The 115,343-nt window shown below is 43.3% G+C and carries 113 protein-coding genes (2 of these 113 running past the window's edge); 23 read left to right on the top strand and 90 right to left on the bottom strand.

Annotated elements, in window-relative coordinates; translation table 11 throughout:
- From MHB56_RS00845 to MHB56_RS00875, 7 genes are all read right to left on the bottom strand, one after another.
- Positions 1 to 218: the 5' end (the start) of a hemolysin family protein gene (locus tag MHB56_RS00845; RefSeq protein WP_036687555.1), read on the bottom strand. The gene continues 1,099 nt to the left of window position 1, outside the view; 218 of the gene's 1,317 nt are visible here — the first part of the coding sequence; the start codon lies at positions 216 to 218; its stop codon lies beyond the left edge, outside the window.
- Between the two features lie 314 nt (positions 219 to 532).
- Entirely contained in the window at positions 533 to 997 is a 465-nt protein-coding gene (gene gerQ / locus MHB56_RS00850; protein WP_036687556.1) for a spore coat protein GerQ, read from the bottom strand.
- Positions 998 to 1,141: 144 nt separating this feature from the next.
- Complete coding sequence (locus tag MHB56_RS00855) at positions 1,142 to 1,573, bottom strand: cell wall hydrolase (RefSeq protein WP_076126705.1); 432 nt, start codon at positions 1,571 to 1,573, stop codon at positions 1,142 to 1,144.
- 636 nt (positions 1,574 to 2,209) lie between these two features.
- Complete coding sequence (locus MHB56_RS00860; protein ID WP_036687780.1) at positions 2,210 to 2,602, bottom strand: DUF2500 domain-containing protein; 393 nt, start codon at positions 2,600 to 2,602, stop codon at positions 2,210 to 2,212.
- 193 nt (positions 2,603 to 2,795) lie between these two features.
- Positions 2,796 to 2,972, bottom strand: coding sequence for a hypothetical protein (locus tag MHB56_RS00865; protein ID WP_169744776.1), 177 nt, complete (start codon positions 2,970 to 2,972; stop codon positions 2,796 to 2,798).
- A gap of 223 nt (positions 2,973 to 3,195) precedes the next feature.
- Positions 3,196 to 4,485, bottom strand: coding sequence for a VPS10 domain-containing protein (locus tag MHB56_RS00870; protein WP_081387753.1), 1,290 nt, complete (start codon positions 4,483 to 4,485; stop codon positions 3,196 to 3,198).
- A 30-nt stretch (positions 4,486 to 4,515) separates the two neighbouring features.
- The gene (locus MHB56_RS00875) at positions 4,516 to 5,898 is read right to left on the bottom strand and encodes an amino acid permease (RefSeq protein ID WP_076302576.1); all 1,383 of its coding nucleotides are present in this window, start codon (positions 5,896 to 5,898) and stop codon (positions 4,516 to 4,518) included.
- A 172-nt stretch (positions 5,899 to 6,070) separates the two neighbouring features.
- Here MHB56_RS00875 and MHB56_RS00880 point away from each other — a divergent pair, with 172 nt between their 5' ends.
- Positions 6,071 to 6,994, top strand: a complete 924-nt coding sequence (locus MHB56_RS00880) for an L-lactate dehydrogenase (protein WP_036687562.1) — start codon at positions 6,071 to 6,073, stop codon at positions 6,992 to 6,994.
- Positions 6,995 to 7,185: 191 nt separating this feature from the next.
- Here the strand turns inward: MHB56_RS00880 and MHB56_RS00885 are convergent, their stop codons facing one another.
- The 3 genes from MHB56_RS00885 to MHB56_RS00895 all read right to left on the bottom strand — a co-directional run bounded on the left by MHB56_RS00885 (position 7,186) and on the right by MHB56_RS00895 (position 10,105).
- Complete coding sequence (locus tag MHB56_RS00885; protein WP_248548697.1) at positions 7,186 to 8,157, bottom strand: glycoside hydrolase family 113; 972 nt, start codon at positions 8,155 to 8,157, stop codon at positions 7,186 to 7,188.
- 111 nt (positions 8,158 to 8,268) lie between these two features.
- On the bottom strand, positions 8,269 to 9,174 hold the full coding sequence (locus MHB56_RS00890) for a tyrosine-type recombinase/integrase (RefSeq protein ID WP_076106781.1): 906 nt from the start codon (positions 9,172 to 9,174) through the stop codon (positions 8,269 to 8,271).
- 28 nt (positions 9,175 to 9,202) lie between these two features.
- Positions 9,203 to 10,105: a LysR family transcriptional regulator gene (locus MHB56_RS00895; RefSeq protein ID WP_076133707.1), complete on the bottom strand. Its 903-nt coding sequence runs from the start codon at positions 10,103 to 10,105 to the stop codon at positions 9,203 to 9,205.
- Between the two features lie 128 nt (positions 10,106 to 10,233).
- Here MHB56_RS00895 and MHB56_RS00900 point away from each other — a divergent pair, with 128 nt between their 5' ends.
- The 3 genes from MHB56_RS00900 (at position 10,234) to MHB56_RS00910 (ending at position 14,213) form a co-directional block, all read left to right on the top strand.
- A complete protein-coding gene (locus MHB56_RS00900) occupies positions 10,234 to 11,556 on the top strand; it encodes an APC family permease (RefSeq protein WP_076310591.1) in 1,323 nt (440 codons plus the stop codon).
- A 198-nt stretch (positions 11,557 to 11,754) separates the two neighbouring features.
- The gene (locus tag MHB56_RS00905) at positions 11,755 to 12,711 is read left to right on the top strand and encodes an alpha/beta hydrolase (protein WP_341143153.1); all 957 of its coding nucleotides are present in this window, start codon (positions 11,755 to 11,757) and stop codon (positions 12,709 to 12,711) included.
- Between the two features lie 188 nt (positions 12,712 to 12,899).
- Positions 12,900 to 14,213, top strand: a complete 1,314-nt coding sequence (locus MHB56_RS00910) for an outer membrane protein assembly factor BamB family protein (RefSeq protein WP_341143154.1) — start codon at positions 12,900 to 12,902, stop codon at positions 14,211 to 14,213.
- A 6-nt stretch (positions 14,214 to 14,219) separates the two neighbouring features.
- On the opposite strand, the gene MHB56_RS00915 is transcribed toward MHB56_RS00910, so the two are convergent.
- The 5 genes from MHB56_RS00915 to MHB56_RS00935 are packed head-to-tail and all read right to left on the bottom strand — an operon-like array spanning position 14,220 to position 15,883.
- Positions 14,220 to 14,603: a hypothetical protein gene (locus MHB56_RS00915; protein WP_076304125.1), complete on the bottom strand. Its 384-nt coding sequence runs from the start codon at positions 14,601 to 14,603 to the stop codon at positions 14,220 to 14,222.
- Between the two features lie 3 nt (positions 14,604 to 14,606).
- On the bottom strand, positions 14,607 to 14,783 hold the full coding sequence (locus MHB56_RS00920) for a spore gernimation protein GerPD (RefSeq protein WP_111504304.1): 177 nt from the start codon (positions 14,781 to 14,783) through the stop codon (positions 14,607 to 14,609).
- Positions 14,761 to 15,375, bottom strand: a complete 615-nt coding sequence (gene gerPC, locus MHB56_RS00925) for a spore germination protein GerPC (protein WP_076126719.1) — start codon at positions 15,373 to 15,375, stop codon at positions 14,761 to 14,763. Before gerPC ends, MHB56_RS00920 begins: the two co-directional genes overlap by 23 nt.
- Positions 15,376 to 15,417: 42 nt before the next feature.
- Entirely contained in the window at positions 15,418 to 15,645 is a 228-nt protein-coding gene (locus MHB56_RS00930; RefSeq protein ID WP_076277016.1) for a spore germination protein GerPB, read from the bottom strand.
- 13 nt (positions 15,646 to 15,658) lie between these two features.
- Positions 15,659 to 15,883 (bottom strand): spore germination protein, encoded by a 225-nt coding sequence (locus tag MHB56_RS00935; protein ID WP_036687577.1) that lies wholly within the window; start codon positions 15,881 to 15,883, stop codon positions 15,659 to 15,661.
- A 114-nt stretch (positions 15,884 to 15,997) separates the two neighbouring features.
- Here MHB56_RS00935 and MHB56_RS00940 point away from each other — a divergent pair, with 114 nt between their 5' ends.
- Both MHB56_RS00940 and MHB56_RS00945 read left to right on the top strand, forming a co-directional pair.
- Entirely contained in the window at positions 15,998 to 16,456 is a 459-nt protein-coding gene (locus MHB56_RS00940) for an Hsp20/alpha crystallin family protein (RefSeq protein WP_076126722.1), read from the top strand.
- Between the two features lie 220 nt (positions 16,457 to 16,676).
- Positions 16,677 to 16,844, top strand: coding sequence for a hypothetical protein (locus tag MHB56_RS00945; protein ID WP_169744777.1), 168 nt, complete (start codon positions 16,677 to 16,679; stop codon positions 16,842 to 16,844).
- A gap of 121 nt (positions 16,845 to 16,965) precedes the next feature.
- Here MHB56_RS00945 and MHB56_RS00950 read toward each other — a convergent pair whose 3' ends face one another.
- Complete coding sequence (locus tag MHB56_RS00950; protein WP_248548853.1) at positions 16,966 to 17,838, bottom strand: GNAT family N-acetyltransferase; 873 nt, start codon at positions 17,836 to 17,838, stop codon at positions 16,966 to 16,968.
- A gap of 186 nt (positions 17,839 to 18,024) precedes the next feature.
- On the opposite strand from MHB56_RS00950, the gene MHB56_RS00955 reads away from it, so the two are divergent.
- Positions 18,025 to 18,417, top strand: coding sequence for a hypothetical protein (locus MHB56_RS00955; protein ID WP_248548701.1), 393 nt, complete (start codon positions 18,025 to 18,027; stop codon positions 18,415 to 18,417).
- Between the two features lie 112 nt (positions 18,418 to 18,529).
- Here the strand turns inward: MHB56_RS00955 and MHB56_RS00960 are convergent, their stop codons facing one another.
- Entirely contained in the window at positions 18,530 to 19,210 is a 681-nt protein-coding gene (locus MHB56_RS00960) for an SDR family NAD(P)-dependent oxidoreductase (RefSeq protein ID WP_076184391.1), read from the bottom strand.
- A gap of 153 nt (positions 19,211 to 19,363) precedes the next feature.
- On the opposite strand from MHB56_RS00960, the gene MHB56_RS00965 reads away from it, so the two are divergent.
- Positions 19,364 to 19,924: a TetR/AcrR family transcriptional regulator gene (locus MHB56_RS00965; RefSeq protein WP_248548702.1), complete on the top strand. Its 561-nt coding sequence runs from the start codon at positions 19,364 to 19,366 to the stop codon at positions 19,922 to 19,924.
- A gap of 128 nt (positions 19,925 to 20,052) precedes the next feature.
- On the opposite strand, the gene MHB56_RS00970 is transcribed toward MHB56_RS00965, so the two are convergent.
- From MHB56_RS00970 to MHB56_RS00980, 3 genes are all read right to left on the bottom strand, one after another.
- Positions 20,053 to 20,466 (bottom strand): VOC family protein, encoded by a 414-nt coding sequence (locus tag MHB56_RS00970; RefSeq protein WP_076126726.1) that lies wholly within the window; start codon positions 20,464 to 20,466, stop codon positions 20,053 to 20,055.
- 34 nt (positions 20,467 to 20,500) lie between these two features.
- On the bottom strand, positions 20,501 to 21,424 hold the full coding sequence (locus MHB56_RS00975) for a ketopantoate reductase family protein (protein ID WP_248548703.1): 924 nt from the start codon (positions 21,422 to 21,424) through the stop codon (positions 20,501 to 20,503).
- Positions 21,425 to 21,679: 255 nt separating this feature from the next.
- Complete coding sequence (locus MHB56_RS00980; protein WP_248548704.1) at positions 21,680 to 23,452, bottom strand: ABC transporter substrate-binding protein; 1,773 nt, start codon at positions 23,450 to 23,452, stop codon at positions 21,680 to 21,682.
- 143 nt (positions 23,453 to 23,595) lie between these two features.
- On the opposite strand from MHB56_RS00980, the gene MHB56_RS00985 reads away from it, so the two are divergent.
- Positions 23,596 to 24,840: an MDR family MFS transporter gene (locus MHB56_RS00985; protein ID WP_076126732.1), complete on the top strand. Its 1,245-nt coding sequence runs from the start codon at positions 23,596 to 23,598 to the stop codon at positions 24,838 to 24,840.
- A 163-nt stretch (positions 24,841 to 25,003) separates the two neighbouring features.
- On the opposite strand, the gene MHB56_RS00990 is transcribed toward MHB56_RS00985, so the two are convergent.
- The gene (locus MHB56_RS00990; protein ID WP_076184397.1) at positions 25,004 to 25,960 is read right to left on the bottom strand and encodes a helix-turn-helix transcriptional regulator; all 957 of its coding nucleotides are present in this window, start codon (positions 25,958 to 25,960) and stop codon (positions 25,004 to 25,006) included.
- Positions 25,961 to 26,071: 111 nt separating this feature from the next.
- Here MHB56_RS00990 and MHB56_RS00995 point away from each other — a divergent pair, with 111 nt between their 5' ends.
- Positions 26,072 to 27,007, top strand: a complete 936-nt coding sequence (locus MHB56_RS00995; protein WP_341143155.1) for a Gfo/Idh/MocA family protein — start codon at positions 26,072 to 26,074, stop codon at positions 27,005 to 27,007.
- A gap of 504 nt (positions 27,008 to 27,511) precedes the next feature.
- Here MHB56_RS00995 and MHB56_RS01000 read toward each other — a convergent pair.
- The 4 genes from MHB56_RS01000 to MHB56_RS01015 all read right to left on the bottom strand — a co-directional run bounded on the left by MHB56_RS01000 (position 27,512) and on the right by MHB56_RS01015 (position 31,249).
- Positions 27,512 to 27,817 (bottom strand): DUF3889 domain-containing protein, encoded by a 306-nt coding sequence (locus MHB56_RS01000; protein ID WP_076179956.1) that lies wholly within the window; start codon positions 27,815 to 27,817, stop codon positions 27,512 to 27,514.
- Positions 27,818 to 28,180: 363 nt separating this feature from the next.
- On the bottom strand, positions 28,181 to 28,807 hold the full coding sequence (locus MHB56_RS01005) for a type 1 glutamine amidotransferase family protein (RefSeq protein WP_340393751.1): 627 nt from the start codon (positions 28,805 to 28,807) through the stop codon (positions 28,181 to 28,183).
- A gap of 109 nt (positions 28,808 to 28,916) precedes the next feature.
- Entirely contained in the window at positions 28,917 to 29,879 is a 963-nt protein-coding gene (locus tag MHB56_RS01010; protein WP_076126739.1) for a helix-turn-helix transcriptional regulator, read from the bottom strand.
- A 557-nt stretch (positions 29,880 to 30,436) separates the two neighbouring features.
- A complete protein-coding gene (locus MHB56_RS01015) occupies positions 30,437 to 31,249 on the bottom strand; it encodes a hypothetical protein (protein ID WP_076302586.1) in 813 nt (270 codons plus the stop codon).
- A gap of 539 nt (positions 31,250 to 31,788) precedes the next feature.
- Here MHB56_RS01015 and MHB56_RS01020 point away from each other — a divergent pair.
- Positions 31,789 to 32,373 carry a TetR/AcrR family transcriptional regulator gene (locus MHB56_RS01020; RefSeq protein WP_076184401.1) on the top strand — a complete coding sequence of 195 codons (585 nt, stop codon included), beginning with the start codon at positions 31,789 to 31,791 and terminating at the stop codon, positions 32,371 to 32,373.
- A 7-nt stretch (positions 32,374 to 32,380) separates the two neighbouring features.
- Positions 32,381 to 33,127 (top strand): type I methionyl aminopeptidase, encoded by a 747-nt coding sequence (gene map, locus MHB56_RS01025; RefSeq protein ID WP_076302587.1) that lies wholly within the window; start codon positions 32,381 to 32,383, stop codon positions 33,125 to 33,127.
- Between the two features lie 172 nt (positions 33,128 to 33,299).
- Here map and MHB56_RS01030 read toward each other — a convergent pair whose 3' ends face one another.
- The 8 genes from MHB56_RS01030 to MHB56_RS01065 form a co-directional block, all read right to left on the bottom strand.
- Positions 33,300 to 34,040: a class I SAM-dependent DNA methyltransferase gene (locus tag MHB56_RS01030; protein ID WP_081383371.1), complete on the bottom strand. Its 741-nt coding sequence runs from the start codon at positions 34,038 to 34,040 to the stop codon at positions 33,300 to 33,302.
- 177 nt (positions 34,041 to 34,217) lie between these two features.
- Positions 34,218 to 35,141 (bottom strand): phosphotransferase enzyme family protein, encoded by a 924-nt coding sequence (locus tag MHB56_RS01035; RefSeq protein ID WP_445255037.1) that lies wholly within the window; start codon positions 35,139 to 35,141, stop codon positions 34,218 to 34,220.
- Between the two features lie 91 nt (positions 35,142 to 35,232).
- Positions 35,233 to 36,105, bottom strand: coding sequence for an AraC family transcriptional regulator (locus MHB56_RS01040; RefSeq protein WP_339243673.1), 873 nt, complete (start codon positions 36,103 to 36,105; stop codon positions 35,233 to 35,235).
- A 241-nt stretch (positions 36,106 to 36,346) separates the two neighbouring features.
- Complete coding sequence (locus MHB56_RS01045; protein ID WP_339243675.1) at positions 36,347 to 36,826, bottom strand: flavodoxin domain-containing protein; 480 nt, start codon at positions 36,824 to 36,826, stop codon at positions 36,347 to 36,349.
- Between the two features lie 33 nt (positions 36,827 to 36,859).
- A complete protein-coding gene (locus tag MHB56_RS01050) occupies positions 36,860 to 37,711 on the bottom strand; it encodes a hypothetical protein (protein WP_339168086.1) in 852 nt (283 codons plus the stop codon).
- 61 nt (positions 37,712 to 37,772) lie between these two features.
- Positions 37,773 to 38,396, bottom strand: coding sequence for a TetR/AcrR family transcriptional regulator (locus tag MHB56_RS01055; RefSeq protein WP_341143156.1), 624 nt, complete (start codon positions 38,394 to 38,396; stop codon positions 37,773 to 37,775).
- Positions 38,397 to 38,582: 186 nt separating this feature from the next.
- Positions 38,583 to 38,684, bottom strand: a complete 102-nt coding sequence (locus MHB56_RS01060) for a sporulation protein YjcZ (protein ID WP_197069683.1) — start codon at positions 38,682 to 38,684, stop codon at positions 38,583 to 38,585.
- A 363-nt stretch (positions 38,685 to 39,047) separates the two neighbouring features.
- Positions 39,048 to 39,557 (bottom strand): GNAT family N-acetyltransferase, encoded by a 510-nt coding sequence (locus MHB56_RS01065; protein WP_076184408.1) that lies wholly within the window; start codon positions 39,555 to 39,557, stop codon positions 39,048 to 39,050.
- Between the two features lie 165 nt (positions 39,558 to 39,722).
- Here MHB56_RS01065 and xerS point away from each other — a divergent pair, with 165 nt between their 5' ends.
- The gene (gene xerS, locus MHB56_RS01070; protein WP_341143157.1) at positions 39,723 to 40,805 is read left to right on the top strand and encodes a tyrosine recombinase XerS; all 1,083 of its coding nucleotides are present in this window, start codon (positions 39,723 to 39,725) and stop codon (positions 40,803 to 40,805) included.
- A gap of 703 nt (positions 40,806 to 41,508) precedes the next feature.
- Here xerS and MHB56_RS01075 read toward each other — a convergent pair.
- The 8 genes from MHB56_RS01075 to MHB56_RS01110 all read right to left on the bottom strand — a co-directional run bounded on the left by MHB56_RS01075 (position 41,509) and on the right by MHB56_RS01110 (position 47,842).
- On the bottom strand, positions 41,509 to 42,771 hold the full coding sequence (locus MHB56_RS01075) for a molybdopterin molybdotransferase MoeA (RefSeq protein ID WP_341143158.1): 1,263 nt from the start codon (positions 42,769 to 42,771) through the stop codon (positions 41,509 to 41,511).
- Positions 42,772 to 42,939: 168 nt separating this feature from the next.
- On the bottom strand, positions 42,940 to 43,446 hold the full coding sequence (locus tag MHB56_RS01080; protein ID WP_076130052.1) for a DUF4178 domain-containing protein: 507 nt from the start codon (positions 43,444 to 43,446) through the stop codon (positions 42,940 to 42,942).
- A 14-nt stretch (positions 43,447 to 43,460) separates the two neighbouring features.
- Positions 43,461 to 43,865 (bottom strand): DUF350 domain-containing protein, encoded by a 405-nt coding sequence (locus MHB56_RS01085; RefSeq protein ID WP_076184410.1) that lies wholly within the window; start codon positions 43,863 to 43,865, stop codon positions 43,461 to 43,463.
- A gap of 123 nt (positions 43,866 to 43,988) precedes the next feature.
- Positions 43,989 to 44,657 carry a PspA/IM30 family protein gene (locus MHB56_RS01090; RefSeq protein ID WP_036687619.1) on the bottom strand — a complete coding sequence of 223 codons (669 nt, stop codon included), beginning with the start codon at positions 44,655 to 44,657 and terminating at the stop codon, positions 43,989 to 43,991.
- Between the two features lie 70 nt (positions 44,658 to 44,727).
- Positions 44,728 to 45,066, bottom strand: a complete 339-nt coding sequence (lpdD, locus tag MHB56_RS01095) for a prenylated flavin chaperone LpdD (RefSeq protein ID WP_341143159.1) — start codon at positions 45,064 to 45,066, stop codon at positions 44,728 to 44,730.
- Between the two features lie 24 nt (positions 45,067 to 45,090).
- On the bottom strand, positions 45,091 to 46,023 hold the full coding sequence (locus MHB56_RS01100; protein WP_076098788.1) for a dihydroorotate dehydrogenase: 933 nt from the start codon (positions 46,021 to 46,023) through the stop codon (positions 45,091 to 45,093).
- Entirely contained in the window at positions 46,016 to 46,720 is a 705-nt protein-coding gene (locus MHB56_RS01105) for a dihydroorotate dehydrogenase electron transfer subunit (protein ID WP_341143160.1), read from the bottom strand. The genes MHB56_RS01100 and MHB56_RS01105 overlap by 8 nt, the downstream gene beginning before the upstream one ends.
- Before the next feature lie 87 nt (positions 46,721 to 46,807).
- A complete protein-coding gene (locus tag MHB56_RS01110) occupies positions 46,808 to 47,842 on the bottom strand; it encodes an NADH:flavin oxidoreductase/NADH oxidase (RefSeq protein ID WP_341143161.1) in 1,035 nt (344 codons plus the stop codon).
- Between the two features lie 187 nt (positions 47,843 to 48,029).
- Between MHB56_RS01110 and MHB56_RS01115 the strand changes: the two genes are divergently transcribed.
- On the top strand, positions 48,030 to 48,911 hold the full coding sequence (locus tag MHB56_RS01115) for a polysaccharide deacetylase family protein (RefSeq protein ID WP_076184412.1): 882 nt from the start codon (positions 48,030 to 48,032) through the stop codon (positions 48,909 to 48,911).
- Between the two features lie 100 nt (positions 48,912 to 49,011).
- On the opposite strand, the gene MHB56_RS01120 is transcribed toward MHB56_RS01115, so the two are convergent.
- The gene (locus MHB56_RS01120; protein WP_076130047.1) at positions 49,012 to 49,668 is read right to left on the bottom strand and encodes a 3D domain-containing protein; all 657 of its coding nucleotides are present in this window, start codon (positions 49,666 to 49,668) and stop codon (positions 49,012 to 49,014) included.
- 400 nt (positions 49,669 to 50,068) lie between these two features.
- Here MHB56_RS01120 and ppk1 point away from each other — a divergent pair, with 400 nt between their 5' ends.
- Entirely contained in the window at positions 50,069 to 52,183 is a 2,115-nt protein-coding gene (gene ppk1 / locus MHB56_RS01125; RefSeq protein ID WP_076130046.1) for a polyphosphate kinase 1, read from the top strand.
- On the opposite strand, the gene MHB56_RS01130 is transcribed toward ppk1, so the two are convergent.
- From MHB56_RS01130 to glgB, 6 genes are all read right to left on the bottom strand, one after another.
- Complete coding sequence (locus MHB56_RS01130) at positions 52,131 to 53,660, bottom strand: Ppx/GppA phosphatase family protein (RefSeq protein ID WP_076218218.1); 1,530 nt, start codon at positions 53,658 to 53,660, stop codon at positions 52,131 to 52,133. The two genes, ppk1 and MHB56_RS01130, sit on opposite strands and share 53 nt — an antisense overlap.
- Before the next feature lie 162 nt (positions 53,661 to 53,822).
- Positions 53,823 to 54,545: an amino acid ABC transporter ATP-binding protein gene (locus MHB56_RS01135; RefSeq protein ID WP_076130044.1), complete on the bottom strand. Its 723-nt coding sequence runs from the start codon at positions 54,543 to 54,545 to the stop codon at positions 53,823 to 53,825.
- Complete coding sequence (locus MHB56_RS29805) at positions 54,532 to 55,197, bottom strand: amino acid ABC transporter permease (protein WP_232061382.1); 666 nt, start codon at positions 55,195 to 55,197, stop codon at positions 54,532 to 54,534. Before MHB56_RS29805 ends, MHB56_RS01135 begins: the two co-directional genes overlap by 14 nt.
- 105 nt (positions 55,198 to 55,302) lie before the next feature.
- On the bottom strand, positions 55,303 to 56,121 hold the full coding sequence (locus tag MHB56_RS29810) for a transporter substrate-binding domain-containing protein (RefSeq protein WP_036687634.1): 819 nt from the start codon (positions 56,119 to 56,121) through the stop codon (positions 55,303 to 55,305).
- A gap of 326 nt (positions 56,122 to 56,447) precedes the next feature.
- A complete protein-coding gene (gene glgA, locus MHB56_RS01145) occupies positions 56,448 to 57,872 on the bottom strand; it encodes a glycogen synthase GlgA (RefSeq protein ID WP_036687636.1) in 1,425 nt (474 codons plus the stop codon).
- A gap of 47 nt (positions 57,873 to 57,919) precedes the next feature.
- Positions 57,920 to 59,857, bottom strand: coding sequence for a 1,4-alpha-glucan branching protein GlgB (glgB, locus tag MHB56_RS01150; RefSeq protein ID WP_280753134.1), 1,938 nt, complete (start codon positions 59,855 to 59,857; stop codon positions 57,920 to 57,922).
- A 216-nt stretch (positions 59,858 to 60,073) separates the two neighbouring features.
- Between glgB and MHB56_RS01155 the strand changes: the two genes are divergently transcribed.
- The gene (locus MHB56_RS01155; protein ID WP_280753133.1) at positions 60,074 to 61,297 is read left to right on the top strand and encodes a glucose-1-phosphate adenylyltransferase; all 1,224 of its coding nucleotides are present in this window, start codon (positions 60,074 to 60,076) and stop codon (positions 61,295 to 61,297) included.
- A 100-nt stretch (positions 61,298 to 61,397) separates the two neighbouring features.
- On the opposite strand, the gene MHB56_RS01160 is transcribed toward MHB56_RS01155, so the two are convergent.
- The 6 genes from MHB56_RS01160 to MHB56_RS01185 form a co-directional block, all read right to left on the bottom strand.
- Positions 61,398 to 62,456: a GNAT family N-acetyltransferase gene (locus MHB56_RS01160; RefSeq protein WP_280753132.1), complete on the bottom strand. Its 1,059-nt coding sequence runs from the start codon at positions 62,454 to 62,456 to the stop codon at positions 61,398 to 61,400.
- Positions 62,457 to 62,462: 6 nt separating this feature from the next.
- Positions 62,463 to 63,929 (bottom strand): HAMP domain-containing sensor histidine kinase, encoded by a 1,467-nt coding sequence (locus MHB56_RS01165; protein ID WP_175618929.1) that lies wholly within the window; start codon positions 63,927 to 63,929, stop codon positions 62,463 to 62,465.
- Positions 63,926 to 64,624, bottom strand: a complete 699-nt coding sequence (locus tag MHB56_RS01170) for a response regulator transcription factor (protein ID WP_036687642.1) — start codon at positions 64,622 to 64,624, stop codon at positions 63,926 to 63,928. The genes MHB56_RS01165 and MHB56_RS01170 overlap by 4 nt, the downstream gene beginning before the upstream one ends.
- Entirely contained in the window at positions 64,617 to 65,897 is a 1,281-nt protein-coding gene (locus MHB56_RS01175) for a hypothetical protein (RefSeq protein ID WP_248548717.1), read from the bottom strand. The genes MHB56_RS01170 and MHB56_RS01175 overlap by 8 nt, the downstream gene beginning before the upstream one ends.
- Before the next feature lie 34 nt (positions 65,898 to 65,931).
- On the bottom strand, positions 65,932 to 66,657 hold the full coding sequence (locus MHB56_RS01180) for a phosphonate ABC transporter ATP-binding protein (RefSeq protein ID WP_036687647.1): 726 nt from the start codon (positions 66,655 to 66,657) through the stop codon (positions 65,932 to 65,934).
- 90 nt (positions 66,658 to 66,747) lie between these two features.
- Complete coding sequence (locus MHB56_RS01185; RefSeq protein ID WP_341004285.1) at positions 66,748 to 67,884, bottom strand: MFS transporter; 1,137 nt, start codon at positions 67,882 to 67,884, stop codon at positions 66,748 to 66,750.
- Between the two features lie 177 nt (positions 67,885 to 68,061).
- Between MHB56_RS01185 and MHB56_RS01190 the strand changes: the two genes are divergently transcribed.
- From MHB56_RS01190 to MHB56_RS01200, 3 genes are all read left to right on the top strand, one after another.
- Positions 68,062 to 68,979 carry an ArsR/SmtB family transcription factor gene (locus MHB56_RS01190; protein WP_036687649.1) on the top strand — a complete coding sequence of 306 codons (918 nt, stop codon included), beginning with the start codon at positions 68,062 to 68,064 and terminating at the stop codon, positions 68,977 to 68,979.
- 36 nt (positions 68,980 to 69,015) lie between these two features.
- Positions 69,016 to 69,762 carry an HAD family hydrolase gene (locus MHB56_RS01195; protein WP_076098782.1) on the top strand — a complete coding sequence of 249 codons (747 nt, stop codon included), beginning with the start codon at positions 69,016 to 69,018 and terminating at the stop codon, positions 69,760 to 69,762.
- A gap of 108 nt (positions 69,763 to 69,870) precedes the next feature.
- Positions 69,871 to 70,578, top strand: a complete 708-nt coding sequence (locus tag MHB56_RS01200; protein ID WP_036687653.1) for a DsbA family protein — start codon at positions 69,871 to 69,873, stop codon at positions 70,576 to 70,578.
- A 142-nt stretch (positions 70,579 to 70,720) separates the two neighbouring features.
- On the opposite strand, the gene MHB56_RS01205 is transcribed toward MHB56_RS01200, so the two are convergent.
- From MHB56_RS01205 to MHB56_RS01265, 13 genes are all read right to left on the bottom strand, one after another.
- A complete protein-coding gene (locus MHB56_RS01205) occupies positions 70,721 to 71,677 on the bottom strand; it encodes an ABC transporter ATP-binding protein (RefSeq protein WP_076130038.1) in 957 nt (318 codons plus the stop codon).
- Positions 71,667 to 72,653 (bottom strand): ABC transporter ATP-binding protein, encoded by a 987-nt coding sequence (locus MHB56_RS01210; RefSeq protein WP_036687658.1) that lies wholly within the window; start codon positions 72,651 to 72,653, stop codon positions 71,667 to 71,669. Before MHB56_RS01210 ends, MHB56_RS01205 begins: the two co-directional genes overlap by 11 nt.
- A gap of 1 nt (position 72,654) precedes the next feature.
- Positions 72,655 to 73,557: an ABC transporter permease gene (locus tag MHB56_RS01215; RefSeq protein WP_081383373.1), complete on the bottom strand. Its 903-nt coding sequence runs from the start codon at positions 73,555 to 73,557 to the stop codon at positions 72,655 to 72,657.
- A gap of 36 nt (positions 73,558 to 73,593) precedes the next feature.
- Complete coding sequence (locus MHB56_RS01220) at positions 73,594 to 74,556, bottom strand: ABC transporter permease (protein WP_036687660.1); 963 nt, start codon at positions 74,554 to 74,556, stop codon at positions 73,594 to 73,596.
- Positions 74,557 to 74,631: 75 nt separating this feature from the next.
- Positions 74,632 to 76,773, bottom strand: coding sequence for a peptide ABC transporter substrate-binding protein (locus MHB56_RS01225; RefSeq protein ID WP_280753131.1), 2,142 nt, complete (start codon positions 76,771 to 76,773; stop codon positions 74,632 to 74,634).
- Positions 76,774 to 77,322: 549 nt separating this feature from the next.
- Complete coding sequence (locus MHB56_RS01230; protein WP_312148827.1) at positions 77,323 to 78,189, bottom strand: SDR family oxidoreductase; 867 nt, start codon at positions 78,187 to 78,189, stop codon at positions 77,323 to 77,325.
- Between the two features lie 2 nt (positions 78,190 to 78,191).
- Positions 78,192 to 78,695, bottom strand: a complete 504-nt coding sequence (locus MHB56_RS01235) for a hypothetical protein (RefSeq protein WP_248548720.1) — start codon at positions 78,693 to 78,695, stop codon at positions 78,192 to 78,194.
- 116 nt (positions 78,696 to 78,811) lie between these two features.
- Complete coding sequence (locus tag MHB56_RS01240) at positions 78,812 to 79,372, bottom strand: MarR family winged helix-turn-helix transcriptional regulator (protein WP_341143162.1); 561 nt, start codon at positions 79,370 to 79,372, stop codon at positions 78,812 to 78,814.
- Between the two features lie 200 nt (positions 79,373 to 79,572).
- On the bottom strand, positions 79,573 to 80,439 hold the full coding sequence (locus MHB56_RS01245) for a GNAT family N-acetyltransferase (protein ID WP_076218224.1): 867 nt from the start codon (positions 80,437 to 80,439) through the stop codon (positions 79,573 to 79,575).
- A gap of 722 nt (positions 80,440 to 81,161) precedes the next feature.
- Entirely contained in the window at positions 81,162 to 81,935 is a 774-nt protein-coding gene (locus MHB56_RS01250; RefSeq protein WP_341143163.1) for a helix-turn-helix transcriptional regulator, read from the bottom strand.
- A 524-nt stretch (positions 81,936 to 82,459) separates the two neighbouring features.
- A complete protein-coding gene (locus MHB56_RS01255; RefSeq protein ID WP_341143164.1) occupies positions 82,460 to 82,915 on the bottom strand; it encodes a DinB family protein in 456 nt (151 codons plus the stop codon).
- A 158-nt stretch (positions 82,916 to 83,073) separates the two neighbouring features.
- Positions 83,074 to 83,562: a YfbM family protein gene (locus MHB56_RS01260; RefSeq protein WP_076130031.1), complete on the bottom strand. Its 489-nt coding sequence runs from the start codon at positions 83,560 to 83,562 to the stop codon at positions 83,074 to 83,076.
- Between the two features lie 510 nt (positions 83,563 to 84,072).
- The gene (locus MHB56_RS01265; RefSeq protein WP_339187284.1) at positions 84,073 to 86,328 is read right to left on the bottom strand and encodes a type IA DNA topoisomerase; all 2,256 of its coding nucleotides are present in this window, start codon (positions 86,326 to 86,328) and stop codon (positions 84,073 to 84,075) included.
- A gap of 164 nt (positions 86,329 to 86,492) precedes the next feature.
- Between MHB56_RS01265 and MHB56_RS01270 the strand changes: the two genes are divergently transcribed.
- Positions 86,493 to 87,356 carry a pentapeptide repeat-containing protein gene (locus tag MHB56_RS01270; RefSeq protein ID WP_076130030.1) on the top strand — a complete coding sequence of 288 codons (864 nt, stop codon included), beginning with the start codon at positions 86,493 to 86,495 and terminating at the stop codon, positions 87,354 to 87,356.
- Positions 87,357 to 87,371: 15 nt separating this feature from the next.
- On the opposite strand, the gene MHB56_RS01275 is transcribed toward MHB56_RS01270, so the two are convergent.
- The 9 genes from MHB56_RS01275 to pdhA form a co-directional block, all read right to left on the bottom strand.
- Positions 87,372 to 89,084, bottom strand: a complete 1,713-nt coding sequence (locus MHB56_RS01275; RefSeq protein WP_280753125.1) for a proline--tRNA ligase — start codon at positions 89,082 to 89,084, stop codon at positions 87,372 to 87,374.
- Between the two features lie 400 nt (positions 89,085 to 89,484).
- On the bottom strand, positions 89,485 to 90,972 hold the full coding sequence (locus tag MHB56_RS01280) for a glutamate synthase subunit beta (RefSeq protein ID WP_076130028.1): 1,488 nt from the start codon (positions 90,970 to 90,972) through the stop codon (positions 89,485 to 89,487).
- 235 nt (positions 90,973 to 91,207) lie between these two features.
- Positions 91,208 to 91,699 carry a dihydrofolate reductase gene (locus MHB56_RS01285; protein WP_076130027.1) on the bottom strand — a complete coding sequence of 164 codons (492 nt, stop codon included), beginning with the start codon at positions 91,697 to 91,699 and terminating at the stop codon, positions 91,208 to 91,210.
- Positions 91,700 to 91,780: 81 nt separating this feature from the next.
- Positions 91,781 to 92,761 carry a thymidylate synthase gene (locus MHB56_RS01290; protein WP_076184426.1) on the bottom strand — a complete coding sequence of 327 codons (981 nt, stop codon included), beginning with the start codon at positions 92,759 to 92,761 and terminating at the stop codon, positions 91,781 to 91,783.
- A gap of 141 nt (positions 92,762 to 92,902) precedes the next feature.
- On the bottom strand, positions 92,903 to 93,877 hold the full coding sequence (locus MHB56_RS01295) for a S66 family peptidase (RefSeq protein ID WP_076302607.1): 975 nt from the start codon (positions 93,875 to 93,877) through the stop codon (positions 92,903 to 92,905).
- Positions 93,878 to 94,029: 152 nt separating this feature from the next.
- Entirely contained in the window at positions 94,030 to 95,442 is a 1,413-nt protein-coding gene (gene lpdA, locus MHB56_RS01300; protein ID WP_036687684.1) for a dihydrolipoyl dehydrogenase, read from the bottom strand.
- Between the two features lie 2 nt (positions 95,443 to 95,444).
- Positions 95,445 to 97,091 carry a 2-oxo acid dehydrogenase subunit E2 gene (locus MHB56_RS01305; RefSeq protein ID WP_341143165.1) on the bottom strand — a complete coding sequence of 549 codons (1,647 nt, stop codon included), beginning with the start codon at positions 97,089 to 97,091 and terminating at the stop codon, positions 95,445 to 95,447.
- Positions 97,092 to 97,197: 106 nt separating this feature from the next.
- A complete protein-coding gene (locus MHB56_RS01310) occupies positions 97,198 to 98,175 on the bottom strand; it encodes an alpha-ketoacid dehydrogenase subunit beta (RefSeq protein WP_038571553.1) in 978 nt (325 codons plus the stop codon).
- Between the two features lie 15 nt (positions 98,176 to 98,190).
- Positions 98,191 to 99,258 carry a pyruvate dehydrogenase (acetyl-transferring) E1 component subunit alpha gene (pdhA, locus tag MHB56_RS01315; protein ID WP_038571556.1) on the bottom strand — a complete coding sequence of 356 codons (1,068 nt, stop codon included), beginning with the start codon at positions 99,256 to 99,258 and terminating at the stop codon, positions 98,191 to 98,193.
- 265 nt (positions 99,259 to 99,523) lie between these two features.
- On the opposite strand from pdhA, the gene MHB56_RS01320 reads away from it, so the two are divergent.
- Entirely contained in the window at positions 99,524 to 100,255 is a 732-nt protein-coding gene (locus tag MHB56_RS01320; protein ID WP_076184429.1) for an alpha/beta hydrolase, read from the top strand.
- 137 nt (positions 100,256 to 100,392) lie between these two features.
- Here the strand turns inward: MHB56_RS01320 and MHB56_RS01325 are convergent, their stop codons facing one another.
- Positions 100,393 to 100,857, bottom strand: a complete 465-nt coding sequence (locus MHB56_RS01325; protein WP_076184504.1) for a low molecular weight protein-tyrosine-phosphatase — start codon at positions 100,855 to 100,857, stop codon at positions 100,393 to 100,395.
- Positions 100,858 to 101,022: 165 nt separating this feature from the next.
- On the opposite strand from MHB56_RS01325, the gene MHB56_RS01330 reads away from it, so the two are divergent.
- Positions 101,023 to 101,664 (top strand): thiamine diphosphokinase, encoded by a 642-nt coding sequence (locus MHB56_RS01330; RefSeq protein WP_341143166.1) that lies wholly within the window; start codon positions 101,023 to 101,025, stop codon positions 101,662 to 101,664.
- 294 nt (positions 101,665 to 101,958) lie between these two features.
- Positions 101,959 to 102,459, top strand: coding sequence for a C40 family peptidase (locus MHB56_RS01335; RefSeq protein WP_076128433.1), 501 nt, complete (start codon positions 101,959 to 101,961; stop codon positions 102,457 to 102,459).
- A gap of 45 nt (positions 102,460 to 102,504) precedes the next feature.
- Here the strand turns inward: MHB56_RS01335 and MHB56_RS01340 are convergent, their stop codons facing one another.
- From MHB56_RS01340 to metH, 13 genes are all read right to left on the bottom strand, one after another.
- Positions 102,505 to 103,224, bottom strand: coding sequence for a response regulator transcription factor (locus MHB56_RS01340; RefSeq protein WP_076128431.1), 720 nt, complete (start codon positions 103,222 to 103,224; stop codon positions 102,505 to 102,507).
- A 116-nt stretch (positions 103,225 to 103,340) separates the two neighbouring features.
- On the bottom strand, positions 103,341 to 104,381 hold the full coding sequence (locus MHB56_RS01345; RefSeq protein ID WP_341143167.1) for a ThiF family adenylyltransferase: 1,041 nt from the start codon (positions 104,379 to 104,381) through the stop codon (positions 103,341 to 103,343).
- A gap of 73 nt (positions 104,382 to 104,454) precedes the next feature.
- The gene (locus tag MHB56_RS01350) at positions 104,455 to 106,008 is read right to left on the bottom strand and encodes an ABC-F family ATP-binding cassette domain-containing protein (protein WP_036687697.1); all 1,554 of its coding nucleotides are present in this window, start codon (positions 106,006 to 106,008) and stop codon (positions 104,455 to 104,457) included.
- Positions 106,009 to 106,122: 114 nt separating this feature from the next.
- Complete coding sequence (locus tag MHB56_RS01355) at positions 106,123 to 107,616, bottom strand: serine/threonine protein kinase (protein WP_341143168.1); 1,494 nt, start codon at positions 107,614 to 107,616, stop codon at positions 106,123 to 106,125.
- A gap of 124 nt (positions 107,617 to 107,740) precedes the next feature.
- Positions 107,741 to 108,757 carry an SAM-dependent methyltransferase gene (locus tag MHB56_RS01360; protein WP_076184506.1) on the bottom strand — a complete coding sequence of 339 codons (1,017 nt, stop codon included), beginning with the start codon at positions 108,755 to 108,757 and terminating at the stop codon, positions 107,741 to 107,743.
- A gap of 47 nt (positions 108,758 to 108,804) precedes the next feature.
- Complete coding sequence (locus tag MHB56_RS01365) at positions 108,805 to 109,590, bottom strand: ABC transporter ATP-binding protein (RefSeq protein WP_282579836.1); 786 nt, start codon at positions 109,588 to 109,590, stop codon at positions 108,805 to 108,807.
- Entirely contained in the window at positions 109,587 to 109,910 is a 324-nt protein-coding gene (locus tag MHB56_RS01370; RefSeq protein ID WP_341143169.1) for a thioredoxin family protein, read from the bottom strand. Before MHB56_RS01370 ends, MHB56_RS01365 begins: the two co-directional genes overlap by 4 nt.
- Complete coding sequence (locus MHB56_RS01375) at positions 109,907 to 110,251, bottom strand: cyclic-phosphate processing receiver domain-containing protein (protein WP_076184432.1); 345 nt, start codon at positions 110,249 to 110,251, stop codon at positions 109,907 to 109,909. The genes MHB56_RS01370 and MHB56_RS01375 overlap by 4 nt, the downstream gene beginning before the upstream one ends.
- Complete coding sequence (locus MHB56_RS01380) at positions 110,248 to 111,111, bottom strand: deoxyribonuclease IV (protein WP_341144354.1); 864 nt, start codon at positions 111,109 to 111,111, stop codon at positions 110,248 to 110,250. Before MHB56_RS01380 ends, MHB56_RS01375 begins: the two co-directional genes overlap by 4 nt.
- Positions 111,101 to 111,916 (bottom strand): Fpg/Nei family DNA glycosylase, encoded by an 816-nt coding sequence (locus tag MHB56_RS01385; protein WP_076133771.1) that lies wholly within the window; start codon positions 111,914 to 111,916, stop codon positions 111,101 to 111,103. The genes MHB56_RS01380 and MHB56_RS01385 overlap by 11 nt, the downstream gene beginning before the upstream one ends.
- A 45-nt stretch (positions 111,917 to 111,961) precedes the next feature.
- A complete protein-coding gene (locus MHB56_RS01390) occupies positions 111,962 to 112,750 on the bottom strand; it encodes a TIGR01457 family HAD-type hydrolase (protein WP_341143170.1) in 789 nt (262 codons plus the stop codon).
- A gap of 293 nt (positions 112,751 to 113,043) precedes the next feature.
- Positions 113,044 to 113,982, bottom strand: coding sequence for a ribonuclease Z (gene rnz, locus MHB56_RS01395; protein ID WP_341143171.1), 939 nt, complete (start codon positions 113,980 to 113,982; stop codon positions 113,044 to 113,046).
- Between the two features lie 143 nt (positions 113,983 to 114,125).
- Positions 114,126 to 115,343, bottom strand: partial view of a methionine synthase gene (metH, locus tag MHB56_RS01400; RefSeq protein ID WP_370511261.1) — the 3' end only. 2,160 nt of this gene lie beyond the right edge of the window; only the last 1,218 of its 3,378 coding nucleotides appear in the window; its start codon lies off the right edge, out of view — the gene reads right to left on this strand; it ends in the stop codon at positions 114,126 to 114,128.

Here is a 115,343-nt window from a genome sequence, read left to right on the forward strand (position 1 = left end):
AATGTAATGCCGAGCTGACAGGCTGAGAGATAGCCATCCAGGTTGCTGACAATGCTTTTTGCATTAAAAGCTTTTTTACTACCTTCTTCAATCAGGGTATCAATTCTACCACTTCGTACTTTCACCATTGCATATTCGACTGAAACAAAAAATCCGTTTAACAATACCAACAAAATAATAAGACCAACATGTAATATACCGGGTAAAGGGTCGCTCAATTTATACTCCTATCCACCATTTTCCGTACATGGATGGATAGGCCCACCTCCTTCGTTTTTTCAGAGTATTGGCAAAATGCTTGCCGTTTGTTCCTTTCAGTATCAATTTCCCAATGGTTTCATCTCCAGTCTAGAATCACGTTTTTGAATATATACTTTATTATATTAATATATTGGGGCAAACCGCAAGCATGCGTGTCCTTTTGAAAAAAAATGGGCGATGATTATCAAGATTATTCCATAAATTCATCACAAATAAAAAGAACTCCTAACCGTTTGGCGTTGGAGTTCTTCTCATCGAAGATAGGTTAAATTTAGCGACAATTTCTCATCGTTGGAGGATTGCCAATTACACCTGGGTATTGGTAAGTAAGGGGCTCATCGAAGGTAGCATAATCAAAATAAATCATAAGTAAGACGGTGCGTTGGCCAGTCGCAGGGTCACTGATAATAATGTGGTCACGGCCTGCCGCTTCCAGCACACCCTTGTAAACTTTGGCATTCCAGTCTTTATTGTTCTCATAAGTAAAATAAAACGTACCTACTTTTCCTAAATTCAGGCGGAAAATATTCTCAATGTAGGATTGTTCGAACGTTTGTGGTGGATTCTGAACTACTACTCCCCCTGGAGTCATTGGACTACCACTGCTTACTTGGGGTGGCATGCTGCCCATGCCTTGCATTCCTGATGACATCGGCATTCCGGAAGACATTGGCATACCTGAAGAAGAGACACTACCGATGGTATAAGTTACGGGGCGGTAAGGTTGAACGATCATTTACTGAAACCTCCTAAATGTTTATCAGAGCATGAGCTCCTTTGGACACTAATGAAACTTACATTTGGACACAATTGAAATCACACTAACTTTCTGTGAGAATTACTCATTTTATTGAGTAATTCTCTTTGCACAGTTACCATGCTAATTGCCGATAAATACAGTCGGGCAATCTTCTCCGGTCGGAGTAAAGAAGCAATGGGCTTTAAAGCGGCCTGTGTTTTGTTGGTTATACCAGGTTGCAGGACAATCACCTGCGGGTCTGAAGAACCACAAAGCATTGGTAGCTGGCCAGGTTCTTTCACCAGCAATTACACGTTTGGCTAGACGGATATCTGCTTCTCTGGCTCGCTGGTAGAAGTATCCCTTCTGCGGCGCTTCGAAACCTCCAGGACTTTGATAGACCATATCATTCACATTCCGAATGTTATTAAAGTCCAAGCAATTGCCAAGAATCCGGTTGACGCCAACATTGCCGACCATGAGCATGCCGAGATCTCCATCTTCCTCAGCTTCCGCTCTCATCAACCGCGCCAGCACCTTCACATCTTCCGAGTTCGTTTTGATGACGGCCACGCTGTCTCCTCCTTGGGGTCACTTCTTGTAGCAACCTCGTTCTTAACTGCATGCTGTATAGTATGTGCATTCGCCTAAGAGGTGACAGTTCCCGCCTATTTTTTAGAGTAGGGATCTTTCCTTTTAACCACTCAGCAAATCCCCATTATCTACACTCTAAGCTGCGTATGTCCAATTACATTTGCGCTGCAGCGTCTGAGTCGGGGTCGGTGGCAGCGTCGAATCGGTGCTGATATCGATGTCAATGTCAGCACCCGCTCAAAAGGCGCTATCGGACACAGCTGACCTTATTCGCGATATTAATCCACTTTTGAGATTCTATCGGACCCTAAAGCCCCTATTGGCCCGCAAAGCACCGATTATAAGCCTCTTTCTAATGAATAGCTGCATTGGAGTCCGAAACTAGGCTCAAAAGACTGTGAATTTGCAAATAACGTCATCTGGGTCCGCAAGGTGAGAGGGTAATGAAGATCTGACACTTAATAGATGATCGCACCTACAGTGAGCTTTGAGAACTACGAGGTCAGTGAGCTTTGAGAGCTACGGTATCAATGAGCTTGAATGGTACATAACCAAAACGCAAAACAGCGATCCACCATGAGCATGAGGATCGCTGTTTTGATTTAATACAAATGACTACTCCGCAGTTGAGTATTGTGGCTGTCGTTGGAATCCATGATATCTGGTTCCTTGATAAGTAAGCATTCCTCTATCGCCTTCTGCACTCAAGCCATATTCATGGCCATCTACTTTAAATTCCATGCGACTACCACCCTCCAGCTCGTACGTTAAATAGTAAGTTGTACTTGTACGAGTTGAGCCATTCTCTTCCTGAAGCTGCTGCTGTCGTACTTCAGTCCGTTTGCTAACGATATGTGCAGGGATTGTTAGTATGGGGGAGCCATTGTTCCTGCCCCATTGAAGCAAGCCCCTGCCTGCTGATATAGCAAGAATACCAATCATAACAACGATAAAGATCGGCATCACCGTTCCGGCAAAATCAAACATCCATGAAAGATCCGGGCCCATTCCCATGACAGTTTCCCCCTTCTTCCTCTTGAATTCAGCCTAATTGCTGCGTTCTGGGTACTTCTGTACATGTATATGCCTCATCTAGTCCAGAAAGCATTAAATAAGTGAGACTAGATGCAAAAAAGACCACTTCGTTTTCTTAGAAATCAAGAATTCGAGTGGTCTCTATACAGAGTTTTCAGTTATTAAATTAAGCATGAACTAGGTCTAGCAATTTCTTAGTTTCGTCTGTCTGATCATCTAACATTCCATTTTCAGCCCAGCAAGCTCTGCATTGTTCTTCAGTTTCACAAAGATGAGCGTCATCACAGTTGTAGCAAAGTTGCAAAAGGTTTCTTGTCATATAATCTGTTTCGAATGTTTTCATTGTAATCTCTCCTATTCGATGTCTGAGTTTGTGAAAATTTGAACTTGTTTTCTATGTGTTAAATATATCACAGGATTCTTTAAATGTCATGTGATTTTTTTCACATTTATAAAGAAAATTTTAAATAAGTTTTTTCCTTATATTCAATCATTCACAAACAACAATAAACCCCCACTCTGCTAACAACAAAAGAACCTACCATCAGGCAGGTTCTTATTCCTTATTACATTACGCGCCAGCTGATACCACCATTCGTAGTCTGTAACAGTATCGAGCGCTTGTCCTCTTTTTTCTCAATCAAAAGCCACCCCACCTCAGTGGAAAAAAACTGTAGCTTTACAATCTCCGGATATTCCAAAAGCTTAGATCGCAGTACACTGCTCTCTTTAAGAGGTAACCAGGTCGCTCCTTGATCAATCGTATGGTAAAGGGTGTCGCCGAGTATGGTCCAACCGATCTGTGAATTCAAAAAAGTCGGAGCAATTAGACGATTAACACCAGCTTGTGCGTTCAATCCAAAGGAAGCGAATTTCCAATTAGCACCGCCGTTAGCTGTAAAATATCCATGGTAAGTGATCGTTTTTTCTTTATCCTTTTGACAGCCAACAGACATCCAACCAGTAGACTTACTAGCATCGAAGAACTCCGGTTTGCCAGTAATTACTCGGTCACAATCTTCTAAACGTTCGTTAACTAGAAAAGCTGGCCCGAGGCTCCAGCTCTTACCGCCATCTTTTGTCATAAAGATTTTGGGAAGAGCACCTGTCTGTAGTGTCACAAATCCATGTGTACTATTGCGAAAAATCATTCCAGTGGTGACCCCGGCAAACGGTATCGAATCATTTGGGAAATTCGGATTGTATTGCTCATTCTGCATCACTTCTTCCCAAGTGGCCCCACCGTCTGTCGTTGAAAAAAGTGCCTTGTTCTCTTTGTTGGAAGAAGCGTTCCATGAGGTCATCAGCCAACCCTTTCTGGGTGAGTTGAAATATACAGAGGATACTGTATTCACATCTCCTAAAGATGAGATTTTCCAGCTTTGGCCACCATCTGTGGTTCGCAGCACAATCGTTTCTGTCGAGCCAAAAGCACTTCTTATAATCCAACCATGAGATGGATCCGTGAAGAAAATCCCCTTCCCATACACAGGATTGGAGAGGAACTGCACATTTGGTGCTGGTGAAATATTAGCCCAAGTTGCTCCGTTATCCCGGGTCAAGTACAACCGGAGTTCGTTTTTGGTAACCCCCCAGGCCAGACCCTCACTTTCACTAAGCAGCTGAAAATCTGTAAGACGAGTCTGAATTTGATATTTCGGAGCGCTATCATTGTCAATATGATTGGCGTCTGGAGTAATCAGGGTTATCGTCTGACCTTCTTCAGGTGCCTCTGTCGGCTGGGGCTGCTGAGTAGGTTCCGGGGGAGGAGATGAACAAGCCGTGACCACCCACGCTATCAAAATCAGCATCAGTATTAATCTTATTCCCTTCAATCCAGCAATCTTAAATGCCAATAACCTCTCTCCTCTCGGATGGATTGAATCTTATTTATGATTCAAATTACTATTACGATAGCCATATAGTGCATAGATTAGAAGTCCAACAACTGTCCAAATTAGAAAACCAATCCAAGTCTCACTTCCTAGATTATACATCAAAATACCACAAGTTGCCGCACTTAACAGCGGAATGAAAGGTACCCAAGGAACTCTGAACCCTCTTTTTAAATCCGGATGAATATATCTAAGCGCGATTACCCCTAAAGACACTACAAAAAAGGCAAACAATGTTCCTATGCTTGTCAGATTTGCCAACCGGTCCAGTGGGATGAAACCCGTTAACACAGCTATTAAGATACCTACCATCCATGTGCTTCGTACAGGTACCTGTGTTTTAGCATTAATCTTAGATAAACTTATGGGCAGCAGGCCATCACGTGAGATGGCAAATAACAGCCGAGTTTGACCGAATAACATCACGAGCAGTACCGTAGTCATTCCCGCAATGGCTCCAACAGAGATCAGACCGGCAATCATATCCTGATTTACAAAGCGAAGCGCATAAGATACAGGATCACTAACATTGAGATCAGTATATGGAACAATACCCGTTAATACGAGTGAGACAAGAACGTACAAGACAGTACAGATAGCAAGGGATGAAATAATTCCAATCGGCAAATCGCGTTGGGGTCTTTTCACCTCTTCAGCAGCGGTTGCTAGCGCATCAAAACCTATGTAGGCAAAAAACACTGTGGCCGCGCCATTGATCACGCCATGGTACCCAAAAGGGAGAAACGGAGTCCAGTTCTCTGGCTTCACATAGAAAAATCCTGTTACGATAAATAGAAGCACCACTGCTATTTTGATAAAAACCATGATTGCGTTAAAGCGTGCCGTTTCCTTGGTTCCCCGAGTCAGTAAATAGGAAATCAACAAAATGATGATTACTGCAGGCAGATTTATTATTGTACCCGCTTGTGCATTATAAGCCCCCGATAGTGCGGTTGGGAGATGTATCCCAAAGCCCTCTAATAACCCCTGAAAATACCCTGACCAGCCACTGCTTACAGCCGCTGCGGCAACTCCGTATTCCAAGACAAGATCCCAGCCTAAGATCCAAGCTAATAGTTCTCCAAAGGCTACATAACTATAAGCATAAGCACTCCCGGAAACAGGAATGGTCGAAGCAAATTCCGAATAACATAATGCCGAGAGCACACAGGCAAACGCCGCTAGTAAAAAAGAAATTATAAGACCAGGACCTGCATGTTCTGCTGCGGCAACTCCTGTCATTACAAAAATACCTGTGCCGATAATGGCTCCTACCCCAAGCATTGTTAGATCCAGGGCACCCAACGTCTTGTTTAACTGCGTCCCCTCAGAACTTGTGGGTATGTGTAGAGCCTTTTTACGAAATAAATCCATACTTACATTCTCTCCTGTCTAGTCTTGCTAAGATAATGAAATAAAAATCACATTTTAGTATGGCCTTAATTAGGGTAATGCATTAAATAAGATCAGCTTGAAAACACTACCGTTAACGATTATGATGGACAAGATTGAAACCAAAAATTTGAAATATTAAGGAGATGGAGACATGGCCCCCCCAAAACCCAATCGGGTCGTAGTTATCGGTACTGGAGCAGTTGGTACAACTACAGCCTATACTTTATTGTTACGTAGACGTATGCCCGAACTCGTACTTATTGACGTTAATCATCAGAAAGCACTTGGCGAAGCACTGGATATGAATCACGGCATGCCTTTTGTCGGCGGTGTGAAGTTATGGGCTGGTACTTATGAAGACTGCCGTGAAGCAGATATCATTATAGTCACTGCCGGTGCATCACAAAAACCGGGAGAAACCCGGATAGATCTGCTTCGTAAAAATATTTCGATTTTTAAAGATATCATTGAAAAAATAACAAAGTATAACCAACATGCCATTCTACTTATTGCAACTAACCCTGTAGATATTCTGTCTTACGCGACTTTGAAAATAAGTGGGTTTGACCGCAGACGTGTAATTGGTTCTGGTACGGTACTTGATAGTGCTCGTTTTCGTTATTTGATCGGTCTTCACAAAGAAATCGATCCTCGCAGTATTCACGGACAGATCATCGGTGAACATGGAGATTCAGAGCTTCCGGTTTGGAGTCTTGCGAATGTAGCTGGGATTGATCTTGGTTTTGACGAAGCAGAACGCGAAGAAATCTTCCAAGATACCAAGAATGCAGCCTATGAAATTATTGATGCCAAAGGCTCAACCTCTTATGCAATAGCTCTTGCACTGGACCGAATTGTAGTCTCCATTCTTCATAATGAAGGCGCCGTGTTGAATGTTTCTACTTTATTAAATAACTATAACGGGGTTTCGGATGTCTATCTCGGTGCGCCTTGCGTAGTAGATCGCTCGGGTGTTCGACAGGTACTGGACCTCCCACTCAATGAAACCGAACAGGCTTTATTCCAGAAATCCGCTGAGAAGCTAAAAGCAGAAATAGCTAAGCTAGAATTGTAAGCGAATATGGCTGGAAACAGCCCTTTTTGACTACAAAAGACACAAGAAACCGTCCTTTTTATATGTGGAGCGTTGCCTCCACTATGAAAAGGACGGTTTTTAATATAACACGAATTAACTTAGCCTGCCAATGACAAAAAGATCCTTTAGCAGGCCAGGCTCACCTGAAATTCCGGATCTTTTTTATCAATTTATTTAGTGATAGGTTGCTTGTAATATTCTTTGAGAACTTGTTCGGCTTTTTTGCCATAAATATCAAAACCACGGTCAATGGAAGCCTCTTCCAAGGCATATAATTTCGTGCTCCAGTCCCACCAGAAGTAACCGGCAAACCAAGGTTCATTCCAGAATGCTTCCAGCGCTGACCGATAGAAGTTGGCTTGTTCATCTTCTGAATACGGTAAGTCTGTGTATGTAAAGTCCCATGGCATGGTGGCACATCCATGAGCACTTCGGCATCCAATCTCGATGAATACGAGAGGCTTGCCAAATCGCTCAGACAGTGACTTAAGCCGCGGTTTCTGCCGCTCCCAACCAGCCAGCATATTCTCATAAGAATCTCCCGGCACGGAAGCTACCGGATAATAAGCGCTGGTTCCGATAAAATCCACCTCATCCAGCCATTCGATTCCTTCTTCTTTGCCATGATTGGCATTATAAATGATCGGCCCTGTATAAAGATTGGTGACCTCTTGAATCAATTGTCTCCATTCCGCAGTTCTAGACTCTGTGCCTACCATTTCGCAGCCGATACAGAACATCTCACATTCAAGATCTTCCGCCAACTCTGCATAGTGTTTAATGAAATTTGTATAAGAACGGAACCATGCTGCCCAATAAATCTCTCCCTCTTCCGGAAATCCAATCCTAGCTCTCCAAATGCCATCCCTCGAATTCACAACCGGTTTAAGACAAACTTTAAGACCAAGCTGTTTTGCCAGTTGTACCGCATGTGCGAGATCACGATCTGTCACCGTGTAACCGTAATCATAATGAATTTCTGTTGAATGCACTGTGTCTTGCCATGTCCAAAAAGATAAGGCGATCCATTCACTTCCTGTCTCCGCCAGCTTTCTCATCGAATCTTCTGCATATTCTGTACGGTATTCACCTCGTTTTGATCCCCAGCCATAAGTCATCCCTTTTAGAAATACATCCTTCACGATTAGGACCTCCTATAAAAAACTCTTAATAACTGTTAGAATAAATCAATACCGTTATAATAACAAGTTATTTTTGTTATCAATTTTCTGAGGAGGTTTCTTTCTTTTCTATCACAGCTGGATTTGCAATTTAGACATAGCCTCTTCCTTCTCACGACTGGTAATATGTGTGTATACGGTTGTAGTCTGGATCGAGGAGTGACCAAGCAGTTCCTGTACAGTGCGCAGATCTGCCCCTTTTCTCAGCAGCATGGTTGCAAAGGAATGTCGGAGCTTATGACTTGAATACGGACGTCGCTGTGCTGCTGGCACATCCCTTTGGAAACGATCAAAGGTATCTGCTGCAATTTGCTGAATGCCGCGGATCGACAACCTGCGTCCTTTTTGTGAAATGAACATCGCTTCCTCTTTACTGCGCCAAGGATCTAACCTTTCTGCTAACGCAGAGTCCAGAAAAGGCACTACATCCTCGGGAACCGGCACATTACGCCATTTACGCCCCTTCCCAAACACACGGAGGGAATGTCTTTCTACATTATAATCACTCAAATTCAGTGTGTGGACTTCCCCCACCCGAAGCCCCATATAGGACATCAACAAAAAAACTGCTAAATTGCGCTTTTTGTATTTACCATCTATAGAAGATAAAAACCGACCCAGATCACTTTCATCTAAGTAGACCGGCTCACGATTGATCTCCGTTTTGGATTTCTTAATCCCGGCTGCCGGGTTGTTCTGAAGTAATTCCAGCTCGATCAATGCCTTGAAAAAACAGTTAATCGCAGCATGCTTCCGGTTACGGGTCGCATCACTCACTCCACGTTCGCGGACAGAGGTCAAAAAAGAAATGACATGCAGCTTCTTCACCGTCTCAAGCTTTTTACCATTCAGGCTGTCTAAAAATTGTTTCACATCTACTAAATAGGATTTTTGCGTATAGGGAGTGTACCCGGCATCCTTCATCCAGATGAGAAAGGCCTCCAGCCCTTCTTCGTAGTCTTCACACCACTCATTCATGCCTTAGAGCCTCCTTGTTAACGTTGATCTATATTAGACTTCTCCATTGCTCAGCATGTTTTTGTATCGCAAGTAAGAACTCCGTCAGTACGGGCGATTTCCATTTCTTATGATGATAGGCGATCTGCGTCGCCACACGCTGTGATTCATCATTCCAATTCAACCTGGCAAGTTTTCCTTCGGAGAGTTCATTTTTTACAGTAATTAATGGAAGAAAGGCAATGCCAAGATCAGCCATCACACATTGCTTTATCGCCTCGATGCTCCAAAACTCTAACGTGGGGTCAGGAAATACACCGTAACTGTTCAAATGCCGTTCAAATAAAGTCCGGTAGGAACAGCCCGTTTCAGTATGAAGTATGGTCACTCCTTTTAAATGAAGGGGTTCTACCTCAGCAAGGTTTAATAAGGGATGATCTGGCGCTGCGATCAGCGTCATCGGCTCATGTACTAATGTTTCTATATTTAAATCTTTATCTTCCGTCTCAGGTTGCAACAAGAACGCTAAATCCAGTTCACCCGAACGGACAAAATCTGATAGTTCCCAGCAAGCTCCAGGCTTCAGAAGAATTTGAACCTTCGGATATTTAGCGCGAAACTCCTTAATAATACCTGGTAAGCGAAAAGCAGCTAGAGATTCAGGAGCCCCAATCCGTAAAGAACCCGTAAGCTCACTATCCGAGCGTAACGCGTCCTCTGCTAAAGTGTGCATTCTGGATATTTCCTGAGCGAACGGGAGCAACCGACGCCCTGCGTCGGTTAGGATAATCTTTTTACTGATCCGATCAAATAATGGCTGGCCAATTTCAGACTCTAGTGCTTGGATTTGTGCAGTAATACTGGACTGTGCATAATCAAGCTTCTGTGCTGCTCTAGTAAAACTGCCCGTCTCCACTACCACTAAAAAGGTAAAAAGATGACGTGACTCCATGAATTTCCCCCTAAATGAAAATGAACCATCGGAATATCGAATGGATACTATTCAAAAATTCTGTTTTTCCAATGGATCTATTATCTGCTACTCTAGAACAAAAGACAAGGAAAGCAGGATAAAAAAACATGAAGGAATCCGGTTCAAACACTTTACAAAAAAACATTGGCATGCCTCAGGCTATTGCCCTTTACATCGGGGCTGTGTTGGGTTCTGGGGTCTTAATTGTTCCTGGTTTAGCTGCAGAAATGGCGGGTCCCGCTTCATTACTGGCGTGGGGATTTATGTCGTTGCTGATTTTGCCGATGGCCTTATCAATGGGTCTGCTCTCTGCTAAATTCCCTAACGCTGGAGGCGTGTCCCATTTTGTAACGCTTGCTTTTGGTCCAAAAGCTGGCTCACTGGTAGGATGGTTTTTTCTGATGTCCGTTCCGATTGGCGCACCTGTTGCTGCACTGACTGGAGCTGGTTATATGACCGCCGCTATGGGCTGGGACGAATCTGCAAGAATTACTATTGCCGCTATTATGTTGGTCATTGGCCTGATTACGAACTGGATTGGTATGCAGGTGGCTGGAAAGGTACAAATAGCGGTAGTTATAGCGATTGTTGCTGTGCTGGTCTTCTCCTTTGCTACTGCACTGCCCCGTATGGAAGTCGAACACTTCACTCCCTTTATCCCACATGGATGGATGAGCATTGGCCAGGCTGCTGCAATCTTATTCTGGTGTTTTATTGGCTGGGAGGCTGTCTCACACCTATCTGAGGAGTTCAAGGACCCACAGCGTGCCGCCGTTAAAGGAGTAACTATCGCCGCTATTATAGTAGGGATTCTATATTTTCTCTCCGCACTAGCAACTGTTGGTACACAAAGCTACCTCAAAGGTGGATCAAGCACTTCACTCGTCTGGATTATTAGTCAGCCTCTTGGGCGCTGGGGAGGATTTATTGCCGGACTTACCGGTCTGTTCATCTGTACAGCCACAATTATTGCCTATGCAGGAGCTGCCTCACGTGTGGCTTATGCTTTATCCCGCCAAGGCTCTGCACCGAAATGGATGGGTAAAATATCCAAACAGTATCATACTCCTATCGGTGGCATAGCTTTTCTTCTGCTCTGTTTTGTATCGGTGATGACGCTGTATGGCAGCGGGTCCCTCTCCATCACCACTCTGATCCAGTTTCCGAATGCTACTTTTATCCTGACTTATATCGGAGGTTGTGCTGCAGGAATACGTCTGCTCAAAGGAAGTCGCTTAGGTGTGACGATAAGTTGGATTTCCTTTTTAGCAACAGCTGCTGTGTTTCCTTTTACGGGCTGGGCAATAGGCTATCCGCTACTCATTACTTTGGTATTCGTTTGGATTATCCGTAATAAGCGTAAACAGAGGATGCGTGTCACTGAAGAGATTGGTCCTGAAATGCATGAGGAACAACAAAAGGTGTTGTAAGGCTCTAACTGCGTTTGAACCTCTCCCTAAGGAATAGTTGTACTGGTGTCCGAAACCGTGCTCAATAGGCGATAAATGTGCAAATAGCGTCAAATCTCTAACTACTTCTAAACTGGCATTCGTTTCAGCAGCTGCTTAGATGGTTATGGAATGAAGAGGGTATACTAGACTATGACCAGTCAAAGGAGACGATAAATCATGCCAAACAAAACTAAGATCATTCTTGAGCCAGCTGCTCAAAAATTTGCTGATGATAATGCGAAACCTCCCTTTCTACCTGACCTTGGGCCAGAAAAAGGCCGTGAAACGGTAGATAGCGTACAATCCAGTGAGATATATAAACCTGAAGTTGATATTGAAGATCTAATGGTGCCAGGTGGACCTAACGGTGATGTTTCCATAAGAATCGTTCGTCCCCCAAGCTCCTCATCAGCGTCGCTGCCTGTTATCCTGTACATTCATGGCGCAGGCTGGGTGTTTGGGAATGCTCATACCCATGATCGCCTGATCCGTGAACTAGCTGTCGGAGCGGAGGCCGCAATTGTTTTCCCAAATTACAGCCTCTCCCCAGAAGCTAAATATCCTACAGCTATTGAAGAAATCTATGCAGTACTCCAGTGGACAGCTGAAAAAGGAAGCGAGCACGGATTAGATACTAGCAAGCTTTCTATAGCCGGAGACAGTGTTGGTGGGAATATGGCCGCTGCTATTACTCTAATGGCTAAAGAACGGAGTGGGCCGAAGATAGCGAAACAACTATTATTCTATCCGGTAACGGATGCCTCGTTTGATACTGAATCCTATCATGAATTCGCCGAAAGCTATTTCTTGCAGCGGGACGGCATGAAATGGTTCTGGGATCAATATACTACTGACCCTGAGGAACGTAATCAAATCACGGCCTCCCCTCTTCGTGCTAGCCTAGAACAGCTGCGGGATTTACCAGATGCACTGGTCATTACTGGTGAAGCAGATGTGCTACGGGATGAGGGTGAAGCTTATGCCGCCAAATTGCGGGAAGCTGGCGTGAATGTTACGGCTGTCCGCTTCCAAGGCATCATTCATGATTTTGTCATGCTGAATCCTTTAGCCGAGACTCATGCTAAAAAAGGAGCTATCAAGTTAGCGACAACATGGCTTCGTGAAGGTTTCTAAACAAATCAACTGTTGACATATTCTTTTACTAGGCGAATTGGTTCACACAGAATTCTTGTGCGAAACTGATTCGCTTTTTATTGTTAACATAATATTTATTATGTTAACAAGTGTATTTTTACAATTGAGAAACAAATATCCATTCTCTGCGTCAATATATTATAAATGATGTATAAGGAGCTAAAATCGTGAAATATGTACCGTTTATCCTAAAGACCGTTATATCTTCCTCCTTGCTCGTATCTGGAGCTGGTATATATTTGTCTAGTGCTCAAGCAGCAGTAACAACCTCTGCCTCCTCTTCAACAACCGTCGACTCTATCACCACAATTAAACCCTTATGGCACGACAAGGCAGATGGTCAAGGAATTTATAGCCAACTGGCTCCTATTGCAAATGGATTATTCTATTATTCATCAGGCGGGACACTAAAGGCCGCCGATCTCACTACAGGCAAAGTTAAATGGTCCTACAAAAACGGAACAAATCCTGAGATTATAACGAATAACTCGGTTTTCTTTATCACTTATGAGGGTTATCTTGTAAAAGTTAATGCTCAAACGGGGAAATTGCTTTGGAAGGTTAAGGCTGCCAAAGATCCGATTGAGATCGGTGCTTTCGCGGAGTTAGTTAACGGAGTGTTGTACTTCCGGAACGAGCATGGTGGAATTGCAGCTTATCATCCGGTCACTGGTAAAAAGATCTGGGAGAATAAAGACATCCCTATGTATGTAGGAAGTATCGACGGTCTTTATAACGGGGTATTGGTAGTATCCAGTACCGTTGATAATAGACGCACACAGTTTTTCGGTCTCGATCCGGCTACAGGCAAGAAGTTATGGAGAATTCAGGGATTTTATAGCTTTGTTGCTTACCGGGATGGTGAATTATTACTCCGCGAACAAGCCAATGCTGCAAATGATGCCTCTAACGAGCCTCTTAAAGGCTATCAGTTGACCTTGATACATGTAGATGTTAAAACTGGAAAAGCGAAGACCAAAAAGAACTACAAACCGCTCGAAGATGTCAGTAGACTCGGTAATTATTTTACATCACTTCAAGGCTCGTATCTATATACAGTCGATGGAGGTTTAGACCAATGGGGTGGTCATCCACTATACCGCTTTACCTTAGGTCAAGAAACAGCGAGTGAACCCAAAAGTTATGAGGAGTACGGAAATTGGGTGGCTGGTCCAGTAAATAACATGGCTTTTTTCCAAAAGGATGCACAGATTACTGGCGTTCAAATGAACGATAATCGCATTATAAGCTTCAACGGTCCGGACAGTCCCGCGCTTAGCGTTCAATTTCTGGGTAAGGGGATTTACGCTGGCTATGAGAATGGCTACTTCTATATCATAAATGCAGAAACAGGCAAAGCGCTTGGCAAAGTAAAGACCGGAGCACAACAATACGGCACACTATTTAGTGCGAATGGTATTCTCTACATCCAGACGGAGGACGATATATTCGCGATTTCCCTGCCAAAAGAATTAAAATAGTTGTTGTTACTCCTCATCTTTTGCAGCCACTTCTCGTTTAAACTCACTGGTTCGACTCTCCAGATGAACTGACCCGCTGTTTCCAATCTGGAAGGTCGTGCCAGACCCAATCGATAGAATTTTAATATATTGTATATTAATTGTTGTTTCCACGGAATCCTTTAATATCACAAATTCATCCGCTTCATTCCCTTGCTTTGTCCATACAGGGATAGGAATGTCTATGAGTGTAGTATCTTTCGGGTGATTATTAATCTCCTTTATGTTAAAAAGATAATTCTCCTTGCTTCCCAGGAATTTAGATTGAACCCGGTTTACAGATCCACATATAAAAATAGAACTGTCGGACAGATTGTTGATATAAACATCTTGTATGCGTGAGGTGTGCATAGGTTAACTGCCTTTTTTGACTTGATCTGGCGCGCTCTGAGTATATTCTATTACGCTGTCAAACGCCGAGGAGCAATGAATGGATTGAGTATCCCCTACTAAAAATACTGATGAACCCGAGATCGAAACGACTTTCACTGCATTGACACTAATATCTCTATTGATCACCGTTATCTTCATTCGTCTCCCGCCTTCCGGTTATATTTATTTCCAAATGCCGCTCTACTGCCATAACGATATCTCGTTTGATTTGCTCTACAATAGAAGCGCATTCCTCGTCAGTGTATCCACGCCCTTCTTCTGTGGCAGGGAGTTGGTTTACATACTCGTTAATCCGTCCATCCATTTGATTCAGCAGATCCTGAGTCACCATTTGGATATATTGCTCATCAATGCTTAAATTCTTCTCTTTTTCTAAACGTGAAAATTGCGAGGGAACCTCTTCTTGCACATACTTCAAAATCTGTGGGCGAATCTGATCCGATAAGGCAGTTGTACCATCCTCCCGCTCCCCTATAGGTTTACCGTTGATCATCGCTTCATCCAGATTGTTTCCCTCATTCGGTGTAATGCCTATATTTAAAGTGCCTTCCAGCTTTTCGATTTTTAATTGTTCAAAATGATAATTGATAGGTCCTATACTTGCAGATTTATTGTTCTTTATGCTGTCTACATCGCCTTGCAAATCGCGAAGCTGCTTCTCTAACTGTTGAATCTTCTCCGCTTGCAATCTTAGTGTATTAAAAACCTGCTGAGCGTAATACGGATGCATACAACCCCCTCCTATGGTTTATTGTATGCGGGGACAAAGAGCCTAATTCAGATGTGCATATAGTTCCGCCGCTGGCGGTAAGGATACAAGGGGTGAAGCCATTTTTTCCGCTGGAGTCGTTGGAGCCGATGATGGAGCTCCAGAGGTCTCATAATTATGAGACAAAGTATTGATTCGTCCCGATGTACCAATCTGAAGTACCGAGGAATTAGAGATAGTGCCGATTTTTAGATTATAGATCGATATGCATTGATATACCGTAATGTTCATTTAAACCCCACCCTTAAGGAGGTGATACTTGATCCACCACATCTGAATCCATCGTATTTGTACTGCTGGCCGCATTATTCGTTATATTCGTACCTATGGAGTCACCTATGGAGAAGGAGTTGGCACCGGCATAAATTTTAGAGTTGCTGCTCAGGATAACGGATGCCGTATTTCCTACTAAGACTGTGGAGCTGGGGCCTACGCTATTGATTTTAATATTGCCGATGATTGAAACCACCAAACCACTCCTCCTTTCGGAATGATAAGCTATTCTATGTAGATATTCGCCCAGATGTCACTGAATAAGTCAAACGCCCATACAATGGATAAAAACCGTAGGAGGCGCAGAGCTATGAGTCCCAATAAGACGAACCCTTTAGATTGGATGAATGAAGATCCCTTTTTTAAGAAAAAGTTATCCTTGAAAGCTCTTGAAGAACAGTGGAAGTTGGATCCTAACCAAATTGACGGGTATGTCGAAAAAGTAATCCGTGAAGCAACTGCAGCGACCTCCTCTTCATTTATGAACGAAACCACAAGTTTAAGTTTTGAGCATATCGACACTCATAATCACCTGATTACCAAAATTCGTATTCCGAACGGAATTCACCCCGAAAGTATATGGGCACAAATCAATCGCACACAAATTAAATTAACAGGTTTAGGAAAAGATCATAGCGAGATTATTCAGTTGCCAGTTCCCGTCATTCCAGATCAGAGCAGAGGCACTTATAAACAAGGTTCCCTGCAATTCAGAATGCCTAAAATGTCAGCGGGAAGATTCAAAGATATCGACATCCGATATTTATAAAATATTCCTTTAAAATCCACCTGTTTTACTCGTCCAAGTGCCCCATTCCCCCTAAAAAAACGTCTTAAAATCAAAACTGCGTATAATTTAAGTTATACGCAGTTTTTTGAGGGTGTTTTTTGCCCCTTTTTCATCCGATTTTCTATTCTTTTCGCTCTTCGAACTTTAAGTTCTTCTTGGTCATAAGATGGAGTATCCAGAGTAAAGGTGGGGGCAAATCATGTCTAAAAACAAACGTGGCAAAGCACTTTGGCGCATTCCATCCCGGGCCAGAGGAACATGTCCGATCTGTGGCAGCACACGTATTAAGCTGTTGTACTTCGGGAAAGGCATTTCAGGTGAAAAGCTTAACGTATGTAAGAAATGTGATGGGAAGCAAAAGGCATGAAAGCATTTAGCAGATAATTCACAGAACGGGTTACCAAATAAAGTGCGACCTTAACCTCGAACCTAAGCTCGACAAAAAAGCTATCGCACTTTGCTTGGTAATCCTTCACTTACAAAAACTTTTATAGTTCAATCCGATAGCGTCTTTCCTCATTCGTTAGAATGAAACCGACAGATTCATATAGCTGTAATGCAGAATCATTTTCCGTAAGCACCATCAGACATGCCTCTTCCAGTCCGTGGGTTCTAAAATAGCTCAATGCTTGAAAAAGCATGTACTTAGCAATTCCGGATCTTCTCCATGGCTCAAGTACAAATACATTTTCGATGTAGCCACCCTTCTCTTCCTGCCAGACCATTAAGCTACCCGCAACCTTCTCCCCTTCTCGAACAACAAGTGATGTCCAGAGCGGATTTTGTTTAAATTCAGCTAACCGTTCTTTCCCTAGCGGAGTTTCCGGCCAAATCTCAGCTTCTAATTCCAAATAATGCTCGTCTTCTTCAGGCGTCTCCATATTCCAGGTTGCGAATTCAAGTTCCTTAGCCAGAGTGGGTTCAGACAAGCCATCACTTAGATTGTGTTTCATCTTAAATAAGCTATTATAATGAGAGAAGCCCTTCACTTTTTCGAAAAATTGAGTATTCAAGACTTCTGCCGAATCGTTCCCTACACATAGAGTAGTTTTGTAATCCTTTGATAACGTTTCTTTTAATTCGAGTGCTCTTAATAAGAGTGACTGATAAACTTTTTCTAATAAATCATAATCGCCTTCACGTTCTGGTATTGTTTTTAAGTTCAGGTAGATCGAATGTCTGCTATCCTTGGTACGGCCGGGTGGCACAATATTGATGATGCTCACTTGACCTTTGGCCACCATTTTACCGTCCTCGAAAGCGCAATATACATTTTCCCAATTTTCCTCAGTGCCAACCCACCAAAAAACAACATTCCCCTTTGAAGATACTGAGTTATAAAGTTCACCAAGTAATGGCATGTCACCTTGTTCAAAATGACGGATAATAGTCAATACAAAACCCCTTTTCAAATCATTAATATGGAATATATTTATAATAACATGCAAGTCCACGCTTGATTTGGTAATGAATTTTTATAACTAACTTCTCCTTGTTGTAACATTTTTTAAGTAACCCCTGTCTTACTTATATAGGGGGACTGAAGGATGAGAAAACGATTTTTTATAGGGATTACGATATTTCTGATTACTTGTGGAGTTGCTCTTGGTGTAGGGACGATATCAAATCTTCTGAGTCCGTTTAAAAGCTTCTCAGTCATCGTAGATAATCAATCTGATGTTGATATTAACTCTTTCGAAGTAGGATTAATTGGTGCGGATTCAAAGAAATTGTATACAAGTCCAATAAAAGCAGGACAAAAGAAAAAATTCAAACCAAAATTGAGTTTAAATGGTGAAGGTGCTATATATCTTCGATATACCAACTCTAACGGACAGTCTAAAGAACAAACCGTGTGCGGTTATACCGAATATTTATCAGGTCATTCCAAAGTCACGATTACTAATGAACGCACAACCGTTGTTCAGCAATGTAATTAAATCCATTCACATCTGACCTTCAATCCTGCTTCACTCTGATGAGAGATATGTCTTCTAATAGGATAAAAAGCCGCCATTAAGGCGACTTGCTAATCAAATAAGATTTAGTTTTTTAATTTGGAAGATGGGTCGGATCCAATCCTAGAGGGAATACTTCCTCAAAGTTATCTTGCTTTTCATATAAGCTATACCAAGTCTCTGCAATAACATCAGGATCACCAGCTGTTCCTGCTTGTATCATTGTCCCTATGGAAAGATGGCCGACAAATACTCCTTTATCTATTAACTCATTGTGTAAAGCAGTAGCATAATTTCGTATACCAGACATAACAATGCCGCCATTTCCTACAAAAGGCAAAGGGAACATAGCAGAAATACCAGTGGTAAAAAGAATGGCTCCTGATCCTCTATGGATCATATTGGGTAATACTTCATTAACCGAAAGAACGGCGGGCAGCAAGTAACTGTTTATTTGTTCCAACACACTTTGAGGTGTAGTTTCCAGCACATGAGTGAATTTATCCCACCCTGCATACGGACTGAACTCTAGTACATCGATTGAACCAAACTCTTTTATTATCGCTTGAAAGACTTGTTTTAGAGCTGCTAAATCTGTCACATCCGCTACAAAAGATTGTGCTTCAATATTAAGTTTCTTAAGTTCACTAATGATCATTGATAATTTCTCGGGATTGCGTGAAATGACAGCCACCCTAAATCCATTAACTCCGAATTTTTTAGCTAGAGACAATCCTAACCCAGGCCCTGCACCCACGATAACAATATTTCTCATTTTTGATAAACTCCTTTTCTATGATATATTAAAGTAACAGCTGTTGCTTTAATTGCTAATATACAGCTACTAATTTAATGTATCAATCAACAATCAACCTGCAAATGTTGCTATAGCAACAAAATTGCTAAATTGTTGGGTAGGAGTGAAGTAATGGCTACTAAAGTACACAATATTCGGCTGACACAGACTAAACAGTCTTTAATTGACTCCTTTTTACGGTTAGTTTCCCTGAAGGATTTTGAGAAAATAACAATCGTCGATATAACAAAGGGAGCTAAAGTTAATCGAGCCACGTTCTATGCGCACTTTAATGATAAATATGAATTATTGGATTATATTATGGGTGATTCGGCATCCGCTGCTATTGTAAAACATACTGAAGGTGAAATTAAATTCGATCAAGAAGGCATCACTCAACTCGTATTATCGGTATTCGATTTCTATCAGCAACCAAACATACAATGCCGCAGCAGTTATATAGGGATGGTTGTCCCTCAATTGAAAGAGAAGATTATAAATGAGCTGAAGGTTCACTTATCTAACGCTTTAGGAGATATCTACCCAGATCACGGGAAAAGCTTTTATGTACCGATCATCGCACAAATGATCCATGAAGGTGTCTATCAATGGGTAACAGGGAATAATACTATAAATCAACAAGAAGTCGCCGAGAGAATTTCATCATTAGTCTTACGTGGGCTGCAATCGTAATTTAAAATCAGAAGATTCCTCAGACCTTTCCGCTGCCTGAACACTAAGGGGCCGACTACGTCATTTTACAGACGAACTCGGCCCCTTGTGATACAGAATATTATCTGACCGTGCAACACATCAATCGATTACACATTCCCCGAAAGATTTAATTGCCATGACACACCAAATTGATCCGCTACCCAGCCAAATTTCGAACTGAATGGATATTCGCCTAGTGGCATGAGCACCTGTCCACCCTGGGATAATGCTGCATAGACGCGGTCAATTTCGGCTTCACTTTCACAATTCACATATAAGGATACCGCTGGAGTAAAGGTGAATCCATGCTTCACGTAGCTATCTATACACATAAAGACTTGTCCATGTAATGAAAAAGTAGCCTGCATGACACTCCCTTCAGGGCCTGCTTCATTTGTCCCATAACGTTTAATACTGATGATTTCGGAGTGATCAAATAAAGAAGTATAGAAATTCATAGCTTCTTCAGCCTTTCCTTCGAACATTAGAAATGTCATTATCTTTTGATTCAGTTCCTTCATAATCGTCCAGCTCCTTAAAGTAATTTTATACAGATCATCTCATATCATTAACGCTTTCGTATACTTTCAAACGGGCATATACGGTTTCGAGAATAGGATACACAACTTGACCAGATACAGCCATCGCCAAAAGTGCACCATGCAGATGCTCAGCTTCCACTGGCAGATGTTTTAGCATATCCCTATGCATAGAGGAAGTAAATTCGGGTAGCACCGAATCCATCTTTTGCATCGTGGCAGTCACCATATCTGCTCCAACAGGCATACCTGCACTTTGCGCTATACTCACGATCTCATTCAGAAGCTGTTCATAAATAGTACGCGCTGTAGATGAGGCTAAAATGGGTCCAACCGAGCTATCCATTAAAGTTGTAATCCCGCTTAAACTAGCTACGAATATATATTTCTGCCACACTTCGCGCTGAATATCAGAGCTTAGTATCACAGTGAAACCTGCTTTATCCAAATGACTGAGAAGTTTCTGCGTTCGTTCTGACTCCCCACCCGCCCATTCACCAAACACAATACTATGAAAAGAACTACTTTGTATGATAGCTCCATTAGAACCTAACGTTGTCTCGATATAACAAAGACCACCCAGTACCTTTTCTGCTCCAAAATGCTGCTGCAAAATACCAAAATGTTTATACCCATTAAGGAGCGGGAGAATCATAGTCTGTTCACCGACGAAAGGGGTAAGATCCATCATCACCTGAGGCAAATGATAGGCCTTCACTGCAATAATAATACAGTCAAAAGGCTCTGCCTTCTCCCCATATGTAATCGTCCGAACGGGAGTCTTAAAGTCACCATGCACACTTTTTATTGCCAGACCCTCATCTTCTAACTGCTTTTGTTTAGTAGAACGGACTAGAAAAGTTACATCTTCCCCTTTTTGAACCAGACGCCCTCCAAAATAACCACCAATAGCTCCTGCACCCACGAATAGAAAACGCATGTAAGTCTCCCCTTTTTTCACCTAATTTTTAACAAATAAAAAGACCGCTTAGCTTATCCGCTAAACAGGTCCGAATGGCAAAAAAAGAGTCAAGTATCGACCGTTCTTTTGTCTCGGTCCATACGGATCTGAGCAAAATCCAACGAGTTCACCTCCATGGCTACAAATAAATTACTATTCTTAAATCTGATCCATCTAGAGCGCCATTCGATTCTATCGATACAGCCTCCCTGGAAAGTATAACAAAAGAAAACCTTAAAGCCTAGTTTTAATCCATAACTTAGAGATGTCCAGAAACCCGAAGGAACCGGTGTGCAGACCAAACAGGCTTTGATTTAGCTGAGCTTTTTTATTCATATGACAGCCATGTAGCACCCAGTAATTGTCTCGAAGAATCTCCTCTGCTTGATTCAGTAGTTTCACCCGTTCATCCTTTGGAGATTCTGTGAAAGGACCTAATACCTTCGAAAACAATGAAATCTGGTCCTTTCTAAGCAAAGAGAATAAATAATTAGATTTATTATTAAAGTAGTTAATCATTCCCCATTGCCAATCATCTTCTAAAACCTCTTCAGCAAGCTGGATCTCGGCTGTTGTCTGTATATGATCTGCCTTAAATTCATTGAAAAAATATAACTCAATTTGCAAACCTACGGAGGCAGCGCGTGTTTGGAGCCATAACGCTTCTTCTCGTTCTTCTTTTTTATCCTTAGTTGCTAAAGTAATGACTTCTCCCTGATACCCATTTTCCGCTAAAAGCGCTCGGGCATGTTCCAAAGTTGGATCTAGAAGCTCTCTCTTACTGCTCTCCCATGGCAAAAAGCTATCTGCTGGAGTGATACGATTGCCACCCAATTCTTTTATTAAAGCCGTTCGACTGTAAAGGATACGGATGACTTGGCGAAACCATAGCTGCTGATGAATTCCCTCTCTATGAAAATTAAACAGAATATATCTGCAGCCTAAGGCCGGGTAATCTATACTGTGATTGCTGATGATATCAGGTAAAAGTTCCCCATGTTCAGGATCTGGCAGCTGGTATTGGCGTTCATTAGAAGCCTCTTTTGGCAGATACCAAATCTCAACACGATCCAGAAGCGGCCGAATTCCGAAATAAAAATCAAAAGCTGCGAGCACCAAAACATCCTCATTCAGATCCAATAAACGGTAGGGACCTGTACCGCTTACTTCACTAGTGATGTCTATATCGTAAGGGAGAATGGACATGTGAATACAACTGAACAGATGCAGAAAAAAGAGATTTGGACGTGACAACACAAACCGGATTCGATGATCTCCTTCAACCTCTACACGTTCGATATCCTTATAAAGGCTAACCGCAGGGCTGTTCAAGTCGATAAGCCGTTGTAGCGTCTCTTTTACATCTCTCGAGGTCATGATTCTTCCGTGATGAAAGCGCACCCCCTTACGGAGGTAAAAAATGTAACTTGTATGGCCCTCATTAGCTTCCCACATATGGGCCAAACCAGGAAGAAAGGTATCGGTCGTTGCGTCATAAGTAACTAGTGTGCTATAGATCTGACCCAGCAAATAGGATTCAAAAGCGGTGTATACATAAGCAGGGTCCAGCACTTCCATATGCCGGTTACGGGTAATCCGCAGGACGTCCAGCCCTGAGGTTGACTCTGCTTCACTACGGAAACCCATCTGTTTATTTAACATCGTTAATAATCGTTCCTTTAAGGGTCCGGTCACCTGATCGCTGCTCATCAATTCGATAGCTTCTTTTATCTTCCCTTTACTGACTAACTCCTGAAAGCTGTCCTCGAATACCTCATCAATACTTTTTAAAAAAGTAAGTTGAGAGATATGCCCCCTGCCTCTCCCCGGCTGCCATTGAATATATTCCTGCTCTTCCAGTTTCCGCAGCACGAATTTAACATTACGTGGAGTGCAAATCAGGATCGAAGCCAATAAATCTATCGTCACAGGAACAGGTTCATTCACTTTGAACGAACTAGTAACGCCTGCTGCTAAACATAAAAAATGATTACTTATCTGGTCCAAATGGTTCACTCCTTTAAAGGTGAAATGGTCAATGTAATTCTTACACTTTTCCTTCCCCCTTTTATCATTATAATTATACATAAATCAACAAGGAATATGCAGCAACAATATTAGAGCAATAAGACTAGGAGATCGTAATCATTATGAATCAGCATCTAAGGCACATTCACCCACTAGCCTGGACAATTATCATCGGCACCATGTTCGGACGTCTGGTGACCTCGATGAGCATCCCGTTCTTATCCATCTATCTAACCCAAGTTCTCGGAGCTTCCCCGACACAAACAGGGATTACGGTCGCGGTTAGCTCGCTGGCAGGCGTATTGGCCAGTTTTTATGGCGGTTATATTTCTGATATTGTTGGTCGTAAAATCGTCATGTTAATCTCGGTATTTGGCTGGGCAGCCGTCTTCTTCGGATTCTCAGTGGCTCAACATCTATGGGTATTTTTCCTGGTGAACACCTTGAACGGCTTATGTCGATCTGTATTCGAGCCTACTTCACGGGCACTTTTGTCCGATATTACACCACCCGAGAGTAAGCTGCTTGTCTTTAATCTTAGATATGCAGCAATTAATCTTGGTGTAGTATTTGGTCCAATCATTGGGCTACAGCTTGGCTCTGCGGAATCAACTTTTCCTTTTCTAATCGCAGGAATCGTATATGTTGCATATGGAATTGTATTATTCATGCAATTTAAGGCACATCGTTCAAGCATGCCCGCCCGTACACAAGCTCAAGCACCACGTTTACTCGAAGCTTTGACAATCACCGGTAAAGATCGTGTGTTCCTACCTGTACTCCTGGGTACCATCTTTTGTGTATTAGGATACGGTCACTTCGGCTCAACAATGGCTCAATATTTAGCGATGAATACGCATTTCACCAATGGTGGGCAATTATTCTCCTATATGTTGTCACTGAATGCTATAACCGTGTTAGTAGTGCAGTATCCCATTGTACGAACGGCAAGTAAATTCCCGCCGATTGTCCCTTTAATCCTTGGGAATATCTGCGTTGCACTTAGTCTTCTCTTAGTGGGGCTTGCTGGTGGTGTGGCTCTATTAATGATCAGTGTAGTTTTATTCACTATAGGGGAAGTCTTACTCTTTACGATGATGGATATGTTGATCGATCGGATTGCCAAACCTGAAATGAAAGGAACGTACTTTGGTACGATTGGCTTTAATAATTTAGGGAGTGTTATGGCACCTATCTTCGGGGGTGTGTTGTTAGACCATTATGGCGCTCAGAATGGCCTTGCGATCTTCGTACCGTTGGCTTTAACAACAGCTTTTGGTCTTCCTTTTCTTCTCGTAGCGCACAAAAGACTTGTTGCCAGAGAGAAATTAACACTTGGTGTTGAAACTAGAGCAATAAAAGGATAACTTATCCAATTAAATACGTCATTTACTGGATCATACTCATATTAGTTAACATAATCATTATTATGTTAACTAACTATATGAATTAATTCATTTATCAGAAAATCGGGACCGTATCTTTGCAGAATATGCAATAGCTACGGTCTCTTTTACATAGAAAAAACGGTTAATCATATATTCCCTGCAGAAAACTCAACTGGCCTTTCACATATTGCCTTAGCTCTAAGGGCTCAATGATTTCGGAATGTCCTATTATGCTCCAGATATTAGCACATGCACTTTCATAACCAAACATATTCACCTTTAAAATGAATGCATCCCCTTCTTCCCTCATTTCCATGACCTCTAGCTGAGATAAAGAAGACATTGTTCTCTTATCGGCTCTAATCACAACAGGATAGACCTCTTCCTCTTTACAAGCTTGCTTAAAAACCTGTCCCTGCTGCTTCCAGTGCTCTTCTAATGAAAAATCCATAGGTATAGAGTACTCTTCTTCCACAAGCTGCGTAGAGGCAATTCGCTCACATTTAAATGTGCGGATGTGCTTAGCTTCTTCACAGTAGGCTATAAGATACCATTCCTCTTTTTTCACCACAAGACCATAGGGCTGTAATTTCCTGCATGATATTTCTCCGCTAACCTTTTGGTACGCAATCTGTAGTTTCTGAGATCGCCAAACGGCTGTCCGAATAGATTCAAGACAGGGAATTTCTATTCGTTCTGTCCACCAAGGTGTGTCATCAAAATAAAAGCGTTTTTGCGCTTTCTGAATGTCAGGTTGGTAGGATGCGGGCAATGTTTTTTGTAATTTCAACAGCGTCGTCTTCAGCTTAAGACCCGATTCAGAATGGCCCCCAGAATAGATGCCCATACCTGTTAAATATAGATTGATTACATCTTCACCATGTAACTGCTTCAGGTTAACTGTGTATCCCTCCATTAAGGAGATGCCACCATTGGGCCCCGACATAGACAACAAAGGAATTCCAGCTTCAGCTAGCACATCAATATCTCTATAGATTGAACGTACAGAGGTCTCCAAGGCTTGAGCTAGTTCATTAGCCTTCATTTTCCCTCTCGATTCCACTAATAATAAAATAGCAATCAAACGATGCAAGCGCATGAGAACCTCCGAGCTTTTCTTTTTTATCTAGTATACTTCAAAATTCTTGCCATGATGTTGTCAACAATAACAGGTTATGATTAGTTCATTACATAAAGGGAGCTGAAACATATGAAAATTGCCGTATTAGGAACAGGGTTCGGAGCTTATCATGCAGAATTATTGACGAAAAATGAGCGTGTAGACAAAGTTATTGTTTATGGTAGAAATGAAGCTAAGCTGCAAAATTTAAAACAAACGTTAGGCGTTGAGATTACCACAAATATAGAGGATATCATGCTTGATACCACGATTGATGTGATCGATATCTGTCTGCCCGTGACTTTACATAGACAGTATGCCGTTGAGGCGCTTAAGCATGGAAAACATGTATTCTGTGAGACCCCCGTATGCTTTAACACTGAAGATGCCCTTGCGATGAAGGAAGCAGTACAACGGTATGGTAGACGAATCCTCGTGAACCAATTTATTAAATTTGATCCTGCGTACAAATATTTATACGAAACCACTTCTAAAGAGAAATATGGAAAGCTTTTAGCCTTCACCTTAAAAAGAGAAACGTCTCCTCTCTGGGGGGATCTCGGACTTCATTCTATCTCCACAAATCTGATGATTCACGAACTTGATTTTGTAACGTGGCTGCTTGGATCGTTAGAAGAATACTCTGTGTGGGGAACCGATGGTGGACGAAGTGAACAAGCTTTAGTGCGTACCCATTTTCAGAAAACGAATGTCTCCGCAGAGATCGTTGTATCCTCACAAATGCCAACTGGTTATCCTTTTTCCGTAGGGTATGAGGCTTATTTTGAACAAGGAAAGCTAGTCTATCAAGAAAGTGACGACATGAATGGCATGGTTGAAGGATCATTAATTGAATATACCTCTGCAGGTAAACAGCAACTTTTGTTAGAACAAGCTAATCCTTTTGAAAAGAGTATTACGCATGCTCTCCAGTGCTTAGAGGAGGGTTCTACATCAATAATCGAGTTAGACTATGCCTTACAAGCTATGGAATTAGCAATAAAAATAGAAAAAAAGCTTGTTTAAACATAAGGGTTGGTGTAGATATCCTTTTTCATGGTTTTTGTTTGTATGGGCGTAGAATTTGTAGAATTACTGGTTAGTAGCTAGGGAGAGGAATAGGTTTTGAGTTTTCTATTGTGAATTTTTCATATGTTGAAATTGCAGAATAAAGTAGTAAATTTAGTCCTTTTTGGAACGCTATGGTTAGTTCTTGTTCATAAAAAGCTGTTATTTCACAGCATTTTGGAGGGATTTCATCCTTGGGATTAAGGTCTTTCAATTAGAGGATAAACTAGTCATACGATGGAAATTCTCAAAATTAGAATGGCTCCTTATAAAACCAGCGGCAGTCTCGGACTGGGAAATAAAGTCCTATCTTTACTCCACCTCTATTTACTTTTCCCATTTAAAGTACAAACCTACATCACGTTATTCTGCCCGTTAACTGAACAGGCTGCCTATGATCTCGGCAGCCTGTTGTCATTGTGCTATCGTGCCCCATTAGCGTAATCGCGAGATTTATTAAATCTAACGATTAGTTTCAGAAAACTGAATCGATTGGATTGTATCAGTTAGCGGGTCAAATTGGATCGATACAAAAACTCCAAACTCGTTACCTGCTTTGCTTCTAATCCATAGTTTGAATTTCTCTTCAGACTTTTTAGGTGTTAGTTCAGTACGACCAATGTGCTTATAATCAATTATGACTGCATTGTATCGTTTTTGTGTTTCCTCTACTGCAATTTTGCCCCATTTTGCGTATTCAGGCGCAGCCTCTACTGTAACAGTGGAAAAAATAAGTATCGCCAAAAATGATATCAGTATTTTTTTCATAATAACCGCCCATCTGGAGAAGTTTCCAGTAATATCTCCCACTTTATCCAAATGTATTCTTAGACAACTTAACGCCAGCGAGCAGTCTACAACTTTATTTTTTCAATTTATCAAGATCTAGATTTAGGAAAGTCAGATATAATAAAGGGTTCCACATATTATACATCACTAATATGTGGAGCCCTTTATGCTTAACTATCGTACTCCCTTAGAATTCCTGTGGAACGAATATTTTAAATCGCATTGTTACTCATACGGCATCTTGTCCTTACCCATATATAACACACTGTTATATATGGGGTAATAGATGTAAAGTCGTTGGGTGTTCCATTCTTGTATATTTACCTGACACTCCCATATCTTTTATTGTATTGAATTCATCAACTCATAGTAATATTTAGAATCACTAGTCTTATAAAGGCTATACCAGGCGTCTAATGTTTTTGGAGAAAACACATCCAAAGCTTTCAAGATGTGTGCAGAAAATTCCAACGGAGCTATTCCAGATGCGGTGATCAGTTTTCCATCAGTTACAGCAGACTCCATTTTGTAATACTTTTCTCCTGTATAAGTGGGACAGATCATTTTAAGGTATTCCAGATCATTGCTTGTATGCCCACGTGAATTCAGCAATCCTGTCTGGGCAAGTCCCATTGTAGCGCCACAAATCGCTGCAACCCATATACCTTCCCTTAAACACCTTTCAGCGATTTTTAAGAGGGGGTGGTGAATGGTTTCTGTCCATGTATCTCCACCGGGTAAAATCAATAGATCGGATCTTTCAATACTGCAATCATCCAATTTGATGTCAGGCAATATTTTTAATCCGCCCATTGTAGTTACTGAAGTCTTATCAATTCCCACGGTAACTATTTTTGATGGGGCCAGCCCCTTTTTATAATATCTTCCCGAGTTCAGTTCGGCAGTTAAGTAACCTATTTCCCAGTCTGCCATTGTGTCAAACACATAAAGATATACCGTATTATTCATTTGCAAGTTCTCCCTATTTTACAATTCATCAAGTGATACCAACCATCGGTAATCAATGATTATCATCATTATAAAATGACTTCACTGACATCCGCTGTCAGTGAAGTTTTTAAAGTTGATAATATTCCATTAACTCCGACACAACACCAACAAGTTTTTCCTTCAAACTCTGTGGTTCGATTACTTGAATGGATTTCCCGTAGGATAAGAGAAAATTAGGAACATAGGTATGAATTGATTTTTCCTCAAGTAAAAAGATTGCTTGATTTGATGTACGCTCTTTCAGATGATGCCCCAAAAACCAATGCAGGCATAAGTCATCCAACGCCTCTGACCTACCTTCGATAATTAAAGCAATTAACCCGTCCTTGCCGACTAAATCAGGTAATAGATTTCGCAAAAAAAATTCCCGAGCCAAAAAAGCTTCGGAACGTTTAAATATGTTTTGAGTCCGCTTGATTTGTAAAATCCGTTCTACCCGAAAGCTGCGGATCTCATTTCTCAGGTGGCAAAATGCAACAATATACCATTTATTGTTCCAGTACACCATTCCATAGGGATCTATCACCCTAGTCTTGGGTTGATCATCACGGCGTGTGTGATAATCAATTTCTACAGAGAATTCGTTTGCTACAGCTTGCTCCAATTCCGCCAATACTGGCTGAATAGAAGGGTCTCCCCTACGGTTTATAACTTCAAATCCGGCTAAATGACGGCTGAGAACACTTTCCTGTTCCTGATTCGAATACATTTTCAATTTGGATGTCGCATTACCTAAAGCCTCACTCAAAGGGTATCCGGCTTCTTCTGCAAAAACAGCAGCATGAAGAAGTGCTTTTTTTTCTTCAATATCAAATAGCAGAGGTGCTCTGATAAAATTATTCAGTAAGCTATACCCGCCATTATGACCAGTGTCGGATATTATAGGCACTCCACTGGCACTTAGCGCATCAATATACCGATAGACTGTCCTTATATTTATTTCTAACTTTTCGGATATTTGTTTTGCGGTCATTTTAACACCCGAATTCAGCATCCATAGGATTGCCAGCATATTATCGTTTTTTGGCATCACATATACCTCATCTTTTATTAGGATCGCACTAAATTATTTGCTTTGCGAATCGCTGCATCCCTTTATTCATCAATCTTTCAGCCTTTCAATCCAAACGTAGCATTCAATGTGTGTCGACTCCCGTAACTTAACAACAATCTGCAATTTTTAACATTGCTGCTCTTAGCTCAACCCAACAATCTACTTTACCACAACTTGTGATACAGTTCACCGCGCTGTTTGTAACGGTAAGTTTTTGGACCATCCTTTGCAGAATGCTCTTTCTTTGATCCGCTAGGTTCCAATTACCCTAACCGCCGTTCAGGGGACTAAAGAATATACACAGCATATACATCACCTGGAAGAATGGATATTTCCAGTTTCAATAAACTTGAGTGATGCGTATAGCCTTTACCAAGTAGACAGTTAATAACGCCTTTACACAAAAACAAACTTACCATGCGTCTGCTCATGAGCAGTAACGCACGGTAAGTTCCATCAATAATAACTCTTTATTTGGTAATATGTTGTATTTTTATGAAAATATCTTCCTTCTTCATTTATTTATGCCGTCATCAGTATTTAAGCTCAATATCCTTCCACATGGTATTCCCATCCTTGTCGAAGCCTGTCATCTCGGTAGCGCTCATCAATTCGCCTGTTTTGACATCAAAGAAAGCGCTCATTCTCAAACTGTCATTCTCACGATTAGGAGAATTCGGCGAGATGCCCATAACTCTTAGCAGCAGACGTGTTTTGGAGGAGTTAGGATCAGTATTATACCCGCTGATAGTAAAATGATACCCCTTGATCCAGTCATCAGCTATAGCAGGATTTCCTGGTTTCATCCCCAGTCTCTCAACAGCTTGTTTAACTGCATCGGAAGAATCGATTTGAATATCAGATATCGCATACTGTCCTTTTACAAGTAAATTCTTATCGTGCCTTTTCACATCAGTCTTAATGGCCATTCCATTATCGATCTTGATATAAATAAAAACATTCCCTTTCTTGCTGCCAAATTCGAGATTCCAAGCATCTCTTGTTCCATCCGAACCATCGGTTCGTTCCTGGGAAACAGAAGTGTCATCCGTGCTTGTTATGTTAATAAGTAATGGCTCTTCTTCCGTCAGCTTCTTCGCCTCTGAGTACCCAAGGCGCAGTGCCTCCATCGCGGTTACGCTCTTCTTTTCATTGGTTACCTTATTCGTTATTGTAGCGGCTGGTTTCTCTGTCTCGTTAATCATCTCACTGGTTGTTGTGGCGGCCTGTTCCTCTGATTTGTTAGAAGAGCCGTCGAAAAGAACATTTTTCATACTGAAGAATAGAACGACCATAATCACAACCAATGTAATTGAGGCAATGCTAACATATTTCTTCTTACGCAAGGCTGCTTCTCCTTAGTTAATGAGTATAAGAAACTTTGGTTACGCCATAATTAACTGCTGAAGTAGTTTACGTACTGTCCACACAATGACGATTAAATTTTCCAATTTTTAACACACCAAAATCATACAATAATGTTTCCTTAAATGCAATTCTTGTCGCATATTTTAAAATAACGGCTACTATTTACATTAGCTCGAAACGAAATTGATCCTAGCTCACTGGTTTCAAGGGTTAAACTTGCCCCTATTTATGATACGATTCACCGAGTCTGATCTTAAACTAAGCTGCCCGTAAGTGAATAAGTTAACAGTCATTCCCTCGAATCCTTTGATAGACATCCGCATAGGAAAACTTAAGTTGTTCTCGCAACTTTTTATTTTCTTCTTCGAGCTTCTTCATCTTTCGTTTTAACGACGCAATGATGGTGTCCTTGTTGTTTTCATCGAACGCCAACAAACAATTGCATTTCTCCGCCTCATGCGTTACACTCTTTACATTGACAAATTTGCAGGTCTATAAAAAGGAGGTTAACGCGCCCATGTGCCCCCGTACCAAAGAACAAAATGAGCTCATACGCATGCAGCGCAGGGAACAAATCCTGGACTTCGCCGCGCGCACCTACTTCCGTACGGGCGGAAGCTTTGATATTCGCGACGTCGCCCGCGAGGCTGGTCTCGGTTATGGCACGGTATACCATTATTACCCCAACCGGCATTTACTAATAGAAGATGTGCTGAGCAGCGGCTTCGAGCGATGTGAGCAAACCCTGACTCAATGGGCGAACATCAGCCGGGACACCCCTGACGACAGGCAGTTGTTAACGTATTGCAAGACGTTACTCCGGTTGTGGCAGTCAGATGCCCGCGCATATCTCGTCTACAAAATGGCAGCGGAACATTTTACAGGCTTGCCAGAGAAAGATCGGCATCCTGCCAAAAGACGATTCACGGAAAGACTGTATGTTCCACTCCAATCGATCATCCAGCGCGAAGACGACAGCGTCGACCTTATGCTTGCCGTGTTGGTCAGCTGCTGCGGTCTGCACTACTATGCGAACACTTCCGAGTTGGACATCGATCGAATTGCCCAGCTCGCGATGCAAGCTATTACAAAGGAGTCCTAATACAAACATGGTTATCTTAAAAAGCAAGTATGAAATCGAAGCCATACGCAAGGCATGCCAGGTTGTGGCCGAATGCCATCGCACAATTGCCCCGCTCATCAAACCGGGCATCACAACGAACGAGATTGAGCGCATATTCGAGGATATTATTTTGAAGCACGGCGCCAAACCATACACGAAGGGTTACAATGGCTATCAATATGCGACCTGTGCCTCCGTCAACGACGTAATTGCACATGGCTTCCCTACAAATAAGCCACTTGAGGAAGGCGATATTGTGACGATCGACACGGTAGCGGAGCTCGACGGCTGGCTCGGCGATTCAGCCTGGAGCTATGCGGTCGGGAAGATCTCACCGACGGCTGAGAAGCTGATGCGCGTCACGAAGGAGTGCCTTGACCTCGGCATCGCGCAGGCACAGCCCGGCAATCGGCTCGGAGACGTGACGAGCGCAATCCAGCGGCATGCCGAATCGAACAACTTCGGTGTCGTGCGCGACCTTCTCGCTCATGGCATCGGTCGTGACCTTCACGAGGAGCCGACCTATATGCATGTCGGCAAGCCCGGCAAAGGCCCCCGCATCAAGGAAGGCATGGTATTCACGATCGAGCCCATGATCACTGAAGGCACCTACAACATGACAATTGATCAGGACGGCTGGACCGCCCGGACGCTGGACCGCAAGCTCGCCGCCCAATACGAGCATACGATCGCCATCACCTCTGAAGGACCACAAATCCTGACCGCGCAATAGAACAATTAGAAGCCGACCAACGAGAGGGTCGACTTCTTTTTTATTTATTGAGCAGAAAACGAATGGCCCGCGGACCGATTAAATTCTTAATGCGAAAAGGATGCTAAACTTAGAAACAACAAAATCCCCCTCAATCTGAGGGGGGGGTCTATCGCAATGCATTACGTTTCTCCTAACATTTCCTACAAACACTAATGATAGATGAAGATGACAGAGAAAACGGCATTTTATCCCAGTCAGCATATTGATGTTCGACGCAAAAGCCGTGACGAGTTAATAAAGAATGTAGCGTATTCGGATCCGTGAACCGACAAGCAATTCGGGAGGTCGTTCGCTTATACCCCCAATCACGCATCGTGACCCAATGCATGATATGCTGGCCAGCATCGTAACATTGGGTGCCTGATACCTTGACGTTATTTCCATCCTTATCAATAAATGATCCCCATTCTGTCTCCTCTTGATCGGATAAATCCGTTCCCTCCGGATTTCGGGTCTCAAATGCAAAGATTCCATGAGGTTGTAAATGTTTGTGAACGGTCGTGAGCAAATCGCTTTGATCTTGATCACTTAAAAATGCCTGAAAAGCATTACCAGTCAAATAAATCATCGAAAATCGCTTGTCCGATTCGAAGGTACGGGCATCACCTTCCATAAAAGTAACAGTCAGCCCTTTCGCCTTCAACCGCGCATACGCAATCATCGCTGAAGAGATATCTACACCGGTCATTGTTATACCGGCTTTCGAGAGGGGGATCGTTGTTAAGCCTGTACCACAAGCAAGTTCTAACACTTCCCCAGGACTCGATCTGGCAAGCTCAAGATAGAACTGATATTTGTCCATTTCACCGTCAAATTCAAGATCGTAATTTACCGGATCTTGAAATTCTTCAAGATTGCTATGTTCAATCAACACCATTCCCCCTTTCATTCCTTGTTAGAATATAATCGAAATAAATGCTAATCGACAGCCATCGCGCTTAACAGTATTATTTTACTATTTTTTTGATAACACGTTTGGTGATAAACGGTTATAATCAATTTTTATCAAACATACCAGTCCTCGTTAGTTCAACCTGAACGTTCCATTTCATATTTTATAAAATATACTTTCACCATTGAGGAAGGGGCGACAATACTCAGCGCATAATTTGGGCATTCTTTCACGCATCCAATCATGAACATGTACATTCTCTATCTGGAAGACGTAATACCCAATAATAGCGACCAACATTAAACCTTCTAACTGTAGTAGATCACTCGCTGTATTTTCACACTCTCTGTAATAACCCTTTAGGAAAGTATCTCTTCGATCGGAAGGCAGCATCATAGCTCCCATGGCTACATCAAGTAAAGCATAACCTTTTCCGAAAAAGCCAAAATCGATAAAACGCACCTTTCCTTCGGTTGTGATGATGATATTACCCATACACAAATCCCCATGAATAAGGTCCGGGCCAGCCTCCCCGCCATGGTCATCTAACCGGGAGTTGATCAATTGCAGCGTTTGTTCAATGACATTAGCATCAGGAGGCGTAAATAAATTCTTTTTCACACCCGAATGAATCACACGGATCATCCGTTCATTATAAGCTTTGCCTTGACTCGGGCGAATCTCCATACCTGAATGTTCGTACTGCCGAAAAAAAGTATGCAGTTCTGCTATTTGAGATCCCAGTTCTTTTACCAGTTCAAGATTGTTAACATCATTCATATTCATGTCTCTTCCATCCAACCAGGTGAGGACGGAGCAGTTTAGCAGTTCACCTTCGTATTCAATGATCGTAATAAGTTCACCCTCATTGTTTCTTACGGGAGCCTGTATTTCGTTGGTGCTCCAGCTTCCCAGCTTCTCAAGCATTTGCAATTCTCCAAGAATGCCGCTGTATGTATGTTGCAGACCTTTCATGTCCTCTATAAAAGGGTCATGAATGCGGAGTAAATATGATTTTCCCGTTCTGTCATTAACACGATAGGTTGTACTTCTACAACATTTTCGAAATATCCTGCCTATAGCTTGACGAAGCTGCCGGAATGATTTTTCGCGGCAGCTTCGTTGTGAAAGGATATTCAGCGCTCAGTTTCAATAGTCCAACCAAACTCTTTTATTTCTTAGTGATAGGCACCCATATTTCACTTTTAAAATTTGGCGATGTGATATCTTTGTGCTCATTCCATAGAATTTCAGGCCCTTTAATTAGCTCATATCCCGATGACGGAGCCCATTCCGAATATATTCGCCCCCAGATCTCTTGTAGCGCACTCGGAAAAGAGCCGACGACTGTGAACACAGCCCACATAGAGGCCGCCACTTCCAACTGATCCAAGCTATTCCATGCGTCTTTCGTAGTGGCAACGCCAATATAATGATCGAACTCTCCTTTTTCCTCCATACGTCCTTCAGAAAAATTTGTAGAGGCGCTTATAAACCCTGAGGGCTCAACATCAGAAAATCTCTTCATCTCATCAATCATTTCCGGCGTCAACCCTTCATACATAGACGCAATCTCCGGATTGACCCCTTGGAAAATGATTGGAACCCGTTTTTTTATGCCCACGATGCGGAAAGACTCTTTGTTTTCAATCCGGTAATTCATTTCATTTCCTCCTTTGATAGTCAGCTGAAACGACATCCGAGGGAACGCCTTAAGGGAATGTCCATGGACCCGAGCTTCTGAAGGACTAACCCCATGCAGGCTATGGAAAGCCCTAGAAAAGGAATCCGGCGAATTATAACCATACTTCAGAGCGGTATCGATAATTTTGATATTACTTTGTGAAAGCTCGAGTGCTGCCAAAGTTAGACGTCGACGCCGGATGTATTCCGACAGAGTAATGCCTGCTAGGAATGAGAACATGCGAGTAAAATGATATTCCGAACAGCAGGCTATTTTCACAACCTCCTGATAATCAATGGGATTTGTTAGGTTCTCCTCAATATAGTTTATTGCTTTGTTCAGTTGTACCAGCGTATCCATGACGTTGCCTCCCCTCGTTAATTATAAGGTTATCAGAGATGGTTTTTATCTTCCCGACTTTATCTGCACGATTCTGTAGGGTTTTTTCATGTTTCGATGAACAGAGACTCAATACGAGGAAGTTACTCTCTTCTCACAAGAAGGACTACTTTTTTTGAATGTCAAAATCATAGTTAACATAATAAAAATTATGTTAACTATGATCCGAAGTGCGTTCAGAAGCTCGATCGTCCACTCACTTTCACAACCTTTTCATAGCAAGAGCAAAACGCTCTATCGTCTCTTTGGATAACCCATTTACGTTCTTATTTTTTCCTTTTACCATCCGCAGTACAAACCGGTCTAACAAAGTTAGCTTCTCTTCATAGATCTCATCTACAAAAACTTCTTTCGTCACCGATTGGTCATATAACACTTCTGGAAACGCAGATTTCAATTCTTGTGAGGCCTGTTCACCTGTTGCTCCTGCACAAACAAACAATCCTACTCGTTTTTTCCCTAGTTCATTTTGATGTTTTGTTGTAAAATCAGTCATTTGTTTTTGGATTTTTCCATAATAAATAGATCCTCCCAAGATGACCGTATCATATCGTTCCAGTGTCGGCTCTTTAGCATGCATCAGGTTAACTACTTCGGTTTCTTCGCCCAGTTGAGATTTTAATAAATAAGCCGCTTTCTCCGCACACCCATATTTCGAGGTATACATAATTATTGTCTTCATTCTAATCACTCCCTGCCGCTCGCTGGTCACATATTATCTTAAGGGTTCACGTACATGCTTTAACAAAATAACCATACAAGCAGCAATAGCTACAGTCATCGTCGGAAAAATTACACATTCGGCTATAGACACAGCCACACCGCTATAGATCATTGCCACCAGCATTGCCGTAATTGCTAGCAGTAATGTAACTCCTTTAAAAACAACGACAGTTGCCAGTAGGTACCCAAAAGGTTGTCTACGAATGACCATAATCCCCGTTACAATTGCTAATGGGACTAAGATCGCAAGATCCAAAACTTGAATTACCAATGTACTATAGTGCTCTAGCCCTTGTGGCGGTGTTCCCCCCAGTAGTGAATTCAGTATTTTCCTTAGCCAGAGCAATAAAATCATAAAAGCAATAACCATTAGGGAAAAGCCGATTCCTTTAGAAGGTAAACTGTTTTTAAAGTAAGTATGTATGGATTCTTTATCAAAGGAAAATAAGGCTAGGATGAATGCGAAAAAACTTAAAGAAAACAACAGCACATAAACTAAAAACAATGAATTGTACATCGTCAGAAAGCTGTAGGATACGTAAGTATATAAAAAGTACCCCAAAGTGCCCGTAAGGAGCATCCTCCCCTTTATCGAGCCTTTAATTGTCATGATGAGCGAACTGAGCAGTAAAGGTATGGCAAGAAATAATGTAACTCCATCCTGTGCTTTAGCTTGTGCCGCCGCAGAGACAGAATCATGGCTGTACACTCCTGACCCCTGAAGCTTTACATCCTCGCCCCATATTGACGTGAAAGTATATTTTGTTCCATCACTTATCCCATCTGAAAACAATCCAACCGCTGTTGCAAACACTGCAATAACCGAAATCAACACCGACAGCACTACGACTTTCCTTATATGTTTTATAACAACCGCCCCCTCCCTTCATAAAAATATTTAGATTTCACCTGGAAGCAATAGCAACCATTGAATCCAAATGACATGAAATCAGAGCTTCGACCTGATCATCAGGCAGATCCTTTTCGACAAGCAACCGCATAATTAAACCGAATGCTGCACTCCATATCACCTGAGCTGTGAGTTCTACGAAAGCTTCTTGACGGTTTTTTTGTGCTTCAAATCTGTGCAAGCCCTGGCAGAGCATCCCAATCGCTTTACGTTCCTGTGCAGCTCCTCTAAATAGAACAGCCGTGTAACTAAGAACAGCCGGTGTATCGTTTAGCATGACATTCCGGTATTCTACACCCATATAAAGAGACATCCTGATGAACTTCTCCAATGATCGTTTTAAAAGTGTATCTGGAGGTAATTCCTGCTGTACCTCTTGTTGCACAGACTGAAGCTCAGAAAGCATATCCGTATATTTTTGTTGCAAATAGTTCTCGATAATCTCTTCTTTGCCTTTAAAATAATGATAAATAATTCCCGGTGAATATTCGATTTTCTCAGCGATTTTTCGGATAGACAGCTTCTCTATTCCCTCTTCGGCAATCAATAAAACTGCATTTTGCAGGATTAGATTTCTCATTTCTTCACGCTCACGTACTTTTCGTTGTTCTTTAGTCATAAATTTGTCTCCTCATGTGTTGAACACCGTTTAATCTTTGAACACTGTTTAATATATGTTTTGGATTAGTATTATGTCAATATCCTTAGTCACATGTATTCCCCTCCTCCAATCTACATATCTGGACATAAAAAATCCGCCAGTCTATATAGACTGACGGAACCTTTAATTTGTGAAGTTAAAGGACTACAGACAGAGGGTTTTAGTAATGATAACCAACAGGATAAACAGAACCAGAATAGCTCCTGTGGAAGTGAAACCACCGTATCCTCCTGCAAATTCGCCCATTGTTGACTCCTCCTTTGTAATTGAGTACATCATAAGATATGCAATATTGCCCTCACTGACTGGGTATTTTGAACACAAAAAATAAACCAACGACCTTTTTTATGGTGAATGGTTTAATAGGTTGACATAATAAATGTTATGTTAACTTCAATAGAGAGCATAAGATGCTCCCTACATCACAATTCGTATATGTTCTTAATAGCTAGCCAGTTTTATAAAAAATCACAATTTCCTGACCTTCCGTCTTGACGCTCTCTTTGTCATTCTCTACTGTCTAGCGCTCACTCGCTTAGCCCCTTTTTCAATCCATTTGCCGTTAGTAGCAAGCTCCTTAGCTAAAAGAAACCAGCAATATAACGGTTTTTATTTCTTAATCCTATTAATAGTTAATGTGTTGAAGTATTGGCTGGGGTTGCCTTGCTGTGGATTAAAGCGCTCTTGAAACTCTCCATGGGTATAGTCCCCGATCACTTTATGCCAGAAATCACGAGCAGGTATATTCGCACGGACTTGTGAAACCTTCCATTCCCCAGAGTACATATCAAAGAGCTTATGCGCAGCCCATGTACCTACACCACTTCGGCGGTATTTTTGCATCACAAAAAACTCAGTCATATAAAACTGGCCTTCAGGATTACGCAATAACCTGTCCACCAAAGCAAAACCAGCAATATGCCCGTCCACCTTAAACAAATATGCGAATTTATTATTTCCGCTACTCCAATAAGCTTCTAGTCCCGGATAGGCCGGAAATACCCCGTCTTGATTGACATCAAATTCTAAATAACGGGTGAAATCATATAGGTAGAACTGCATTAATCTGCTTATAGTATGCTTACGTTCTTTGGGAACCAGCTCAATTTCAAGTTTCATTATGTGCACCTCTGACATTTATGTTTACTTCACATCATAAAGCTTAGCGGCATCAGGAGCAAGGCTCGGACCTAGTTTCCCCTTCATTCGAAGTCCAATCTGGTACAAAACATGTTAAGATAGAAGGAAGAGATTTTATGCAATCTATGGAAAAAGGTGAATCACATGAGCGTTCAAAAGAACGATGACCGTAAAAAACTTGATCAAAAGCTACCCCTCATGCCCTGGTTCGTTCAGCAGTTTATTGATTATAAACGCCCTGATCTCTCCCCTTCCACACTGCTGGAGTATATCCGGGATTATGAATCTTTTTTCGGCTGGTTGCGGGCAGAGGGCTTATCTCAAGCAGGCTCAAATACCGAGATCACACTTCTAGAATTGGAAACCCTACATATGGACAGTATTGTCGGATATCGGTTGCATCTAACTACCCGCGCCGAGGGAACGAACACTCGAGTTACTGTATCCCGTAAGTTATCTGCATTACGCTCCTTATTTCATTATTTAAGTCAAATCGCCGAGGATGAGAACTTTTATCCATTGCTTAAACGCAACATTATGGCTAAGGTTGAAGTCAAACGAACACATAAGCCAAAGGATACTGCCGCTAAATTAAAGGGTAAGATTTTGGAAGATGAGGAATTACTGGAGTTTGTGGGGTACATTTATGAAGGTTATGGACGGGATGTGGAAGGTAACAAACAGGCTTATTATTCGTTTCAATTAAATCATGAGCGCGACGCCTGTATTGCCAGCTTGATTCTGAACTCTGGCCTGCGTGTGTCTGAGGTAGTCAATCTAAACTTAGACGATTTGGATGTGAACAACAAGCTGCTCTATGTCACCCGCAAAGGGAATAATGACGAAACGTTTAAGACACCTGTCTATTTTCGAGAGCAAGCTAAAGATGATCTAACTCTTTATCTTAGTCTGCGCCAATCTCGCTACAAAACACCCAAGAGAGAAAAAGCCTTGTTTATCTCTCTCCCTAACGGGCGTCAAGAAGGCAAACGTATGACCAAACGTGCAATTCAAGAAATGATTATTAAGTACGCTAAACGCTTTGGTAAACCGTATCTTACGGTTCATAAGCTGCGTCATTCTTTTGCAACAGATTATTATCTGCAAAATGATATTTATAAAACGAAGGAACAGCTCGGGCACGCATCCACCGAAACAACTGAGATCTACGCTCATCTAACGGATAAAACGATGTCTGAGGCGATCGAGCGGCGTGTCGATAATTAATCATCACCAAGGGGAGCTTATACTTCGGATGAGTAGCCGCTCTTCGCTAGTGCAGAGTTGTTATCGGACTCAGCGGACCTTAGACGCAGGATTATCTCACATTTGGATTGCCAACGGACCCCAAGGTCGCTATTGGCCTGAAATACGTAAATATGAGCTCCATTCTATGAAATAGCGACGCTGAGGTCCGAAACCCCGCTTAAAAGGTGATAAATTTGCAAATAAGATCATCTGAGTCCTTAAGCATCCGCGGGGGATTAAACTCTGCAGTGGTGCAGGCTAATAACTCCAACCAGCAGAGCAGCGACTCTTCCGATAGGAGAATTGCTATGATAGTGTCGCCTACCCGGACATTTCATTCTCGCTTTTTTTCAAATTTGAGTACATCCGGCGGGCACCCCTAACCCTTTTATAGTTGCACTAAAAACCCACTTACGGTACGCAAGTGGGTTTTCTTATTCTAATTTATGGGGTAAAATCCCCCTTTAAACCGGTTGTAAGCGACTATTGGGTTAGCACGAACGCTATTTTTTTGCTTATCTATTGTGAATTTTTCATATGTTGAAATGTTGGCAATAATAACGTTGGCTTAGCAATTATATGGCGATTTCTGTGCGTGCGTGGATATCAAATACCTTTTTAATTACTCCAATACCTGCGGTGATATTTTGTTAATCCTCGATGGCCAGAGTACCCTCCACATCTAGCCCCGAATCTCCCCTGGCAGCTTGATCACTGTTACCTTATCTCCGGCGGATAGCCCCTTTTCTTCTGGGGGTACAACTATCAAACAGTCGCTATCCTTGATCGTGACCGTTACGGAAGATTCATCAATGAGTGCCGGATAAGCAAACAGACTACCGTCTTTAATTTCTAACCGAGCTCGCACAAATCTAGTAAAATTATTCACTCTTTTATAATCTGTACCGAGTGTAGCGCTCCATTCCGGTAAAAAAGGCTTAGAAGAACTTTGCATCAGTGAAATCACAGGTCGTGCAAACAGTTGAAACCCAACGAAACAAGCCCCCGGATTCCCGGATAAAGCTAACAGCAGCTTACCCCCTCTAACCGCAGCAGTAGTTACGCTTCCTGGACGCATCGTCACTTTGTTGAACAACATATTACCACTTTGTTCGCGAACCAAGTCGCCCATGATATCATAATCCCCCACAGAAACGCCACCCGTTGTAATCACAAAATCATAAGTTTCCAGCGCCATCTGTACTTTACTTCTAGCCAGCTCCAGATCATCCACAATAGCGCCTAACATTACTGGAACACCCCCTGTTTCTTTGACTAGAGCTTCTAGCATAGGGGAGTTACTATTGCGGATTTTGCCAGGCTTCAGCGGCTCATGCACTTCCAGCAGCTCTGTTCCTGTGGCAAAGATGGCTACCTTGGGACGACGATAGACTTTCACGGTATGTATTCCAAACGCTGCAAGAACAGCTATATCCCCCGCAGAGATTAACCTTCCTGTAGGCAATACAAGATCACCTTGGCTTAATTCGAAACCTTGAGGTGTGATATTGCTGTTTGCTTCTAGTTTTTTTCGAATTCCAACGTAAGTCTTTCCTTCCTCTTCACGTCTCTCCGTGACCTCCAGCATCACCACAGCATCTGCACCAACCGGTACTTGTGCACCCGTCATAATTCTTGCGGCTGTTCCCGGAGTTATATCTAACGCAGGCACTGCGCCACACGGAATATTATCCACAATTTCTAACCATACCACTTGTCCATTAACACAGTTACGGGTATCCCCCGCGATAATCGCATATCCATCCATACTAGATCGATTAAACGCAGGAAATGGATGTGGAGCAATCACCTTTTCAGCCAAATAACGTCCACAACACTCATCCAGCGATACGTCTTCTGATTCTAGCGGATTGGCATATTTGATTATTTTGGCCTGAGCTTCTTTTACTTGCAGTGCTTCACGCTGAAATTTATTATCCTTCATAAAGACCTCCGCTCTGAATCGTCGATGTTTGCAGTAATAGGTATTATTTTAACATGAGACCTCTTGAAGTAAAATTATAAACACAAAAGGCCACCATCCATGTTTATGGGCAGCAGCCTTTTCTACAATATTTTTTCCGGTATAGTGATCCATTACTTCTCTACTAGGCTAGGATGCTCTAATTACCTTTACATCCCCAGGGATTATTTTCTCCCCTTCATAAAGCATAAACCGTCCATGTTGCCACTCTACACGCAGTAGACGTGAATCATCTGATTGATATTGCCACACATGCTGCTCTCCACCATTCATAAATGGCGTCTGACCTGCAACAGCGACAAAACCTTCATATTCTTCCTCCAGGAAAAATGTATAGCCATCGAGCTCAAGCGTTGCTGGAACCTCAGCAGGATTATCTAACCGCCCATCGATAGGTCTGTACAATCCATATTGCAGCTGTTCCCGCTCTTCTATATGAAGATAAGCTATCTGGCTTCCATCTCTAAGGGTCAGAACTACAGCATTACGGCCCCGATTATGTGTCCGGCCAGTAACTTCATAGGTGACAAGCGATACTTCACAAATGTCTCCGGGAGACAAATTAAGCATACTTTTTTGAACTTCCTGAGGCGCTGGCTTAGAGAAAAGGTTACCTATACGTTTCCACATACTCAACTTGATCGTTCCTCCTACATAAAGGCGGTAATAATTAAAGCACCCGTAATTTGCAGTGAACCTGATAGCAGGCCATATCCGATTTTACCAAGCTGTGTACCATGATCCAGATCCAGCTTCCCCCAATTTGCTAGTAGAAGTCGAACCGTTCTTTCTAAAATTAACAAAAGCAAAAATGATACCAACGAAATCAGCAACGCATCTGGCAAACTATTGGAAGCCGCTATCGATGAAGATAAAATGAAGGCCTGAGCTAAAAGCTTCATTACAAACCGTGTAGTCACCGCCATATTTCCAGCCTTTAACTCTTCTATATCGTTATAACGAGTAAAAAGTGAATCTATATACATCAGTACAAACAGCAACACAGCGCCGCTCACCGTCCACACGACCATGGACACCAGAATATGGAGATCCATTCTATAGCCCCCGCTTAATCATTTTGCATGCCTTTCATAAGCATAGATAAAGCGAAGAAGAAACGAATTTCTGTCTCCCCTTCGCCTGTGAACACCAGCCGTGAACCGGCTAAAGATCAAATGTTATTGCTTCTCGTATTGTTTCATCAGAGCCGCCAGTTCATCTTCAACCGCTTGATCTTTGTTCAGCTTCTCGAATTCATCATCCAGAGATTTATTGCCTGAACTCATCTCATTGCTGGCTTCAGCCTGAGCTTCTGCTTGCAGCATTTTATCTTCCATACGTTTGAGTCCTGCAGACGCTGAATCGGAACTAAATCCGCTCATTGCTTTGTTGATCTCGGTTTGAGCTTTGGCAGCGTTATAACGTGCAACCAATGTCTCACGTTTGTTCTTCATTTGGGTAAGCTGTTTGCGCATCTCTTCAAGCTTGCCACGAAGGTTATCCGCAGAGGCTTTGTTCTGATCAAAGCTGGCTTTGTATTCTACCAGTTTAGCTTCAGCAGCATTTTTCTCTTCCAGAGCGCGGCGAGCAAGGTCAACATTACCCGCTTGAGCTGCTGCATGAGCCTGTTGGGTGCGTTTGTTAACAAGCGCTTCTTGTTCTTCATACAGCTGTTTGAATTTCTTCTCAATGGCGATTTGCGCCGCTACAGCTTTTTCTGCATCTTCTAAATCTTCGGTCATATCACGAATGTATTGATCTGTCATTTTAATCGGGTCTTCTGCTTTGTCAATAATCGCGTTCACATTAGACATGGTTAAATCGCGCAATCTTTTAAATATAGACATGGTTTCATTCCTCCAAAAGATAATTTAATTCCTCACATGCTATCTTTTACGTAGAATTGCCACTACCGTTTCATATTTGTTGCGCTAAATATTGATTTACTTTTAAATTCACAATTTCCACGACATCCATAATACCTTCTTTCGTGAGATTGTCGTAATGAATCCCCATCACTACTGTGACCGTCTTGTTCAGCGCTTCAGCTACTCTGATCGCAATGGGCTCGCTTATCGTGTGCTCTTTATGATGAGGAACCGCTGAAGTCAGTACTTTAACCTGCTCCCCCTCCAGATAAGCAGTACTCGTGGCACCAATATGCCGAACCCCTCCACTAATTAAGAGCAAGAGATCACGTCCGACAGCCGTCGCCTTCAGCTCAATATCCTCAGGATCAATCTGGTTAGTAGTCAATAGTATTCCCCTCACTACTTCACTTTATATAATGCCCCGTATTTCCTCTAGTGATTGAATATTTTCTTCAACCATAAATTGCTCAAGCTCTGCAACTAGCTGACTACCTGCACGCAAGTTCATGAAATTATAAGTTCCCACTTGGATAACTGCAGCACCTGCCATAATAAACTCGATGATATCCGTTGCTGAAGTGATGCCACCCATTCCGATCACGGGAATCGTTACGTTTTGTGCGACTTGATGCACCATACGCAGAGCGACAGGCTTAATCGCAGGTCCAGACAATCCAGCATATAAGTTATTGAATACACTGCTTCTACGGCGGACATCAATCTTCATTCCTGAGATAGTGTTGATGAGCGAGACAGCGTCTGCACCCTCCTCCTGACACATTTGTGCCATTTCAACGATATTTTCGGCTCCCGGCGACAGCTTTACAGCGAGGGGCAGTTTAGTTGCGCGTCTAACAGCCTGTACTACTTTTTGAGCTTCTGAAGTTTGGATCCCAAACGCAATGCCGCCCTCTTTAACATTTGGACAAGAAATATTCAATTCAATCATGTCTACTGCTGTCTTACCTGCACTCGCACGAGCATCTGCATCCCGCTGAATCATCTCAGCTCCAAGAACATAATCTTCAAGTGTGCCTCCACCCAGGTTGACCAAACGAGCGGTGTCGAGTGTTTCCCAATAAGGGCATTCTTTATCTAAAAATGCAGCTACACCCGGATTCTCGAGTCCCACACTATTCAGCATACCAGAAGCTGTCTCGTATACACGAGTGCCGGGATTCCCCGCTTTCGGATTGAGGGTTAACCCCTTGCCAGAGATTCCGCCCAGCAGAGACACATCATACAGCTTGCCATATTCACGGCCAAAACCAAACGTTCCAGAGGCCATTATAATTGGATTTTTAAAATGAACGCCAGCAATTGTTGTGTTCAACTTAGTCATGGAAAAGCACCTCCTCAGAAAGAAACACAGGTCCGTCTGCACAGGCCTTCTTTTGGCCCTCACGGCAGGATACACTGCAGACCAGACAGGCTCCAATCCCACAAGCCATTCGGTTCTCTAGAGAAAGGTATACTTTCGTTCTACTGCCTGCTTCTTCAGCAGCAATGCCTTTACGTTGAGCAGCTTTAAGCATAGGGTGTGGGCCGCAGACAAAGACATGATCATATTGGCTGAAATCCACACTATCCAAAATTAAACCGCCAACATCGACTACAAGCTCACTTGCAAGTGGGCGAAACGCTTCTGTCCGGTAAGCTTCACGGCTAAAGCCCAAAAAAATATCACTCCCCGGAAGCTGCTTCGCGCAATAATAAAGCGGTGCAATTCCGATCCCACCGCCGATGAGTGCAACCTTCCCTTCGACCTGTGGAAATCCATTTCCAAAAGGGCCCTCAAGCTCTACCGAATCACCTGAACCCAGTCGTGATAATATCTCCGTACCTTCCCCAACGACGTGATACAGAAATTCAACACTATCCTCGTGTACTTCATGTATACTTAAGGGTCTGGATAGGATGGGGTAAGCTCCCCATGCCCGTAACATGTAGAATTGACCCATTGCTCCGCCACTATTCGTCTCTACCTTAAGGTGATACACACCATCTGTCAGCCGTTCGTTACTTAGAACCGTCCCCACGTTATCAAGCTCCTTCAAATTTTATCTTTATTAAGATTGCCTTAGAAGGAGCATAAAATCTGTGACAAACTTCACACCGAAAATGGTCTAGCCTCTTTTCCAAATCCCACGTTCATAAGGTTTAGGTACATCATGTACGCCACCAAGCGCTTCTTCAGCATGTAAAGCCCAATAAGGATCACTTAACATCCCACGGCCAATAGCTACAAGCTCCGCCCTTTTTTCTGCAATGATGGACTGTGCCTCAGAATAGGCTTCAAGCCGTCCTACCGCAATTACTGGCACTTGTAATCCACTGCGAATATATTCTGCCAGATCTGCTTGGTAGGCTGGGCCCGCATTAGGTCCACCATTAGAGCCAATGGGACCTTCACCACCTGAAGACACATGGAACATATCCACTCCAGCATCCTTATATCGGCGGCAAAACGCCAGGGCATAGTCAGCATCATATCCACCATCAACATATTCTTTCGCGGAAACCCTCATGATCAAGGGCATATCTACTGGCACTACTTCTCGAATTGCTGCAACTACTTGTACTCCAAAAAGTGCTGGATCTTGTCCATATTCATCCAATCTGATGTTGGTCAGAGGTGAATGAAACTGGTGAATTAAGTAGCCATGCGCACCATGAATCTCCACAGTATCAAATCCTGCCTCCACAGCTCTACGAGCGGCAGCACGAAAGGCTTCTATCATCTCAAGGATGCCTTCCTTAGAAAGCGCCTGTGGCTGCTTAGAACGAGCATCAAATGGAATTGCAGAAGGGGCAACCGGCGGTTCAGCATCGACTGCTTTACGTCCAGCATGACCTAGTTGAATGGCTATTTTTGCCCCATAGGCATGTACACTTTCTGTGAGCTTACGATAAGCCTCTATATGTGTATCACTCCAAATCCCTGTATCCCGGTTCGTTATTCTACCGTCCGGGTGGACTCCAGTCATCTCGACAATGATTAGACCAGCACCTCCAACAGCACGGCTAACATAATGAACAAAATGCCAATCATTAGGAATTCCATCCTCTTTATCCACCGAATACTGGCACATAGGCGGCATAACAATACGATTTTTCAGCGTTAAACCCTTCAATTCATAAGGTGCAAACAATTCTGACATCCTTGTCCCCATCCTTCCACCTGTCTATAATTGGCCCGGGAATATCCCGTTCTATTTAGTATACACGCATCAGGGTGTGCAAGAAATCTTTACCAGAGCCCTTGAAGAAACGGCATAAATTCATCCTTCAATGGAGATAACAATGAAGAATATGGTGATGATCAGGTAGTAAAGGAGGCATATGGGGATGTATGATCAACGGAGAGTCCAGAAACTGCTAGTAGTATTAGGATCAATCATTGTCCTGCTATTTCCAACCTCTTCAGCAGAGGTTGCTTCAGCCCCAGCTCAGAGTCAGAAATCCTCACAGGATCAAATTAAAAGCACGCAAACCACTGACGAAGACAAGGCGATATCTGCGGGAACTTCTACTACAAATAATTCAACGAGCAGCAACAATAAGAACACTAAGGGCTTGTCTCTGAGTCAGCTATTACACAAATATCCCGAGACCTTTAAGACCAGCGGTCCTCGGAATAAAGTCATCGCCTTAACTTTTGATGATGTGCCTGACCCAAGGTTTACACCCCAATTGCTAGATGTTCTTAAGAAATATCATGTCAAAGCAACCTTCTTCGTGGTGGGAAGCCGAGCTGAGAAACATCCCGCTCTAGTGAAGAGAATGATTAGAGAAGGACATGCTATTGGAAATCACTCTTATGATCATCCTCAGTTTGTAAAGCTAAAGATGCATGATTTCAGATCACAGATCATTGAGACCGAGAACATTATTCAAACCTTAGCCGGATATAAACCACGCTTGATTCGTCCACCCTATGGAGATATCTCTGAGCAACAGTTGAGATGGGCAAAAAATCATGGTTATAAGCTTGTAAATTGGAATGTGGATTCGTTGGACTGGAAGGGACTTTCCAAAACTCAAGTTAGAAATAACATCTTAGCTAATGCTGGAAAAGGAGCAATTATCCTTCAGCATGGTGGAGGTGGGCCGGGTAGTGATCTTCGCGGAACGATTCAGGCTTTACCTGAGGTAATCACGATTATGCGTAAACGTGGCTATTCTTTTGTTACCGTTCCTCAATTGCTGCAGGTCTCTAAAAATAAATAATCAAGAAACGGAGGCAGCCGCTAAGGACTCCCTCCGTTTCTTGTTTAACCTTTTTAACCCATTTCATATCTCTATAATAAATCTCTATATTTTTATCTAGCTATTTAACAATGTATAATTGTACATATTGATAACCAAAATCGGCTACAAAGCTTTGGCTGCCTGGGATAAAGATATCGATCCGGTTACCTTTAATGGCACTTCCCATATCGGTTGCAGTAGCCAGAAAAGCTTCTTTAGGCAATCCTGCGTGTGAATGTCCGGTAACCAATACTTTTGTTCCGAGAGGAATTACACTTGGATCAACTGCGATGGTTCCTAGCTTGAGTGGGTTCCCGAAATAATCAACGGCACCCCAGCCTCCATTCTCACTAGCCGCTGAGGAATAAGCAGAAGCCTTAACTTGTATCGATTTCTCGTAGTTAAAGGACTTGCCCCATGCTTCAACTGTTTTTGATTCTGGAGTAACATTCAGGCTTGGTGTAAGCACTGGAGTTTCTGTCGTAGCCACAGACTCTGCTTGCATTTTACTTGGGATCGTTATTTTAAGTCCATCGTAAATATTAAGAGCAGCAACGTTTGGATTAGCTTTCATTAAATCATTAACACCGACATTGTATTGCTGAGATAGAGTATAGAAAGTATTGCCTTCCTTTGCAATATGAACGCTGTCTGCAAAAGCAGGAGCGGTGTGCAGCAATGCACTAATTCCCATAACTGCAGCAAGGGTTTTAATGGTTCTGAACTTGTTCTTCATAAATGCCTCCTCTTTAGATGGGCGTAAGCGGTATGACTTCCGTATACGCTCGTGTACATTTCCTGTACTTATGTACATCTTGTGTGATGTCCTGATGTATTGTTGTCATTTGTAAAACTGACAGGACTTAATATATCACAATTTTGTAACCTATGCGTATGTAATTGTTACCATTCTGAAATAACATGTTTAATTATTGTCTTTTGTCCATTAAGAAGTTAACGTAATTTTGATTATGTTAACTAAATAGCGACAATCACATCCTATTATATAAGATAATTAAATAATATTCTTTGAGATTTTACATAGATTTAACATTTCGTGCCTCATCCAATAGTAAAATGATAGAATATGATAAATAGATTTGAGATATAGACATCGAAGCATATTTGGAGGTCCCATGAATACAGAAGAGATTAAAAACAATCAGAGCAGTCCAGCCACTGCTTACCTCAATAGGGATTTGAGCTGGATCGAATTTAACCGCCGCGTACTCAAGGAGGCGCAGGACCCTGATAACCCTTTAATGGAACGTGCCAGATTTCTGGCGATCGTCTCGAGCAATCTGGATGAATTCATAAGCGTTCGTGTGGCGGGAATTCAGGATCAGATCCGGGCGGGCTATACTAAAAAAGATTTCACAGGCTACACCCCTTCCGGGCTGTATAAACGCCTCATCAAACGCGTAACCAAAATCATTGCCGATCAATACCGGACGTTCCGTGATATTTCGCGGAGTTTGCATAAAGAAGGCATCGTATTTGTGGATTATGAGGATCTTACCCATGCCCAAGAGCAGTCCATAGAACAGTATTACCGGGATATCATCTATCCTGTACTAACGCCAATGGCTGTTGATCAGAGCCGGCCGTTTCCACTCGTGCACAGCCAGTTTATCTACCTAGCTGTTGTTCTTACTCGTAAGAATGGTCTTGAAGAGGAGCCTTATTTTGCTATCCTGCAAATTCCTTCGAATCTGCCAAGATGTATCCCTCTTCCCCACCGCTCTAATAGTAAGAAAAGACAATTTGTATTTATTGAAGATGTGATCCGCCATCACATTCAAACCTTATTCAGCGGTTACGAACCTGTTGCGGTTAGTGAGTTTCGTTTGACTCGTAACTCAGATCTTACGATCGATGAGGAAGGTGCAGAGGATCTGCTGGAAGAGATCGAAAAAGAGCTGCGCAAGCGTCGTCGCGGGGTGCCAGCCCGTTTGGAAGTACAAAAAGGTATCCATCCCTATGCTCTTGAGCAGCTGCAAGCGGAATTTGAGCTGGAGGACTTCGTATTTGAAATTGAAGGTCCGCTTGATCTAGGCTTTCTTCGTAATTTTGCCGGAAGCTTAAAAGGTTTTGGTTACATGAACTATCCACCTATTGAGCCGGTTTATCCTGCTGAATTTCAAGAAAATGAGGATTTCTTCGAGGTGCTGCGTGAACGGGATGTATTAGTCTACCACCCTTACGAGTCTTTTGATGCAATGACAGACTTTATCATTCAAGCTTCAGAGGATGAGCAAGTGATGGCGATTAAAATGACCTTATACCGTGTCAGTGGAAATTCTCCACTTATTACTGCACTAGCCAATGCTGCGGAGTCTGGTAAGCAAGTTACAGTGGTTGTAGAGTTAAAAGCTCGATTTGATGAGGAACGGAACATCGCTTGGGCACGCCAGCTTGAAAAATCAGGCTGTCATGTCGTTTATGGTCTGATCGGACTCAAAACGCATGCCAAAGTGACCTTGATTGTCCGCCAGGAAGGCCCTGAACTGCGCCGTTACGTGCATGTAGGCACAGGAAATTATAATGACAGTACAGCCAAGGCCTACACGGATCTCAGTCTATTCACCGCCCAAAGCGATATCGGACTGGACGCTTCTGAGCTGTTTAATCAAATGACTGGATATTCGGCTAATTTTGACTGGCATTCCTTCATTGTTGCACCGACGAATATGAGCTTATCCTTGCAAAAGCTAATGATGCGTGAAGCTGAACATGCACGGGCAGGCAGACCCGCTCGCATAATCGCCAAGATGAACTCGCTCTCTAATCAGCAAGTAATAGACGATTTATATAGCGCAGCCCAAGCCGGTGTCTCCATTGACTTAATCGTGCGAGGGGTTTGCTGCCTACGTCCGGGAATAGAGGGCTTAAGCGAAAACATTACCGTACGCAGTATTGTAGACCGTTTTCTGGAGCACTCCCGGATCTATTATTTCGAAAATGGCGGCAAACCTGAGGTGTATTTATCCAGTGCCGACTGGATGACTAGAAACCTAACCCGCCGGATTGAGCTGATGTGTCCTGTCAGAGACAGCGGCATCCGTAAACAGATCGTCAAGATTCTAGAGTTGTCTCTAAAAGATAATGTTAAAGCCAGCTTCTTGCAGGCTAATGGATATTACGAACAACCAGACGACAAAAAGGCCCCTTTCCGGAGCCAGTTTGCTGCAATGGATGTTACACGTTGGAAGGGAAGCCGAGTTTTACCTTCACCGCCCAAGCATTCTTAAATGCTTTTATCGCGTTCTCAATGTCCTCTAGGCCAATTAGCAGTGACGATGCGCCCTCTAAGTCCAGATGAAGCGTATTGCCGTGCAGATTGGCCTTCAGGCCGCTTACAATTCCAATCTCCGTGCTGTCCAGCGCAATGCTAAGCTGGACAAGCGATCCGAGCTTATGAATCCACTCTTCGTCGGATGGCAGCAAAATGTCCTTATGTTGTTGGGACAATTTCTGCTTCCGGCTTTTTGTGCTGTATGAGGCGATCATAGCGCAAAGAATAAGCTGACGGTGGGTAAGTCCACGAATTGGTGAATTCATCAACCAATACAAAGTATGTCTTTTGGATTGGTAATAGTTAATATTCGTTCCCGTACGATGCAGCATGATGGACACGTAAATTAACATCTCGTGCTCTGCTCTATTCGATTCATCTTTAAATGCGTCAAACAGGCTGAGTGCTAGCTTGTTGATATGATCTAAATACCGTTTAGAAGTATGAATATCAAAGCGAATGATCGTGTTTAAGCTATATTCCAATGCACTATCACGCACTGGCTGCTCCGGCTCCAGCAGATCATGCAGCAAGCCTTCTCTGAGCCCTTCCCCGCTGATTACCGCCTCACTCGCCCCAATATACTGATACACCGTATGGAAAATAATCAACCCGGATACAATGATATCCGCCCGACTCTTAGATAATCCATCTAAATCCTTACGTTTTTCGTAAGGCATTGAAGGTAGGGTGTTCATAAAGTACTCGATCGTCTCACTGGTCATCGTATAGCCATGGGAGTTAGGCAATGAGTATGCTCGTGTCTTCTGATCCAGCTTCCCTAAGGAACGAACCGTCCCTCCTAAACCGAATAAAGGAAGTCCAGCTTTGGCATTTAGCCAATCATGCTCAACCAGTCTGCCCAGGACAAAGGTCTGCAGCTTGTGAATCTGCTCATCGCTCCAATTCCCACCTTGACCGAACATTAGGTTGGTATTTACTGCCCCGAACGGGAAAGAAATGCTGTGTTGATAACGCCGCTCACAAAAAAGAGTGATTTCAGTACTCCCGCCACCAATATCAATGACATAACCATCCTCTACATTAAAGGCATTAATAACACCCAAGAAGCCATAATATGCCTCCTGGTGGCCACTGATCACCTCAATCGGAATGGAAGAGGATTGTGACAAAAAGCTTATTATTTCACTTGAGTTAGCCGCATTACGAATGGCTGCCGTTGCACCCGCACGAATGGTTTCCACTGCAAAAGCATTGCAGATTTCCTTAAACTGCCGCAAGACCGGAACAATCGTTTCCATGTCCTTTTGTTCCAGTCTATTCTCCTTCGTAATCTTCTCACTAAGGCGAGCGGAGTACTTACACTCCTTGATGATCTTATAGCCTCCTTCGCGCGTTGTATCATAAATTACAAGACGAATGGAGTTCGAACCAATATCAATAATGCCTATCCGGCGTAGATCATCTCTCATTATGTATGTACTCCTTTTCCTGTTGATTGACTGACCATCTATTATACATGGTTTACATAAATAAATGAACTCAGCCCCCAGCGATATATTCCCACATTACCCTCAGGACCCTATAACAAAACGGCCACTGGATACTTGTCCAGGGCCGTTTTGACGAATTCTTTATAATACTTTACTTAAAAAATCCTTAGTCCGAGCATGTGTAGGATTACCAAATACTTGTTCAGGAGTACCCTGTTCAACGATGAACCCGCCATCCATAAACAGAATGCGGTCACCCACTTCACGGGCAAAGCCCATCTCATGTGTAACAATAACCATTGTCATTCCGTCTTCGGCAAGCTTTTTCATAACCTCAAGTACCTCTCCTACCATTTCCGGATCAAGCGCTGAGGTAGGCTCATCAAAAAGCATCACATGGGGCTGCATGGCTAATGCACGAGCAATCGCGATCCGCTGCTTTTGTCCACCGGACAATTGAGCTGGATAAACATCCTTTTTATCTTCAAGCCCTACAGTCTTGAGGAGCTCCATTGCGAATTTATCGGCTACGGCCTGCTGCTGTTTTCTTACTTTAATCGGTGCGAGCGTAATGTTTTGCAGAACGGTTTTGTGCGGAAAAAGGTTAAACTGCTGAAAAACCATCCCCATCTTCTCACGCGTTGCATTGATATCATGCTTCTTTGAGGTGATCGATTCCCCTTCAAAAGTGATCTCTCCACCTGTAGGCTGCTCCAATAAATTCAAGCAGCGCAGAAAGGTACTTTTTCCCGAACCACTGGGCCCGATTACAACGACAACTTCACCCTTTTTAATCTCCAAATCGATTCCTTTGAGAATCTCCAGCTTTCCGTAATGCTTCTGCAGGTTCTTAACGGCGATCATCGGTATTCAGCCTCCTTTCGAGTCTACCTAGGATCTTGGAAAGCGTAAATGTTAGAACAAAATACATAAATGCAGCAATCACGAGTGGTGTCATGCCATCATACGAAATCGTTGTAACTGTACGAGCTTGAAACATCAAATCCGTTACTCCGATAAATGAAATAATCGATGATTCCTTGATAATGGTAATGAACTCATTACCGATTGCCGGAAGAACACTTTTAAGTGCCTGAGGAAGTACAATATGACGCATGGTCATCCCTTGTTTCATTCCAAGTGAACGTGCGGCCTCCGTTTGTCCACGATCGACACCCTGAATCCCGGCACGAAAAATTTCTGCCAGATAAGCAGAACTGTTAATGGAGAGTGTAATCGCCCCGGACTGAATCGGAGTAAACTCAATCCCAAATGTCGCCAGCCCGTAATGGATGAGAAACAATTGCACAAGCATTGGAGTGCCCCGCAAAAATTCAACCCAAGCTGTGGCTAAGAAACGTAACACTCTCCATTTTGACATGCGTAGTAGAGAGACGATAATCCCAAGGATGAAGCCAAATAATACACCAAGAACAGCAAGTAGCAAGGTATATTGTAGTCCAGTCAAGAAAAGATCACGATAATCATAAGCCATTCTAAATAAAGTAATATCCAATATCTTATCCTCCTATCTCCAAAAAAATAGAAAATAGCAAAGTTCCGCTATTTTCTGTAATACACATACAATTTACTTCAGCAGACCTAAAACAATATACATTCCTTACTTCGTGCTTTCAGCAAGCTCGCTGGCAGCCGCTACATATTCATCAATCTTACCTTCTGATTCTAGACGTTTAAGTGTAGCATTTACTTTATCCAGAAGCTCTGTATTGCCTTTTTTAATCCCAATTGCGTATCCATCATCTTCTACTTCAGGCTTAGCATCGGTAATTACAAGACCGGCTAAATTCTTAACAAAAGATTTGGCTACAGGTCCTTCAATAATTGCTGTATCGATACGGTTAGATTGCAATTGCAGAACGATCTCGGAGATTTTACCAAGAGAAGTGATTTTTGCGCCTTCAATCTCTTTGGCGATTTCTTCTTGAATAGAGCCTGTCTGTACACCAATTTTTGTACCCTTCACCGCATCCATAGTAGCGTATTTATCTTTATCTGCTTCGCGTACTACAATAGCTTGCTCTGCTTTGTAATAAATATCTGAAAGTTCAACCGCTTTTTTTCGTTCTTCAGTCGGGCTAAGACCGGAAATCACCATATCTACGCGTCCACTGGACAATTCGTTAAGCAGTGAATCAAAAGGCAGATCCTTAACTTCAAGCTCAGCGCCCATGTCGGCAGCAATTTCCTTAGCGATGTCGATATCAAAACCTACGATGGTATCTTTTCCGTCCACTACTTTATGGAATTCGTACGGAGGAAAATCTGCACTTGTTCCCATAATCAGCTTTTTAGTAACTGCACCGGAATTTGCATTACCACTAGCAGCGGTATCATTATCATTTTTATTTTGACCGCAGCCTGAAAGCAGACCTACCGCTAATACCATTCCTAAACTAAGTTTACCCCATTTGTTCATTTCTATATCTCCCCTATTCATATGAAAAAATCTAAGTTGACCCAATGACTGACTTATTATAAATCAGAACGCATGAATATGCAAAGGCATAATTGTGACAATAACTTCCTTTAAATGGATTTCTATGAGGGGAATTCTATAATACGCAGCTAAAAAATCACTTTTATTCACGTTGAAGCTAAATTTATACATTTTTACTATCCCCTATACTGGCTAAATCATTCGACTGTTTATTCCTAATTTCATAAAAAAAGGACTGCTCCCAGAGTATTTACCATACTCCCAGGTGCAATCCCTTATTAACCCATTACAGAATTCGTTAAACTTTATCTGGTTATATCATCGTAGATATCCATGTACTGCTGAGCGGATACATTCCAGCTATAATCTCCCGCGAAAGCATTTTTTGTGATCTTTTTCCAATGTTCAGGCTGCTTGTAAAAAGAAAGCGCCCGGCGTAGCGTAAACATCATATCGTGTGCATTATAATTGCTGAACGTAAAGCCATTGCCTTCACCGGTTTCTTCATTATAAGCGTGCACAGTATCATTTAGGCCACCTGTCTCACGGACAACGGGTATGCTACCATACCGTAAAGCGAGCAGCTGACTGATGCCACAGGGCTCAAACTTAGACGGCATAAGGAAGATATCGCTGGCAGCATATATTTTTCGTGAGAGTGCATCATTAAATAAGATCTGTGAAGACAGCTTGGTCGGATACCGCCATGCCGCTTCCTTGAACCAACGCTCGTAGGATTCATCACCTGTTCCAAGCAGCACAAATTGAATATCATCGTGATATAGCAACTCATCCAGCACTCGGGTAAGCAGATCTAAACCTTTGGAGTCCACGAGACGCGTGACCATGGCTACCATTGGGATATTAGCATCCACAGGTAATCCCAGCTCTTCCTGCAAGGCTACTTTGTTCTCCGTCTTCTTGGTCAAATTAGAACGATAACGGGTAACAAGGCTCGAATCTGTCGCTGGATTATAACTTTTAGTATCAATGCCATTCACAATCCCACTTAAAACATCTGACCGTGCGTTCAACAAACCATCCAAACCGTAACCATAATAAGGTGTGCGAATTTCTTCTGAATAAGTCGGACTGACGGTCGTGACCCGATCACTGAATACAATCCCGCCTTTTAAGAAATTCACATTACCATAGTACTCCACACTACCAAAATAGCTGCTATCCAGACCTAACAGCTCTCCAAGTACCTCATAAGGAAACACTCCCTGATACAACAGGTTATGTATTGTAAATACACTCCGCATTTCACTGTAAAATGGATTGTGGCGATAATGCCCCTGTAGCAGCATTGGAATTACGGCCGCGTGCCAATCATGGCAATGCAGTACATCAGGCTGGAAATCAATGGCTGGCAGACACTCCAGCACTGCACGATTATAGAACGCAAACCGTTCACCATCGTCCATATAACCATAAATTCCATCACGGCCAAAATAATACTCGTTGTCGATAAAATAAACGGGGATACCCTCATAGATAATGCGTTCAATTCCACAGTATTGTTTTCGCCAGCCAATTGGAACATACACTTCCGTTAAATGCTCCATTTGAGCGGTGAACTTGTCAGGAATCCCACGATATTTAGGCAAAATCACTCGTACATCTACCCCGGCAGCCTTCAGCGCTTTAGGTAATGCTCCAATGACATCGGCCAAACCACCCGTTTTGACAAAAGGATGGGCTTCAGCTGCGGCAAATAAAACCTTCATGATTATTTCCCCCTTAAACTGTACGGATTCTCTATTCGTACTTAGATCTATAACTCTTTTGCCTCTTTATTCTTACCCATTCGTGACGTTTTTTTAAACACCAGGAAGCTAAGGGGAGGAAGAGTCAGCTCTATGCTGTTCACCTGATTGTGCCATTCCAGCTTAACGCTCTTTTGAGGGACATTGTGCAATCCGGAGCCACCATACTCTTCATTTTCTGAGCTAAAGAGCTCCTCATAAGTCCCGGCCCGTGGCACGCCTATACGATAATTGTGCCGTTCTACCGGTTGAAAATTGATGACTATAAGCAGCGTATCTCCTGGTTTCTTCCCTCGGCGTATATACGAAATCACACTTTGATCATTGTCATCCGCATCAATCCACTGATAACCCTCTTGAGAATGATCCAGCTCCCACAACGCTTTTTCGGAGCGATACAGTTTATTAAGTGCAGCCGTGTAGGCAAGCATACGACGATGGCTCTCATAATCCAACAGCAGCCAGTCCAGCTGCTCCTGATCCTTCCACTCGATAAACTGACCGAATTCCCCACCCATAAACAGAAGCTTTTTACCGGGATGAGAGATCTGATATCCCAGCAGCTGCCTGAGACCTGCGAACTTTTGTTCATAAGTACCCGGCATTTTGTCTAACAAAGACTTCTTGCCGTGAACAACCTCATCATGCGATAGCGGCAATGCGTAATTTTCGGCATAAGCATAACATATTGGGAACGTAAGTAAATTATGATGATAAGGGCGCCCACCAAAATCATGTTCTATGTAGCCTAGCGTATCATTCATCCAACCCATATTCCATTTGTAATTGAAGCCAAGGCCCCCTTCATGCACTGGTGCAGTAACCCCTGGCCAAGCACTGGACTCCTCCGCCATCATCAATGCTTTTGGGAAATAATGAAAGATAGCCTTGTTCAGATTCTGGATAAATTTGATGGCCTCCAGATTCTCCAATCCACCATTAACATTCCGCCGATATTGATGATCCCGCTTTTCGAAATCTAATCGAAGCATACTCGTAACCGCATCTACACGCATTCCGTCGATATGATAATACTCGAACCAAAACAGCGCATTAGAAATAAGAAATGAAGAAATCTCCGGCTTACTGAAATCAAACGAAAGTGTCCCCCAGCCTGGTTTTTCAGCTAACATTGGATCGGCATATTCATAAAGTGGCGCTCCATCAAACATACGTAATCCGTGTGCGTCTTTGGCAAAGTGAGCGGGAACCCAATCTAAAATCACACCGATACCTGCCTGATGCAGCTGATCGATCAAATACATCAACTCATGGGGTTCGCCATAACGGCTGGTTGCCGCAAAATACCCCGTCCCTTGATAACCCCAGGATAGATCATATGGATGTTCTGCCAGCGGCATAAATTCCACGTGTGTATAGTTCATCTCCACCAAATAAGGAATCAACAGCTCGCTCATTTCCCGGTAGGTGTAGAACTCTCCATCCTCTTTTTGACGCCAGGTACCGAAGTGCATTTCATAAATGTTCATTGGTTGTTGATATGGAGCTTTGCTTTTCCGACGCCATGCTGCATCTCCCCAGCGGTAGCCATCCAGTTCTGCTACTACCGAAGCCGTTGCCGGTCGAACCTCAGCTTTAAAAGCAAAAGGATCCGCTTTAAGGAAACTTGATCCATCTGAGGCAAGAATCCTGTATTTGTAAAAAGTTCCCGGCTGTATTCCCGGAAAAAAACGACTCCAAAATCCTGAATCGGGTATCTTATATAACGAGTCCACGCCCTGTGTTCCGTCCCAATCATTATGATCACCAGCTAGTCCTACATATGTCGCATGAGGAGCCCACACGGTAAAGCGCACACCGGTAACGCCTTCTTCAGCGGCAGTGTGTGCACCCAGCATAGAATAGCTGCGATAATTGGTGCCCTCATGGAACAGATAGATATCAGCAGCTGACGGAAGGGTCTCGATTTTTGCTTTTTCAGCCAATTCTACACCACCTTTTTCAATGTGCTTGTACCTATTACCTTACCCGAATATTACCATTTTGAAAATGTTTTGATGTTAAAAGAAAAGATTTTCTGATAAAGAAATATTAATTGTAATTTTTCTGTTTACAAAGCAATATATTTCACCTATGTCGTTTCAAGCGCTTGTCGTAAGTTTATATTACAAGCATTGACAAAATAATGGGAGGGATAACAAATGAACAACAAAAAAGATTGTATCGCCATGTTATTGGCAGGAGGGGAAGGCCGCAGATTGGCTCCCTTGACTTCCAGTATGGCTAAGCCTGCAGTCCCTTTCGGTGGACAGTATAAAATTATTGATTTCCCGCTAAGTAACTGTGTAAATTCGAACATTGATACAGTAGGTGTTCTGACACAATACGAAGCTGACTCTTTGCATAATCATATCGGTGAAGGTGAGCCTTGGGGCTTAGTTAGTCAAAAGGATAAAGGTGTCACACTGCTTCCTTCAGGTGTTGAAGGCAGAGACAGTTATACAGGGACTGCTGATGCGATTTTTAAAAACATTGACTTTATTGATAGCCGCAACCCAGAACATGTGCTCATTCTATCCGGTGACCATATTTACCATATGAATTACCGTAAGATGCTGAATTATCATATTGAAAAAGGAGCAAAAGCAACCATCTCCGTAATGGAGGTTCCTTGGGATGAGGCTAGTCGTTTTGGAGTAATGAACGTAAACGATGATCTGAAAATTTCCGAATTCGCGGAAAAACCTAAAGTACCAAAAAGTAATCTTGCTTCAATGGGTATCTACCTGTTCGAGTGGGCTTATCTGAAGGAGCACTTGTTGCGGGATGCAGCTAATCCTAATTCCAGTCATGACTTTGGTAAAGACGTAATTCCTACCATGCTGGATCAGAACGATGATTTATTCGCTTACCGTTTCAAGGGTTACTGGAGAGATGTAGGTACAGTCGGCAGTCTCTGGGAAGCACATATGGACCTTCTGCAAAAAGACAATGGCATGAAGTTAGACAAGACTCATTGGCCTATGTATAGTCGGGTTCGCCGGACTAAGCTTGCAGTTCATAAACCACGTGTACAGAACCCAGCAACGGACTCTCTCGTGAATGAATCCTGCTCCCAAGAAGGTAGTCTACAACGTTCTGTAGTCTTTAATGGGGTAGAAATCGGTAAGATGAGCCAGATCAAACAAAGTGTTATTATGCCTGGAGTTCGCATTGGCCGTGGAGTGCTGATTGAGAATGCCATTATTGGTGAAGGGGCAATCATTAAGGATGGAGCAGTCATCAAGGGAAGCATAAATAATATCGTTGTCGTTGGACCACATGAGACTGTGGCTGCCAAGCCGGCGGTCCGAAACCAACCTTCCCGTCTGTTTCAGGATGTGTATGAGAAGACAGGACGTTTGCGTGAAGTTCTTCCTTCATAACAACCATTATATAGAAAAATACTTTATATAAAAAGGGGCTGTTGTCCTGGTCGATCATGACCAGAGCAACAGCCCCTTCGGTTGTAAAGAATTAGTGATTTTATGAATTACGGCTAGCCGTCCATTCTCTGTCTAATATGCTCATTTCCACACAATCTACATATTGCTCACCGAATAAAGCAGACTCACGTTGAACACCCTCCCGCTTAAAGCCAACAGCTTCATAAGCTTTCAGGGCAGCCGTATTGAAATCGAAAGCACCCAGAGACAGACGATGCAGGTCCAGACCTTCAAATCCGATTCGAAGCATTTCTTGCATCATACGTTTGCCAATGCCTTTACCTTGAAACTCAGGATCTACTACTACCCTGCCGATACGTGCAGAACGATTAACCCGGTCAATGACTGAAAAGCTAATATGGCCCACTACCTGCTGCGTAGCTTCTTGAATTGCACAGAAGATAAGGCGATCGGATAAGCCTGGATGATTAGCATCCTTTAAGTATTTAACAAGCTGCTCATCATCTAAGGGATAAGTTAACGAAGGTCCTGCCCACTGCTTCAGATACTCTGGAGAAACACTCCAGCGCTTTAAGTGTTCAAAATCAGATTCCGATATAAACCTTAGGATCAGACGGTCTGACTCAGCACCTTCCTCAAAATGTTCATATAAGTTCACTAAACGACCATTTCCCATATCGTTAGTGCCCATGTAGTGAAAACCCATGCTCTGATAATAACGATTAAGCTTAATGTTATGTGCCACAGTGTCAAACCTAAGACTATTACAGCCTAGATCTTTGGCTAGAACTACTGCATATTTAAGCATTTGCTGTCCAAGTCCTCGGCCGCGGTGGGAGTCTTTCACAGCCAATCGGTGCAAATAAGCGTAGGACTCATCATTTTTACTGCCCCAGTACTGTGGATCACTGAATTGCAACGTGAACATGCCAACTACAGCCCCATCGTCAAGGGCTAAATAAACATGTCTGTCAGCGAAATATCCTGCAATATCGGTCTCATTAAATTGTCCGGGTGTCCATTGGTTAATCCCGTTACGCTCCATCCATCCTGCCGCTTCTTGCAGTAGCCTCAAGATGTCGCTAACCCGATCTGGCTCTCCACGAACTATACGGATCGAATTCTTCGTTACCCCCATCTCACGTTAGGCCTCCCAATCATCTAATTCAGGAAAGGTAGCTGTCACTTGAGTTACCTCTTCTGTGATAACTTCCGGCTGTGGTTCTGTAAGAGGCAAGATGACGGTAACTTCCGTTCCTTTTCCAAGCTCACTTACCATATCAAGTGTCCCATTATGAAGTTCTACAAGTTGCTGTGAAATCGCTAACCCCAAGCCTGTTCCTCCATTAAGTGCATCCACTTGAAAGAAACGGTCCTTCACTCTGGATATATGTGCTTCACTAATCCCTATCCCGCTGTCTCGTACCATAATCGCTGTTTCTGTAGCAGACAGTCTCTTTGCTGACAGTTCAATACTGGAATCTTCATGTGAGAACTTCACTGCATTGTCTACCAAGTTTAAGAATACCTGTTTTAGCCGATTGGCATCCCCTTTAACAAAGATCGCATCTTCACATTCCAGCAACAGATGAATTCGTTTCTTTTCCGCTTTAGCCCAAACATTCAGTATGGTCTCTTGTAGCAGCACCTTTACATCTACAACCCCAATCGACAGCTTCATTTGGTTCTGCTGCAGCTTAGAAAAGTCGAGAATTTCCTCCACCAGCCCAATCAGACGTTCACTTTCTTTGGAGATGATGCTGACTCCAAGTTTTGTCTCCTCCGGATCATACCCGCCGGAAACCAAGGTTTCGCTCCAGCCCTTGATACTTGTAAGAGGTGTCCGTAGCTCGTGAGAAATGGACGAGATAAAATCATCCTTGATCTGATTACTGCGTACAATCTCCTGAGCCATATAATTCAGCGTTGAAGCCAAATCACCAATCTCAAATTTATAGTCTCCCTTAATCCGTACGTTGAATCTCCCCTTGGCCATCTGGGCTGAAACTGCCGTAATATTATTCAGCGGCTTCACAATCGAGTTGGCCAGTCCGAAGCTAAACCCAACAACTACAGCCATAACAGCTGCAGCAATAGCAGTAGACAATAAGGTAAGATTAAGCAAATCATTATTGATTTCTTCTAGTGAAGTAATATACCTTAGGACATACTTATCCTGTCCATGAATCTGCAGCATTTTGGAAACCGCCATTACGCTCTCATTCGTGCCTGCCTGACGCCCTACCCAGCGTCCAACGCTGCCGCCAACGGCTTCTGGTACATCACTGGTCGTAATGGTCCGATCCGGCTGAAAGCCAGTGGAACTAGTGATGATATCCCCATTTAGCGATAAGATTTCCAGCTCCGTCTTGCTCAATGAGAACCTCTCCAGTACTTCTTGTAGCAGATAGATGCTATTATCGCTTGGTATCATGTTCTTTTGAAAAAACGACTCTGAAACAGAAATGTGATTTTTAATCTTGCTGTATACACTGTCATAATAATATGTTCTGATGGCCAGCAGGAAGATAACTTCTACGAGGAGAAGCGCCAAAAAAACTACAAGAATGTAGTGCAGAACAATCTGTCTGCGCATCCCCTTCTTAATCATTGTCCTTGGCCTTTCCATCTATATCCGTGCCCCCATACAGTCTGCAAAAATTCCGGCTCCGAAGGATTGTTCTCAATCTTCTGGCGTAAGCGCCGGATATTTACATCTACAATTTTGGGATCACCCATATACTCCTTGCCCCACACATGATCCAACAGAAGATCGCGGCTAAGTGGAGTGTTTTCTTTTTCAAGAAAGAATTGAATCAGAGAGAACTCCGTGGGCGTCAGTTCAATGGCTACATTATCACGTTTGAATTGTTTGGTAATAAGATCCAAGCTGAAAGGCCCCGAATGAAAAGAAACCTTGGCCGACTGTTCACGATGCACATTTACACGGCGCAGCAAAGATTGAATACGCGCAATTAGCTCCGTTGGGCTAAATGGCTTACTAACATGATCATCTGCACCTACGGACAAAGCGTAAACTTTATCCTGCTCCTGAACCTTGGCGGTAAGAAAAATAATTCCCAAGCGTTCATTAGTCTCCCTAATCCGTCTACAAACTTCAAATCCATCAATGCCGGGAACCATAACATCCAATAACGCAATATCAATATCAGGTATAGTGGTTAATTTATGCAATGCTTCATTCCCGTCAGCAGCCTCCAGCACTTCGAAACCATTACGCTTCAAATTAATGACTATGAAACTGCGAATGGACTCTTCATCTTCCAATATCAGAACTTTACTCATCTATTCCCTTCCTTTCAATAGGGGAGGCAATCTTATTGCTTCCTTCTTTAGTTGTACTTTGTTCTAGCTCACCACGGTAGCCGATGACTTTATCTAAATCCCGTCCAAGCAGCTCCCAGCCTTCATTCTTAGCCTTATCCCATTCCGAAGGAGAAAAGAAGGAAACCTCAGCAAAAGTCTCTCCGGTATCGGTCATGATGAACTTAAGGTTTTTATCCAGAACAGATTTCGTATCAATACTTACCTTTCCATGCAGCTCTGGATCAAAATTAATAGTAAAGCGATCCGATGGATCACGATATAGCTGGACTGCAAAGGTTAGGCCATCTTTTCCATCCCATTTATAATAGGAGGTGAAATAAGGAATATCTGCGGGGTCGAAATACTCCCATCCTTTTGGCGCTTCAAGCAATCCAACTTCAATAATGCCATCATGATCGATATCTTCGCTTGCAATCAGACGATCTTTGTAAGTCCTCGTATCACCTGGCAAAACCACGCGCAGTTTGTTATGCTCCATAAGAACAATTAAGCTATAGGCGGATTGGAAATCCACCGAAGCGTCCAATACGATTCCTTCTTTATCCTTGGCAATCTTTCCTGCGACAATATTGTAATAATTAAAAAAATACGGATCGATATCCTCGATCTTATCGAGCACCTTAAAGCCATCATTGTACTGATAGATCGAAATGGTTGCAAATTCATTTCTTTTAAAATAAACAACGGTGATGTCTTCAATTCCATCCTTGTTAAGATCATCAAGCATATATTTGGTGTAAGGAAGTGAAAGCACTTCTTCCAATGATCCGCTGGAATAGCTATACACGACGAGGCCTTTTTCTTCCCCGCGTGAATAACCTGTAATGATATTCAGCTTCCCGTCACCTGTCATATCTTTCAGATCGACGGACTCCAGCATAGTTCCATCCCCATCAAAAACAAGCTTTTTGACCCAGGCATCTCCTTGCTTCTCTAAGATCATCCCGTGAATCTCTACAGCTTCGCTTGGCGTTCTATAGAACACCAACGACTCCATAATTCCATCGTTATTGAGATCCTCTGTGAAAATTGAGCTCTCATCATTAACCGGGCGGATCAACTCCGTACCCGCTGGAATATGTGAATTAATAGCAGCCATAAGTGTTGCTTTGTCAGCAGACAGCTGCGGAGCTTTCATCTTCGAAACGGGATCACTGATGAAAGTACAACCCGAAAGTACGGATAACGACAGTGTTGCAGCTGCCAGGCACCTAAGACTTTTTATACTCAACCTCATCACTCTTTTCCTTATCCGTGTCCGAACTTTACAAATTCGCGCGTTCCTGAGACGTTAATCTACGTCCCTTTATATCATGCTTAATTCGTCCATCTTCTAGTACCCATATACGTGAAGCGAAACGTTCAGCCAGTTCAATAGGCAGCACCGTCACTACGGTAAGACCCGTCTCTTTACACAGTCTGCGCAAAGTTTCCAATACACTTTCTGCCGATTTGGGATCCAGACCCGTAACCGGTTCATCCGCTAGAATTACTTTGGCACCATGAGTTAATGCTCTAGCAATCGCTACACGCTGACGTTCTCCACCGCTTAGCTGGCTAGTCTTCATCTTCGCTTTGTCAAGAAGTCCAAGGGCATCTAATTCATCCATCGCACCCATATAATCATCTGAACGAACCATCCCTGTAACCATACGCCACATTGGCGTCTGTGCGGACTGGCCGATCAGCACGTTTTTCAGCGCTGTGCGGTTAGGATTGAGCTCTGCATTCTGCTCCAGGTAAGCCCACTCCCGGCGAATTTTTCTTTTTCCGGAAAAGGCACTCGCCATAATATCCGTACCGTCCACTCTAAAATTCCCTCTGTCCCACTTCTCTCGCAGCGCTAAACAGCGTAATAAAGTGGTCTTACCGCTCCCACTCGCTCCAAGTATGGCTACGAGTTCACCCGGCTCTAATTGAAATCCTATATCCTGCAGGACCGGATTTTTGTCTTCCCCAACTGCCTTGGCTAAGTGTTCAACTGTGATCATAGTTCAGCCTCTCCCTGTCTTCATCTATAATCTATAGTGTACTCTGAATGTGAGTTCAATTTCCATGCGAGCACTCGTTCTTATCTTACCTCAATTTCTAGGTTGTGGCGAGAATAATAACCCCAGCAAGCCGAACACGATATATAAACCACCCATCAGGGCGAAAATACCGCCGCTTAAGCCCACTTGCAGCAACAAACCACCAATGCCGGGGCCGATAATACTGCCAATACTAAAATGGAAAGAAGCAACCACATTGGCAGCAGGCAGTAGATGTCTTGGTAAAATATCCGCAGCCAGACTTAGACCTAAAGAGAAAAAGGAACCTACTAGTCCTCCTGCGATCATCAGAAGCACCATTGTCAACGTAAAATGATCACCTGCCAGCGGCAACATCGCAAAGGCGATCCCGCCTCCGATCCCGGCAATAATCAGTACCCGCTTGCGGCCAAACCGGTCGCTCCACAAACCTAATGGAAACTGCAGAAGTAGTCCTCCGATCCCTGCAAAAGGCAATAACGCTGCAATTTGATCTGTGCTGTAACCGATACGCAGACCATATACCGGAAAGCTGCTATTTAAGCTGGCTTCCATAAAGCCATATAAAAGGGCTGGAATTAAAGCGAACCAGGCTAAGCTGTAACAACGACCGAAACGGCGAACCTGGCTTTCACCACTCTCCGCTTTATCTGGCCGGGAATCCGGCAGAATTGTAGTCACAAGGATTAAGACTAACAAAAATAGAAATGCGAGAACAATAAAAGGCACGGCCTGTCCATAACGCAGCAGACTAATCCCAAGTGGTCCCAAGCTAAAACCCAGACCATAGGACATGCCATATAGTGAAAGATTACGCCCGCGATGCTCGGCAGGTGTCATAAGCAGAACCCAAAGCTGGGCCCCGTAATTAATCGCAGCATCGCCCACACCCACAAGCAGACGCAATACAAACCATACCTTGATCCCTGTAAAAAAGGGAAACATGAGCAAGCTTACTAAGACTAAACTAATCCCACCAGCTATCAATTTTTTAAATCCAACCGCTCCAAGAACACGTTCAGCAATCAAGGTCATCCCAAATGATCCTATGTATAGTGCAGCAGCATTCAATCCGTTCAGTGACGAGGAGACTCCTTTTTGCTCCAAAAGAATGGATAGAATGGGCAGCAACAGCCCTTGGCTAAGCCCTGCGGCTATAGTAGCGGTAATAAGAATCATGAAAGTCATTTTGCTATTACTTCGTATAGATACTTTAAGCCGGTCTGACACGGATGATATCCCCCTATAATAAAAACAATGATGTGATCTAACGCCAATTGGCAAACACCGAACATTATAGTGGACAACCCTCTTCAAAACAAGAGATAATATGAGAAGTTACGGATTTCTGGGGGTGCATGTTACATGGATTACGAATTAAAAATCGACGTATCGCCGGTTTATGAACTGTTGGACAGTTTTATGATATATGTAACCAGAAAATGGATCTCCAATTTAGACCTCGGTCCCCACTGGGTTAGTGATGTGGAAGATCGCATTACTCCTCATAAAGTAACAGCTCTCATGCAAGCTGCCGAGTGGCCATTTACAGATTATGATGTGTTATATGCTTGGGTTTACAGCCGAGGGCCCGCAACATCAGTGCTGCATTTCCTGGATGATCTGGATTCAGCTTCTATAGAAGAGTGTTATCAGCAGATCGCACCGTTAATTCATGATTTCACCATAGATGAAGCTTCCCGGATCAAGAGCAGCTATAGTCCGCTTCTTAGACTCTGGTATGAGCAATATTTTCGTCATGTAGAACACAAGATTTTACCGTTATTAATTGAAGATGCCTCTGAGAAAAAAATGCTGGAAAGCAAAATGGACCCTATTTCTTTAATTGAATATGCATCCGGTGGTGTAGTTTTCGAGGATATACGGGATCTTAAGACTATAGTATTATTGCCTACCGTTCATAATCGACCAATCAACACCTACTGCTTCTACAAAACTATGGTGATTGTACAGTATCCTGTAGATGTGCCATTGGAAGATGAAAATGAACCCCCGATGGTGCTATTGCGCATGACCAAGGCGCTGTCAGATCCAACCAGACTCCGATTGCTTCGGTATGTCGCCCATGAACCCAAATCTCTATGGGAGATGCAGTCCGATCTAAATCAATCCAGAGAAATGCTTATGCATCACCTAATGATCCTACGCGTAGCCGGTTTACTCCGTATCCATCTTCGCGGGGAACAAGACGAGCGCTTCAGTATCCGTCCAGACGGCGCTTCTGAGCTTCAAATGTTTCTAGAATCTTATATTCACCTATAGAACACTATACAGATACAGATCCAAGGAGTGAGAGATATGAAATACACAACTCAACAAGTAATTTTCGATCTAGATGATACGCTGGTTCATTGCAACAAATATTTCGATTTAATTTTAGGGCAATATTTCGAGCTCATGACTGATTGGTTTAATGAATTTGGTCCAAGCACCAGTGAATTACGCAGCAAGCAAATAGAAATTGATGTTGATACCGTCAACACAAGTGGCCTGGCCAGCGACAACTTTCCCAAATCCTTAATCGCCACCTACCGTTATTTCTGCGCCAAATATAACCGTCCGACAGATCGCTTTCAAGAGCAGCAATTACACAAGCTCGGCCTAAGCGTCTATGACCAAGAAATTGAAGCTTACCCTGGCATGGTTGAAACACTCGATACGCTGAAGCAAGAGGGTCACCATTTATTCTTGTATACTGGCGGGGACGACACCATTCAGCAACGTAAAATTGAACAAATGAAGCTGGATGCTTATTTTGACGATCGTATCTATATTCGGAAGCATAAAAATGTTGAGGCGCTTGAAAATATTTTGGCTACCCAAAGCTTTGACCGCAAACGTACCTGGATGATTGGCAACTCGTTACGTACAGATGTACTTCCCGCAGTTACCGCGGGCATCAACAGTATTTACCTGAAGCAGCAAAATGAATGGAGCTATAACCTTATCGAGCTGGAGCAAGAGATGCAGCAAGCCGTGATGACTATTTCGTCCATCCACGAGGTGCCCCCTGTCATTCGCTCAGCCGCTAAATTCAAAAACTAATAACTAGCTACAACGTTACGTAGCATTGTTACAAATGACATATCTTCACTACCTACTGGATGATTATACTATTTTTATAGTATTCCTATATTGTCTAGGAGGTGAGATATGAATAAGAAAGTGTCAGCTAAACAATCTCAGACCAAAAGACCTTTGCTTCCCATGATATTAGGTGTCGTTGTTGTAATCCTTCTCGCTGTAATTGTTTTCATCTTAAGCAATAAGACTGATGATACAGCAGATCTACCCAACTACACCGACGTAAAGGGAAGCATTGTTGTTGATGGGCTGAAATATGAGAAGCAACCTCATCTTGGAAGTCCTGATGCCAAAGTTAAAGTTATCGAATTCGCAGATTTCAAATGTCCCGCCTGCAAAATGTGGACTGAAAAGTATCTGGATACTTTTATTAAAGACTACGTAGATACCGGAAAAGTGGAACTTTTCTTCATGAACTTTGCATTTTTGGACCGGGACTCTTATCTTGCTGCTAGCGCCGGCGAAGCCATCTACAAGCAAAGCAACGAGAAGTTCTGGGAATACCTTCATAAGCTGTACGCTAATCAAGGCGATGAGAGCGAAATTTGGGCCACTCAGAAATTCATTTTAAAATTCGTTAAGAATAACATCGAGGGCATTGATTACGCCCAATTTGAAACAGATCTCAAGAATCATACCTACATGTTCGATGTAAAAGAAGACTTTAAGATCGCTGGTTCCTACGGAGTGAACGGTACTCCTAAATTTATGGTGAACGGAGTGCTGCTTCAGGATTCTTCGTATGAAGGGTTAGCAGCAGCGATTGACAAGCAGTAAGCAGTCTTTAAACTGCGCCCTATAAGCTGTTCACTTTGAAAAAAGTGACCTTCTTACAGGGCTTTTTTGTGTGTATGAATTAAAAAAGATGACTTCTATGATATACAGAAGTCATCTGCTGATTACTTAATTAAGCCTCTGCTTATTCTACCAAATGACACACGGCACTATGGCCTTCTGACACGATTTTCCGTTCAGGCTTGACAGCCATACATACATCCGAGGCAAAAGAACACCGGGGATGAAAAGTGCAGCCACTTGGTGGATTGAGCGGAGATGGTACCTCACCTTGAATCGATACCATCTGCTGCTTCTGCTCCACACTATCCGGAATCTTCAAAATCGAATTTAGCAGGACCTGCGTGTAAGGATGCGTAGGTTTCTTGAACAATTCATCCGCCGGAGCCTGCTCAACCACCTCTCCTAAATAAAGAACCGCGATATCATCACTCAAATACTCCACTACTGCCAAATTATGCGAAATAAAGATATAAGTCAGGTTAAACTCCTTCTGCAAATCCTTTAGTAGTTGAATGACTTGAACCTGAATAGATACATCCAATGCGGACACCGGTTCATCACAAATGAGCAATTTGGGATTCAGTGACAACGCTCTGGCAATCCCAACCCGCTGCAATTGTCCACCTGACAGTTCATGCGGATAAGCGTATTGGACTTCAGAAGGCAAACCGACCCGCTCAAGTAGTTCGATCACACGCTCATGCCGGCTTACTTTAGTTCCGATTTTGTGGATAGCCATTGCATCTTCAATAGCGTCTCCTACCGTCATTCTCGGACTGAGGCTCGCCTTGGGATCCTGGAAAATAATTTGCATATCCCGGCGCATCGCCCGCAGCTTCTCTTTATTTGCCTTTGAGAGCTCCACGTCCTCAAAAAATATTTTTCCTTTGTCAGATTCGAGTAGACGCAGAACCATTCGCCCTAAGGTTGATTTTCCTGAGCCACTTTCCCCAACAAGCCCCAGTGTTTTCCCCGCTTCCAGGGTAAAAGAAACATTCTCGATGGCATGCAGCTTTTTTCCTTGTACCCGAAAAGTTTTCGAGACATTTTCTACGCGCAAGAGCGGATTATTGGGCATAGGAAGCGACCTCCTCAGCATGATGGCAGGCGATCTGATGATCGGTGCTAAAATCACGAAGCTTGGGAACTTCATTCTGACACCGTTCAGTTGTATAGAAGCAACGATCGGCAAATGGGCAGCCGGTCAATGTCTGTGTAAGTGTCTTTGCCGTCTTTGGAATAGGCATTATTTCTTTTCCCTTGTGGCCCACTTCAATAATGGAGCGTTTCAATCCAAGTGAATAGGGATGCGCCGCCTCACTTATGAACTTGTCCGTAGTGGCTTTCTCCATGATTTGGCCCCCGTACATCACGATGATTTTGTCACAAAAGTTGGTCGCAAGGCCAAAATCATGCGTTACCATCACTACGCTCATCCCATGTTTTCTGCGCAATTCCTGCAATAGTGCAAGAATCTGCATCTGCACAGTGACATCAAGCGCGGTTGTTGGCTCATCGGCAATCAATAATTGCGGTTCACATGCCAAAGCAATAGCAATCATGATACGTTGGCGCATACCACCGGAAAATTCGTGAGGATAACTTTTAAACCGTGATTTAGGATCCGGAATCCCCATTTCATGCAAGAGCTGAATGGTTCGGTCAAAAGCTTCCTTCCGGTTTGCATATTGATGTGTCAGCATGGCTTCCATTATTTGATCCCCGATACGCATGATCGGGTTCAAGCTGGTCATCGGATCTTGAAAAACAACGCCGATGTCACGTCCACGAATATCTTCTAATTGTTTGGGACGCATTTTAAGTAAGTCCTTACCATTAAACTGAGCTGTCCCCGATGTTATTTTTCCATTTTCACGGATGAGCCCAATTGATGACATCAATGTAACGGACTTACCGGAGCCACTTTCACCAACAATCCCCAAGGATTCATTTTCATTGATCGAAAAACTGACGCCGTTTACGGCATAAACTTCATCTTCACTCCGGGAGAACTTCACATGAAGGTCATCAATAGAAAGTAGCGGTTCACCCATATTAATTGCCTCCTTTCGGACTGAATGCTTCCTGGAGACCGTCTGCTACAAACAGAAACGAAAGCAAGGTTATTGCAAAGATACCTGCCGGAAAATACAGCAGCCATGGAAAGCCGAGAATATTCTCACTGGCTTGAGCAATCATACTCCCAAATGAAGGGATTGGCGGCCGAAGCCCCATGCCAAAAATACTTAAGCCTGCAATCTGGATGAGATCACCGGGAATCCCGAAGGCGAGAGAGACACCCATACTGCCGATAACATTCGGCAACATATACCGTCTGGCAATATGCGCCTGAGATGCGCCTAACGCTCTTGCCGCTTCCACCATCTCCCCGTCCCGCATACTTAGGACCAGACTTCGGATCAAGCGTGCATACCCCGCCCAACCCGGAATTCCAATTGCTAGAATCAAAGATAAATACCCACGTCCCAGCATAATGACTAATATCAAGGCGAACAAAAATCCCGGCAAGGTCATCATAAAATCCACAGCACGCATAATAATCATATCGGCGATTCCGCCGCGCAATCCGGCCCACAAGCCCAATATGATCCCGATGATGAAGCTGACCAAAGTCGCGCCAAAAGCAATAATCAGAGCGCTTCGAACACTGAACAGAATCTGGCTGAACATGTCATGCCCTACATTATCCGTACCAAAAATATGCTGCCAGGTCGGCCCTTGATTGATGGCCAAAAAATCCCCCGTGCGATAGTCATATGGGGCCACCCAAGGTCCAATAATCCCCGCGATCAAAAAAAGGATAACCCAGACCAAACCAATAACGGCAAGACGATGTCTTTTAAATCGCTTCCAACCTTGATAAAACTGGGATCTCTGAAGATTCTTTTTTCTCTTCAAAGCTACATCCGATTGAGTTGCTGCAACTGTGCCAGCCAATTGCTCCCCCTCCTAGGTTCGTATAGTCTGTGCCGCTTATAATCTGACACGCGGATCAATAAAGGCATAAATAATGTCAACGAGTAAATTCATAATCATAATCATGGATCCCAGCAGAAATACAGATGTGATGGCGAGCGGATAGTCGAAACTGGTAAATGCCGTCTGCATCACCTGACCAAGCGCTGGAATGGCGAAAATTTGCTCCACCCAGATCGTGCCCATCACGGTAAAAGCAAATTGTGGTCCGATGACGGTTATCATCGCAGTCAGCGAGTTTTTGACACCATGCTTAAAAATCATCGGCCAATATTTGACACCCTTAGCTTTTGCGGTTCGCATAAAATCCGACCTCATGGTTTCGATCAGACTGCCTCGCATATATCTGGCAACAACACCGACATTCGCCGCAGATAGACAAATAATCGGCAAAATTGCTTGCCTCCAGTGACCCCATCCCGTTACAGGTAGAATCCCTTGAAACACAACACCAAATAACAAGACCATAATTACCGCGAGAACAAATGCCGGAATGGCCTGACCCGTCAATGAGATGGTGCTAACAACATAATCGATCCAAGTGTTACGTTTGAGTGCTGCAATAATGCCAAGCGGAACCCCGATAATTACCGAAAGAACAACAGATCCAAAGGCCAGAAGTGTACTGATCGGCAAAGCCTGCTTCAGTTGAGTCGCAATTTGCAAAGACGGGTTCTGCATCGAATTACCGAAATCGAAGGTTAATTGATGCCATATATACTTCATGATTTGTTGCCACAGCGGTAAATTCAAACCATACCGGCTTTGAAACTGGTCCATGACTTGTTGATAGAGAACAGGGTTTTGCCCTTGCAGCGGAGCCAGTGCCGTAGCCATGGTATTCGTATTCATGAAACCGCCAGGTGAATAATACATCATGGTATAGCTAACTGAAATGACCAAGATTAAAGTGATAATAATTTGTAAAATGCGCTTTGAAATAAATTTCAATATGGTCAAATCCGACCCTCCTTTACCGATTCACGGGCACCATAATTGGCGCCCGCGATTGGTAATTATTCAACCCATTTAGGATTATTCTACAGATAAAAGATGTAGCCCATAGAAGTTGCCCCATGCCCAAGGATTTGATTGCACTCCTGTAATGCCGGGTTTTACCAAGAAGTATTGCTGTTGATAATACAACGGAACAGCATAAGCTTCTTCGAGCAGGTTATTAACTACCTTAGCCGCGATAGGAGCAGCGTCTTCGACGGTCAGCGCATTTACGAATTGCGCTTGCCACATTCTCAAATCTCTTAAGGTATCAGATTGATAACTGTTGTAATATACCTGTACATCAAGTGCATTTTGATTCAACTTGCCACCTGGCGCGTTTGGTGCTACGAAGGTCCAAGCGGTTACAAAGGCGGCATGTTTTTCATCGTTATTTTTAGCATTTTTCCAAAGGTCTACAATCTGTTGCCATTGTTCAGCGGCCGTTGGAAGCCCCGGTTGTTTCAAATAAGGCTGCCAATCTGCAGGCTGCTCTGCTGTCCATTTATCCAAAAAGGCGATATCCTCTTTAGCAGCTTTTTCTAATGCTGCCCAGTCGCTCCATTCCACACCGGCGTTCTTATTATCCGGATCCCCATATTTTTCAATGGCCGGTTTATAATAAGTTTCCTTGGTCCAATCCACGAATTGTTTCGTAGCTTCTAGCGGGGCATCCAGTGTTCCTATGGAATATAGTTGCTGCGTTGCACCCATGTCCAAACTTCCTGGTTCACTCCAGTTGGTTGCGCCCGACGCCAGAATAAAGCCTGGTTTTGCATCGCCCTGAGGTCCGCTGTACTGATAAGCGTTAAACTGCGCCTCATTGAGCTGAACTAGCTCTGTTTTGATACCAAGATTTTGTTGCAGTAATTGACCTAACGCCAAAGCGATTTGTTCACCCTGAGCATCTACTTGCTTGACCCCAACATACAACGATAGGGTTGGCAGACCTTTACCGCCTTCATAACCAGCATCCTTCAATAATTGTTTGGCTGCCTCGAGATCTTCCGGAAGTCCTTGCTCCAGTTTTTCCGTTGGCCAACCTGGTGAAGCAAAGATATTGGTCGCCCCGCCCATGCCGTTCAGCACCGATTCTACGATCGGTTTACGCTGGATCGCTTTGGCGATAGCCTGGCGCACCTCTTTTTTGTCATATGGAGATTCCGTTGTCGGGTTGCTCCAGAGCAAATATTTGATCGCATAAGTCGCTGCAGTATACAGCTGGGACTTTAGCTCCTCCGTTTTCTTCACGTATTGTAAATCAGACGCGCTTTGGATTAGAACGACATCTGCATGGCCGGACATATAATCCTCCACCGGCACGGTTGTCGCCGGAAGAACATGGATGGTCTCTACATTGCCGTGATTAAGCTGGCCGGCTGCACCTACATAATTCGGATTGCTCACCATGACGAGTTCACCGTTAGGTGTAAAAGATTTAACCATGTAAGGGCCATTGCTCACAAAATTCCCCGGTTCAAACCACTTACCAGGGTTCGCTTCGACCGCTTTAGGATTCATAGGCATCGACCCGGAAAGAACCATATCCCCCAGAATAGCGTGAGGCAGCGTGGTCGTAATTTCCAGCGTGTAATCATCAACTACTTTTAGACCAACTTCTTCTTTACTTACAGATCCGGCATGGTATGCATATCCGTTCTTCACAAAATTAAGTACGCTTAGCCAAAGTTGTGCGGTTGTGTTAGCTGGATCCAATTGATACATATAAGAAAAATAAAAATCATGGGCGGTTACTGGATCGCCGTTTGACCATTTGGCATCTTTACGGAGGGTAAATGTCCAAGTTTTTTTGTCATCGGAAACGGTATAACCTGTCGCAATTTTCGGAACGATTTCATTATCCTGATTGTAGCCATAAAGCCCTTCGAGCAAAGTTCCTTGCCCTACCAGAATTTGTCCTTGCCATTGTGTAGGATCGAGCGTCGGGATCTTTGGATTGAAAACGGTTACCGAACTTCCCGCTTTAATTTCAAGATCAGAAGCGCCCTCATTCTTAACTGCCGTTTGACCCACATCACTGGTTGCTTTTACCGAAGTATTGCCATTACCTGCAGCATTTTTACCGTTCTCATTGGCACTATTAGAGGAATTACTGCAAGCAGTCACAGATAACAAAGAAAATGACAGAAGTAGAGCTAAGAACGCGTTCTTTTTTTTCATCCTCAAGTGAACCCCCTCATACATAGTCATGAAACAAAAAAACTAACATTTTATTATCTTGTTATCTATGATGTTATCCTTCACCTTTTCATGCTTTGCCCCCCTAAATTTAAACTCCGATGTTTGTTGGTGAACTTACGAATATCTTCTTTTGAATATCACTCAGAAAACTAAGAGTAATCGCTTACATTCTAAAATTTTCCACAAAGATTGTCAAGAAAAAATGTTACGTTAGTTAGCATAACTAGTTATTATTAATATAACTTAATCTTATAATATGAATTTTTCGTTAATTTTTTATTAGCTTTTTTAGTGTTATTTCGTAAATAACACTAACTTATTGACGAATTTTAGCTTATTTCTTGTAATGCTGATATAAATGCTATAGAAGAACTAGTTCTATGAGTTGAGTTCCTTAGGACATAATAAAAAGAGTGCATCCCGGCAGTCATTTTATGACCTTTGGGATACACTCTGAACCATTTAGATATGGGAATCGGAATAAAATACTGTTATCGATACAAATATCAGAATAGGTGGACTCCGCCTCTACCGGAAATTATCTACACACTCATGTAGAAAGGCGTCTAGTGTGCGTGGATCTCTGCCGAGTAAACGCTTCACAGTGTCATTTGGACTTTCTGGCACCATCCTAGACATGGTTTGAATTTCCACAACGTGGTTCGCGAGCCAAGGAGGCAGATTCCCATGCTCAATAAGATTACGGAGTAGTACTTGAGGGTCCATGTTGATGTAACTTATCGGCCGATTAAGCAGGGCAGATAGTCGACTCGCGATCTGGGGATAACTGAAAATCTCCGAACCAGTAAGCGTATATATATGGCCTGATACCTTGTCGTTGGTCAGAACTTCTGCGGCAACGTCTGCAATATCGCGACAGTCAATAAAGTTACACGGTGAAACGCCCATAGAGCCGAAGAAAACATTTTGGGTTGTGATCGTTGGTGCAAAGCGCATTAAATTTTGCATGAACGCATAAGGGCGCAATACGGTATGGGTGATACCCGATACTCTCAACGTGTTCTCAATTTCTTGATGCCACCCCGCCACTGCCACTGGAGCGCTCTGCTCAAAGGCTGGACTGGATATTTTTACGATATGTTTGATTCCAGATTCGGTGGCAATCTGAATGATTGAGGTTTCCAATTCGATTTGTCTTGGACTGTTGGACATGGCAAGGAAGAGCTGGCTAGCACCTGTAAACGCGCGGCGCACCGATGTAGGGTCAGAAGCATCCACAAAAGCGACCTCGATAATTGATCGGCTTTTTTCTCCGATTTGATCACGCAACTTCTCTGGCTCTCTGCTCAGCGCCCTGACAGGTACACCAAGATCAACCAAACGTTCCAAAAGCGCACTTCCAATCGTACCTGTTGCTCCCATAATAACTATCATTTTTATCTTCTCCTTTTGGATGAAAAATCAGTTGTGACGGCAAGTCGCCACCGCCATGTCACTATCGTGCTCGCTATGAATCCAGACAACGGGAAATCGATCCAGACACGATTTACCCAGACCAAGTGATTACTCGGAATCATAATTTCTACTACAACAGATGTCACCCATGCAGCGTATAGCCCAAATGAGGACCCGGCCATTGCGAATACCCCTACCACAACCAAGTGAGGTGCACCGATGACCCATCGCAAATGGCCCACTCGACTATGCAACAAAAGTCCAATCATCAAGGCCATCAAGGCGGATGCACCGCCAATAGTGGTCAATGCCGCTATTTGAAGCCCCCTATCTGCAGTAACCAATCCCCCGATACCTGCCATAATGGCAGGAGCAGCATAGGCCATTACAACTTCACGCCATAGTACAAAAGTCTTTTTCTTGGAACCAACAGCCTTGATGCTGTAAACATCATCTGTCTGATTCGGGTATTTCATCTGGTTCATTTACTTGCTCCCTTCTTCTTTGAAATAGTTCAACGATTGATTTCAGCGAACTATAATTAGGTACCTAACTATATAAGAGTAAAAATAGGCTAGCTTCACTAGCCCAATTCTACTCATTACTGATGTTTCCCCTTTGGTTTCGAGCCTAATTCGCCCGTAAGTGCTGAAATGCCTTGTGTAACTCGACCTAACAAGTCGAGAAATACGCTGCGTTCTTCGATGTTGAGCAACCCCACCATAGCTTCCAGCCGAGCGAAATGCTCAGGAGCCATTTCACGGAGCTTCTTCGCTCCTTCTTCCGTTAAAACAACTGATTTCTGACGGCCATCGTCTGAGCTTAATCGCCGAGATACTAGCCCATCTCGTTCAAGAATGTCGATAAGACCAGTCACTGTAGCACGTGTAACTCCTAGATGCTCCGCTAATTGCGAAGGCAACTCTTCTCCTTCGTTATCTTCAAGATCTGCCAATAAACGATAACGCCCTGTTGATAAACCGAATCTAGAGAAATGAATCTCCGAGGCGTGTCCAAGCATGGCTCCCGCTGCCATTAGCCTAGACGCGACGAGTATAGCCTGTGCGTCTATGTCTAGGTTATAGCGATCAATCTGACGCTTGGATTGTACAAGCGAGGGAATAGCCTCAATGTCGTTTATTTTTTTATTATTCTTGTTCATATATGTAGTATGGTCCCTAACTAATTTTATGTCAACTCATTTTTTTATACCTCGTCAACCCTGGAGTTAAACAGTTGCATTTGGTTGTAACTCTATATTTCTCCCAAAGCTTGATCAATCGACCTTCAAGATCTTCAATCCGTAGTGAATATTCTGCTCTTATTTTCAAAAGTAGTAGAAGTTCTGTCCGCATCATTCTACTATTCAAATTTTAACTGAAGCGAATCACAGATTGGCATATAGCCTATCTTTTGATAAATGCTATTAGATGTGGGATTTGCTAAGTCGGTATATAAGACGCATCTAGTAAACCCTTTATCCAATGCAAGTTGGCTTATTTGCGCCACAATTGAAGTTGCGTAACCCTTTCCGCGCTCATATGGAGGGGTATATACAAATGCCACGCCAATAGCCGTCTGCATCTCCCTTGTATATCCTGCCATAGAAACGGGTATCCCGTTGTCCTCTAAAATATATAGTTTTTTCGATGCTATTCGGTAGAGGTAAGGGTCTGCATCTTGCGGGATGGACATTTCTGTTTTACCATAACTCCCCGCTGCATAAAATGCTTCAGCCCAGTAAGGGAAAAAGTGAATATCCTTTTTATCTAGTAATCGAACGATACCAACCTTTTGAATGTCTGGGTTTACTGCCGTAAGTTCATATATACGTTGGGTCATGATTGTTTTAAAGGTTGTTCCCTTGCGCAAAGTATATTCTTTGGCAAAATACTCTGCCAAGGTTTTTTCGGTCATCACACCTGGAATTTCACGGTCTTTCAGCCCATCTACCAGACAGTTTATAGCTTCTGGGTTAATTATGTTGTCTGTTGCATAAAGCGTAATATTGTGTGGCGGTGTCATTATGGCGGTAAGTTGTATGCCCTTAGCATCCGAAATAGTTACCATAAGCCAATTTACAGGGTCACGCCAGTCTGTTTTGTCTTTTCCTTCATGTCCAATTATGATATTGCCAAGAGGAATCAAATTTTGTGCTTCATGACGCATCAGCATACCATAGGTATCATTGTAAAACTCATACACATCCGTATACAACTTGAATTGCATTGCAATATCCCCCTTTCATCTGGTCAACGTTTTTCCGGATTTTTCGAACTAATCGTTCTTCTTACGGTTTGTTGATTTTTCGCCTGCCAATTTAATAATTAATTTATGAAGACGCAAAAAAAACCATCCCATTAGGGACGGAGTTGCTCCGCGTTACCACCCTGATTGACGTTTATAATAAACGCCCTCTTTGCCATCGTCCAACAACGATGCTTCTTTGTAACGGTAGAATCCCGGTCCCATCTACTATAATTCGGGGGACTGCTCTGAGGTGATTTTTGGATTCGGATATCCGCTGCCTCGCACCAACCGGCAGTTCTCTGAACGGCGTTTCCAGATCTATCTGTCAATAATTCAAACAACAATAAGGACCTTTAAACTTATATTGCTTCTAAAGCAGATAATCTAACTAACTAATCATGCGACGATATGAATGCGGAGACTACACTCCAGTCTGCTTATTTTCTTCATCAGCACATAGCACCAACCTTTTACTTACCTGCTTAATCTGTTTCGATTAGCTTAGAGGTCAACTTCACTACTGGCCTGATATACTTCAAAAACCGCTCCGGATCGTGATAAACGTAAATGATTCTCCCAGCGGAAGTATCAAAGCAGTAACCAGTGTCTGCAAAATTAAAAGTTGCCATTGCCCTTTCCATCTTTTCCTCTACACTACGATTTTCCTGCTCATAATTGAATGGCCCATGTTCAAAAACAATCTACTCGGCTTCGAGAACATCAATCATAAGCATTTGTGGAGGTACTTCACCTTTATAATCAAAAGGAAGACGTACACCAAAACACTCTGTACGTGGAATACCCCAATCGCAGAGTCTGCCATCCGGGTCATTAATGTAAGCCATAATCTGACCGCTGCCACCGTTAGATTCACTCCCGCCCTCGTCATCCAATTTGCCCTTGATACTATCGAGTAAGCCGCAAATTGTTTCGCAGTCCTGTCCTGTAATAAGACTTTGCTTTTGCCAAAAATCCCAATACCCATTACTCTCATAGTTTTTAATGTGCAAAAATTTGTGAGTAGGAATGGTTACAAAATAAATGTTAAGATCATCTGTAGATTTCATCATACCAATCTCTCCAAATCCGAAAAAGTAGCGGTCGAAAGAGTTTATTTTTGTACGAAGGGCGACAGGCATAGGCTTTTTCCGGTATTCACTTGGAGTTACACCATATGTTCCCTTGAAAGCCCTGGTAAAAGCTTCATGTGATGAAAAACCATAATCAAAAGCAATATCCAAAATGCTCTTTTCACTATCCCGAACCTCTTTTAGTGCAAAGGCTAATTTTCTATGCCGTAGATAATCCCTAAATTGCATTCCCGATATTTCCTTAAATTTTCTCGTAGTATGAAATTCGGAATAACCTAACTTGTGAGAAAGAAATCGTAGCGTTATTGCTTCACTGTTACGATTCTTAATACACTCGTCAATTTCATTAACGATTATTTGGATTTGCTTGTGCCACTCGTACAATTGGTCTGTTCACCTCGTTTCAACCACTCTATAGTCATTGTAGAGTAATGGAATTTGCATCGCTTGATTCTACTTGCGGAAAAGAGATGACAATTCAAACGTTTTGGTCCTACTATTTCGGAATCTCATCATGAAACGGTACCACCATTTCGTTTGTATCGTTAAGGAATACATATTGAATCTCAGATTTCCCCTTTGCATTTAGTGGTCGTTGTATAACCCTATCGTTCTGTCAAAGTTATTTCCGCAAGCAGCTTAAGCGTGTCATGCATTCGCAGGATGGACAAGAAGCATGGAGTTCGGGAGGCATTAAACAAAAGGGCTCGGCCCCGTTGAGACATGGGAGTGAAAATCACATGCCCTTACAGTTGTTCCAAGCCACCGCCTCCTCAATTTCCTTCTTATCTCACATTTAGCTAAAGGGTAAAATCCTACGAATTCATGAGCCTGCATGAGTAAACTAAATCATTTCGGAGGAGTTCAAAGCCCATCTCATTCCGGGTAATGGTGATGATTAGGCCCTGTTAGAGTCTGGCGAACGTGATGTAATCGACTTGGACAGGTTCTGCCAATTCCGTCCGAAGTGCCCGGTTGATCTGTCCCCGGTGATATTGCCCATGTAAAATGACCTGCGACAAGATATCCCGGACGGACGTTTGAAACGGGACTCCGTTCTGGTTCGCATAATCGACCCTCACGTCCAAATCAGATTCCTCGAGCCCTTCGATATACACACGATATTTCTCGGCGTTTTCTTCGAACTCCGTTCGGATCGCCGTCAGGTCCTCTGCTTCCTCCCACAACGAATATTGCGCACTACCCTTGCCCTGCAATCGGGACAGCCAGACTCGTTCCGCAACCGCGACATGCCGAACCAGCTTCAGAAGGTCCTTGTTCTTCATCTCACTCTCCTCGAGCGCTTCTAAGATTTGTGCGTCCGCCCAGTACAGGTGGTCCATCATACACTTGATCGTCTTCATTTTCGTTTCCCCCTCTTCGTCTCATTGGATTAATTGTACCTACCGTTTCCCGTAATTGGTCATTTATTTCACAAATCATCATAATCTTCATTGACAAAGGTTCTATTTTTTATCGCGCTCAATGGAATCAGGAGACGTGTGTCGTCTTTTGGTTAGAATCAGAAAATATAAAAGATGAGACCTTTGCCCTCGGCTACAGTTTGGCTGTAGAAGCGCCGGATTTCGTTAAAATGCTGTAGCAGGTAGGCAAAGAACGCATCCTTATCCTCGTCTGAAACAATATCAGGTTCAAGAGGATATACTTCTTCCTTAACCATGGCCGGGAAATCATACCGCAAGCGGAGCTGCGCTTCATCCAGCTCGGAAATAACCTGATGCGCTTCTGCAACTTGCTTGGCACGTAAGGAAAACGCCCCGAATGAGCCAAAATCGATGCCTTTGTCTGATGTCAGCGGAACAACATAACTAAGAGGGGCATCTCCATCGGAAATAACTCCACAAAGCAAGTAGTGAATCGCCTCCCAGGATCTATCAATGTCCAGTCCGGGATAATCATCTATTTTCAAGCTATTCAATGCAATGTCGCCTGTAACAATTTGCTGCACTAGGTTGTCATCCATAGCAAAGTAATATCCACGCATTCCCATGTTGTCATCCTTCCTTCCATTCTAGTAGTGACTATAATGCCCTATCAAAATGTAACCTCTGGATTTATCCCGCAGGATAGAAAAAGAGTGAAGATCAGCCCCCTACGTAATCATAATATCTTGTCTGCACAAGTTACTACATCCCGTTTAAGATAGGTATGTCCTACACTCTTTAACTAATGAATTTTATGTGGAAAAGATATGGTCAAGCACAGCTGTCACCGAAACCATATCCCATATACGGCGAGTCCGACTAATAGTCTTGACTACGGACCCAGCTGAAGCTATTGGCGAATTTATTGCCGTTGGAGCAAGTTTGCGGACTCCAGTGCTGCTATTCTCCCGCAAGCGGTGCATATATAGCCCTTTTCATGCCAATAACGACTATGCGGTCCGATAGCAGTCCAAAAAGGACGTATCCCGCGTTTTGGGTCATCTGTGTCCGCTAGCGGCTTCGTACATGCAAATGTGATGTAATCCACCCATGATCCATATAAACTTCCAGTTAGACTATGACTCCACTGTTAATTGACCCGTATCCATATTATTAAGCACAAGTTTACCTTCCAGCGGGGTGCCGTCTTCGCTCGCAAGCTTCAGCTTACCCGTACGGCCCTTTTCAATTAATGCCTTTACTTGTGTATCTGTAAGGGTACGCCCGTGGTTCTCTTTCCAGATCACGAACTTGCAGCCTTCTTTGTAATGAGAGCAGCCGTAGCCTTTTTTACCCATAAAAATCATCCCGCCACAGCCAGGACGCGGGCAGTTTCCGATAATTTTCGGACCTGAATTTGCTGATTCTTCTTCGTTAGCTGGTTTACGTTTTCTTGGCGCGGCAGGTTTATCGCTGGTTTTACGAGATGTACCTCCACCACTCCGACCTTTAGCCCCTGTGTTCACAGAAGGAGTTTCCCCTTCAAAAGAAGTTTTGGACGCCCGAGACTGCACACGAACCTTGTCCACGATCATGCAGGCAAATCTTTTTACATTCTCCATAAATTGTCCGTCCGACGCCGTTCCTCTTGATATTTCGTTCAAGCGACGTTCCCACTGGCCGGTCATTTCAGGTGAAGTCAACAGCTCGATGCCCGCTCCACGTATCAGTTCAATAGCCGTTCGTCCTTTTTGCGTGATGGCGATTTTTTTGCCTTGCATTTCAATGTATCCGACATTCTTAAGCCGTTCAATGGTTGCAGCACGGGTGGCGGGAGTACCCAGCCCTGAATCCTTCATAGCATCCCGAAGCTCTTCGTCTTCAATCTGCTTTCCGGCACTTTCCATCGCTCTAAGCAGCGTGCCTTCCGTATAGTGTTTTGGCGGCTGTGTATCTTTCTCTTTAACGATTGCGTCACTACAGATCACCTCATCTGCCGGAGCGATTGCGAACGGTTCATTCACTTCAATCTCTTCGTCTTCCTCATCATCCTTGTTTTTTCCCTTGGACGACTTCGCTTTATCTTTTTTCTGGTCCGCGTAAATTACCTTCCAACCGAGACTTAATAATTCCTTAACAGTAGTTTTGAACTTTTCGTCCTCTACATCAGTCATAACCGTATGCACTTTATATTCCGCAGCCGGATAGAACTGTGACAAAAAGCGCCGCACAATCAAATCATACAGCTTTCCCTCATCCGCACTAAGCCCTGTTGCTTTCCGATATGTAGGCAAAATCGCATGGTGATCCTCTACCTTGGAGGGATTGCAGATAAATTTGTTTCCTTTATGAACGAGATTACGATTCGCGCCCTTCACCCATTCATCATAAGCCGTCCCTTGGAGCGCAGATAAAGTCTTATGCATCTCCGGAATATTTTGTTCTGTAACATAGTTAGAATTCGTCCGCGGATAGGATATCACCTTATGCTTTTCATATAAGGCTTGTGCGATATCGAGTGTTTTTTTAGCGGAAAAAGCGTACTTCCCATTCGCCTCCCGCTGCAACAGCGTTAAATCATACAGTTTATTCGGGTACTCTTTCGTTTCCTTAACCTCATAAGATTCAATACGTCCCGGTTTTCCTTTGACCTTGGCAGCCAGCGCCTCCGCCTTCTCACCATCAGTCAGCCGGTCACCCTGCCACATGCCTTTATAGGTCATTTCATTTTGTGTAAAATGGCCCTCCACCTCAAAAAACTTAAGGGATGAGAACGCCTCAATCGTCTTCTGGCGATCATAAATAAGTGCAAGTACTGGGGTCTGAACTCTCCCCACCGACAGCAGCACATTATGTTTCGTAGTAAATGCACGTGACCCGTTCATACCGATTAACCAATCGGCTTCACTGCGCGCTTTTGCTGCTTTGGTTAGATTCTCGTACTCCGCCCCATCCTTTAGCTCTTGAAAGCCTTTGCGGATTGTCTCTGGTGTCAAATCGGAAATCCACAGCCGCTTCACAGGATGTTCAAGCTTCAAATGCCGCTGAATGAGCGAAAATATATGCTGGCCTTCTCGCCCGGCATCACAAGAATTTACTAGCAGATCGCTTCGTTTAGCCAGCTCTCCGATTACCTTCAGCTGATCAATGGTGCGCGCATTAGGAACTAGCTTGAATTGGTCCGGAATAATGGGAAGATCATTAATATTCCATTTTTTGTATTTCACATCATATGCATCCGGCTCAGCCAATCCGATTAGATGCCCTATTGCCCATGTAATAATGTACTGCTCCCCTTCAAGATAGGAACGGTAATTTTTAGCCTTTGGTTCTATTGCGGCGGCGATATTCCGCCCCATGTCCGGTTTCTCCGCAATAATAAGTGTCTTCAAAAACATTCGCTCCTTACCTTCTCGTTCTTAAGTCCAAAATAGGTCCAGTACTCTATTATAACATTAACCTCAGTTTTTTTTAATCGACCGGACTTTTCATAATCTTTCGTTTGATTTAAAATAAGTTGGTATAAGCGTATTCATATATCGGAGGGAAACAAACCTTGTATGAGAATCACAGATTTACTGAACCTTTTTCTGATCGAAGGCTCTCTGCCCTGAAGGCGGATTGTGAGCAGTGCTTTGGCTTGTGTTGTGCCGCATTGCCTTTTGCTGCTTCCATAGATTTCGCTAGAGACAAAGACGCTGGACAGCCATGTCACAATCTACAGTCGGACTTTCGCTGTGGTGTACATACAGAGCTAAGAGAATTAGGCTACCGTGGTTGCACGGTCTATGACTGTTTTGGAGCTGGGCAAAAGATTTCTCAAGTCACTTATGCTGGAGAAGACTGGAGGAAAAATCCGAAAACTGCGAAGCAAATGTTCGAGGTATTTCCGATCATGTGGCATTTGCACGAGCTGCTCTGGTATTTACATGAATCTTTAAACTTAGAAATAACCCGTACAATCCATACGGAGCTGCAAACAGCTCTCGATGAAACGGAACAGCTCACTTTACTTAATCCTGAAGCACTTGCAAAAGTGGATGTTGCCGCTCATCGAGCAAAAATCAATATGTTACTGTTGCAGGTCAGTGAGCTTGTACGAACTGAGGCTCGCCGTAAACTAAAAAAATCAGCGAAGAATTTCAGTCGAGGTGCCGACCTTATGGGAGCTAAGCTCAAAGGAGCCGATCTCAGAGGCGCCAATTTGAGAGGAGCCTATTTAATAGCCGCAGACCTTAGGGACGCTGATCTCAGAGGTGCAGACCTTATTGGGGCAGACTTTCGCGATACTGACCTCAGAGGTGCTAATTTAGCAGAAGCTCTCTTTCTCACTCAGGCACAGATCAATGCGGCAAAAGGCAATACTCTCACAAAATTACCAGCAACACTCTCCTGCCCTGATCATTGGCATTCCCATTAAATGAAAAAAGATCATTTATATCAGCTGTGAATAGAATTGTTTGATCCGAGACACAGCTTCCATAATTTCTAAGACTTCTTTCCCCGCTGTGTTTCGGTTCAGATACTCTACTCTTCCCTGTGATGCTTCCTTGCCCACAACTATTGATAGAGGTATCCCGATCAAGCTTGAATCTTTAAATTTCACGCCAGCGCGTTCATCCCTATCATCAATCAGCGTCTCAATACCAAGCTTGGTTAGTTGATCATAGAGACCTTCGGCAACCGTCCGCTGCTCACTATCCTTGACGGACATTATCAAGATATGAACCTGATAAGGTGCCAATGCTGCTGGCCACATTAATCCATCCTCATCATGATGCTGTTCAGCAATAGCGGATAAAAGCCGTGAGATACCAATTCCGTAACAGCCCATAATCATAGGTTGACTTTTGCCTGAAGAATCTAAGTAAGAAGCGCCTAGCTTTTCACTGTATTTAGTACCTAATTTGAAGACATGACCCACTTCAATCCCTTGATGAAAATGCAAAATACCCTCCAAACAATGCGGACAAACTTCACCTTCTGCTACATTCCGAAAATCCCCCACATGCCCAAGCGAAAAATCTCTGCCGGGTACGACATTACGGAAGTGATAATCTTTTTCTCCCGCCCCTGTAATCCCTTGAGTCATATCAGCTACTGCCGCATCTGCTAGGACAGTAAGCGTTAAGCCTACAGGTCCTACAAATCCACTTTCAACGCCCGCTAAGGATTTCACAGACTCGTAGTCAGCAAGCTTAATCTCATTCGTTCCTAAATATTTACTTACCTTTATTTCATTGACTTCATGATCACCCCGGACCAGTACAGCAAAAATCTGTCCGTCACCTTCATAGATTAATGTTTTGATAATCTGGTCTGGCCGGATATCTAGCTCCTGCTCTAGTTGCTCAATTGTGCGCAAATCAGGAGTGAGGAATTTCTCTATCTCCGGTACTTGTATGACAACTTCATTTTTTACAGGCCGCACGGACTCTGCCTGTTCCAGATTGGCCGCATAATCACAAACGGTGCATGCAGCAATCGTATCCTCCCCAATATCAGCCAGCGCCATAAATTCATGACTGCCACCCTCGCCTCCAATCGCACCGGAATCCGCATGGACAGCACGGAATTTCAATCCACATCGCTCCAATACCCGGTGATAAGCCTCGAACATTTGGATATATGATTTATCTAGACCTTCCAGGTTTGTGTCAAAAGAGTAAGCATCCTTCATCAAAAACTCTCTGCCTCTCAGCAGTCCAAAACGTGGTCGGCGTTCATCTCGGAACTTGGTCTGAATCTGATATACGGTAATAGGAAGCTTTCGATAGGAGCTGATCTCATTCCGTACGAGTGTGGTTACTACTTCCTCATGTGTAGGACCTAGTATGAATTCCCGCTCATGACGATCCCGCAGCGTCATCAGCTCCTTACCGTATACCTCATACCGGCCTGATTCTTTCCAGAGCTCCGCAGGCTGCATAGATGGCATCAATACCTCCTGAGCCCCAGAGACATCCATCTCATGCCGCACAATCGCTTCTATTTTCCGTAAAACACGTCTTCCAAGCGGTAAATAAGTATACACACCCGCTGCTAATTGGCGGATATATCCCGCACGCAGCAGTAGTTGATGACTGCTTGTCTCCGCCTCTGAAGGTGCCTCACGCAGAGTTGTTAATAAAAGATTACTTTGACGCATATTTATACCCTCCCTAAAAAATGAACGCTCTAAACGCAAAAAGACACATTCGTCAGGGACGAATGTGTCGTGATACCACCCTTATTTAACCGCCAGCCCGTACATAGTCTACACTTGATTTGGCGATCCTCGATCGAATAACGGCCGATTCCGGCAGCGGTTATAAGCTGCAGCTACCCAGGCAGGATACCATCCACACGTATTTGAGGAACCTTTCAGCCGGTGAGTTCCCTCTCTGTTCTAACGCTACTAGGATCGTAAGTCCTTGGTCAATGCTTTTGTCATTTAAATATTGTATTAAATCTATATGAAAATAATATTTCCGTCAAGCGTCGGCTCCAAAAAGAAGCCGCTTCTCCAGCAGGTAAACTGCTTTTGAAACGGCTTCTTGAATTAATGCCTAGACAAGAACGCTTGAGCCCATCAGGTATTTATCCACTTCACGTGCAGCTTCGCGACCTTCGTTGATGGCCCAGACCACCAAGCTTTGACCACGACGCATATCGCCCGCAGCAAACACTTTATCCACATTCGTATTGAATTTGCCGTAACGTGCTTTCACATTGGTACGACGATCAGTCTCCAGGTTAAGCTCCTCAACAATATCTTGCTCCGGTCCATCGAAACCAATAGCGATGAGAGCGAGTTGAGCAGGATATACAGCTTCCGTTCCAGGAACGGGCTGGTAGATTTTACGACCTGTCTCATCCACGATCCGGCGGATCTGCACCGTATGAAGCTCCTTCAAGTTCCCCTCTTCATCCCCAACAAATTTAGTGGTCATGATAGAGAATTCACGCGGATCATCGCCAAAAATAGCTTTCGCTTCTTCTTGCGCATAATCCAAGCTGTACACATTCGGAAATTGTGGCCAAGGATTAGCAATCGGATCCCGTTGCAGAGGCGCTTTTTCATGTGTACCAAATTGAGTGATACTGCCGCAGCCATGACGAAGCGCTGTGGCAACACAGTCAGATCCTGTATCCCCGCCACCCAAGACGATTACATCTTTACCTTCAGCGGATACATAGTTACCATCCTCCAGATTGGAATTCAAGTAACTCTTGATCGTGCCATTTAAATAATCCATGGCATACATAACGCCCTTAAGCTCACTGCCTTCAATGTTGAAACGGCGTGCTTTAGTAGCTCCACCACACAGAACGACCGCATCATACTCATCAACAAGCTGCTGAGCCGGAATGTCTTTACCAATCTCAGTGTTCACTACGAAGTTAATCCCTTCAGCAGCCAGCAAATCTACACGACGTTGTACAACTTTTTTATCAAGCTTCATAGTAGGTATTCCATATGTCAGCAGTCCGCCAATGCGGTCACTGCGCTCAAATACAGTTACAGAATGTCCAGCCTTGTTAAGCTGTGCTGCTGCGGCAAGTCCAGCAGGTCCAGAGCCTACGATTGCAATTTTTTTGCCAGTCCGTTTCTCCGGAGGATTAGGTACAACCCAGCCCTCTTCAAAACCCTTATCAACGATCGCAAGTTCAATTGTTTTGATGGTTACCGGCTGTCCGATCAAGCCCACTGTGCAAGAGCCTTCACAGGGAGCGGGACAAATACTGCCTGTGAATTCAGGAAAGTTGTTTGTCTTATGCAGACGTTCCAGTGCTTCTTTCCAGAGTCCACGATACACCAAGTTATTCCATTCCGGAATTAAATTGTGTACTGGACAACCTGAGGTCCCGCCAGCCATATCAATACCTGTATGGCAATAGGGGGTTCCGCAATCCATACAACGTGCGCCCTGTGTCCGAAGCTCGTCCTCGGATAAATGATGGTGGAATTCTTCCCAGTCCTTTACCCGCTGCTCAGGATCCCGATCACCTGGGAGCTGCCGTTTATACTCCATAAAACCTGTAGGTGTAGACATGTTTACGTTTCCCCCATCCGTTCTCTTCGTGTTGAAGTATAGTACATTGTAGCATATTGCGGCTTCGTATGGTTGTCAGCAACGCAATGAAGTACCTGCACATTCTATTCTATACCTATACATAATCATTTCTAATTTTAATTATAGTAACATTCATCACTTTTGCACAGTAATGGATAAATCTACTGATTATTTGTACTATTTCACATGTTATGTCAGAGAAAACGTTTTATTGCTATTCCGTACGTTCATAAACAAGGAAACGGTAATCATACGGATTCTTCTCATCACGAATTCCCTTGATATTGGAGACCTCTTTCCACATCCTCCAGTCAATCTCAGGAAACCGGGTATCTCCTTCAAAATCCTGTTCGATCTGCGTCAACATCAACTTGTCAGCATACGGCAACATCAACCGGTAAATTTCCGCACCACCGATTACCATCAGCTCATCTTCTTTTCTACCCTCACTGAGAGCCTCTTCAAGCGTGTGTAGAACCTCTGCACCTTCAGCTGAATAATCAGTATCCCTAGTTAGAATTAGGCTCGTTCTGCCCTTCAAGGGCTTGCCTCCGAGCGAATCCCATGTTTTGCGGCCCATTAGCATTCTTTTGCCCAATGTTTCTGCTTTGAAATAAGCAAAATCCAGCGGCAAATGCCAAGGCATATCGTTATCTTTTCCTATGACATGATTGGCACCCATTGCCCATATTAAGCTAATACTCATGAAGTTCTCTCCTTCCTCCATACTAAAGTAAAAAACTATATTGCCAAAAATTATATTTGCGAATCTTCATTTACAATTACGTTATACTGCGATCGGCGCTTTTATCGAAGGATGCGGATTGTACCCCTCAATGACCAGATCTTCCAGTTCAATATCAAAAATTGATTTCTTCTGTGAATTAATAACCAGTGTAGGTAATGCTCTTAATTCTCTTGATAATTGCTCTTTCACTTGCTCAACATGGTTTGAATAGATATGCGCATCACTAATGCTGTATACAAACTCGCCTACTTCTAGCCCACATTCGTATGCGATTAAATGTGTAAGTAAGGAGTAAGATGGAATATTGAAGTTTGCCCCGAGAAAAGAGTCCGCACTGCGTTGCAGCAAGTGACAGCTTAGTTTACCATTTGCAACGTAGAACTGGAACATAACGTGGCAGGGCGGTAACGCTGCTTTGCTTCCTTTCGTCCCAGCATTTATAACATCTTCCGGGTTCCATGCGCTGACAATTAAACGCCGAGAATCAGGATTTGTTTTGATCTGATGAATAACGTCTTGTAATTGGTCAATTGATTCGCCAGTTGAAGATGTCCAATTCCGCCATTGCTTACCGTAAACGTTTCCTAGCTCGCCATATTTCGCAGCAAACTCATCATCTTCTAAGACACGATCACAGAATGCTTTCATCTCTGCTTGATATAATTGATTAAAATCTTCATCAACTAAACAACGATTCCCGAAGTCTGTCATATCCGGGCCTGCATATTCGTCCGATTCAACCCATCTTTTAAAAGCCCATTCATCCCAAATATGATTATTATTTTTCAATAAATAACGAATGTTGGTATCGCCTTTAATAAACCACAATAACTCACTTGCAATTAAGCGAAACGGTGTACGTTTTGTTGTAAACAGCGGGAAGCCTTTTGATAAATCAAATCGCATCTGATAACCAAATACACTTATTGTACCAGTTCCTGTACGATCTTCTTTTTTCACACCATGATCCAAAATATATTGTAAAAAATTCAAATAGGTTTGTTCTAACTCATTCGTCAATGTATTGCACCTCCGTAATATTTCACCTCATATATTATATCTGAAAAATCCGATTTTTGTAGAAGGTAAGATAATTTTTAAATATATTTAATAATCGGGTTACCTATTCAATTATAAAGGATTGATTCAGCAATTGTATCTCTACTCCGCTATCCTAAGCTCCACTCTTGCCCCATAAGCCCGAAGGCTTGCTTGTCCACCCACAGGAAAGGTAATCATCGGCGATGTATGTCCAAAGTCCACGTCTGCAATCACAGGAATATCGGATAATTCTTCTTTTGAGCGGATAATTGTGGTCAGCAGCTTCATGGACATACGTGATTCTTTTTGGAATCTGCCGATCACCAACCCTTTGGCCTCTTCAAACTCAGGCTGATGAATTAGGGATTGCAGATCTCGATCAAAGGTTGCAGGTGCTGACTCATAATCATCCTCAATGAACAAGATAGAATTTTTTAAACTTGGCATATACTCTGTTCCCTGCAAAAGATTTAAAGTGCATAAATTGCCACCAATAATCGTTCCTTTCGCTTCCCCATCATTGATAATGAACGGACCTTCATTTTTAATAAATATCCGGTTTTCCTGATCCAGATACCACTCATCATCACTCCAATGCCTGGAAGGCTGCACTAGAATTTCTTTATTGTCCATCATCAGCTTGCGGAAATATTCGATGGTATATTCATTATCGTGGAGCATCGCAAATGTGGAAAAATGCGGTCCGGAGTATGTAACTAATCCTGTCTGAGCATAAATCGCATTACTTAGTGCAGTAATATCCGAATAACCACATAAACGCTTTGGATTCTCTGCAATGATTGAATAATCTATATAACGCAGGAGCTGGTTACTATTGAAGCCCCCAATGGTCGTTAATATTCCTTTCACTTTGGGGTCTAAAAAAGCTTCGTGCAAATCCTCAATTCTCGAATCAATAGAAGAGGAAACAAAATCATCCGTCTCAAAAGAATTTGTTGAAATGGATATCCGAAAACCTAACCGTTCAAGCTGCTCTTTAGCGATTTTCCTTTGCTGAGCATCGATTAATGACAAACTTCTGGAAGGAGAGATAATACGCAGCTCATCTCCAGGCTTTAATTTATCAGCTCTCATCATTGAACCTCCCTATATTTATAAAATACAGATTAAGTAATTGCTCTTCCTCCCAGTATATCTCTTTTCAAAAAAGTGGAAAACACAAAAAAAGGCGGAACGCATTTGCGTCCGCCTTTCTGTTGCCTGCTAGAGCAATTTTTGGAGAAAAATTATTTCATTACATGAATTGGGTGACCTTCAACCAATTCAGCAGCTTCCATGACGATTTCGCCAAGGGTTGGATGCGCATGAATAGTCAAAGCGATATCTTCAAGCGTTGCGCCCATTTCGATTGCCAAACCAAGTTCAGCGATCAAGTTAGAAGCTTCGATACCAACGATTTGAGCTCCCAGTACCAAATTGTTCTCGGAGTTAGCAACAATTTTGATGAAGCCTTCTGGGCTGTTCAAAGATACTGCGCGACCATTTCCTGCGAATGGGAATTTGCCGCTTTTCACTTTGTAGCCTTTGTCTTTTGCTTCTTTTTCAGTCAAACCAACGCTTGAACACTCAGGATCTGTAAATACAACAGCTGGGATGACTTTGTAGTCAACAACAGATGTAAGTCCTGCAATTGCTTCAGCAGCGATTTTACCTTCGTAAGAAGCCTTGTGAGCCAAAGCAAGACCTGGAACAACGTCGCCGATAGCGAAGATGGTAGGAATGCTTGTGCGTCCTTGGTGATCAACTTTGATCAATCCGCGCTCGTCGAGCTCAAGACCGATCAGATCCAGACCAAGTTCACCGTCAGTGTTAGGACGACGACCTACAGTTACAAGCAAGTAATCTGCTGTAACTTCTTTGGACTCGCCACCAACAGAGTATTTCACGGTTACTTCTTTGTCGTTCTGAACAGCACTTTCAGCTTTAGCGTTAGTTACGATTTCGATGCCAGTTTTAGCCATGTTTTTCGCAACAAGACGAGTCATATCTTTATCGAAGCCTGGAAGTACAGTATCCAAACCTTCGATAATTGTTACTTTAGTGCCAAATTTAGAGTACATTTGACCAAGCTCGGCACCGATGTATCCACCACCGATTACGATCATGCTCTTCGGAATTTCTGGAAGTTCCAGAGCTTCAGTCGAAGACAGAATACGTCCGCCGAATGGGAAAGGTTTAAGTTCAATTGGACGGGAACCTGTAGCAATGATGCAGTGTTTGAAGCGGTAACGTGGAGATTCATGATCATTGAACACACGTGCTTCTGTGTCGCTGATAAACATGCACTCGCCGTTAAATACTTCAATTTTGTTGCCCTTCATCAAGCTAGTCACACCGCTAGTCATTTTTTTAACTACGCTGTTCTTGAATTCTTGAGTTTTGGCAAAATCCACTTTAACATTCTCAGCTGTAACGCCGAAAACTTCACCATGCTGTGCGGATTCAAATTGATGCGCAGCAGCGATCAAGGCTTTAGAAGGAATACATCCACGGTTCAAACATACACCGCCGAGTTCCGATTTATCCACGATGAGGACTTTTTGGCCGAGCTGGGCGGCACGAATTGCCGCCACATACCCACCAGGACCTGCACCAATGACCAATGTATCAATATCTAGTGAAGCGTCTCCTACTACCATAATTATACCTCCATAACCAGCAGCTCAGGATTATTGAGCAGCGATTTAATGTAGTTCATAAAGTTTTGAGCAGTCGCACCATCGATAATACGGTGGTCAAAGCTGAGTGACAACGCCATTACTGGAGCAACTACGATTTCACCATTTTTCACAACTGCTTTTTCACTGATACGGCCAGTTCCGAGGATAGCCACTTCAGGGAAGTTGATGATTGGAGTAAAGAACATACCGCCAGCAGAACCGATGTTACTGATAGAGATCGTGCTGCCCTTCATTTCGTTAGCAGACAATTTACCGTCACGGCCACGAACGGCCAAGTCAGTGATGCTGCTAGCAATCATCCAAATGCTCTTACGGTCAGCGTCTTTGATAACTGGAACGATCAAACCGTTTGGTGTATCAGTAGCGATACCGATATTGTAGTATTTCTTGTAGACAATTTCGCCTGCTTCTTCATCAATCATAGCATTGAGTGCTGGGAATTGACGGGAAGCTGCAACAAGTGCCTTAACGATGAATGGAAGGTAAGTAACCTTAACGCCTTTTTTCTCAGCAATAGGTTTCATACGTGTACGGAATGCTACCAGTTCAGTAACATCTACTTCATCCATGATGGTTACGTGTGGAGCAGTGTAAGCCGATTTAACCATTGCGTTGGAGATCGCCTTACGAATACCCTTGAATGGTACACGTTCTTCTTCAAGACTAACGTTACCGCTAGCTGCTGCAGTTGCTGCTTTAGCTTCGGTTTTAGCAGCCTTAGGAGCTTCAGACGACGCTGCTGCTGCAGGAGCTGCTGGTGTAGAACCACCTTTCAAGAAGGCTTCTACGTCTTCACGAGTGATTTTACCACCTTTACCAGTTCCGTTCACTTTGGAAATATCCACTTTTTGCTCACGAGCAAATTTGCGAACGCTTGGTGTAGCCAAAACATCGCGGTCAGGAGCTGGTGTTACACTTGCAGATCCGCCTTCTTTAGCATCAGCAGGGCTTGTTGCTGCAGGGGAAGAAGTAGTGTTTGCACTTCCTTTTGCTGCATCGGCTTCAGCAGATGCATGACCTTCTTGTTCAGGAACGTCGCCTTCAGCAGCGATAATAGCTACAACTTCGCCTACGCGGCAAACTTGGCCATCTTTAGTCAGAACTTCCAATACAGTACCATTCACTGGACATGGAACCTCAACTACCGCCTTGTCATTTTGAACTTCCATGATGATGTCATCATCCGTTACCTTGTCACCGGCTTTGATATGCATTTTGATGATTTCACCTTCATGCAGACCTTCACCCAGCTCAGGGAAGCGATATTCAAAATTCGATGCTTTGTTAGATGCTGGAGCAGCTGGTGCAGCTGGCGCTTGAGCAGCAGGAGCTTCAGTAGCAGCACCCTCTTGATCAGGCACGTCACCTTCTGCTTCGATAATAGCCACTACTTCACCGACACGGCATACTTGACCGTCTTTTGTCAGAACTTCCAATACAGTACCGTTTACTGGACAAGGCACCTCAACTACCGCCTTGTCATTTTGAACTTCCATTACGATATCATCATCCGTTACCTTGTCACCGGCTTTGATATGCATTTTGATGATTTCACCTTCATGCAGACCTTCACCTAGTTCAGGAAATCGGTATTCAAACTTTGCCACTTTGAAAACCTCCTCGTGAAATTGGGACTAACCTTATGATTTAAACTTTATAAGATGAAACAACGTTGTCATCCATATGGATGACAACTGTTTCTCGTAAAAATATTTAGAATTCCAAAACTTTCTTCACGCCTGCAATAATACGTGCAGGGTTTGGAAGCCATGTATCTTCTATTTGTGCGAATGGATACACAGTATCAGGACCTGCGATACGAAGCACAGGTGCTTCCAAGTGCAGTAGTGCTTTTTCATTGATTTGTGCGATAACTTCAGCAGCTACACCCGCACTCTTTTGTGCTTCTTGCACCACGATAGCACGGTTAGTCTTCTTCACAGACGCTACAATAGTATCGATGTCGATTGGACTTACAGTACGAAGGTCGATAATTTCAACATTAACGCCTTCTTTTTCGAGTTGCTCGGCTGCTTTGGTAGCTGTATGTACCATCAGCCCGTAAGTAATGATCGAAACGTCAGAACCTTCACGTACTACGTTCGCTTTACCAAGTTCAACTGTATATTCACCTTCTGGCACTTCAGCACGGAATGCATGATAAAGGTTCAAGTGCTCCATGAAGAAGACAGGGTCATTGTCGCGGATAGACGCGATTAGAAGTCCCTTCGCATCATATGGGTTTGAAGGAATTACAACTTTAATCCCTGGGCTTTGTGCGATCAAACCTTCGAGTGAGTCAGTGTGAAGCTCAGCAGCCTTAACTCCGCCACCAAAAGGAGTACGGAATACTACTGGAGCGTTATATTTACCGCCAGAACGCCAGCGCAAACGTGCTGCTTGAACAACGATTTGATCCAGTGCTTCAAAGATAAAACCTACGAATTGAATTTCAGCAATCGGACGGAAGCCTTGTACACCAAGACCAAATGCCAGACCGCCGATAGCGGACTCAGCTAGTGGTGTATCAAAAATACGATCTTCGCCAAATTCCTTTTGCAGACCTTCAGTTACACGGAAAACGCCACCTACATTACCAACATCCTCTCCGAAGATAAGAACGTTAGGGTCACGATTCAGTTCAACGCGCATCGCGTCGCGAATCGCTTCTTTCATATTCATTTGTGCCATTGCCTGATATCCCCCTTATTCAAAATCGGCTTTTTGCTCTTCCAGATGTTTAGGTGTTACTTCGAACATACTGTCGATCAAGCCAGGTATTGTCATTTTTTCGGTTTGTTCAGCTTTTTTGATCTGCTCGTTAACAGTAGCTTTCGCTTCATCTTTCACGCGCAGTGTATCTTCTTCAGTCCAAAGACCTTTCTTCTCCAAATACTTGGCAAGACGGGCGATTGGATCCTTTTCACTCCATTGTCCTTCTTCTTCTTTCGAACGATATTTACTTGCATCGTCAGAAAGGGAGTGTGGACGGAAACGGTAAGTTACAGCTTCGATCAATGTAGCACCTTCGCCGTTGCGTGCACGTTCTGCAGCATCACGTACAGCACTGATTACTGCAAAGATGTCCATACCGTCAACCTTAATCCCTGGAATACCAGCTGCAACCGCTTTGTGAGCGATCGATTTGGAAGCCGTTTGTTTAGCGAACGGAGTCGTAATCGCATAACCGTTGTTTTGAACAAAGAAGATTACAGGCAGTTTAAAACGACCAGCAAAGTTCAAGCCTTCGTAGAAGTCACCTTCTGAAGAACCGCCATCACCAGTGTAAGTAATTGCAACATTCTTTTGTTTTTTCAATTTGAAGCCCATAGCAATACCAGTAGCGTGCAGGATTTGCGCACCAATGATAATTTGTGGCATCAATACATTAACCCCATCAGGAATAGCTCCACCATGTTGGTGACCGCGGGAATATAAGAAAGCTTGGTACAATGGAAGTCCGTGCCATACTAGCTGCGGAATATCACGGTAGCCTGGGCATAAGAAGTCTTCTTTCTCCAAAGCGAACTCACTACCAATCATGGTAGCTTCTTGACCGGATACCGGTGCGTAGAAACCAAGGCGACCTTGACGGCCAAGGTTTACTGCACGATCATCCCAAGTACGGGTAAATACCATACGATACATAATTTCTTTCAGTTGATCGTCGGTTAAATCGGGCATCTTATCCTTATTGATAATTTCTCCATCCGGGGAAAGTACCGATAGAGCCTCGACGTCCTCTGTATACACTTCATAAGGAACTTTACTCATTATCTTCACCTCAATAAAAAAATTTGAATATCAGCTGCCTCTGTTATAATATTATTATACACCTGTTTAGTTACTTTCGTCAAAGAAATACTTATAAAATTTATATTCCTTCAAATTTTGTATGTATAACAGGTGAGGAAATTTTATATAACAGTTTAACACTTTTCCAACAAGTAAATGATTAATAACACAGTTACACATTTAATAATTTTAGCGTAACCCTGTGTGTATTGCAAAATTCGACAAGAAAGGTGACGTGACAACGATGAGCGATTCTGTTTTTCTGAAACGCACAATTGTAAAAGAAACGCTTTGGAGTGAACATCTGCAGGAGGAACGTAAATTACGTATCTATCTGCCCCCAGGCTACAATGAAGTTCTGAGTTACCCCGTGGTGTACTGCCAAGACGGAGAAGAATTTTTCAACTTTGGACGCATTGCTACACTTGCTGGACAACTTATTATAGAAGAAGATGTCGAGCCCTTCATTATCGTTGGTGTAGAAGTTAACGTCGCTGTTCGGACTCAAGAATACGCTCCGTTCGGCAGCCGATTCAAACAGTACCTATCTTGCTTTTCCGAAGAGATTATTCCCTTCATTGAAAAAAATTATCCCGTACGCCGTACACCCGACGAACGAATCTTAGCCGGCGATTCTCTTGGAGGCAGCGTCTCCCTCCATCTGGCACTTGCTTATCCAGCTATCTTCACACGTATCATCAGCCTATCCGGTGCATTCTATCCCGAATCACAAGCCATGCTGGCTAAAGAGGAAGATCTCTCCTGGCTTAATATTAATATGGTCGTTGGACTGCAGGAAACAGATTACCAGACTGATACTGGGACCTATGATTTTGTTCAGATGAACAGAGAAACTAAAGCTTTGCTTGAAGCACGTGGAGCTACCGTATCCTACCGCGAGAAAGACGGTCGTCATCTCTGGGGCTTTTGGCAAAAGGAACTCCCTGAATCTCTACTCTATTTTTTAAACACATAATGCCATATTGATAGAAGCAAAAAATGAACATCTAAAGAACGTATGTAGATTTCAGCCGTGTTTACGCTTACAGTTTAATCCAGCAAATTTCCTTAAATTACTTTAATACTAATCAGAGAGGCTGGAACCCAACCGGGTTACAGCTTTTCTCTTATCACCATTTCTAGCAACACGTCACAGCCTGCATTGATCAAATCATATACCTGTTCAAAATTACCTGTAAAATAAGGGTCTGGTACTTCTCTCAATTCTTCCTCAGGCAATAAATCCATGAAGAACAAAAGCTTAGCCTCTTCCCCACCAGGAACCTTTCGAACATTCTCTCCATTAGACTTGTCCATGCAGACGATATAATCAAACTTCTGAAAATCCTCGCTACTGACCAAACGCGCTGCCATATTTGCATAACTAATCTTGTTTTGATCAAGTATACGTCTAGTCCCTTCATGCGGTTCCTTACCTATATGCCAATCTCCAGTTCCCGCAGAGTCAACCAGAATCTTATGTGAAAGCTCTCGTTCATCAATCTTATGGCGCAGAACGGCCTCCGCCATTGGTGAGCGACAAATATTACCCAGACAAACAAATAGCACGTTTACGATTTCATTCACCTCCCAATTGTTAAAAGATTAGTAAATATGAATTTATGCACATAAAAAATCGCACACTATCATTTTAGCGTTGTCATGGTCAATTGTGCAACTTTTCGATCTGCATTATACTGGGACAGGATAACCAACTAGAGTTTTAGAGGAGGAATGGATGTTATGCCATCCAAACGAGTCGTTATTTTTGCCGGTGGAGAACTATCTCCGGATTATTTCGCTCTATTAGATGAAGAAGATTTTATTATCGGTGCGGACCGGGGTGCATTATTCCTCATCTCACATGGATATATACCAGATATTGCGGTAGGTGATTTTGATTCTGTATCGCCTGAGGCTTTTCAGGATATTCAATCCAAAAGTAAAAAAACAATCACTTGTGACGCCGTGAACAAGGATGTAACCGACAGTGAGATGGCACTCGATATTGCAATGAATCAGCAACCTGATTCTATTTTACTATTAGGAGTTACAGGCACTCGAATTGACCACTCTTTAGCCAGCATTCAAATGATGACAAGGGCTCTGCAACGGCAAATCAATTGCTACGTGATGGATTCTAATAACTATGTGACACTTACCGGATCCCAAACAGTCATTGAAGATTTGGGCTACACCTATGTATCTTTGCTTCCATTAACTCCTGAAGTAACAGGGATTACATTAGAAGGATTTCAATATCCTTTGAATGATGCTACTTTAAAGCTAGGGCAATCTCTAGGTGTAAGCAACAAACTGATTTCCTCCACTGGAACAGTTAGAATACGTAGTGGATTATTGCTGATTATTCAGAGCAAAGACTAAATACATAGTGATATAGAAACATCCTTGTAACTTTTGTTTCAAAATTAAAAAGCCGTTAAATCCTTTATATATCAAGGGGTTTACGGCTTATTTTATTGCTCAAAATATCAAGTTATTAATTTTTTGTAACTTTTAATGAATTTTTAATAAAACGTTTACAACCCAGGCCCAGCCTCACTTTATTGCTGCTCTACCAAATTTTATGACATAGATAACCTGCTATACTACGAATCAGGCAAGCAAGACAAGCCAAGCAAGACAGATTGATATACTAACTTTGGAGGTACTTACAACATGAATAAACAACAATGGATAAAAAAAGCGATTGTTATAGGAATGGTTACTACAATGGGCTTAGGAACAATGATGGCAACTGGTGTAGGTGCAACTAAAGTTGAAGCCGCTACGGTGTCCAAAGGACAAAGCGTTGTCAATTTCGGAAAAAACTTTATGGGAACTCCATACAAATTCGGAGCCTCTACTTCTACTACTAAGGTTTTTGACTGCTCTTCCTTTATGAAACATATCTTTAATAAATATAATGTATCATTACCCCGCACAGCTGCGGCTCAATCAAAAGTAGGAACTGCTGTATCCAAAGCTAACCTTCGTGTCGGCGATCTTGTATTCTTCTCCAGCGGCAGCAGAGCAACTGGTAAAAATGTAACTCACGTAGCTGTTTACGCTGGAAACGGTAAAATTCTGCACACTTACGGTAAACCAGGTGTTACGGTTTCTGATCTTAATTCTGGTACATGGAAAAAGACTTATCTAAAGGCTCGCCGCGTACTGTAAACAACAGCTCTATAGTAGAGTCTTTTCTATAAAAGAGAATTAGTCTCAGGATGTGGTGCTGCCTTCGGGCACCCTCATTACATATCCTGTTCCGCGAACAGTATGAATCAACTTGTTCCGGTACCCTTTATCAATTTTTAAGCGGATATGCCTGATGTATACATCTACAACATTGGTATCTGCATGGAATTGATATCCCCATACTTGTTTGAGTATTTCCTCGCGGGAACATATAATCCCTCGATTCGCAGCGAGATAATATAGAAGATCGAATTCTTTATGCGTCATCTTAAGCTCGATCCCTTCACGGGTGACCAGCCTGCGGCTGGGATCGAGCATTAAACCATCTACCTTTAACAGATGTTTTAAATTTCGACGCCGACCCGTGAGGGTTAATAAATTTAGAATTCTACATTTAAATTCACCGGTATGTAGTGGTTTTGTCATGAAATCATTCCCTCCGGCTAAAAAGGCCGCAACTGCTCCGTTACCAGATAATTCTTCGGAAATCACCATGACCGGAAGAATCATTCCCTCATCTCTTACTGCGGAAATGATTTTCCATCCTTCCCATGTTCCCACCTCGCCTAAATCAGCAAGCAGTAATACCGGTTCTACTTCAGAAATGGATAAGCGAAGATCTTCGGGATCTTCGCTTTTTGTTATTTGCAGACCGATATCATTAAACACTTTCGCAATAGCGTCTAGTTCTTCCTCTCCTCTTCCGTTTCCCGCAGACATGTACCATATCATTTGCTCACTCACGAAGATCCCCCGTATCCATCAGACATGCATCAGCATCCCATTAATAGATATAGAATCCCCGGAAAACAAAGAGACCATTCCTATGAAATGGTCTGAGGATCTGTTTATTATGCTTTTTATCCAAAATATCGATGATAAAAGCTACGGGCAGCGGCAATATCCTTCGTTCCATGGATCAATGCCCGGCCATCTGCGAAGATCACCATCCGGTAAGGACCTTCCTTAAAGGAAATTAGATAAGGATTGCTCTCTACCTCACCGTCTCCTAAACGAGACAGACGACTGGCTGTTTCCTGCAAGTTAAGTTTCTGCGGCCGGGCAGGGCGGATCTGTACGGTATCCCTGCCACAAAGCACATCACTTCGTTCCGTATTTAAGGCTGTTAGATAAGGGTAGATCGGATGAGTCCCACAAGAAGGACAATTCTCCTTTTTAGCACTTTTCACGCCAATTTCTTGATGTTCATTACGCCATACATCGAAAGTCAGCAGTTTATTCCGTAATTGGTCCTTATGGTTACCGAGAAGCTTTAACGCCTCAGCTGTAGCATTTGCAGTGACCAATTGTACGGCCTGGGGAAGAATACCCGCTGTATCACAGGTATCTCCCCCTAGTGGAACTGTACCTAAAAGACAATGAAGACATGGCGTTTCTCCAGGCAAAATCGTATATGTAATTCCATAGCTTCCTACACAAGCTCCATAAATCCAAGGGATATTATTCTTTTGGGCAATATCATTAATGATGAGACGTGTATCGAAATTATCAGTCCCATCCATAATCAGGTCCACCCCTGAGATGAGTCCTTCCAGCTCTTCCTTCCGCACATCCATAACATGCGCTTCTATGACAACCTCAGAATTAATCTGCTGCAGTCTGTTCTGGGCTGCAATGGCTTTTGGAGCTCGCTCCTGCGCATCCATCTCGGTATATAGCTGTTGGCGCTGCAGGTTACTCCACTCTACATAATCGCGGTCAACGATAAGAACATGCCCAACCCCACAGCGGACTAATGTCTCTGCAATCCCTGTACCTAACGCACCCGCACCAACTACAAGCACTTTTGAATTTGCGAGACCCTGCTGTCCTTCAGTTCCAAACGGCGCGAAACGTATCTGTCGTGAGTATCGATCTTCTCGCCCAGCGTTATGAAACATACATTATCTCCTCCCCATATCCAAAAAGCGGAGAACAGCAGGATGTCTGCTATTCTCCGGATTTATGATTATTCTATACCTGTACAGCTGACCACTGCTCAACATCCCAAATTTTCGTAACCCAATCTTCATAAAAATCAGGTTCATGAGATACAAGCAGGACTGTGCCTTTATATTCTTGCAAAGCGCGCTTCAACTCTGCTTTAGCAATAACGTCAAGGTGATTGGTAGGTTCATCGAACAGTACCCAGTTGCTTTCGCGCATCAAAAGCTTACAAAGTCGCACTTTCGCTTGCTCCCCACCACTCAGCATACTAAGCGGACGTGTAATATGTTCATTTTTTAGGCCACAGCGTGCCAGATGCCCACGAACTTCGTTCTGAGTTAAACTGGAGAATTCATTCCAGACATCCTCAATGGGTGTAAGACTAGCTGCTTTCACTTCTTGTTGGAAATATGCAGGGTTCAGATAATCCCCAAGATAGGTTTTGCCGCTGTATGTTGGGATCACTCCCAGAATTGTCTTCAGCAGTGTCGATTTACCCACACCATTGCAGCCAACAATAGCAATCTTCTCTCCACGTTCAATGACCATGTTTAGCTGTGGCAGCAGCGGACGATCATAACCAATCTCAAAATCAATTCCTTCGAAGACGGTTTTGCCGCTTGCCCGGCTCTCTTTAAACTTAAAGGTCGGCTTAGCAGCTTCTTCAGGACGATCAATTCGGTCCATACGATCAAGCTGCTTCTCACGGCTTTTTGCCCGGCCTGAAGTTGAAGCACGCGCTTTATTCCGCTGGATGAAGTCCTCTTGTTTTTTGATAAAATCTTGTTGCTTCTCATAGGCATCGATATGCTGGTTTTTATTCATCTCCGCCATATCGAGGAATTTCTCATAGTTCGCCGTGTAACGGGTCAATTTACCGAACTCTAAGTGATAAACGACATTAACGACTTTATTCATAAACTCAGTGTCATGGGAAATCAATATAAATGCATATGGGTACTGTTTCAAATAGTTGGTCAGCCAATCGATATGCTCAACATCCAAATAGTTGGTAGGCTCATCAAGCAATAGTACATTGGGTTTCTCCAGTAGCAGCTTCGCCAGCAGCACTTTGGTTCTTTGACCACCGCTGAGAGAAGCAACATCACGATCTAGCCCAATCACGGACAGGCCTAAACCATTGGCCATTTCCTCTACTTTTACATCAATCAGATAGAAATCTCCGATATCCAGTTGTTCCTGAATGTCTCCCATCTGCTCCAGTAGTACTTCTAGTTCCTCAGGCGAAGCATCACCCATCTGCTCTGTGATCTTCAGCATTTCCTGCTCCAACTCAAGCAGTGGCAAAAAAGCGTCCTTTAGAACATCGCGAATCGTTTTGCCCGGTGTAAGAATCGTATGTTGGTCCAAATAACCGTAACGCACCCGAGGGGTCCACTCTACTTTACCATTATCCTTCAAAAGCTTTCCTGTCAAAATGTTCATTAGCGTCGATTTACCAACGCCATTTGCTCCAACAATTCCAACATGTTCTCCTGGTAACAACCGGAAAGACACGTTCTTGAACAATGTCCGATCCCCAAAATTGTGGGAAACGTCTTCTACAGTAAGTAAACTCATAAATTCTCCGCAAGCTCCTGTCTATACTTAAATAATGCGTAAATCAAATCACGTATAAATATATATTTTATCACACTTTAGCGGAACACTGAATTAAATGTTAGTCCCAATAGCCTATCTTAAGAAAAAACCACGGCGTTTTCCATCGTTTCGTTCGCCCTTAATGTCCCCTAACAGCTCAGCAATTACATCTGCCAACTTCCCTTTTTGTAAAAATGGATCTTGTTGACATGGTAAATTATAAACCCTATCTATACCTAAAGAATTTCGCAACAGTTCAACAGATTGGTGTTCAGCAAGTGGTAAACCCACTCTCCATTCCCGTTCAGGCTGCAGCCCCCTTCTCCTAATCCATAATAAAGATTCCTCCAATCGCCAATCGGCGCCAGAAGCAATTAGAATGGGAATATCGCTATGCTTGATTTCTTCCAGCGCTCCATCAAATCCACCCGTGCCCAGATCTAAGACAACAAATTGATAAGCTCCTCTCATAAGCTCTGCTACATCCCCATGGTGAGGTCGCTTCCAGTAATGAACCTTCCTCCAAGAAAATACAGACTCAGAGCTCTCATCAGGAACTGAAGCGCTCTGCACATCAACCATATTGTGCATGCGCTCATAAACCGATGAATCCGGTGATAGATCAACCCAAGCTGTTGAACCGATCTGTGCCAGATAACTGCTAATTGCAAATGAAGTATGTGTTGTTCCAAGTCCCGGCCCTACTCCAAGTAAGGCGATCACTTTAGCCTTCCGTTTATCAACCACTAGGGGCACAGACACTGCTAAAGAATTACCTTCATCCATATCATTCTCCACATGAACCAGTGCTTGAATAACAGCTGTTGCGTCCTGATATCTTTCCTCCGGATGTGGCCGTAATAAACGTCTAATTATAGGAATAAAAGCTGCGGGAACATGGTCACGCAACTTATTTTCCATTCCAGACTCCCAGTGGCTGCATAAGCCTCCGGTAGCCATATACAAAAGTAACGCACCAAGACCATATAAATCAGAAACCGGCTGACTCTGCCCATTCCCATACTGCTCAGGAGCCGCAAACCCAACTGTACCAAGCTTCACCGTATCTTCAACGATTCCTTTTCTATAATTCCGAGCGATTCCGAAGTCGATTAACATCAATTCTTTTTGCTTAGTTAACATAAGATTGGAGGGCTTTAAATCACGATAAACAATGGGCGGATGATGACCATGCAAATATTGCAGGACTTCTAAAAGCTGTTTAGCTATTTGTAGGATGAATTCACAAGGCAATGGTCCGGGATTATCCTTCATCAGCTGACTTAAAGTTATCCCTTCAATATAATCCATAACTAAATAAGAATACCCTTCTTGATCCGAAAGATAGTAATCAACAATACGGGGAAGCCGCGGGTGATCCAGACACATTAGCATCTCCGCTTCAGCTTTAATGTCTGAAGGCATCTCATCTGAGCTTACACTTTCTTTTACAGCCCAACGTCTCCCCTTTAAACGCAGATCCTCCGCAAGATAAACAATACTCATTCCACCTGTTCCAATCTGATCAATAATTCTGTATCTGGCGTCCATTATCTGCCCTACCCCAAGCTTCGATGCAAAATCCACCTGAACTTCCCCCTTTTTCACATAAAAAAAAGAGAAAGCTTCCGCCATTAACGTTGTTACCGCAGATTACGATAACGTTAATAACGGGATGCTTTCCCTTAAGATTTTTAAATTAGAATCTAACTTAGTATTTAATCATATAAAGTGTTATTTCATCACGATTATGAAACAGCTGCTTGGCCCGTTGAATCTGCATACGTTCGCCCTCAAACATTGCGATGATCTCTTTGATCATCGCTAGAGGTTTCTTATGCATCAGCTTTACGGTCACAATCGCTGTTCCGCCTGGGGACAGGCTGTGCAGCAGCCCGGTTACAAGCTTCGCCATCAGCTTAGGACTCCAGCTCATATCACATACAAGCAGATCAAATTCATTATCGCGGAATTTCACTTCTCCGGCATTTTTGCGCAGGATCTTCAGACCCGGGTAATTACGCAGCGATTCATGCATCAAAGCAGGGTCAACCGCTGTTACCTTCATTCCACGCTCCAGCAAGAAAGAAGTCCAGCCCCCTGGAGAGGCACCGATATCAAGCGCATTACGGAAGCTGTAAAAAGGAATAGCGAACTCCTTCTCCGCTTCCATCAGCTTGAACTTAGCACGTGAGATTTGTCCGTCTTCCTTGCGGAAACGGATTGCACCGCCATTCCAACCGGATAGATTCTCTTCTGGTCTGGACACTCCTGCATATAAGGCATTCCCGTCTGCGTAGACAGAAATGACCCATGCCGGATCTTGTACTGTAAATTCTGCACCCAAGCTCTGCAATTGCTCCTGCAGCCATTCACGAAGTTCGCCCGGACTTTCCTGCCAGAAGGAAGGATCCCCTTTACGAACATTTAAGGATACTTTCTCCCCCTCTAGTTCACTGCGGCGGCTTAAATAAACAGCCAAACGCTGCAGCGCATCCATGGTTCCTTCATCCTGAAACTGCACAGGCTGTATATGACGAAGGAAAATGGGCAGATTCTGTGTGAGCAATCGTGATACTTCCTCGGGTTCAGACTGCAAGGTGGCTAGAAAGATTTCTCCCGGCAGCAGCAGCGTACTCTTCACTGCGCCGAACAAGCGCCGAAGCTCTTCCTGAGCATATGGCGCAAAGCCGTGATTAGCTGTACAAATATATCGGGAGTACACCATTTCTTCCGGAGCAGTGGTCTGCTCTTCGTTATCATGTCTTAATTCGTTCAAATCGTTTTGCCTCCAGGTCTAATTTTAATCCAGGGACGACCGCTATCCCATTCTACATCAACAGGAATATCATAGGTGGCCAAGATCATTTCTTTGGTTAATACTTCTTCTTTCGGTCCGGAACCAGCTAGCTTACCGTCGCGAATTAAAGCAACATGTGTAAAAAGCGGGACAATTTCTTCCACATGATGAGTTACATATACAACGGAGACATTACGTTGTCTCAGCTTGTCTACTTCAGCCAGCATTTTTTCTCTTTCGTACAGATCAAGACCTGCACAAGGCTCGTCCATAATCAGTAGTTTGGGGTCAGCCATAAGACATCTTGCCAGCATTGCTTTTTTTCGCTCTCCCTGTGACAAGGTTCCAAAAGGATGAAGTGCCATATTGCCCAGATTCATATCCTCTAGCAAGCGGATTGCCTTCTCCTTCACTTCGTGTGGAATGCTCTCGTAGAAACGCAAATAAGCGTAAGCTCCTGTAGCTACAACCTCCCACACCGGATCATTTAAAGACATTTTCTCCATTAAGGAAGGACCAATATAACCAATCTCTTTACGAACCTCGCGTAAATCACATTGACCATATTTATTCCCCAATACCTCAACAGTTCCTTTGCTAGGGAATAAATAACCTGTCATAATCTCCAAAATTGTTGTTTTGCCCGAACCATTTCGTCCCAAAATGACCCAGTTTTCGCCTTCCTTCACTTCTAACGATACATCGTCCAAGATTAGGCTTTCTTCTCTGCGCAGAGATAAATGTTGTAATGAAATGATCATGATATAACACTCCTTATGTATTCCAGAATCCGCTCAACTGAAACCATTGAATAATAAATATGCGGATTCTCTATCCGGTCAGCAGAAGCCACAAGTAGAGCAGGGACACTGGTAATCCGGTATTGTTGGACCAGATTAGGCAACATGTTCACATTTCCGGCAACCATTTGGAGTTCAGCAGGCAATAGATGTGCCGCTACTTCTAACATGCGTTCTGTAGCCTTACAGGTACCACACAGCGGAGTATGCAAAAATACTACCAGCGGTTCTCCAGGTCTCGTGAGTATCTCCAGTAAATCCGCTTCATTCATTCCCTTCATTTCAGACCCGTCTCCCCAGCGATATCATAAAGCTTATCAGAACTTAGGGGACCATTAAACAAGATCATCCCCTCAGGTTTAGCCGCGTATAAGATTTCATACATTTCTTTTCTCCCTAAAACACTGGAGGTGTGTAGATAGATTTCACGGGGGTACAGTCCTTCCAGAACAATCCGTCTAGCCACTTCCCCACCAGAATAATCATCCGGTCCCATATCATAATCTAACGATAAAATACCAACCTCACACTCACGCAACATCAGAAGACATTCTTCTGTTGTCCTGGCTAAAGCAAATCCAAGCGGACCTTTACGGAGATCGTCCATATAGATATGAGTCACTTTCTAGCCCCCGCTTCAAACCAACTGCGAACAGTAGCTATTTCATTCCGATGACTGCCATCTGGACCCTTTTCAGTTTCCAAAACAACAGATTTTTTACGTAATGGATCAGAAGTTATTAAGCGCTTAAGACCCTCTTCGCCGATATAACCTTTTCCTATTCCAGCATGCCGGTCCCGTCTCGAATCAAAGGGAAACTTAGAATCATTTAGATGAACAGCTACAAGATGCGGCCAAAATCCAAGCTGGTTTCCTCGTTCAAGCAAGTCTTCCGTATGCTCAGGATTCCAAATTCCCGCCGCAAAAGCATGACAGGTATCCAGACAAAATCCAATCTTCTCGGGAAACTGGCTAAGCTCACGAACCTTCACCAATTCTTCAAGTGTAATCCCTTCGGTACCATGGTTGCCCGCTTGATTCTCGATTAGCAGCTTGGCGTTACCTTCCCATGACTCCAGCGTCTCATTCATACATTGTATAATATTTTGATAGCCTTGTAACGGCTCCATTCCAGCAAAATGTCCAAAATGAACAACAATGCCTAAGGAACCGCAGGCTTCAGCAATTTCCAGATCATTAAGTAGGGAGTCTACATACACCTTTCGCGGGGTAGCGTCATCCCTATTCGCAGCCATATTGATTGCATAAGGGGTGTGGGCGATAGAGGTGATCCCTTTTTCTTGGCAAAAGAGTGCACAATCCCTTGTATCTCGAATATCAACCGTCTTTAACTTCAGACTGCGCGGATTTTTCGGAAAATATTGAAAACTTGTTGCACCGCTCTCCCAAGCAAATCGGGCAGCTCTCCCATATCCACCACGAATGCTGACATGAGCCCCTATTTTGGGTTTAAGCTTCATGCTGACAGTCTGGGCAATAAAATACTTTGCGTCCAGACAGCTCTGTTTTGATAATCGTTCCCCCATCGCGTAGGCAGGGTTCACCCTCACGGTCATAGACTTTACATTGGTCATTATAAGAACCCGTAACCGTATCACCGGTCATAAAAGGCATTTCCATGTATCCGCCAATCTCTGTCGCATCAGTTAATACTTTTTGAATGCTTTGATACAGGCGGGAAATGGCTTCCGGTGATAAATTCTGCACTAAAACTGAAGGCAGAAGCCCTGCGTCAAAAGCAATCTCATCCGCATAACAATTTCCAATACCCGCCATTACATGCTGATTCACTAACAGACTTTTTAACGCACCACGCCGCCCTTTTAATATTCCTGCAAAACGTTCCGGCGTCATCCGTCGATCCAACAGCTCAGGTCCAAGCTTACCCATCGTTGCTTCGCTTTCCTTCACGGATACTAAATGTAAGAACCCTAACCGCAGGCCCATAAAATAAAGGATCTGATCACCAAATGCGATTTCTACTTGCGTATTACGATCCGGCCGTTCTTCTTCTGAACCATAAAAAAGCAATCCACCCAGCATTAAATGCAATAGTAATCTTCGTCCATCATGGAGATGAAACAAAATATACTTGGCGCGCCGCTCTACAAAAACAACACGCGCACCGATCAAGGCATTAATGAAAGCTTCTGTTTCCATGTTAATTGTTTTTTCTCTGTTCACAATTACATTAGTTATCGGAACATTTATAATACGCTGGCTAAGCAGCTGTCTATAATTCTCCATTTCCGGCAATTCTGGCATACTCATCGTCCCCTCTAAGTTGGTGAAGTAATAAGACCCTAGCTATTATACACCGAGAAACATTTTAAGTTCAGCTAAATCGGCACATATTTCATCGGGAGTGATCCCTGTGATGCTTTTATAGTGCTCCAGATTCTCTGTAGTGGTTAAACCGGTAAGAACAAGGATTGTACGACAGCCCGCATTAACACCCGCAGCGATATCCGTACGCATATTATCCCCAACAACAGCAGCATGTTCAGGTTGAATGTTCAGAAGATCTGTCGCATATTTGATCAGGTGGGATTCTGGCTTACCGATCACTACTGGCTTCACTCCACTGGCAGCCTCAATTGCTGCACCAATCGTACCCGCACCCGGCATAACCCCATCATCTGATGGTAACATTAAATCTGGATTGGTGAGCACAAAATTTGCCCCGCTCAAAATCCAACGCGAAGCTTGAGCTAACGAAGCATAATTAAAAGAACGATCGATACCTTGCACCACATAATCAGGGGATTCTGTGACGATTTGGAGCCCTGCCTCAACGCAAGCCATACGCAGTCCCTCTTCTCCAAGTATCGCCACTGTAGCCCCAGGTGATTCCTCAGCTATGTAACGTGCGGCTGCCATAGAAGAGGTACATACCTCCTCAGCTTTCGCCTCAATTCCCATTCCACTTAAGTGGGCAGCAACGTTAGCTGCCGTACGCGATGAGTTATTAGTAACAAATAAAAAAGGGATATCCGCTTCACGAAGAGCTTTTATCAGCAGATCAGCACCGGGAATCATTTTATGCCCATGGTACAATGTACCATCTAGATCAATCAATAATCCTTCAATTTGTTCCATCACTAACCCCTCAGTTTCCACAATAAATTTAATTAATATAATAAATAAATAATAGTATTAACAAACTCGTAGCCTTTGCCCTGCTTGGATTTACAGAAAAACTCAATCCCTTTAGGTGGAAGATATCACCTACTGATTTTCGGCAATATGTCCAGCCATTCGTTCGTCTTTTACTCCGTGATTACTTTAAATCTAACACACTTCGTCGAATGAAATCGAACAACCGTCCCATCCAGCATTTTTTAGCATAGCACTGTCATTTCCTGCGCTTTCCCGGAAAATAATCATTCCCCCTATTGCCCATTTAGTCTGCGAGGTACCGGATATGCATTAAATTCCTCAGCTAATAATGTCTCTGGGAATAGGAGTCCAGCTTCCTCAAGCAAAGGAATTAACTCTTCATGCGAGCTGTAACGAGAACTGAAATGAGTCAGCAACAGCTGTCCTGCTTTGGCTTCTTTTGCTAACTCTGCAGCCTGACGGGCTGTACTATGATGATATTGATACGCCATGTCAGCCAGATCATGGGCGAAGGTTGCTTCATGAACGATAAGGTCTGCATTAAGAGAGAGTTCTAAGGCTCCCGAACAAGGTCTTGTATCTCCAAGGATAGTAACAATACGTCCTCGTTTGGGTTCCCTGACAACATCAACAGCACAGATTCGTACACCTTCATCCGTAACAACATCTTCACCTTTTTTTAATTTCCCATAAATCGGTCCCGGTTTTAAACCATAACTCTTAAGCAATTCCGTATTGAGGCTTCCGGGACTATCCTTTTCCGTTACCCGGTAGCCATAGCTGTCAATCCGGTGCTCAAGTAATGCAGCCTCAACTTTAAAGCTATCATCCTCGAATATAATTCCTCCTGTATGCTCTACAATCTCAATCTTATAAGGAATTCGGGATTGGCTCACAGCTAAGGAGATCTCTAAGTAAGCTTTTAATCCAGGGGGTCCGTACACCGTTAACGGCGCTGTCCCTCCCTGATAACCACGACTTGATAATAGACCTGGAAGACCAAATAGGTGATCACCATGCAAGTGGGTAATGAATAGCTTTTCCAGCTTTCCTAGCCGAATCGGTGAACGAAGAACCTGATGTTGTGTACCTTCCCCACAATCGAACATCCAAATACTGCGACGTTCTTCCAGCAGTCTTAATGTAACGGACGTTACATTGCGTTGTAGCGTTGGCACACCTGCATTAGTACCTAAAAAATATAAATCCATTCTTTTTCCTCCCTTCTGCTTATTGGCTCAACCATCTCTTTTCAATTCTAAACGACCTTCTTCCAGCAAAAAACCCCCCAGTTACGGGAGGTTCCGCTGAAAGGGATACAATCCCCTACAGACCAGGTATATAAATGAAAGAATTACAGCTTCTCTACATTAAAATACTGCGCTTCTGGATGGGCAAATACCATAGCCGAAACGGAAGCTTCGGGCTCCATCATAAAGCCTTCTGTAAGGTGAACACCGATATCCTCCGGAGATAACAACTTAAACAGTGGACCTTGATCTTCTAAATCCGGGCATGCAGGATAACCAAATGAAACACGGATTCCTTGGTATCTTGCCCCATGTCTTTGCTTCATCGTCATATCCGCCGGATCCGGGAAACCCCAAGTATCGCGCATCATATGATGGACGCGTTCCGCCAGTCCTTCTGCCACTTCAAGTGCAACCGACTGCAAGGCGTGTGAACGCAGATAATCTCCGCTTTCTTTCAGCTGAGTAGACAATTCACGTACACCGTGACCTGCTGTTACAACTAGGAATCCAACATAGTCCATAATACCACTGTCAACAGGTTTCAAAAAGTCCGCCAAGCACAGATGAGGCTCTACCCCTTGTCTCGGGAAAGTAAAGGTATGCAGGATCTCGGACGTATTCTGTGGATTATACACTATAATATCATTCCCTTGCGATTGTGCAGGGAAGAATTGATACATAGCATGTGGAGTAATGGTACCCTCTAGCATTGCTTGATGGAGAATATCGTCTACGGTACCCTTCAGTTCAACAGTCCGCTGATCTCCAGCAGCTAATTGGGCTTCTACAGAACCCCGTAACCCCAAATGATGACCCAGCAGCATTTGCATATTCACATAGGGGATAATATGCCCCAATGGATAGTTACGCAGTACGTGGCGTTCTAAATCCGGTGGAACAAATACAGGTGCATCTGGAGATATTTTGGAACGCACTGCTCTGGTTAGTTTCGGCAGTTCTTGCTTAGGCGCCACCGCAACCGCTGCTTCTGCCTCCACACGAATTTCCTCGGCAATCTTCTCCCGTTCTTCAGGGTTCATAAGCCGATTGGCAATATCCAGCCCGTCCATAGCGTCCTTAGCATACAATACTAGACCGTCATATTCTGGACGAATACGGGTCTTCGTAAATTTACGGGTCAAAGCTGCGCCGCCAACCATAATCGGAACATCGATCCCTGCTGTACGTAAATCCTGAGCGGTGAGGACCATCTGCTGAGCAGATTTCACAAGCAGCCCGGACAATCCTATCGCATCAGCTTTTTCTCGACGGAAGGCTTCGATAATGGTCTCTGGTGGTACTTTTATACCCAAATTAAT

Source organism: Paenibacillus sp. FSL H8-0315 (assembly GCF_038005365.1).
Classification (GTDB): Bacteria; Bacillota; Bacilli; order Paenibacillales; family Paenibacillaceae; genus Paenibacillus_AQ; species Paenibacillus_AQ odorifer.

Excerpts from the sequence above, each read along its gene's own strand:
- gerQ (WP_036687556.1), bottom strand. The coding sequence starts at position 997 with ATGATCGTTCAACCTTACCGCCCCGTAACTTATACCATCGGTAGTGTC.
- MHB56_RS00860 (WP_036687780.1), bottom strand. The coding sequence starts at position 2,602 with ATGGGCCCGGATCTTTCATGGATGTTTGATTTTGCCGGAACGGTGATG.
- MHB56_RS00865 (WP_169744776.1), bottom strand. The coding sequence starts at position 2,972 with ATGAAAACATTCGAAACAGATTATATGACAAGAAACCTTTTGCAACTT.
- MHB56_RS00875 (WP_076302576.1), bottom strand. The coding sequence starts at position 5,898 with ATGGATTTATTTCGTAAAAAGGCTCTACACATACCCACAAGTTCTGAG.
- MHB56_RS00880 (WP_036687562.1), top strand. The coding sequence starts at position 6,071 with ATGGCCCCCCCAAAACCCAATCGGGTCGTAGTTATCGGTACTGGAGCA.
- MHB56_RS00890 (WP_076106781.1), bottom strand. The coding sequence starts at position 9,174 with ATGAATGAGTGGTGTGAAGACTACGAAGAAGGGCTGGAGGCCTTTCTC.
- MHB56_RS00895 (WP_076133707.1), bottom strand. The coding sequence starts at position 10,105 with ATGGAGTCACGTCATCTTTTTACCTTTTTAGTGGTAGTGGAGACGGGC.
- MHB56_RS00900 (WP_076310591.1), top strand. The coding sequence starts at position 10,234 with ATGAAGGAATCCGGTTCAAACACTTTACAAAAAAACATTGGCATGCCT.
- MHB56_RS00905 (WP_341143153.1), top strand. The coding sequence starts at position 11,755 with ATGCCAAACAAAACTAAGATCATTCTTGAGCCAGCTGCTCAAAAATTT.
- MHB56_RS00915 (WP_076304125.1), bottom strand. The coding sequence starts at position 14,603 with ATGCACACCTCACGCATACAAGATGTTTATATCAACAATCTGTCCGAC.
- MHB56_RS00920 (WP_111504304.1), bottom strand. The coding sequence starts at position 14,783 with ATGAAGATAACGGTGATCAATAGAGATATTAGTGTCAATGCAGTGAAA.
- gerPC (WP_076126719.1), bottom strand. The coding sequence starts at position 15,375 with ATGCATCCGTATTACGCTCAGCAGGTTTTTAATACACTAAGATTGCAA.
- MHB56_RS00930 (WP_076277016.1), bottom strand. The coding sequence starts at position 15,645 with ATGAACATTACGGTATATCAATGCATATCGATCTATAATCTAAAAATC.
- MHB56_RS00940 (WP_076126722.1), top strand. The coding sequence starts at position 15,998 with ATGAGTCCCAATAAGACGAACCCTTTAGATTGGATGAATGAAGATCCC.
- MHB56_RS00945 (WP_169744777.1), top strand. The coding sequence starts at position 16,677 with ATGTCTAAAAACAAACGTGGCAAAGCACTTTGGCGCATTCCATCCCGG.
- MHB56_RS00950 (WP_248548853.1), bottom strand. The coding sequence starts at position 17,838 with ATGCCATTACTTGGTGAACTTTATAACTCAGTATCTTCAAAGGGGAAT.
- MHB56_RS00955 (WP_248548701.1), top strand. The coding sequence starts at position 18,025 with ATGAGAAAACGATTTTTTATAGGGATTACGATATTTCTGATTACTTGT.
- MHB56_RS00960 (WP_076184391.1), bottom strand. The coding sequence starts at position 19,210 with ATGAGAAATATTGTTATCGTGGGTGCAGGGCCTGGGTTAGGATTGTCT.
- MHB56_RS00965 (WP_248548702.1), top strand. The coding sequence starts at position 19,364 with ATGGCTACTAAAGTACACAATATTCGGCTGACACAGACTAAACAGTCT.
- MHB56_RS00970 (WP_076126726.1), bottom strand. The coding sequence starts at position 20,466 with ATGAAGGAACTGAATCAAAAGATAATGACATTTCTAATGTTCGAAGGA.
- MHB56_RS00975 (WP_248548703.1), bottom strand. The coding sequence starts at position 21,424 with ATGCGTTTTCTATTCGTGGGTGCAGGAGCTATTGGTGGTTATTTTGGA.
- MHB56_RS00985 (WP_076126732.1), top strand. The coding sequence starts at position 23,596 with ATGAATCAGCATCTAAGGCACATTCACCCACTAGCCTGGACAATTATC.
- MHB56_RS00990 (WP_076184397.1), bottom strand. The coding sequence starts at position 25,960 with ATGCGCTTGCATCGTTTGATTGCTATTTTATTATTAGTGGAATCGAGA.
- MHB56_RS00995 (WP_341143155.1), top strand. The coding sequence starts at position 26,072 with ATGAAAATTGCCGTATTAGGAACAGGGTTCGGAGCTTATCATGCAGAA.
- MHB56_RS01000 (WP_076179956.1), bottom strand. The coding sequence starts at position 27,817 with ATGAAAAAAATACTGATATCATTTTTGGCGATACTTATTTTTTCCACT.
- MHB56_RS01005 (WP_340393751.1), bottom strand. The coding sequence starts at position 28,807 with ATGAATAATACGGTATATCTTTATGTGTTTGACACAATGGCAGACTGG.
- MHB56_RS01010 (WP_076126739.1), bottom strand. The coding sequence starts at position 29,879 with ATGCCAAAAAACGATAATATGCTGGCAATCCTATGGATGCTGAATTCG.
- MHB56_RS01020 (WP_076184401.1), top strand. The coding sequence starts at position 31,789 with ATGTGCCCCCGTACCAAAGAACAAAATGAGCTCATACGCATGCAGCGC.
- map (WP_076302587.1), top strand. The coding sequence starts at position 32,381 with ATGGTTATCTTAAAAAGCAAGTATGAAATCGAAGCCATACGCAAGGCA.
- MHB56_RS01040 (WP_339243673.1), bottom strand. The coding sequence starts at position 36,105 with ATGGATACGCTGGTACAACTGAACAAAGCAATAAACTATATTGAGGAG.
- MHB56_RS01045 (WP_339243675.1), bottom strand. The coding sequence starts at position 36,826 with ATGAAGACAATAATTATGTATACCTCGAAATATGGGTGTGCGGAGAAA.
- MHB56_RS01055 (WP_341143156.1), bottom strand. The coding sequence starts at position 38,396 with ATGACTAAAGAACAACGAAAAGTACGTGAGCGTGAAGAAATGAGAAAT.
- MHB56_RS01060 (WP_197069683.1), bottom strand. The coding sequence starts at position 38,684 with ATGGGCGAATTTGCAGGAGGATACGGTGGTTTCACTTCCACAGGAGCT.
- MHB56_RS01065 (WP_076184408.1), bottom strand. The coding sequence starts at position 39,557 with ATGAAACTTGAAATTGAGCTGGTTCCCAAAGAACGTAAGCATACTATA.
- xerS (WP_341143157.1), top strand. The coding sequence starts at position 39,723 with ATGAGCGTTCAAAAGAACGATGACCGTAAAAAACTTGATCAAAAGCTA.
- MHB56_RS01075 (WP_341143158.1), bottom strand. The coding sequence starts at position 42,771 with ATGAAGGATAATAAATTTCAGCGTGAAGCACTGCAAGTAAAAGAAGCT.
- MHB56_RS01085 (WP_076184410.1), bottom strand. The coding sequence starts at position 43,865 with ATGGATCTCCATATTCTGGTGTCCATGGTCGTGTGGACGGTGAGCGGC.
- MHB56_RS01090 (WP_036687619.1), bottom strand. The coding sequence starts at position 44,657 with ATGTCTATATTTAAAAGATTGCGCGATTTAACCATGTCTAATGTGAAC.
- MHB56_RS01100 (WP_076098788.1), bottom strand. The coding sequence starts at position 46,023 with ATGACTAAGTTGAACACAACAATTGCTGGCGTTCATTTTAAAAATCCA.
- MHB56_RS01110 (WP_341143161.1), bottom strand. The coding sequence starts at position 47,842 with ATGTCAGAATTGTTTGCACCTTATGAATTGAAGGGTTTAACGCTGAAA.
- MHB56_RS01115 (WP_076184412.1), top strand. The coding sequence starts at position 48,030 with ATGTATGATCAACGGAGAGTCCAGAAACTGCTAGTAGTATTAGGATCA.
- MHB56_RS01120 (WP_076130047.1), bottom strand. The coding sequence starts at position 49,668 with ATGAAGAACAAGTTCAGAACCATTAAAACCCTTGCTGCAGTTATGGGA.
- ppk1 (WP_076130046.1), top strand. The coding sequence starts at position 50,069 with ATGAATACAGAAGAGATTAAAAACAATCAGAGCAGTCCAGCCACTGCT.
- MHB56_RS01130 (WP_076218218.1), bottom strand. The coding sequence starts at position 53,660 with ATGAGAGATGATCTACGCCGGATAGGCATTATTGATATTGGTTCGAAC.
- MHB56_RS01135 (WP_076130044.1), bottom strand. The coding sequence starts at position 54,545 with ATGATCGCCGTTAAGAACCTGCAGAAGCATTACGGAAAGCTGGAGATT.
- MHB56_RS29810 (WP_036687634.1), bottom strand. The coding sequence starts at position 56,121 with ATGAACAAATGGGGTAAACTTAGTTTAGGAATGGTATTAGCGGTAGGT.
- glgA (WP_036687636.1), bottom strand. The coding sequence starts at position 57,872 with ATGAAGGTTTTATTTGCCGCAGCTGAAGCCCATCCTTTTGTCAAAACG.
- MHB56_RS01155 (WP_280753133.1), top strand. The coding sequence starts at position 60,074 with ATGAACAACAAAAAAGATTGTATCGCCATGTTATTGGCAGGAGGGGAA.
- MHB56_RS01160 (WP_280753132.1), bottom strand. The coding sequence starts at position 62,456 with ATGGGGGTAACGAAGAATTCGATCCGTATAGTTCGTGGAGAGCCAGAT.
- MHB56_RS01165 (WP_175618929.1), bottom strand. The coding sequence starts at position 63,929 with ATGATTAAGAAGGGGATGCGCAGACAGATTGTTCTGCACTACATTCTT.
- MHB56_RS01170 (WP_036687642.1), bottom strand. The coding sequence starts at position 64,624 with ATGAGTAAAGTTCTGATATTGGAAGATGAAGAGTCCATTCGCAGTTTC.
- MHB56_RS01180 (WP_036687647.1), bottom strand. The coding sequence starts at position 66,657 with ATGATCACAGTTGAACACTTAGCCAAGGCAGTTGGGGAAGACAAAAAT.
- MHB56_RS01185 (WP_341004285.1), bottom strand. The coding sequence starts at position 67,884 with ATGACTTTCATGATTCTTATTACCGCTACTATAGCCGCAGGGCTTAGC.
- MHB56_RS01190 (WP_036687649.1), top strand. The coding sequence starts at position 68,062 with ATGGATTACGAATTAAAAATCGACGTATCGCCGGTTTATGAACTGTTG.
- MHB56_RS01195 (WP_076098782.1), top strand. The coding sequence starts at position 69,016 with ATGAAATACACAACTCAACAAGTAATTTTCGATCTAGATGATACGCTG.
- MHB56_RS01200 (WP_036687653.1), top strand. The coding sequence starts at position 69,871 with ATGAATAAGAAAGTGTCAGCTAAACAATCTCAGACCAAAAGACCTTTG.
- MHB56_RS01205 (WP_076130038.1), bottom strand. The coding sequence starts at position 71,677 with ATGCCCAATAATCCGCTCTTGCGCGTAGAAAATGTCTCGAAAACTTTT.
- MHB56_RS01210 (WP_036687658.1), bottom strand. The coding sequence starts at position 72,653 with ATGGGTGAACCGCTACTTTCTATTGATGACCTTCATGTGAAGTTCTCC.
- MHB56_RS01225 (WP_280753131.1), bottom strand. The coding sequence starts at position 76,773 with ATGAAAAAAAAGAACGCGTTCTTAGCTCTACTTCTGTCATTTTCTTTG.
- MHB56_RS01230 (WP_312148827.1), bottom strand. The coding sequence starts at position 78,189 with ATGATAGTTATTATGGGAGCAACAGGTACGATTGGAAGTGCGCTTTTG.
- MHB56_RS01235 (WP_248548720.1), bottom strand. The coding sequence starts at position 78,695 with ATGAACCAGATGAAATACCCGAATCAGACAGATGATGTTTACAGCATC.
- MHB56_RS01240 (WP_341143162.1), bottom strand. The coding sequence starts at position 79,372 with ATGAACAAGAATAATAAAAAAATAAACGACATTGAGGCTATTCCCTCG.
- MHB56_RS01245 (WP_076218224.1), bottom strand. The coding sequence starts at position 80,439 with ATGCAATTCAAGTTGTATACGGATGTGTATGAGTTTTACAATGATACC.
- MHB56_RS01255 (WP_341143164.1), bottom strand. The coding sequence starts at position 82,915 with ATGAAGACGATCAAGTGTATGATGGACCACCTGTACTGGGCGGACGCA.
- MHB56_RS01260 (WP_076130031.1), bottom strand. The coding sequence starts at position 83,562 with ATGGGAATGCGTGGATATTACTTTGCTATGGATGACAACCTAGTGCAG.
- MHB56_RS01275 (WP_280753125.1), bottom strand. The coding sequence starts at position 89,084 with ATGCGTCAAAGTAATCTTTTATTAACAACTCTGCGTGAGGCACCTTCA.
- MHB56_RS01280 (WP_076130028.1), bottom strand. The coding sequence starts at position 90,972 with ATGTCTACACCTACAGGTTTTATGGAGTATAAACGGCAGCTCCCAGGT.
- MHB56_RS01285 (WP_076130027.1), bottom strand. The coding sequence starts at position 91,699 with ATGAGTATTAGCTTAATATGGGCAATGGGTGCCAATCATGTCATAGGA.
- MHB56_RS01295 (WP_076302607.1), bottom strand. The coding sequence starts at position 93,877 with ATGAGAGCTGATAAATTAAAGCCTGGAGATGAGCTGCGTATTATCTCT.
- lpdA (WP_036687684.1), bottom strand. The coding sequence starts at position 95,442 with ATGGTAGTAGGAGACGCTTCACTAGATATTGATACATTGGTCATTGGT.
- MHB56_RS01310 (WP_038571553.1), bottom strand. The coding sequence starts at position 98,175 with ATGGCACAAATGAATATGAAAGAAGCGATTCGCGACGCGATGCGCGTT.
- pdhA (WP_038571556.1), bottom strand. The coding sequence starts at position 99,258 with ATGAGTAAAGTTCCTTATGAAGTGTATACAGAGGACGTCGAGGCTCTA.
- MHB56_RS01320 (WP_076184429.1), top strand. The coding sequence starts at position 99,524 with ATGAGCGATTCTGTTTTTCTGAAACGCACAATTGTAAAAGAAACGCTT.
- MHB56_RS01330 (WP_341143166.1), top strand. The coding sequence starts at position 101,023 with ATGCCATCCAAACGAGTCGTTATTTTTGCCGGTGGAGAACTATCTCCG.
- MHB56_RS01335 (WP_076128433.1), top strand. The coding sequence starts at position 101,959 with ATGAATAAACAACAATGGATAAAAAAAGCGATTGTTATAGGAATGGTT.
- MHB56_RS01345 (WP_341143167.1), bottom strand. The coding sequence starts at position 104,381 with ATGTTTCATAACGCTGGGCGAGAAGATCGATACTCACGACAGATACGT.
- MHB56_RS01350 (WP_036687697.1), bottom strand. The coding sequence starts at position 106,008 with ATGAGTTTACTTACTGTAGAAGACGTTTCCCACAATTTTGGGGATCGG.
- MHB56_RS01360 (WP_076184506.1), bottom strand. The coding sequence starts at position 108,757 with ATGGTGTACTCCCGATATATTTGTACAGCTAATCACGGCTTTGCGCCA.
- MHB56_RS01365 (WP_282579836.1), bottom strand. The coding sequence starts at position 109,590 with ATGATCATTTCATTACAACATTTATCTCTGCGCAGAGAAGAAAGCCTA.
- MHB56_RS01370 (WP_341143169.1), bottom strand. The coding sequence starts at position 109,910 with ATGAAGGGAATGAATGAAGCGGATTTACTGGAGATACTCACGAGACCT.
- MHB56_RS01380 (WP_341144354.1), bottom strand. The coding sequence starts at position 111,111 with ATGAAGCTTAAACCCAAAATAGGGGCTCATGTCAGCATTCGTGGTGGA.
- MHB56_RS01385 (WP_076133771.1), bottom strand. The coding sequence starts at position 111,916 with ATGCCAGAATTGCCGGAAATGGAGAATTATAGACAGCTGCTTAGCCAG.
- MHB56_RS01390 (WP_341143170.1), bottom strand. The coding sequence starts at position 112,750 with ATGGAACAAATTGAAGGATTATTGATTGATCTAGATGGTACATTGTAC.
- rnz (WP_341143171.1), bottom strand. The coding sequence starts at position 113,982 with ATGGATTTATATTTTTTAGGTACTAATGCAGGTGTGCCAACGCTACAA.